Origin of the sequence: Paenibacillus sp. FSL H8-0260 (assembly GCF_045040625.1) — a bacterium.
Taxonomy (GTDB): domain Bacteria; phylum Bacillota; class Bacilli; order Paenibacillales; family Paenibacillaceae; genus Paenibacillus_AQ; species Paenibacillus_AQ odorifer.
Genome location: NZ_CP150298.1, coordinates 5,881,730 through 5,997,072, shown reverse-complemented (window position 1 = coordinate 5,997,072; position 115,343 = coordinate 5,881,730). Strand labels below are relative to the sequence as shown.

At 44.1% G+C, this 115,343-nt stretch carries 83 protein-coding genes, 16 tRNA genes, 2 rRNA genes, 2 pseudogenes and 1 riboswitch (2 of these 104 running past the window's edge); of the genes and pseudogenes, 82 read left to right on the top strand and 21 right to left on the bottom strand.

The window, feature by feature from the left end; genetic code table 11:
• The 6 genes from gatA to MHI51_RS26555 all read left to right on the top strand — a co-directional run.
• Positions 1 to 1,091 carry the 3' portion of an Asp-tRNA(Asn)/Glu-tRNA(Gln) amidotransferase subunit GatA gene (gene gatA, locus MHI51_RS26580; protein WP_076128638.1) on the top strand. It extends 367 nt beyond the left edge of the window, so the window shows 1,091 of its 1,458 coding nt (coding positions 368-1,458); its start codon lies off the left edge, out of view; its stop codon occupies positions 1,089 to 1,091.
• Positions 1,092 to 1,102: 11 nt separating this feature from the next.
• The gene (gene gatB / locus MHI51_RS26575; RefSeq protein ID WP_036680163.1) at positions 1,103 to 2,548 is read left to right on the top strand and encodes an Asp-tRNA(Asn)/Glu-tRNA(Gln) amidotransferase subunit GatB; all 1,446 of its coding nucleotides are present in this window, start codon (positions 1,103 to 1,105) and stop codon (positions 2,546 to 2,548) included.
• A 122-nt stretch (positions 2,549 to 2,670) separates the two neighbouring features.
• Complete coding sequence (locus MHI51_RS26570; protein ID WP_076146333.1) at positions 2,671 to 3,141, top strand: N-acetyltransferase; 471 nt, start codon at positions 2,671 to 2,673, stop codon at positions 3,139 to 3,141.
• A gap of 45 nt (positions 3,142 to 3,186) precedes the next feature.
• The gene (locus MHI51_RS26565) at positions 3,187 to 5,088 is read left to right on the top strand and encodes a DUF4097 family beta strand repeat-containing protein (protein ID WP_405173377.1); all 1,902 of its coding nucleotides are present in this window, start codon (positions 3,187 to 3,189) and stop codon (positions 5,086 to 5,088) included.
• Positions 5,089 to 5,214: 126 nt separating this feature from the next.
• Complete coding sequence (perR, locus tag MHI51_RS26560; RefSeq protein ID WP_036680160.1) at positions 5,215 to 5,646, top strand: peroxide-responsive transcriptional repressor PerR; 432 nt, start codon at positions 5,215 to 5,217, stop codon at positions 5,644 to 5,646.
• Between the two features lie 210 nt (positions 5,647 to 5,856).
• A complete protein-coding gene (locus MHI51_RS26555) occupies positions 5,857 to 7,578 on the top strand; it encodes a glycosyl hydrolase family 18 protein (RefSeq protein WP_076219281.1) in 1,722 nt (573 codons plus the stop codon).
• Positions 7,579 to 7,695: 117 nt separating this feature from the next.
• On the opposite strand, the gene MHI51_RS26550 is transcribed toward MHI51_RS26555, so the two are convergent.
• On the bottom strand, positions 7,696 to 8,061 hold the full coding sequence (locus MHI51_RS26550; RefSeq protein ID WP_036680151.1) for a DUF2614 family zinc ribbon-containing protein: 366 nt from the start codon (positions 8,059 to 8,061) through the stop codon (positions 7,696 to 7,698).
• A gap of 127 nt (positions 8,062 to 8,188) precedes the next feature.
• Between MHI51_RS26550 and MHI51_RS26545 the strand changes: the two genes are divergently transcribed.
• From MHI51_RS26545 to MHI51_RS26455, 19 genes are all read left to right on the top strand, one after another.
• On the top strand, positions 8,189 to 9,067 hold the full coding sequence (locus tag MHI51_RS26545) for a nucleotidyltransferase-like protein (protein ID WP_076128632.1): 879 nt from the start codon (positions 8,189 to 8,191) through the stop codon (positions 9,065 to 9,067).
• A 424-nt stretch (positions 9,068 to 9,491) separates the two neighbouring features.
• Positions 9,492 to 11,049: ribosomal RNA gene (locus MHI51_RS26540) — 16S ribosomal RNA — on the top strand.
• 262 nt (positions 11,050 to 11,311) lie between these two features.
• Positions 11,312 to 14,238: ribosomal RNA gene (locus tag MHI51_RS26535) — 23S ribosomal RNA — on the top strand.
• Together the 16S and 23S rRNA genes with 16 tRNA genes alongside form the textbook arrangement of a ribosomal RNA operon.
• A 60-nt stretch (positions 14,239 to 14,298) precedes the next feature.
• Positions 14,299 to 14,374: transfer RNA gene (locus MHI51_RS26530), tRNA-Asn, on the top strand.
• A gap of 3 nt (positions 14,375 to 14,377) precedes the next feature.
• Positions 14,378 to 14,470 (top strand) — tRNA-Ser (locus MHI51_RS26525).
• A gap of 18 nt (positions 14,471 to 14,488) precedes the next feature.
• A tRNA-Glu gene (locus tag MHI51_RS26520) sits at positions 14,489 to 14,563 on the top strand.
• Between the two features lie 55 nt (positions 14,564 to 14,618).
• Positions 14,619 to 14,694: transfer RNA gene (locus tag MHI51_RS26515), tRNA-Val, on the top strand.
• A gap of 17 nt (positions 14,695 to 14,711) precedes the next feature.
• Positions 14,712 to 14,788, top strand: a tRNA-Met gene (locus tag MHI51_RS26510).
• A 25-nt stretch (positions 14,789 to 14,813) separates the two neighbouring features.
• A tRNA-Asp gene (locus MHI51_RS26505) sits at positions 14,814 to 14,891 on the top strand.
• A 10-nt stretch (positions 14,892 to 14,901) separates the two neighbouring features.
• A tRNA-Phe gene (locus MHI51_RS26500) sits at positions 14,902 to 14,977 on the top strand.
• Between the two features lie 28 nt (positions 14,978 to 15,005).
• Positions 15,006 to 15,081, top strand: a tRNA-Thr gene (locus MHI51_RS26495).
• 5 nt (positions 15,082 to 15,086) lie between these two features.
• Positions 15,087 to 15,172, top strand: a tRNA-Tyr gene (locus MHI51_RS26490).
• Positions 15,173 to 15,178: 6 nt separating this feature from the next.
• Positions 15,179 to 15,252: transfer RNA gene (locus MHI51_RS26485), tRNA-Trp, on the top strand.
• Between the two features lie 23 nt (positions 15,253 to 15,275).
• Positions 15,276 to 15,351 (top strand) — tRNA-His (locus tag MHI51_RS26480).
• A gap of 43 nt (positions 15,352 to 15,394) precedes the next feature.
• A tRNA-His gene (locus tag MHI51_RS26475) sits at positions 15,395 to 15,470 on the top strand.
• A gap of 19 nt (positions 15,471 to 15,489) precedes the next feature.
• Positions 15,490 to 15,564: transfer RNA gene (locus tag MHI51_RS26470), tRNA-Gln, on the top strand.
• Between the two features lie 6 nt (positions 15,565 to 15,570).
• A tRNA-Gly gene (locus MHI51_RS26465) sits at positions 15,571 to 15,645 on the top strand.
• 9 nt (positions 15,646 to 15,654) lie between these two features.
• A tRNA-Cys gene (locus tag MHI51_RS26460) sits at positions 15,655 to 15,728 on the top strand.
• Between the two features lie 14 nt (positions 15,729 to 15,742).
• Positions 15,743 to 15,821, top strand: a tRNA-Leu gene (locus MHI51_RS26455).
• Between the two features lie 136 nt (positions 15,822 to 15,957).
• Here the strand turns inward: MHI51_RS26455 and MHI51_RS26450 are convergent.
• Positions 15,958 to 16,713 (bottom strand): AraC family transcriptional regulator, encoded by a 756-nt coding sequence (locus tag MHI51_RS26450; protein ID WP_076220078.1) that lies wholly within the window; start codon positions 16,711 to 16,713, stop codon positions 15,958 to 15,960.
• A 327-nt stretch (positions 16,714 to 17,040) separates the two neighbouring features.
• Between MHI51_RS26450 and MHI51_RS26445 the strand changes: the two genes are divergently transcribed.
• The 9 genes from MHI51_RS26445 (at position 17,041) to MHI51_RS26405 (ending at position 27,007) form a co-directional block, all read left to right on the top strand.
• Positions 17,041 to 18,180 carry a BMP family ABC transporter substrate-binding protein gene (locus MHI51_RS26445; RefSeq protein ID WP_405173376.1) on the top strand — a complete coding sequence of 380 codons (1,140 nt, stop codon included), beginning with the start codon at positions 17,041 to 17,043 and terminating at the stop codon, positions 18,178 to 18,180.
• A gap of 117 nt (positions 18,181 to 18,297) precedes the next feature.
• Positions 18,298 to 19,860: an ABC transporter ATP-binding protein gene (locus tag MHI51_RS26440; protein ID WP_405173375.1), complete on the top strand. Its 1,563-nt coding sequence runs from the start codon at positions 18,298 to 18,300 to the stop codon at positions 19,858 to 19,860.
• The gene (locus tag MHI51_RS26435; RefSeq protein WP_036685569.1) at positions 19,853 to 20,899 is read left to right on the top strand and encodes an ABC transporter permease; all 1,047 of its coding nucleotides are present in this window, start codon (positions 19,853 to 19,855) and stop codon (positions 20,897 to 20,899) included. Before MHI51_RS26440 ends, MHI51_RS26435 begins: the two co-directional genes overlap by 8 nt.
• Positions 20,896 to 21,834, top strand: coding sequence for an ABC transporter permease (locus tag MHI51_RS26430; RefSeq protein ID WP_036685567.1), 939 nt, complete (start codon positions 20,896 to 20,898; stop codon positions 21,832 to 21,834). Before MHI51_RS26435 ends, MHI51_RS26430 begins: the two co-directional genes overlap by 4 nt.
• Before the next feature lie 40 nt (positions 21,835 to 21,874).
• Positions 21,875 to 22,831 carry a nucleoside hydrolase gene (locus tag MHI51_RS26425; RefSeq protein ID WP_076184827.1) on the top strand — a complete coding sequence of 319 codons (957 nt, stop codon included), beginning with the start codon at positions 21,875 to 21,877 and terminating at the stop codon, positions 22,829 to 22,831.
• A gap of 3 nt (positions 22,832 to 22,834) precedes the next feature.
• Positions 22,835 to 24,232, top strand: coding sequence for an ADP-ribosylglycohydrolase family protein (locus MHI51_RS26420; RefSeq protein ID WP_076277167.1), 1,398 nt, complete (start codon positions 22,835 to 22,837; stop codon positions 24,230 to 24,232).
• 485 nt (positions 24,233 to 24,717) lie between these two features.
• Positions 24,718 to 25,479: a methionine ABC transporter ATP-binding protein gene (locus MHI51_RS26415; protein ID WP_081387544.1), complete on the top strand. Its 762-nt coding sequence runs from the start codon at positions 24,718 to 24,720 to the stop codon at positions 25,477 to 25,479.
• A complete protein-coding gene (locus tag MHI51_RS26410; protein WP_036685560.1) occupies positions 25,472 to 26,134 on the top strand; it encodes a methionine ABC transporter permease in 663 nt (220 codons plus the stop codon). Before MHI51_RS26415 ends, MHI51_RS26410 begins: the two co-directional genes overlap by 8 nt.
• A gap of 42 nt (positions 26,135 to 26,176) precedes the next feature.
• Entirely contained in the window at positions 26,177 to 27,007 is an 831-nt protein-coding gene (locus tag MHI51_RS26405; RefSeq protein ID WP_036685556.1) for a MetQ/NlpA family ABC transporter substrate-binding protein, read from the top strand.
• A gap of 88 nt (positions 27,008 to 27,095) precedes the next feature.
• Here MHI51_RS26405 and MHI51_RS26400 read toward each other — a convergent pair whose 3' ends face one another.
• The 4 genes from MHI51_RS26400 to MHI51_RS26385 form a co-directional block, all read right to left on the bottom strand.
• Positions 27,096 to 29,630 carry an ABC transporter permease gene (locus MHI51_RS26400; RefSeq protein ID WP_076220301.1) on the bottom strand — a complete coding sequence of 845 codons (2,535 nt, stop codon included), beginning with the start codon at positions 29,628 to 29,630 and terminating at the stop codon, positions 27,096 to 27,098.
• Entirely contained in the window at positions 29,627 to 30,325 is a 699-nt protein-coding gene (locus MHI51_RS26395) for an ABC transporter ATP-binding protein (RefSeq protein WP_076184824.1), read from the bottom strand. The genes MHI51_RS26400 and MHI51_RS26395 overlap by 4 nt, the downstream gene beginning before the upstream one ends.
• 102 nt (positions 30,326 to 30,427) lie before the next feature.
• Positions 30,428 to 31,465: a sensor histidine kinase KdpD gene (locus MHI51_RS26390; RefSeq protein WP_076220300.1), complete on the bottom strand. Its 1,038-nt coding sequence runs from the start codon at positions 31,463 to 31,465 to the stop codon at positions 30,428 to 30,430.
• Complete coding sequence (locus tag MHI51_RS26385; RefSeq protein WP_076184822.1) at positions 31,462 to 32,145, bottom strand: response regulator transcription factor; 684 nt, start codon at positions 32,143 to 32,145, stop codon at positions 31,462 to 31,464. The genes MHI51_RS26390 and MHI51_RS26385 overlap by 4 nt, the downstream gene beginning before the upstream one ends.
• A 349-nt stretch (positions 32,146 to 32,494) precedes the next feature.
• On the opposite strand from MHI51_RS26385, the pseudogene MHI51_RS26380 reads away from it, so the two are divergent.
• The 13 genes and pseudogenes from MHI51_RS26380 (at position 32,495) to MHI51_RS26320 (ending at position 46,544) form a co-directional block, all read left to right on the top strand.
• Positions 32,495 to 33,160, top strand: a pseudogene (locus tag MHI51_RS26380) (ABC transporter ATP-binding protein).
• Between the two features lie 129 nt (positions 33,161 to 33,289).
• Entirely contained in the window at positions 33,290 to 34,030 is a 741-nt protein-coding gene (locus tag MHI51_RS26375; RefSeq protein WP_076277168.1) for an ABC transporter permease, read from the top strand.
• Positions 34,031 to 34,052: 22 nt separating this feature from the next.
• Entirely contained in the window at positions 34,053 to 36,566 is a 2,514-nt protein-coding gene (locus MHI51_RS26370; RefSeq protein WP_405173374.1) for an ABC transporter permease, read from the top strand.
• A gap of 269 nt (positions 36,567 to 36,835) precedes the next feature.
• A complete protein-coding gene (locus tag MHI51_RS26365) occupies positions 36,836 to 37,141 on the top strand; it encodes a LiaF transmembrane domain-containing protein (protein WP_076130307.1) in 306 nt (101 codons plus the stop codon).
• Between the two features lie 44 nt (positions 37,142 to 37,185).
• Positions 37,186 to 37,863, top strand: a complete 678-nt coding sequence (locus MHI51_RS26360) for a PspA/IM30 family protein (protein ID WP_036685541.1) — start codon at positions 37,186 to 37,188, stop codon at positions 37,861 to 37,863.
• Positions 37,864 to 37,867: 4 nt separating this feature from the next.
• Entirely contained in the window at positions 37,868 to 38,335 is a 468-nt protein-coding gene (locus tag MHI51_RS26355) for a PspC domain-containing protein (protein ID WP_076184838.1), read from the top strand.
• Between the two features lie 3 nt (positions 38,336 to 38,338).
• Positions 38,339 to 39,043, top strand: coding sequence for a PspA/IM30 family protein (locus tag MHI51_RS26350; RefSeq protein WP_036685540.1), 705 nt, complete (start codon positions 38,339 to 38,341; stop codon positions 39,041 to 39,043).
• Positions 39,044 to 39,240: 197 nt separating this feature from the next.
• Positions 39,241 to 39,888 carry a cell wall-active antibiotics response protein LiaF gene (gene liaF / locus MHI51_RS26345; protein WP_036685537.1) on the top strand — a complete coding sequence of 216 codons (648 nt, stop codon included), beginning with the start codon at positions 39,241 to 39,243 and terminating at the stop codon, positions 39,886 to 39,888.
• Positions 39,889 to 39,919: 31 nt separating this feature from the next.
• The gene (locus MHI51_RS26340; protein ID WP_076130326.1) at positions 39,920 to 40,954 is read left to right on the top strand and encodes a sensor histidine kinase; all 1,035 of its coding nucleotides are present in this window, start codon (positions 39,920 to 39,922) and stop codon (positions 40,952 to 40,954) included.
• Positions 40,955 to 40,972: 18 nt separating this feature from the next.
• The gene (locus tag MHI51_RS26335; RefSeq protein ID WP_036685532.1) at positions 40,973 to 41,626 is read left to right on the top strand and encodes a response regulator transcription factor; all 654 of its coding nucleotides are present in this window, start codon (positions 40,973 to 40,975) and stop codon (positions 41,624 to 41,626) included.
• Positions 41,627 to 41,819: 193 nt separating this feature from the next.
• The gene (locus MHI51_RS26330) at positions 41,820 to 42,635 is read left to right on the top strand and encodes a YwmB family TATA-box binding protein (protein ID WP_076219477.1); all 816 of its coding nucleotides are present in this window, start codon (positions 41,820 to 41,822) and stop codon (positions 42,633 to 42,635) included.
• A gap of 205 nt (positions 42,636 to 42,840) precedes the next feature.
• A complete protein-coding gene (gene zwf, locus MHI51_RS26325) occupies positions 42,841 to 44,391 on the top strand; it encodes a glucose-6-phosphate dehydrogenase (protein WP_036685526.1) in 1,551 nt (516 codons plus the stop codon).
• Between the two features lie 554 nt (positions 44,392 to 44,945).
• Positions 44,946 to 46,544, top strand: coding sequence for a peptide chain release factor 3 (locus MHI51_RS26320; RefSeq protein ID WP_076184819.1), 1,599 nt, complete (start codon positions 44,946 to 44,948; stop codon positions 46,542 to 46,544).
• A 100-nt stretch (positions 46,545 to 46,644) separates the two neighbouring features.
• On the opposite strand, the gene MHI51_RS26315 is transcribed toward MHI51_RS26320, so the two are convergent.
• Entirely contained in the window at positions 46,645 to 46,881 is a 237-nt protein-coding gene (locus MHI51_RS26315; RefSeq protein WP_076130310.1) for a small acid-soluble spore protein SspI, read from the bottom strand.
• Between the two features lie 234 nt (positions 46,882 to 47,115).
• Between MHI51_RS26315 and MHI51_RS26310 the strand changes: the two genes are divergently transcribed.
• Positions 47,116 to 47,775 (top strand): TrkA family potassium uptake protein, encoded by a 660-nt coding sequence (locus MHI51_RS26310; RefSeq protein ID WP_036685517.1) that lies wholly within the window; start codon positions 47,116 to 47,118, stop codon positions 47,773 to 47,775.
• A 41-nt stretch (positions 47,776 to 47,816) separates the two neighbouring features.
• On the top strand, positions 47,817 to 48,602 hold the full coding sequence (locus MHI51_RS26305) for an RNA methyltransferase (protein ID WP_076277170.1): 786 nt from the start codon (positions 47,817 to 47,819) through the stop codon (positions 48,600 to 48,602).
• A gap of 181 nt (positions 48,603 to 48,783) precedes the next feature.
• Here the strand turns inward: MHI51_RS26305 and MHI51_RS26300 are convergent, their stop codons facing one another.
• The 7 genes from MHI51_RS26300 to MHI51_RS26270 form a co-directional block, all read right to left on the bottom strand.
• On the bottom strand, positions 48,784 to 49,338 hold the full coding sequence (locus MHI51_RS26300) for a class I SAM-dependent methyltransferase (RefSeq protein ID WP_081383349.1): 555 nt from the start codon (positions 49,336 to 49,338) through the stop codon (positions 48,784 to 48,786).
• Between the two features lie 6 nt (positions 49,339 to 49,344).
• Entirely contained in the window at positions 49,345 to 50,379 is a 1,035-nt protein-coding gene (locus tag MHI51_RS26295; protein WP_405174077.1) for a sensor histidine kinase, read from the bottom strand.
• A gap of 55 nt (positions 50,380 to 50,434) precedes the next feature.
• The gene (locus MHI51_RS26290) at positions 50,435 to 51,115 is read right to left on the bottom strand and encodes a response regulator transcription factor (RefSeq protein ID WP_036685458.1); all 681 of its coding nucleotides are present in this window, start codon (positions 51,113 to 51,115) and stop codon (positions 50,435 to 50,437) included.
• Between the two features lie 31 nt (positions 51,116 to 51,146).
• Complete coding sequence (locus tag MHI51_RS26285; protein ID WP_076144587.1) at positions 51,147 to 51,710, bottom strand: class I SAM-dependent methyltransferase; 564 nt, start codon at positions 51,708 to 51,710, stop codon at positions 51,147 to 51,149.
• A 30-nt stretch (positions 51,711 to 51,740) separates the two neighbouring features.
• A complete protein-coding gene (locus tag MHI51_RS26280) occupies positions 51,741 to 52,238 on the bottom strand; it encodes a DedA family protein (RefSeq protein ID WP_076277172.1) in 498 nt (165 codons plus the stop codon).
• A gap of 280 nt (positions 52,239 to 52,518) precedes the next feature.
• Complete coding sequence (locus MHI51_RS26275) at positions 52,519 to 53,316, bottom strand: sulfite exporter TauE/SafE family protein (protein ID WP_076098819.1); 798 nt, start codon at positions 53,314 to 53,316, stop codon at positions 52,519 to 52,521.
• 44 nt (positions 53,317 to 53,360) lie between these two features.
• Positions 53,361 to 54,974, bottom strand: coding sequence for a carboxylesterase family protein (locus tag MHI51_RS26270; RefSeq protein WP_076277173.1), 1,614 nt, complete (start codon positions 54,972 to 54,974; stop codon positions 53,361 to 53,363).
• Positions 54,975 to 55,109: 135 nt separating this feature from the next.
• Here MHI51_RS26270 and MHI51_RS26265 point away from each other — a divergent pair, with 135 nt between their 5' ends.
• Positions 55,110 to 56,021 (top strand): LysR family transcriptional regulator, encoded by a 912-nt coding sequence (locus MHI51_RS26265; RefSeq protein WP_076130317.1) that lies wholly within the window; start codon positions 55,110 to 55,112, stop codon positions 56,019 to 56,021.
• A 20-nt stretch (positions 56,022 to 56,041) separates the two neighbouring features.
• Here MHI51_RS26265 and MHI51_RS26260 read toward each other — a convergent pair whose 3' ends face one another.
• Both MHI51_RS26260 and MHI51_RS26255 read right to left on the bottom strand, forming a co-directional pair.
• A complete protein-coding gene (locus MHI51_RS26260; RefSeq protein ID WP_036685448.1) occupies positions 56,042 to 56,635 on the bottom strand; it encodes a YdeI family protein in 594 nt (197 codons plus the stop codon).
• 88 nt (positions 56,636 to 56,723) lie between these two features.
• Positions 56,724 to 57,692 (bottom strand): LacI family DNA-binding transcriptional regulator, encoded by a 969-nt coding sequence (locus tag MHI51_RS26255; RefSeq protein ID WP_405173373.1) that lies wholly within the window; start codon positions 57,690 to 57,692, stop codon positions 56,724 to 56,726.
• Between the two features lie 112 nt (positions 57,693 to 57,804).
• On the opposite strand from MHI51_RS26255, the gene MHI51_RS26250 reads away from it, so the two are divergent.
• From MHI51_RS26250 to MHI51_RS26215, 8 genes are all read left to right on the top strand, one after another.
• The gene (locus tag MHI51_RS26250) at positions 57,805 to 59,217 is read left to right on the top strand and encodes a glycoside hydrolase family 1 protein (protein ID WP_076220000.1); all 1,413 of its coding nucleotides are present in this window, start codon (positions 57,805 to 57,807) and stop codon (positions 59,215 to 59,217) included.
• 280 nt (positions 59,218 to 59,497) lie between these two features.
• Positions 59,498 to 61,342, top strand: coding sequence for a beta-glucoside-specific PTS transporter subunit IIABC (locus MHI51_RS26245; protein ID WP_076219999.1), 1,845 nt, complete (start codon positions 59,498 to 59,500; stop codon positions 61,340 to 61,342).
• Between the two features lie 129 nt (positions 61,343 to 61,471).
• Positions 61,472 to 62,311, top strand: coding sequence for a BglG family transcription antiterminator LicT (gene licT / locus MHI51_RS26240; protein ID WP_036685434.1), 840 nt, complete (start codon positions 61,472 to 61,474; stop codon positions 62,309 to 62,311).
• A 149-nt stretch (positions 62,312 to 62,460) separates the two neighbouring features.
• Positions 62,461 to 63,483, top strand: a complete 1,023-nt coding sequence (locus MHI51_RS26235; RefSeq protein ID WP_342410155.1) for an iron-siderophore ABC transporter substrate-binding protein — start codon at positions 62,461 to 62,463, stop codon at positions 63,481 to 63,483.
• An 8-nt stretch (positions 63,484 to 63,491) separates the two neighbouring features.
• Positions 63,492 to 65,549: an iron ABC transporter permease gene (locus MHI51_RS26230; protein WP_405173372.1), complete on the top strand. Its 2,058-nt coding sequence runs from the start codon at positions 63,492 to 63,494 to the stop codon at positions 65,547 to 65,549.
• Positions 65,550 to 66,084: 535 nt separating this feature from the next.
• On the top strand, positions 66,085 to 68,157 hold the full coding sequence (locus tag MHI51_RS26225; RefSeq protein WP_076277178.1) for a penicillin-binding protein 2: 2,073 nt from the start codon (positions 66,085 to 66,087) through the stop codon (positions 68,155 to 68,157).
• A 177-nt stretch (positions 68,158 to 68,334) separates the two neighbouring features.
• On the top strand, positions 68,335 to 71,004 hold the full coding sequence (locus tag MHI51_RS26220; protein WP_405173371.1) for a stalk domain-containing protein: 2,670 nt from the start codon (positions 68,335 to 68,337) through the stop codon (positions 71,002 to 71,004).
• A 198-nt stretch (positions 71,005 to 71,202) separates the two neighbouring features.
• Complete coding sequence (locus MHI51_RS26215; RefSeq protein WP_076130455.1) at positions 71,203 to 73,449, top strand: AraC family transcriptional regulator; 2,247 nt, start codon at positions 71,203 to 71,205, stop codon at positions 73,447 to 73,449.
• Positions 73,450 to 73,513: 64 nt separating this feature from the next.
• Here MHI51_RS26215 and MHI51_RS26210 read toward each other — a convergent pair whose 3' ends face one another.
• On the bottom strand, positions 73,514 to 74,398 hold the full coding sequence (locus tag MHI51_RS26210) for a carbohydrate ABC transporter permease (RefSeq protein ID WP_076130456.1): 885 nt from the start codon (positions 74,396 to 74,398) through the stop codon (positions 73,514 to 73,516).
• Positions 74,399 to 74,781: 383 nt separating this feature from the next.
• Between MHI51_RS26210 and MHI51_RS26205 the strand changes: the two genes are divergently transcribed.
• The 9 genes from MHI51_RS26205 to MHI51_RS26165 all read left to right on the top strand — a co-directional run bounded on the left by MHI51_RS26205 (position 74,782) and on the right by MHI51_RS26165 (position 92,195).
• Positions 74,782 to 75,639 (top strand): ABC transporter permease, encoded by an 858-nt coding sequence (locus MHI51_RS26205; RefSeq protein ID WP_370511625.1) that lies wholly within the window; start codon positions 74,782 to 74,784, stop codon positions 75,637 to 75,639.
• Positions 75,640 to 75,727: 88 nt separating this feature from the next.
• Positions 75,728 to 77,284 carry an extracellular solute-binding protein gene (locus MHI51_RS26200; protein WP_405173370.1) on the top strand — a complete coding sequence of 519 codons (1,557 nt, stop codon included), beginning with the start codon at positions 75,728 to 75,730 and terminating at the stop codon, positions 77,282 to 77,284.
• A gap of 94 nt (positions 77,285 to 77,378) precedes the next feature.
• Positions 77,379 to 78,536: a glycoside hydrolase family 105 protein gene (locus tag MHI51_RS26195; RefSeq protein WP_405173369.1), complete on the top strand. Its 1,158-nt coding sequence runs from the start codon at positions 77,379 to 77,381 to the stop codon at positions 78,534 to 78,536.
• A gap of 5 nt (positions 78,537 to 78,541) precedes the next feature.
• Positions 78,542 to 79,912 carry a glycoside hydrolase family 28 protein gene (locus MHI51_RS26190; RefSeq protein ID WP_342410150.1) on the top strand — a complete coding sequence of 457 codons (1,371 nt, stop codon included), beginning with the start codon at positions 78,542 to 78,544 and terminating at the stop codon, positions 79,910 to 79,912.
• A 75-nt stretch (positions 79,913 to 79,987) separates the two neighbouring features.
• Entirely contained in the window at positions 79,988 to 81,574 is a 1,587-nt protein-coding gene (locus tag MHI51_RS26185; protein ID WP_405173368.1) for a glycoside hydrolase family 43 protein, read from the top strand.
• 80 nt (positions 81,575 to 81,654) lie between these two features.
• Entirely contained in the window at positions 81,655 to 89,031 is a 7,377-nt protein-coding gene (locus MHI51_RS26180) for a pectinesterase family protein (protein ID WP_405173367.1), read from the top strand.
• A gap of 208 nt (positions 89,032 to 89,239) precedes the next feature.
• Complete coding sequence (locus tag MHI51_RS26175; protein ID WP_076130480.1) at positions 89,240 to 90,166, top strand: EamA family transporter; 927 nt, start codon at positions 89,240 to 89,242, stop codon at positions 90,164 to 90,166.
• A gap of 162 nt (positions 90,167 to 90,328) precedes the next feature.
• Entirely contained in the window at positions 90,329 to 91,117 is a 789-nt protein-coding gene (locus MHI51_RS26170) for an isocitrate lyase/phosphoenolpyruvate mutase family protein (protein WP_405173366.1), read from the top strand.
• Positions 91,118 to 91,124: 7 nt separating this feature from the next.
• On the top strand, positions 91,125 to 92,195 hold the full coding sequence (locus tag MHI51_RS26165) for a bifunctional transcriptional activator/DNA repair enzyme AdaA (protein ID WP_405173365.1): 1,071 nt from the start codon (positions 91,125 to 91,127) through the stop codon (positions 92,193 to 92,195).
• 37 nt (positions 92,196 to 92,232) lie between these two features.
• Here the strand turns inward: MHI51_RS26165 and MHI51_RS26160 are convergent, their stop codons facing one another.
• Positions 92,233 to 92,898, bottom strand: coding sequence for a TetR/AcrR family transcriptional regulator (locus MHI51_RS26160; protein WP_076194117.1), 666 nt, complete (start codon positions 92,896 to 92,898; stop codon positions 92,233 to 92,235).
• Positions 92,891 to 94,093, bottom strand: a complete 1,203-nt coding sequence (locus tag MHI51_RS26155; RefSeq protein ID WP_076220199.1) for an MFS transporter — start codon at positions 94,091 to 94,093, stop codon at positions 92,891 to 92,893. The genes MHI51_RS26160 and MHI51_RS26155 overlap by 8 nt, the downstream gene beginning before the upstream one ends.
• A gap of 261 nt (positions 94,094 to 94,354) precedes the next feature.
• On the opposite strand from MHI51_RS26155, the gene MHI51_RS26150 reads away from it, so the two are divergent.
• The 11 genes from MHI51_RS26150 (at position 94,355) to MHI51_RS26100 (ending at position 108,966) form a co-directional block, all read left to right on the top strand.
• Positions 94,355 to 95,893, top strand: coding sequence for a response regulator (locus tag MHI51_RS26150; protein ID WP_076220198.1), 1,539 nt, complete (start codon positions 94,355 to 94,357; stop codon positions 95,891 to 95,893).
• A gap of 19 nt (positions 95,894 to 95,912) precedes the next feature.
• Entirely contained in the window at positions 95,913 to 97,715 is a 1,803-nt protein-coding gene (locus tag MHI51_RS26145) for a sensor histidine kinase (RefSeq protein ID WP_076277209.1), read from the top strand.
• 17 nt (positions 97,716 to 97,732) lie between these two features.
• Positions 97,733 to 99,268 carry a response regulator gene (locus MHI51_RS26140; protein WP_405173364.1) on the top strand — a complete coding sequence of 512 codons (1,536 nt, stop codon included), beginning with the start codon at positions 97,733 to 97,735 and terminating at the stop codon, positions 99,266 to 99,268.
• Between the two features lie 115 nt (positions 99,269 to 99,383).
• Positions 99,384 to 101,090, top strand: a complete 1,707-nt coding sequence (locus MHI51_RS26135; protein ID WP_076280136.1) for a sugar ABC transporter substrate-binding protein — start codon at positions 99,384 to 99,386, stop codon at positions 101,088 to 101,090.
• Positions 101,091 to 101,177: 87 nt separating this feature from the next.
• Positions 101,178 to 102,146: a sugar ABC transporter permease gene (locus MHI51_RS26130; RefSeq protein WP_076130468.1), complete on the top strand. Its 969-nt coding sequence runs from the start codon at positions 101,178 to 101,180 to the stop codon at positions 102,144 to 102,146.
• Positions 102,147 to 102,205: 59 nt separating this feature from the next.
• Positions 102,206 to 103,108, top strand: a complete 903-nt coding sequence (locus MHI51_RS26125; RefSeq protein ID WP_139329891.1) for a carbohydrate ABC transporter permease — start codon at positions 102,206 to 102,208, stop codon at positions 103,106 to 103,108.
• A gap of 47 nt (positions 103,109 to 103,155) precedes the next feature.
• Positions 103,156 to 104,688 carry a glycoside hydrolase family 43 protein gene (locus tag MHI51_RS26120; protein ID WP_076277187.1) on the top strand — a complete coding sequence of 511 codons (1,533 nt, stop codon included), beginning with the start codon at positions 103,156 to 103,158 and terminating at the stop codon, positions 104,686 to 104,688.
• 44 nt (positions 104,689 to 104,732) lie between these two features.
• Entirely contained in the window at positions 104,733 to 105,752 is a 1,020-nt protein-coding gene (locus MHI51_RS26115) for an endo-1,4-beta-xylanase (protein WP_405173363.1), read from the top strand.
• Positions 105,753 to 105,834: 82 nt separating this feature from the next.
• On the top strand, positions 105,835 to 107,889 hold the full coding sequence (locus MHI51_RS26110; protein WP_405173362.1) for an alpha-glucuronidase family glycosyl hydrolase: 2,055 nt from the start codon (positions 105,835 to 105,837) through the stop codon (positions 107,887 to 107,889).
• 24 nt (positions 107,890 to 107,913) lie between these two features.
• A complete protein-coding gene (locus MHI51_RS26105; protein WP_405173361.1) occupies positions 107,914 to 108,708 on the top strand; it encodes a Nif3-like dinuclear metal center hexameric protein in 795 nt (264 codons plus the stop codon).
• A gap of 84 nt (positions 108,709 to 108,792) precedes the next feature.
• Positions 108,793 to 108,966, top strand: a complete 174-nt coding sequence (locus MHI51_RS26100; protein ID WP_169744809.1) for a hypothetical protein — start codon at positions 108,793 to 108,795, stop codon at positions 108,964 to 108,966.
• A 77-nt stretch (positions 108,967 to 109,043) separates the two neighbouring features.
• Here the strand turns inward: MHI51_RS26100 and MHI51_RS26095 are convergent.
• Positions 109,044 to 109,154 (bottom strand): annotated as a pseudogene (locus tag MHI51_RS26095) (glyoxalase); the annotation flags it as partial.
• Between the two features lie 246 nt (positions 109,155 to 109,400).
• Positions 109,401 to 109,587: riboswitch (cyclic di-AMP (ydaO/yuaA leader) on the top strand.
• A 105-nt stretch (positions 109,588 to 109,692) separates the two neighbouring features.
• Between MHI51_RS26095 and MHI51_RS26090 the strand changes: the two are divergent.
• From MHI51_RS26090 to MHI51_RS26075, 4 genes are all read left to right on the top strand, one after another.
• Entirely contained in the window at positions 109,693 to 110,502 is an 810-nt protein-coding gene (locus tag MHI51_RS26090; protein ID WP_076130474.1) for an alpha/beta fold hydrolase, read from the top strand.
• A 520-nt stretch (positions 110,503 to 111,022) separates the two neighbouring features.
• A complete protein-coding gene (gene selD, locus MHI51_RS26085) occupies positions 111,023 to 112,084 on the top strand; it encodes a selenide, water dikinase SelD (RefSeq protein WP_076220867.1) in 1,062 nt (353 codons plus the stop codon).
• Positions 112,085 to 112,142: 58 nt separating this feature from the next.
• Positions 112,143 to 113,180 (top strand): tRNA 2-selenouridine(34) synthase MnmH, encoded by a 1,038-nt coding sequence (gene mnmH, locus MHI51_RS26080; protein ID WP_341003823.1) that lies wholly within the window; start codon positions 112,143 to 112,145, stop codon positions 113,178 to 113,180.
• A 35-nt stretch (positions 113,181 to 113,215) separates the two neighbouring features.
• Complete coding sequence (locus MHI51_RS26075) at positions 113,216 to 114,328, top strand: cysteine desulfurase family protein (RefSeq protein WP_341003821.1); 1,113 nt, start codon at positions 113,216 to 113,218, stop codon at positions 114,326 to 114,328.
• 453 nt (positions 114,329 to 114,781) lie between these two features.
• On the opposite strand, the gene MHI51_RS26070 is transcribed toward MHI51_RS26075, so the two are convergent.
• A protein-coding gene (locus MHI51_RS26070; RefSeq protein WP_405173360.1) for an exosporium glycoprotein BclB-related protein crosses the window boundary here: on the bottom strand, positions 114,782 to 115,343 show its end. The gene runs 1,370 nt beyond the window's last position; only the last 562 of its 1,932 coding nucleotides appear in the window; the start codon falls outside the window, past its right edge; the stop codon is at positions 114,782 to 114,784.

Here is a 115,343-nt window from a genome sequence, read left to right as displayed (position 1 = left end):
ATATGGATGAATTCGCAATGGGCGGATCTAATGAGAACTCAAGCTTTGGTCCTGTACGCAATCCTTGGGATTTAGAGCGTGTGCCCGGCGGTTCCAGTGGCGGATCTGCAGCAGCAGTAGCTGCGGGCGAAGTGTTCTTCTCACTAGGTTCGGATACTGGGGGTTCCATCCGCCAGCCAGCTTCCTATTGTGGTGTTGTAGGTCTCAAACCTACTTACGGTCTTGTATCACGTTACGGGCTGGTAGCCTTTGCCTCCTCACTAGATCAGATTGGACCATTAACACGTAATGTAGAGGATTCTGCCTATGTGCTTCAAGCAATTGCTGGTTATGATGCCCAAGACTCTACTTCGGCTAAAGTAGAAATTCCTGATTATTTGAGTTCACTTACTGGTGATGTTTCCGGACTTCGCATTGCTGTTCCTAAGGAATACCTGGGAGCAGGTGTCGATGCTTCTGTGCGTGAGACAGTTTTGTCTGCACTTAAAGTGCTGGAAGGAATGGGTGCTGTCTGGGAGGAAGTTTCATTACCACATACGGAATACGCAGTAGCAGCTTATTATTTGCTGTCCTCTTCGGAAGCTTCATCTAACCTCGCGCGTTTTGACGGTGTGCGTTATGGCGCACGTGTAGATGAAGGCGGAGGATTGCTTGATCTATATCTTAATTCCCGCAGCCGCGGCTTTGGCCCTGAGGTTAAACGTCGTATTATGTTGGGTACTTATGCACTCAGCTCCGGGTATTACGATGCTTACTATTTAAAAGCACAAAAGGTGCGTACTTTGATTAAACAGGACTTTGATGACATCTTTAAAAAATATGATGTGGTCATCGGCCCAACAGCACCAACGACAGCATTCAAATTGGGTTCACAGACTGAAGATCCGCTGACCATGTATCTGAACGATATTCTCACGATTCCTGTAAGCTTGGCGGGTATTCCGGCCGTGAGTGTTCCTTGTGGTTTTGCGGAAGGCATGCCTGTAGGTCTGCAAATTATCGGTAAGGAATTTGACGAGAGCACGATTTTGCGTGTCGCTCATGCTTTTGAACAAAATACAGATCATCACAAGCAGCGTCCACAGCTGTAGTAAAGGAGGGAATGGGATTACTTATGTCTAAATACGAAACGGTCATCGGCTTGGAAGTTCACGTAGAGCTTCATACCAACTCCAAAATCTTTTGCGGATGCTCCACTGAATTTGGAGCCCCACCTAACACTCATACCTGTCCTGTCTGCTTGGGTCACCCCGGCGTATTGCCAGTGCTCAACAAACAAGCGGTAGAATACGCTATGAAAGCAGCGATGGCGCTGAATTGCACCATTGGTGATGTTAGCAAATTCGACCGCAAGAACTATTTTTACCCGGATTCACCAAAAGCTTATCAGATTTCACAATTTGATCAGCCTATCGGCCTGAACGGTTGGATCGACATTGAAGTTAACGGAGAGACCAAACGGATCGGCATTACTCGTCTTCATTTGGAAGAGGATGCAGGTAAGCTTACGCACGTAGATGGCGGTTTTGCCTCGCTAGTCGATTTTAACCGGGTGGGAACACCGCTTATCGAAATCGTATCCGAACCTGATCTGCGCTCCCCTGAGGAAGCTCGTGCTTATCTGGAGAAAATCCGTGCGATTATGCAGTATTGTGACGTATCCGATGTCAAGATGGAAGAAGGATCGATGCGCTGTGACGCGAACATCAGTCTACGCCCAGAAGGACAAGAGGAATTCGGCATTAGAGCAGAGCTTAAGAACATGAACTCCTTCCGCGGTGTATTGCGTGGACTGGAGTATGAACAATATCGTCAGGCTGAGATCCTGGATGATGGTGGAGTTGTTGTGCAGGAGACTCGCCGCTGGGATGAAGCACAAGGGAAAACATTATCGATGCGCGGGAAAGAAGAAGCGCATGATTATCGTTACTTCCCGGACCCGGACTTGATCGTTCTGCATATTGATGATGCTTGGAAAGAATCCATTCGTTCAACGATTCCAGAACTTCCGGATGCTCGGAAAGCACGTTATAGCGAGGAACTGGGCCTGACAGCTTATGATGCAGGCGTCATTACATCCTCTAAATTGTTAGCGGACTTTTTCGAAGGGTGTCTTGCATATACGCAGGATGCCAAGGCTGTAGCTAACTGGATTATGGGTGACTTGCTTGCCTATTTGAATGGTAATAATCTGGAGTTGTCGCAGGTACAAATTACACCACAAGGGTTAGGCGAGATGATCGGGCTGATTGCAGCCGGAACCATCAGCAGCAAAATCGCTAAAACAGTATTTAAAGAAATGCTAGAGAGCGGTAAACTGCCAGCTGTTATCGTTGAGGAAAAAGGTCTAGTGCAGATCAGCGATGAAGGTGCCATTAAAGGGATAGTGGAAGCAGTCGTAGCCGCCAATCCGCAATCAGTGGAAGATTATAAAGCGGGTAAACAGAAAGCAATCGGCTTCCTGGTCGGACAAGTCATGAAAGAAAGTAAAGGTAAGGCGAATCCGGGTCTTGCTAATAAACTTCTCATCGAGGTATTGAGCAGCTAAACGCTTGTCGTCTGTAAAAGGACGCCAGCGGCGTTTATAATTGGGGTAATATACTTATGTAATAAGCTAAGGGCTTGTCGGCAACGGCAGGCCCTTAGCGGCATATAAGGGGACTGGTTAGGATGAATACAATTAACAAGCTAAATCTGCAGGATGAAAGCACCGTTAATGAATTATGGAGTCTTCAGCATAAGGCCTATAGACTGGAAGCTGAACTTATAGGCTTTCGTGAAATACCACCTCTGATGGAGACGAGAGAAATGCTCAGCAGCTCTAAAGAGGGTTTTTATGGCTGCTTCGATAAAGATGAGGAACTAATGGGTGCTGTTGCTGTAGAGGAAGAATCTCCTGGAAAATTGACGATTACACGAATGATGGTGGGGCCGGACTTTTTTCGTAGAGGTATCGCTAGCCATCTTTTGGAATATGTATTTGAGCATTTTGCAGGGATGGAGCAATTCATTGTGTCGACAGGCAAAAAGAATACACCTGCCGTTTCGTTGTACAGTAAACATGGTTTTCTGCCTACCGGTGTGGAGGAAGTCGCTCCAGGAGTTGAATTGATTGAATTTCATCGGAGTGGTTCTCTTTGAAAAAAGATATTCATAGACAACTATTTACGAAAGGAGGAGTCCAAAATGAAACATGACTCTGCAATGCTCCCAGAGCAGGAAGAACTGCAAGGTTCTGTTGATATAGAGACTAAGGAAAATGAGATACAGAAGAGGATTATTCCTCCGCGTCCGAAGCGGCGCCACCGCAAACGTAAATTTATTGCTGGACTGCTGGCAGCACTCATCCCTGGGACGGGGCATTTGTATTTTGGGCTTCTCCGAAAAGGGATCACCTTCATCTTTCTAATTCTTTTGGATATCTCAGCTTTATTGTATTTCTCATCCATCGGGATGCAGATCAATGTTCCACTGCTTATTTTACTTGCGCTCATTATTCCAGTGATCTATTTTTATAACGTGTATGACGTATTGCAATCAGCGGACAGGCTTCTTCGCTTCCCAGAGGATCATGATCTTGCTATTTCTGTGACCAAAGCAAACGAGGCTCCTAAACGTCGTAGTATCGTCAGCGAGCCTGGGATATCCTTTGGACTCTTATTGCTCTTAGGGGGCGCCCTGCTTATTCTGTTCCGGCAGAAACCAACATGGCTCCAGTTCTTTATTGAACATTATGCCGAAATGGCCGTGTCTGTCATTTTAGTATGCGGTGGCTTATTTATAGGAGCTAGAGAAATTGCCAGAGCAGTTGTGCAGCGTAAAGACAATGAACCTCGCAAGCGGCGCGTGGGAAGATATACGGCTTCTGTATTACTGATAGCTATTTCTGTTCCTTTGTTTTTGGATTGGAGAGAGGGAACTGACTATATGCTTCTGCTCTTGAAGTGGTGGCCAGTCATCCCGGTGTTATGGGGGATTGAGTTCCTGCTGATGTTTATCTTCTCTAACCGTTCAGCCAAGGGAACCAGAATCAGATTGGATTTACGTGGGCTTTTATCTGCTATATTGCTAGCTGCGAGTGTATTTATTGTTGCAGAGCAAGAACATTATTTATATCTATGGAAAAATGTCAGTCTAAACCTGACGGCAGCAGCAGTGGACTATGGTGAGGCTAAAGGCAGCAAATATCAGAAAGCCCCGCTAATTGTTCCGGTGGAATTAAATACAGCCAAAATATCTATTGATAGTATTAATGGTGATATTTTATTACACCGTGCTCCAGTGGATGATATTCAAATTACAACGACAGTTTGGGTAGATCAGTTGGATGGGCCGATGGCTGAAGCTATATCAGAACAGTCCTTTGTGGACGTTGTTAAAGGGCCCAACATAAAAATCACCTCGAATAGCAAGGCCTATGGAGAATCCGGTAAACGCCAGCCACGCATGGATTTAGACATTTACTTGCCGGAGGATCGCCGCTTTAACCTCGATGTTCGCACTATGAATGGCGGGATCACGTTGCAGAATGTAGAAGCCATTGAAGACATTTCTCTGGAAACGGGGAATGGAGAGCTGATCCTTCATCGTATCTTTGGTAATGTTAAGGGAAAAACACTGAATGGAGCTGTCCGTGCCAGATCTGTTCAAGGCAGCGTTGATTTAACAACGAGCGGAGGCAATATGAATGCTTGGGATGTTACCGGTGCTTTGAAATTATCGACGGCTGTCGGCAATATTAGTGCGATCGGAAATAGCAATGATATCGATATTACTACCAAAAACGGTAATTTAGAGGTGGATGGAGCCAAATCCAAGCTACATGCCGAATCTCTAAATGGTACCATTGATGTTCGCTCTTCTGATGTCGCTGGAGATTGGGACATTTATAGCGCAGTTGGTGACATTCAATTGTATTTACCGATGTTAAGCAACTATACAGTGAATGGTTCCAGTGGATATGGTGATATTACTTCAGATTTGCCTGAACTTACAATTGATAAGAAAAAAGTATCAGGTGAAGTGGGAACCGGCGAGTTCAAGCTTCATGTTGAAGGAAATAGCAATCTAAATGTTAGGAAATATTGAAAAAAGTAATTTTTCTTATATAATAATAAATATAATGTATAGACTTCGTTGACAATATTGAAAAATCGGTCTTACAATCTTAAGAAGTATTTCTTTTATTTTTAAATTCAAAAGGCGGTGACAGTAATGGGGAGTGGAGTACAACATGCACTGGAACAATTAAAGACAACAGGTGTCCGTATAACGCCCCAGCGTCATGCGATTCTTACGTATTTGATGGAAGCAATGAATCATCCTACAGCTGACGATATATACCGGGCGCTAGAGCCGAAATTTCCGAGCATGAGCGTAGCAACTGTATATAATAATCTCAAGATGTTTATGGAAGCCGGCATGGTTCGCGAGTTGACCTACGGGGATAGTTCCAGTCGTTTTGATGCCAATGTATCTGATCATTATCATGTCATCTGTCAGCTATGCGGTAAGATTGAAGATTTTAGTTATCCTTCGCTTCATGATGTAGAGATACATGCAGAGCAGGAAACGGGCTTCAAAATTACGGGTTTGCGTATGGAATTGCATGGAGTTTGCAAATGTTGCAGAGAGAAGCAACAATAAGACAGAATACTACTGTACTTAAGGGCGTATAGCCAAGCTACACAATAAACGTGTGAAATCCGAAAGCGGAGGACTCACGTTTTTATTTTTTTCAAAATAACAAAATATAGTGAAAATGACTAACTTATACTGGTTATCCGGAACCAAGTGGATGTTATAATCGTATTGTTAGACTTAACTTAAAATCATCTAATATTTGGAGGATATATTTTGGACAGAAGATATAGACAGAAACGCGTCAAAAAGCGCGGAGGTCTTTTCCGACGCTTTTTTGGACTTTTGCTCATTGCGGCAGCAGCTTATTGGGTTGTGTTTTTTGTATTGCCAAATCGCCAGCACATCGATCCAGACTGGAAAGGCCTAGAACATCCTATCTTCGTAAAAGGAGAGCTAACAGGATATTCCGCCTCAGGGACCGGTGATAGCATGCTTTTACCTCTACCATTACTGCAGGAACATGTGGACTCATCTATTCGTTATGAAGAAAAGACTAAATCGGTCATCCTATCAACGGAAAGTGAACTTCTATATATGCAAGAGGATAAAACCGATGCTAGTCTGAACAATCGTCCGCTGCAGCTGCGGCTGGCACCTGAAGTTAAGGAAAAGATAACTTATCTTCCTGCGGATGTTTTAGAAGACCTGTATGGGTTTGAGATTCAAGAGGATACGACTACCGGGGCTGTGCTGTTAATGACAGCAGGGGAGACTGTACCGCTGGGGAAAGTGAAAGGTGAAGCAGGTGATAAGACAGTCGCTCTTCGCAGCGAAGCGTCGATTCACGCACCCATCGTGGCCGATATGTCCCCAGGTGCCATCGTGAGTATTTGGAATAAGGAAAATGAGGACTGGCTGTATGTGCAGTTAAGCAGCGGTTATGCGGGTTATACCAAGGCCAGTGATATTATCTCAGACGGTCAAAAGACAGTGGAACCCAAAAGCACCACTCCCTCACGGGCAGAACGAAGCTGGAAAGGGAAGTCAGTGAATTTGTATTGGGAAGCTGTTTATCAACGCAAACCTGACCCAAGTACATTCGGTGAGCTTCCGGGCGTTAACGTGGCTAGCCCGACTTGGTTCAGTATCATAGATGGTGACGGGAATGTGCGCAGTCAGGCTGATAGTGCGTATGTGCAGTGGGCCCATGAGCGCGGTTTGGAAGTATGGGGGCTGCTCAGCAATAGCTTTGAACCAGACATAACCACTGAGGCATTGTCGAGCTATGAGAAGCGGATGAACGTGATCGTACAGATCCTCGAGTATTCAGATTTATACAAGCTGGATGGAATTAATATTGACTTTGAGAATGTATATACGAAAGACGGGGAGAACGTTACACAATTTATGCGAGAGCTAAAACCTATGGCTCAAGCCAAAAACTTAATCGTCTCCATAGACGTAACCCCTAAATCCAACAGTGAGATGTGGTCAGCATTCCTTGATCGTAGGGCTCTTAATTCAGTAGTTGATTATCTTATTGTTATGGCTTATGACGAGCATTGGGCTGCTAGTCCTGTAGCGGGCTCTGTTGCGTCTCTGCCGTGGGTAGAAAGCTCGTTAAGCCGGATCATAGAGGAAGACGATGTGCCGCCTGAGAAGCTGATTCTAGGGATTCCACTGTATACTAGAATCTGGACTGAGACCCAGGTGGATGGCAAGACCAAAGTAAGCTCTAAATCGGTTAGTATGAATGCCGTTGAAAAAATTATTAAAGAGAAGAAGCTGACCCCAACCTTTGATAAGGCAGCAGGGCAGAATTACGTTGAGTATAAGGAGGATGGCGCTCTTAAAAAAATATGGATCGAAGACAAAGTTTCTTTAAAAGCTAGAGTTGAGCTTGCTAAGTCTTTAGGGCTTGGTGGCATCGGTTCATGGAATCGCAGCTTTAGTAATCCGTCTGCGTGGGAGGCATTACAAGGGATTCATAAGTAATTACTATTTCATTCATAATAAACAAAGGGGCTCCCAATATAGGGGCCCCTTTGTTGTATTAAGCAAATGTTTGATTGCATTATAAATCGCTAGTAATAAGCTTCTGTAAGATGTGTTTTATTGATTAAGCTGCTGACTCTTAAGTTGTTCCGCAGTAATATTGGCCTCAGCTGGATCCATAGTAAGGATGGTATGGCAGAACATACAGCGGTCTGTTTTGCCCAGCATTTTGGTCAGCTTGTGACATTCAGGGCATTCCAGTTGGACTGCGCTAGTTGACAGCATCCCAGCCCAGAAATAGATTGCAAGACTTGCCATCATTGAGATTAAACCGATTACAAGACCGATTCCAGCGAATACTTTTCCAGTTGAGCCCCAAAACACGATGCCCGCCGTACCCAAAACCATAAGTCCCATTCCAAGCATTGTGAGCAGTAATCCCCATGTGCGAAAAGCGTTGATCTTAGCCGTTTTAAACTTCATGAGTGTTTGCTCCTAACTAAATATAGTTGGGTTGTCCAGAAGGAACTGTCTTTCATATGTAGAATAATAATTATAACTGAATTATAACTGACTGGACGCAAAATCGCCAAATTTAATGGAGGGAAGCATGGAATTGTCCAATGTAACTTTGTTGAGTGGAGAAACGTTTGATGAGAATGTTTTAGGAGCGGTCGTTTTGCGGCAGAATGGGGATATTCCGTTTCAAAGCGCACTTCTTCAAGATTTTGATATGGTAGTGTTAGTATTGCATGAAGAACAGGATAGAGAGCATATTGTTCGCCATACCATTGCCGGTGACCAACGGACCCAGTCAGTCCATATCGGCCTTTTTGCTTTGGAGCAGGCTGTTATGGCAGGGGATAATAACGAACTTCTTATCAGTTTGATGAGGGGGGAAGTGATCTGGGACCCCAAGGGAATACTCGAGGAAATGCGCCGCGAGATATTACAATTTGAAGGACCGATTAAGGAACGGGTCGCATTTATGGAGTTTGCTCGCTTTTTGCATATGTATGTGAAATCCAAGCGCTATATAGAGGCTGGCTTTATTATGGATGCTTACAACTGTGTATTGATAGCTTTATATCATTGGGCAAGAATAGAAGTGAGTGAAGTGGGTGCTTTCCCCGAGCCGGCTATTTGGGAGCAGGTTAAAAGCATGAATACCTCCGTTCATAAACTTTATGAGGAGTTAACGGTCAGTACTGAGACCTTAGAGCAACGTGTGGAGCTTGTGCTTCTTGCATGTGAATTTGGGATTATGTCCAAAATGACGGACTGTTGTCTATTGCTCTTTAATATTTTGAATAGCCGTAAGGAAGCATGGAGCATTAAAGAATTACTGCAGCATTCAGGTCTGAGTCAATTAGAGTCTGAACTACCCCTTGTTTTACGAAAGCTGGTTTCTCGTTCGCTAATCCGAGAGATTACATCTTGGGCTGATGTTCACGAGGGAGAAGGGCATGCGATCCGCTATACATTATAGAGATGAATTAGACACAGCAGAAGATGATTAATTATAGAGAGATGAGCAAGGATAGGGAGAGGCTGAGCACTCTCTTTTTGTTTGTTTACTAATATGAAACGCTCATATTTATTCGGAAAAATTAATGGTTGACTCTTTCCTTGTTCATGTGTTAAATTATAACTCGTCCCTCTGACACAGAGATGTGCTTTCGAAAACATTCGAAAGACAACCAAAAAAAGAAATTAAAAAAAAGGTTGACTAAAACGAGGACGCTGTGATATATTATAAAGGTCGCTGCTGAACAACACATCGACGAAATAAACAGCTTGATCTTTGAAAACTGAACAACGAGTGAGTGGGAAATCACGTAAGTGAAATCCAAATTAGAGAATTAATTTTCTCGTCAGATGTTTCAAAATGAGCATATCGCTCTTTTCAATACTAATTGGAGAGTTTGATCCTGGCTCAGGACGAACGCTGGCGGCGTGCCTAATACATGCAAGTCGAGCGGAGTTACTTTGAAAGCTTGCTTTCAAAGTAACTTAGCGGCGGACGGGTGAGTAACACGTAGGCAACCTGCCCTTCAGACTGGGATAACTACCGGAAACGGTAGCTAATACCGGATAATTTCTTTTTTCTCCTGAGAGAAGAATGAAAGACGGAGCAATCTGTCACTGAGGGATGGGCCTGCGGCGCATTAGCTAGTTGGTGGGGTAACGGCCCACCAAGGCGACGATGCGTAGCCGACCTGAGAGGGTGAACGGCCACACTGGGACTGAGACACGGCCCAGACTCCTACGGGAGGCAGCAGTAGGGAATCTTCCGCAATGGGCGAAAGCCTGACGGAGCAACGCCGCGTGAGTGATGAAGGTTTTCGGATCGTAAAGCTCTGTTGCCAGGGAAGAACGTCCGGTAGAGTAACTGCTACCGGAGTGACGGTACCTGAGAAGAAAGCCCCGGCTAACTACGTGCCAGCAGCCGCGGTAATACGTAGGGGGCAAGCGTTGTCCGGAATTATTGGGCGTAAAGCGCGCGCAGGCGGCTATTTAAGTCTGGTGTTTAAACCTTGGGCTCAACCTGAGGTCGCACTGGAAACTGGGTGGCTTGAGTACAGAAGAGGAAAGTGGAATTCCACGTGTAGCGGTGAAATGCGTAGATATGTGGAGGAACACCAGTGGCGAAGGCGACTTTCTGGGCTGTAACTGACGCTGAGGCGCGAAAGCGTGGGGAGCAAACAGGATTAGATACCCTGGTAGTCCACGCCGTAAACGATGAGTGCTAGGTGTTAGGGGTTTCGATACCCTTGGTGCCGAAGTTAACACAGTAAGCACTCCGCCTGGGGAGTACGGTCGCAAGACTGAAACTCAAAGGAATTGACGGGGACCCGCACAAGCAGTGGAGTATGTGGTTTAATTCGAAGCAACGCGAAGAACCTTACCAGGTCTTGACATCCCTCTGAATCTGCTAGAGATAGCGGCGGCCTTCGGGACAGAGGAGACAGGTGGTGCATGGTTGTCGTCAGCTCGTGTCGTGAGATGTTGGGTTAAGTCCCGCAACGAGCGCAACCCTTAACTTTAGTTGCCAGCAGGTTAAGCTGGGCACTCTAGAGTGACTGCCGGTGACAAACCGGAGGAAGGTGGGGATGACGTCAAATCATCATGCCCCTTATGACCTGGGCTACACACGTACTACAATGGCCGGTACAACGGGAAGCGAAGCCGCGAGGTGGAGCCAATCCCATCAAAGCCGGTCTCAGTTCGGATTGCAGGCTGCAACTCGCCTGCATGAAGTCGGAATTGCTAGTAATCGCGGATCAGCATGCCGCGGTGAATACGTTCCCGGGTCTTGTACACACCGCCCGTCACACCACGAGAGTTTACAACACCCGAAGTCGGTGGGGTAACCCGCAAGGGAGCCAGCCGCCGAAGGTGGGGTAGATGATTGGGGTGAAGTCGTAACAAGGTAGCCGTATCGGAAGGTGCGGCTGGATCACCTCCTTTCTATGGAGAATCGTTCTCTGCAATGAGAACATTCAAATCGGAAGCTCAGCTTCCAAAACTCAGGTTTAGGCCTGTTACTCACTCGTTGCTCAGTTTTGAGAGTTTAAGCTCTCAAGTAAGACTTGATCCTTGAAAACTGGATACCGAAACGAATTTGCGTTTTAGAACATCTTTTAGCAACTTGTGTAAGCAAGTAAATGTTATTAGTGAGATGATTCCAAAGAGAATGTCATCGTATGATATTTTCCTGCGGAAAAATCAAGGTTAAGCTAATAAGAGCACACGGAGGATGCCTAGGCGCCAGGAGCCGACGAAGGACGTGGCGAACAACGAAACTGCCTCGGGGAGCTGTAAGCAAGCTTTGATCCGGGGGTGTCCGAATGGGGAAACCCAGCTGTGGTAATTCGCAGTTACTCATTTCTGAATACATAGGAAATGTAGAGGCAGACCAGGGGAACTGAAACATCTAAGTACCCTGAGGAAGAGAAAACAATAGTGATTCCGTCAGTAGCGGCGAGCGAACGCGGAACAGCCTAAACCTAAGAGCTTGCTCTTAGGGGTTGTGGGACGTCTCACATGGAGTTACAAAGGAATATGGTAGGTGAAGAGGTCTGGAAAGGCCCGCGATAGAGGTAAAAGCCCTGTAACCTAAACTGTATTCTCTCCGAGACGGATCCCGAGTAGTGCGGGGCACGTGAAACCCCGTATGAATCCAGCAGGACCATCTGCTAAGGCTAAATACTACCTGGCGACCGATAGTGAAACAGTACCGTGAGGGAAAGGTGAAAAGCACCCCGGAAGGGGAGTGAAATAGAACCTGAAACCGTGTGCTTACAAAAAGTCAGAGCCCTATTAATGGGTGATGGCGTGCCTTTTGTAGAATGAACCGGCGAGTTACGTTTAACATGCAAGGTTAAGCCGAGAAGGTGGAGCCGCAGCGAAAGCGAGTCTGAATAGGGCGAATTAGTATGTGGACGTAGACCCGAAACCGTGTGATCTACCCCTGTCCAGGGTGAAGGTGCGGTAACACGCACTGGAGGCCCGAACCCACGTACGTTGAAAAGTGCGGGGATGAGGTGGGGGTAGCGGAGAAATTCCAATCGAACTCGGAGATAGCTGGTTCTCCCCGAAATAGCTTTAGGGCTAGCCTCGGTATAAGAGTAGTGGAGGTAGAGCACTGATTGGGTGCGGGGTCCGCAAGGATTACCAAGCTCAGTCAAACTCCGAATGCCATATACTTATTGCCGGGAGTCAGACAGTGAGTGCTAAGATCCATTGTCAAAAGGGAAACAGCCCAGACCATCAGCTAAGGTCCCCAAGTGTGTGTTAAGTGGGAAAGGATGTGGAGTTGCACAGACAACCAGGATGTTGGCTTAGAAGCAGCCACCATTGAAAGAGTGCGTAATAGCTCACTGGTCGAGTGACTCTGCGCCGAAAATGTAACGGGGCTAAACACACCACCGAAGCTATGGCTAGATACGTATGTATCTGGGGTAGGGGAGCGTTGTGTAGGGGTTGAAGGTGTACTGAAAAGAGCGCTGGACACTACACAAGTGAGAATGCCGGTATGAGTAACGAAAAGATCAGTGAGAATCTGATCCGCCGAAAGCCCAAGGTTTCCTGAGGAAGGCTCGTCCGCTCAGGGTAAGTCGGGACCTAAGGCGAGGCCGAAAGGCGTAGTCGAAGGACAACAGTTTGAAATTACTGTACCACCGTAATCCGCTATGAGCGATGGGGTGACGCAGGAGGGTAGTGACGCGGACTGATGGATGTCCGTCTAAGCAGTGAGGCTGATGTGTAGGCAAATCCGCACATCATTAAGGCTGGGCTGTGATGGGGAGCGAAAATTATAGTAGCGAAGGTCATGATCTCACACTGCCAAGAAAAGCCTCTAGCCAGGAGAAGGTGCCCGTACCGCAAACCGACACAGGTAGGCGAGAAGAGAATTCTAAGGCGCGCGGAAGAACTCTCGTTAAGGAACTCGGCAAAATGACCCCGTAACTTCGGGAGAAGGGGTGCCCCGGTAGTGTGAATAGCACGAGGGGGCCGCAGTGAAAAGGCCCAAGCGACTGTTTAGCAAAAACACAGGTCTGTGCGAAGCCGCAAGGCGAAGTATACGGGCTGACGCCTGCCCGGTGCTGGAAGGTTAAGGGGAGTGGTTAGGGGTAACCCGAAGCTATGAACCGAAGCCCCAGTAAACGGCGGCCGTAACTATAACGGTCCTAAGGTAGCGAAATTCCTTGTCAGGTAAATTCTGACCCGCACGAATGGCGTAACGACTTGGGCGCTGTCTCAACGAGAGATCCGGTGAAATTTTAATACCTGTGAAGATGCAGGTTACCCGCGACAAGACGGAAAGACCCCATGGAGCTTTACTGCAGCTTGATATTGAATTTGGGTACGATCTGTACAGGATAGGTGGGAGCCGTAGAAATCGGAGCGCAAGCTTCGGTGGAGGCGCCGTTGGGATACCACCCTGATCGTATCTAGGTTCTAACCTAGTGCCCTTATCGGGTACGGGGACCGTGTCAGGCGGGCAGTTTGACTGGGGCGGTCGCCTCCTAAAGAGTAACGGAGGCGTTCCAAGGTTCCCTCAGAATGGTTGGAAATCATTCGCAGAGTGCAAAGGCATAAGGGAGCTTGACTGCGAGACCTACAAGTCGAGCAGGGACGAAAGTCGGACTTAGTGATCCGGTGGTACCGCATGGAAGGGCCATCGCTCAACGGATAAAAGCTACCCTGGGGATAACAGGCTTATCTCCCCCAAGAGTCCACATCGACGGGGAGGTTTGGCACCTCGATGTCGGCTCATCGCATCCTGGGGCTGAAGTAGGTCCCAAGGGTTGGGCTGTTCGCCCATTAAAGCGGTACGCGAGCTGGGTTCAGAACGTCGTGAGACAGTTCGGTCCCTATCTGTCGTGGGCGCAGGAAATTTGAGAGGAGCTGTCCTTAGTACGAGAGGACCGGGATGGACGTACCGCTGGTGCACCAGTTGTTCCGCCAGGAGCATGGCTGGGTAGCTACGTACGGACGGGATAAGCGCTGAAAGCATCTAAGCGTGAAGCCCCCCTCAAGATGAGATTTCCCAATTAGTAAGACCCCTTGAAGACGACGAGGTAGATAGGTTGGAGGTGGAAGTGCAGCAATGCATGGAGCTGACCAATACTAATCGGTCGAGGGCTTATCCTATATGTAGAATGCAGATTCGTTTCGGATTCAGTTTTCAGGCATCAAGCCTGGTATGAATATTCCCTGATAGCTCAGTTGGTAGAGCACTCGACTGTTAATCGAGTTGTCACAGGTTCGAGTCCTGTTCGGGGAGCCATATGGAGAGGTGTCCGAGTTTGGCCGAAGGAGCACGATTGGAAATCGTGTAGGCGCCACAAGCGTCTCGAGGGTTCGAATCCCTCTCTCTCCGCCACAAATTTTTAATTAGTATGGCCCGTTGGTCAAGGGGTTAAGACACCTCCCTTTCACGGAGGTAACATGGGTTCGAATCCCATACGGGTCACCAAATTTTCACTTGATTTATCCTAGTGGACTTTGGTACAATAACAATTGTTGTTTATGGAGGCTTAGCTCAGCTGGGAGAGCATCTGCCTTACAAGCAGAGGGTCGGGGGTTCGATCCCCTCAGCCTCCACCATAACACTTTCTTACTGACGCGGGGTGGAGCAGCCCGGTAGCTCGTCGGGCTCATAACCCGAAGGCCGCAGGTTCAAATCCTGCCCCCGCAACCAATTAACTTAAGCAATTATATCTTTTGGAACCGTGGTGTAGTTGGCCTAACATGCCTGCCTGTCACGCAGGAGATCGCGGGTTCGAATCCCGTCGGTTCCGCCATTTTCATCATGGCTCGGTAGCTCAGTCGGTAGAGCAGAGGACTGAAAATCCTCGTGTCGGCGGTTCGATTCCGTCCCGAGCCACCATTTATCATCACAAAAGAATGAGTGCCATGCCGGTGTAGCTCAATTGGTAGAGCAACTGACTTGTAATCAGTAGGTTGGGGGTTCAAGTCCTCTCGCCGGCACCATCCTTGGAGGATTAGCGAAGTGGCCAAACGCATCAGACTGTAAATCTGCTCACGTGAGTGTTCGGTGGTTCGAATCCATCATCCTCCACCAGTTTTTAGGGGCATAGTTTAAAGGTAGAACAACGGTCTCCAAAACCGTTGGTGTGGGTTCAATTCCTGCTGCCCCTGCCAAGTTCTTTCTAAAGTTTAATATGGCGGCCGTGGCGAAGGGGTTAACGCACCGGATTGTGGTTCCGGCATTCGTGGGTTCGAGACCCATCGGCCGCCCCATTTACTTTAAAATGAATAATGGCAACAATATCAACTTAATATGGCGACTGTGGCGAAGGGGTTAACGCACCGGATTGTGGTTCCGGCATTCGTGGGTTCGAGACCCATCAGTCGCCCCATTTTACTTTAAAATGTTATTGGGGATTAGCCAAGCGGTAAGGCAACGGACTTTGACTCCGTCACTCATAGGTTCGAATCCTATATCCCCAGCCATTTTATGCGGACGTGGCTCAGCGGTAGAGCATCGCCTTGCCAAGGCGAGGGTCGCGGGTTCGATTCCCGTCGTCCGCTCCAAGTTTTCATGGCGCCATAGCCAAGTGGTAAGGCAAAGCTCTGCAAAAGCTTTATCCCCAGTTCAAATCTGGGTGGCGCCTCCATTTAGTTCATATGTGCCGGCGTGGCGGAATGGCAGACGCGCTCGACTCAAAATCGAGTGGGAAACCGTGGAGGTTCGAGTCCTCTCGCCGGTATCTTAAAAAGGTTTGTAAGAATGCTTTTATAAGCAATCTTACAAACCTTTTTTCTTTATGTCCTTGGGTTTACAGCAGTAAGCCGTTGAATAGAGAGTTTCTCTATTTCAACGGCTTTTTTTAATCTGATTAGTGATTAACCTGATTGATTATTAATGCGGAATGCTCGCGGGGTATGACCTATTTCTCGTTTGAACATATTGCAGAATTGGGCATCGTTCACAAAACCTGCAGCAGCAGATACTTCAGAGATTTGCATCTGAGTATGACGTAATAGAGACTTTGCATAATCCAGGCGTTTTAACAGCAAATACCGCAGGGGTGAAGACCCGAAACGTTCTTTAAATAGATGGCGAAAACGATCGTAACTATATCCGGACATTTCTGATAGTGTTTCGACGGACAATTTATGGCGATAATGCTCATTCATATAATTAAGGACATATTGTACTCGATCTTCTGTTGGGGATTGATATCCAGAGGCACTAAGAAGCCTCATAAGATGGACGGTAATCTCGCTCATTTGTAGGTTTAGAAGCTCAGAGAATCCGTCTTGCTTGCGTGTAAACTCTGCTTTCATTCGCAGCAGGATTTGAAGAACGGTCTGATCTTTATCATCTTCATATACGCCGAGCAGATTACTCATATTAGGGTGTTCCGAGTGGAAGCCTACAAATAATACATTTGCATCCTCACGGTGGTGCTCGTCATGTTTATGATTGGGTGGCACAAGCGCGAAAGAAGAGGAGCGAAAATGGTAACTTCGTGGGCCAACATTGGTTGTCCCTACCCCCTGTAAATAATAGACTAGTTCGTAGCATTCATGCTGGTGTGGAGGGATATAAGTATTTAGCTCATGTGTGGCACTTACAATATATAGAACACGATCCATGATGATCCTCCAATACTTATGTTTTAGCCGAATCGTACAAAACAATGACCGAAATCATATAATTATTTTTAATAATATTTGTTATGATCGTATCAATAAATCCGAAAGTTCGCAACCTGACTGGCCATCTCGTTCGGAAATAAAGCGGATTATTAATAATAATGGTATTTTTATTGCTATTTTTGAGCCTAAACGTTAAATTTATTACTTTTAATAATACTTTATTTGGAAAAAAGAGAATTTCCATTTGAACCGTGAATTATACAATGGGTGAAGATGGGATTCTGCGGATTACTAACCAACTAAAATTAGGGGTGGAATAGAGTAATGAATAAAAAAGTTCTTTCTTTGTTGTTATTAATGGTGATGGTTCTGGTCACAGCATGTGGGAATAACACGTCCAATAACGGTTCTTCTGCGAATACTGGATCAAACGCTGCTGAGGGTGGAGAAACAGGTGCAGGGGATAAACTCAAGGTTGTATTGCTGATTCCGGGGACACTTGGGGATAAATCATTTTTTGATTCCGCTAATAACGGCTTGCAAAAGGTTAAGGATGAACTTGGTGCAGTAACAAAGGTTGTTGAAATGGGCGTTGATAAAACGAAATGGGAGCCTACATTTAACGATATCGCTTCCGAGGATTGGGATGTAATTATTTCTGGCGGTTCTGAAATTACAGAGATGTTTAATGCAACGGCAGAATTGTATCCAGACAAAAAATTCATTAATTATGATACCGACATCGATGAAGCACCAGATAACATGTACAACATGTCTTATGCGACAAATGAAGTATCTTTCTTGGCAGGTGCCGTAGCAGCATTAGCTACACAATCGGATATGCCGAATGCTACCCCTGAGAATGTGATTGGGTTTGTCGGCGGTATGGATATTCCGGGGATTAATGCTTTCTTGGTCGGTTACATTCAAGGTGCTCAGTACGTTGATCCTGATGTAAAAGTGGCTGTGTCGTACGCTGGTGATTTTGTTAACCCGGCAAAAGGTAAGGAGCTGTCTCTAATTCAATATAATTCCGGTGTAGATGTTATTTTTAACGTGGCTGGGGGTACAGGTCTTGGGATCTTTGACGCAGCTAAAGAGAAGAAAAAATATGCAATCGGTGTAGACTCCGATCAGGCAATGTTGATTAACGATACGGATAGTGAAAAAGCAAATCTAATCGTTACTTCATCTATTAAAAAGATTGATACGGCTATTCTAGGTGCAGTGAAGAGATTGCAAGAGGGTACGCTAGAAATGGGCAAACGTGATGTATTGAGCTTTGTAGATGATGGTGTAGGTATTGCTGAGAATGATATTTATAAAAATGTATTCCCGGCTGATCTTCAGGCCAAGGTTGAAGAAGTGAAGCAAAAGCTGATCAATAAAGAAATTAAAGTGGATAATGCGATGGGGATGGAAACCGCAGAGGTAGAAACTATTCGTAACGCAGTTAAGCCTTAAGCTTTATATCTTAAGATCAGCTCTATAGAGATAAACCTACAGTTGGAGATTCTTCTAGTCAGGGGAATTCCAGCTGTATATTTTTGCAGACCTCCAAGTTGAAAGGCGTTGAGACCTATGTACACAGCTCTGCTGGAAATGCGGGGAATTACCAAGGTATATCCCAATGGCGTCGTTGCAAATAAAGACGTGCATTTTTCTTTACGTGAGGGAGAAATACATGCGATTGCAGGTGAGAACGGTGCAGGTAAATCGACTTTAATGAAGATTATGTTCGGCATGGAAGAGCCAAGTGAAGGCGAGATCTATATCAAGGGTGAAAAAGTAAAGCTGCAATCCGCTCAGGACGCCATTGATAGAGGCATCGGCATGGTCCACCAGCATTTCATGTTGGTACCTTCTTTTACGGTGGCAGAGAATATGGTGCTGGGTATGGAGCCGCGCAGAGGAGTTGGCATTAATTATGCCGAGGCTGTGCGCATGACGGAAGAGACCGCAAGGAAATACAATCTGGCCGTGGATCCAAAGGCAAAAGTAGAGGATCTTACAGTTGGGATGAAGCAAAAGGTTGAGATTCTTAAGGCGCTGCTGCGTGGTGCTAAAATTCTGGTGCTTGATGAGCCAACTGCGGTGTTGACTCCACAGGAAACAGAGGAATTGTTCCGCGAGCTTAAGCAATTAAGGGAACAGGGCCATACGATAGTTTTTATTTCGCACAAATTAAAGGAAGTCAAAGCGATTTGCGACAGAATTACGATTATGCGCAGCGGCCGTAGTGAAGGTGTTTTTCAAACACAGGATGTGACAGAACAGGAAATCTCGCGGTTAATGGTCGGCAGAGATGTCGTGCTGAAATATGACAAAGAGATTCTGGCTGTTAGTGAGCCAGTACTAACGGTGCAGGGACTCGGTGTGAATGATGCAGATGGCAAAGCATTATTGTCGGATATCAATTTTGCGGTACGTGGTGGGCAGATCGTTGGGATTGCTGGTGTAGAAGGCAACGGGCAGACACAGCTCATTGAAGCTCTTACAGGTAGCTTGAGAGGTGTCTCAAGTCAGGGTTCTGTACTAGTGAAGGGAAAGGATATCCGTGAATCGGATATTTTGGATATTCGTAAGCTAGGCGTTTCCTATATACCGGAGGATCGGATGCGGCAAGGGATCGCTAATGAAGCAAGCATAGCTGATAATCTGCTATCTACTCAGTATCGTACAAAAGCAATGAATAAAGGTCTTTTTTTGAATGGCTCACGAATTGCCAAGCTAGCAGTATCCCTTGTAGAGGAATTTAAAGTCCGCTGTTCAGGACCTTCTCAGCCCATAGGAATGTTGTCAGGTGGTAACATGCAGAAGATAGTCGTAGCTAGAGAGTGTTCGACTGAACCGCAGCTGCTTATTGCAGAACAGCCGACACGGGGTGTGGATATAGGCGCAGCCCAGTTCATACATCAAAAGTTGTTGGAATTACGTTCAGACGATTGCGCGATTTTGCTAGTGTCGGCAGATTTGAATGAGATCTTGGAGATCAGCGATAGTCTGTTAGTAATGTACGAGGGTAAGATTGTTGCCTTTTTTGAGGAGCCATCTAAGGTTAGTGAGGAAGAATTAGGTCTTTATATGCTGGGGATTCATCGACAGGACGAGGAGCACATCGGGAGGGCCGTAAATCATGTTTAAAGTTAAATATTTTGAGTACATTCGGACATCGGCGGTAATCGTTATTGCACTCGCTATTGCCTTTCTGATCATCTCCTTGGTCAGTAATCAGCCTGTGAAGACGATTGGTATATTCCTATTAGAGCCGTTATCCAGTAAAGGTCATATTGGTAATGTGATTGAGATGGCGATTCCGCTCATGTTCACTGGGTTGGCAGTATCCTTGTTGTTTCGAGCCAATATGTTCAACCTGGGAGCTGAAGGGATTTTCTATTTCTCCGGTGTTGTAACTTCCGTATTGGCTATTCATTTAACGCTGGACGGCTGGCTGCATCCGATGGTAGCTATTGCTGCAGGTTCAATTGTAGGAGCGTTGCTCTCAGCAATACCTGGTATTCTGAAGGCAAAATGGAATGCTAATGAGTTGGTTACATCCTTAATGTTCAATAATATTTTGTTCGGAGTAGGGCTATACCTACTGAACTATCATCTGCGTGATGCTAAAGCTTTTGCCAATGTATCCTACAAATTCGAGAAAACGGCACTGCTGAGTAAAATGGTCTCGGGCACCCGTATTCATACCGGTCTTATTATCGTTATCGTGCTTATTATTGCAGCTCATCTATTCCTATATAAAACGAAATGGGGATATGAGCTGCGCATGACAGGCATCAACCGGGACTTTGCCCGTTATTCCGGTATGAAGACAGCCAAGGTTATTATTCTCGTCCACTTGATTGCAGGTTTTATCGCAGGTATGGGGGGCTCCGTAGAAGTGCTGGGGATGTATAACCGTTTCCAATGGACGTCACTGCCTGGTTATGGTTTGGATGGTGCCCTTGTAGCGATGTTAGCCAAAAATAATCCGCTGTCCGTAATCGGCTCTGCATTATTCCTAGCGTACATTCGAATTGGGGCTGACATGATGGCGCGTCTGTCTGATGTACCTTCAGAGATGATCTCAATCATACAGGCAATTATCATTCTTCTGATTTCGGCTGAGCAATTTCTGAAGTTCTGGAAAAATCGGATGCTCTTGAAGGAGGCGAAGGAAGCGTGAATAGTTTGTTTGATGTGATTTTTACAACTGACTTTGCGTTCTCTGTCCTTCGCGTGACGACTCCGATTCTGTTCGCCGCTCTCGGCGCACTCATCTCCAACCGTGCAGGGATCATTAACATTGGGATGGAGGGCATCATGCTTGTTGCCGCTTTAGCGGGTGTCATCATAAGCAGCTATACACATAGCGCATGGGTAGGTCTGCTTGGGGCGGTGCTGTCTGGAACATTGATCGCTGGAATATTAGCTTTTTTCACCCTGAAATTCAAAACACATATCATTCTCGGGGGTGTGGCCATTAATATGTTCGCTTCGGGAGGCACTGTGTTTATCCTCTATCTGCTTAGTGGCGACAAGGGTTCTTCCACTTCGCTGGCGAGTAAAGTTCTGCCTAGTGTCCAGATTCCTTTGTTGAAGGATATCCCGGTGCTTGGACCTATTTTATCGGGGCATCACATTCTGACGTATGTTTCTATATTGGCTGTGTTTGTTGTCTACTATCTATTAAACCGTACACCGCTTGGACTGCGCATTCGTTCAGTAGGTGAAAATCCACATGCGGCTCAATCCGTGGGTGTAAGTGTTGTAAAAATACAGTATATGGCTTTGCTGCTTAGCGGATTTTTTGCCGGTTTAGGCGGTGCTTATATGTCGATGGGGTATTTGTCACTGTTTACCCGCGATATGATCGCTGGCCGGGGCTGGATTGCCATTGCCGCTGAGTCGATGGGAAGAAGTACGACCGTAGGCACGGCGCTGACCTCTTTATTATTTGGTACTGCAGATGCATTGTCGAATGCGCTACAGGTGTTGAAGATTCCTGCGGAGCTAATTGCCACTCTTCCTTATGTAGCCACAGTAATTGGACTTGTGATCTACGCAGTATCTGAGACACGAAAAAAGAATAAAAAACTTAAAAGTCCGCTAGTTAAATAGCGATTGAAATGATTGATACACAGACAAGGAGTGAGTAACTATGCCAACACCTATTATTATTGACTGCGATCCAGGGCATGATGACGCAATAGCGATACTGCTTGCCATAGCAAATTCGGAGAAGTTAGATCTGCGCGGGATTACAACGGTTGGTGGAAACCAAATTTTAGATAAAATCACGGAAAACGCCCTGAAGGTGATCAGCTTCGTGAATGCTGACATTCCTGTAGCTAAAGGGGCTGCTGGCCCACTGTTCGGCAAGCTTGTTACAGGTGAGGAAGCGCATGGTGAATCGGGCATGGATGGGCCGCTTTTGCCTCCAAGTAAATTCCGCCCTGTAGAGCAGGGTGCTGTGGAGTTTATGCTGAATATCATCCGTTCTTCAGAGGAGAAGATTACGCTCGTGCCGATGGCTCCTTTAACAAATATCGCACTGCTAATCACGGCTTATCCAGAGATTAAAGACAGAATTGAAAAAATCTCACTGATGGGGGGAGGTATCTCTTATGGGAATGTCACCTCTACTGCGGAGTTTAATATCTATGTAGATCCTGAAGCAGCCCGTATTGTGTTTGAGTCGGGGATTCCGATCACAATGAGTGGTCTGGATGTGACCGATAAGGCTGCTATTTTTGAAGATGAGATCCTAGCATTGAAAGAGCGGGGACCAGTGTCTACAATGGTCGGAGAATTGCTGGATTTCTATTCGATTTACGGTAAAAAAATGGGCTATGTCGGCAGTGCGCTGCATGATCCATGTGCTGTTGCCTGGCTGCTGCATCCGGAACTATTTGAATCTGAGCATCTATATGTAACGGTGGAGACAGAAGGCAAGCTGACGCGGGGAATGACAGTTGCAGACAGACGGAAGAAGACGGATCGTCCAGCGAATGTGCAAGTATTGGTGGGTGTTGACCGGGAAGCATTTATGAAGCTGATCTTTGATTCACTGGAAAAGCTTGATCAAGAGCTGCTGCTAGCGGCTGAAGGGAAGTAGCCTATGGCAGGATGGGAGAGACTTCAAGAGACCGTGCAGTTTGAAATTGCTCAGCGTGGAGAAGAAGGTTGCCTGATTGAGGGTTTTGCGGATAAGCTAGCGGCTGCTGGTGACGATGAGCTCAAGCTGATGCAGGTATACAATGAGCTAATGGAGCTTACGATCAGTGAGGATTTTCCGTATCAAGAGCCATCCTCTCTGGAGGAGATTCGTCATCTACGTCCAGAAGGCCCACGTAAGCTTGAGGCGGACTGGAGCGAAGCGGAATGGAGAGATAAGTTCTATGGAGCCTGGCTCGGTAGAAGTGTCGGCTGCGCACTCGGGAAACCGCTGGAGTATTGGGACTATCTCTATGGGAAAGATGGCCGTCCGGGCTGGGAGAATATTGAGCTATGGTTTCAGGGTGCGGACGCCTGGCCAATTACTGGCTATACGCCTGGGCATTCACGGGCAGAGGCTGAATATGGTCTTGGCTTAAGTGAATGGACACATGCGAGTACCCGCGAGACGATCAAGTATATGGAAAGCGATGACGATATTCGCTACACTGTCCTGGGTCTTATGCTGCTGGAGCAGAAGGGTCTGAACTGGGATTCTTGGGATATCGGAAAGCTGTGGCATACACATTTAACATATAGTCAGGTGTGCACGGCGGAGACACAGTCATATATGAATTTTGCGCAGGAGACCTCTCATCTGCATGGCGAGAAACCTGCGGATTGGCTGGTGCGGCAGGAAAGAGTGCGGATGCACTTAAATCCTTACCGCGAGTGGATTGGTGCCGCTATACGCGCAGATGGACTGGCTTATGGCGCAGCAGGTTATCCTGAGCTTGCGGCAGAATTAGGCTGGCGCGATGCTTCATTTTCACATGTGAAAAATGGCATCTATGGTGAGATGTTTAATGCGGCGATGATATCGGCAGCTTTTGCAGAGAAGGATAATGAACGGATCCTAGAGATTGGCCTTAGCGAGATTCCGCGTACCAGTCGTCTGGCCAGTGATGTTTTGCGGGGGATAGATATTGCGCAGAAGGCCAAAAGCGAGCAGGAGTTGGTTCGTAACATTTGGGATACTTTTAGCCACTATGATGCGGTTCATACAAATAATAATGCTGCTCTTGTGGCTGCATCGCTTGTTTATGGCGGGAATGATTTTGAAAAAACAGTTGTCACTTCCGTATATGGTGGGATGGATACAGACTGTAACGGGGCTACTGTGGGCTCAATTATGGGTGCGAAGCTTGGAGCAAGTAAGTTGCCGGCTTCATGGATCGAACCGCTTCACGATACGTTATATGCCGATCTGCCCGGATTTCATCCGATAGCGATTTCGGAATGTGCGGAACGCAGCTACCAAGTGTTCTTGAAGATTCGCAGAGAGCTTGGCGAAAAGGCATAAAAGATTTAGCGAGTATGGGACTCGATAGATCAGGGATTCAGGGATTACTATATGAATTATGGGATGTCTTAAGCTATTGGCTTAGACATCCTTTTTTGCGTAACAGCAGGTCTTTAATCACACTCCAACGAACCAAATGTAGCTTTAACAGCATTTCATACACTTAAAAAAACCAAATATGGCTATATTAACAGTGGAGCGTTTAGTGGTGGGGCAATAGGAGAATCATGATTTCAAGAGGGAAGGATTATCTTTGCTAACCCTTTTTATTTTATTAATAAATGTGTAAAAAGAGCCCGGTATAAAGGGTTTTTAGGTTTTCATCAACCTTCCTGGTATATCATTTAAAGAAAAATGATGACACAGCAGAAGAAATGTCTTATTATTTAAGGAGATTTTTAATAAAACAGATTTTAGAAAATTGTAATACAATGTCTCACTTGATGGAGGTTCATTATATAAGGGAAAGGAAGGGGGAGCTTCTAATACTGTCGCTGAGTCGGGTAAGTAAAGGGTTCAAGCTGAAGGAAGGCATCTATCAGGCTGTAGATGAGGTATCGCTGGAGGTAAAGCAGGGATCCATTCATGGGATCATTGGTGAGAGTGGTGCGGGGAAATCTACGCTGCTGCGACTGATGAATCTTCTGGAACAGCCGGATCAGGGAACGGTTACCGTAGATGGCCACAACCTGACCGAAATGCCTAGTAAAGCACTGCGTAAAGCAAGGCAAAAGATTGGAATGATCTTTCAACAATTTAATCTTGTTTATAACGTCACTGTAGAGCGGAATGTTTCGATCCCGCTGGAGTTGGCAGATGTCCCAAAGCATGAACGAATGAAGCGTGTGAAGGAGTGTCTGGATTTTGTTGGACTGGCAGATAAGGCAAAACAATATCCGGCACAGCTCAGCGGAGGACAACGTCAGCGTGTTGCGATTGCCCGCGCGCTAGCGAACAGTCCGGGAATATTACTGTGTGACGAGCCAACGTCCTCCCTGGACCCTGGAACCACTACAGATATCTTGAACGTGCTGAAGCATGTGAATTCAAGTCTTGGAGTAACGGTTGTCATTGTTACGCATGAGATGGATGTTGTTAAAAGCATATGTACTCATGTATCGGTGATGGAAAAAGGGCGCATTGTAGATTCGTTCTCTCGTGAAGACGGTGAATTCCGTCCAGCGGCAGCCAGTACCGGGACATACCGCGATCAGATTCTTGGTAAAGCGGGGGAAGATCATGTTTGATAGTGTACTTCAATATCAGGCACAGATGTGGGATTCGATTGGTGAAACCTTTGTGATGGTTGGTATTTCTGTTGGAGCGGCCGTGCTGCTGGGGCTTCCACTGGGTACCTTGTTGTTTTTTTTCCGAAAAGGGCAGCTTTATGAGAATACAACGTTGTCTCTGGTGCTCAACAGTATCGTTAATATTATCCGCTCGTTTCCGTTCCTGCTGCTGGTCGTTGCGCTAATTCCAGTCACTCGTTTCCTGGTCGGGACCGCCATTGGGACGATTGCAGCAGCGGTTCCATTATCTATAATCGCTATTGCCTATTATGCTCGGTTAGTGGAACAGTCGTTGCTGGAGGTTCCTAAAGGGGTCATTGAAGCCGCATTATCGATGGGAGCCTCGAAGCTGGGCTTGATCTTTAAATTTCTGTATGTGGAAGCTCGTTCGGGTCTAGTCCTTGGACTTACTACTTCTACAATTAGCTTTATCTCCTTCTCGACCGTGATGGGAGTTGTTGGTGGGGGAGGGGTTGGTGATTTCGCTATCCGTTATGGTTATCAGCGTTTTGAGACGGAAGTGATGATCTATGCCATTCTAGTGATGATTGTATTAGTCCAATTGGTTCAGTTCACCGGGGGGACTATCGCAAGGCTGTTGGATAAGCGGTAATACAAAATAGTTCAATATATAAACTGGGGGTTAGTAGTACTAATGAAAAAATCAATGATACTTGTGCTTACATTAATGGTATTGGTCGTAGCGGGTTGTGGCTCTAATAAAGCAGCCGAGAACAATGCTGCAAAAGGTAGTAATGATGAGTTAACCAAATTAAAGATCGCTACACTGATCCCACCTATGACAGAAATTCTGGATATTGTGAAGCCGCTCCTGAAGGAAGATGGCATTGATCTGGAGATCGTTGTTCTCTCTGATAATGTGCAGCCTAATGAGGCGTTGGCTAATAAAGAAGTAGACGCTAACTTTTTCCAGCACGTTCCTTATATGAAGCAATATAATGAAAGCAAAGGCTCTAATCTGGTAGAGGTACAGCCTGTTTATGACGCTATTTATGGCGGATACTCCAAACGTTATAAGACTATAGCTGATCTTCCTGAAGGGGCTACGCTTGTAATGGCTAATGATCCATCTAACATCGGCCGTTCATTGCAAATGTTCGCTGCAGCTGATCTTATTAAGCTAAAAGAAGGCGTAGGCATTCAAGCCACACAAGCAGACATTACTGAAAATCCAAAAAAATTCAAGTTTGAAGAAGTCGATCTCCTAATGCTGGCCCGTATGCTTGATGATGGCGATCTGGTAGCCATGACTCCGGCTTATGCGAGCCCACTAGGATTGACACCGAAGAAAGATGCACTGATTACGGAAGGCGAAGATTCCGAATTCACAATTACTTTGGTGGCACGTGAAGATAACAAGGACTCTGACGCCATTCAAAAGCTGGCTAAACGGATCAGCGGTCCTGAAGTGAAGAAGTTCCTTGAGGATAATTACGCGGATATTGCGTTGCCTGCGTTTAAATAAGCTGAATATAGATCTATGAAAAAGGGCAGCCCGGCGATATTTACCGGGCTGCCCTTTTTGTAATAGGAGTATTTAGGTGTGTCTTACATTACTCGGCTTCTCTCAGCCGTTCCACAATGGATGCTTGGGATAACGTTTTATAGGCTCTCAGTGTCACTGTGTAAGCGAGAATTAACAAAATAGGAACGGTGAGGATAAACGGCAGCCAACTCATCTGAAATACCATAAAGGCCATATTTTCCGTGATGCTTTTGGAAAGGTTATAGGTCAGCAATACACCTAATGTTGAGGTTATGAGGACGGTTAGCAAAACGGTGTAGAATCCTTCAAGGATCAGCATACGTTTTAGCTGCTTTTTGGTCATGCCAATACTCTCCAGCATGGCAAGTTCATTCCGGCGGGAGACTACCCCGGTGAGTACAGTGTTGATATAATTCAGCACCCCAATTAGAGCAATGACCAGGCTAAGCCCATACCCGACGGTTTGAAAAATGCGAATGAATCCACCGAGCTCATCCTTGTAATCCTCTCTTGATTTTAAAGTTAATTCATCCGTCGAATCTGTTAATGCTTTGACCACTTGTTCTACCTGGTCCAGCTTAGTCGGATCGACATGTAATGTGGCTGAAACGATATTGGCTGGATCTGTACCCTTCGGCATTTCCTTCTGCAGCTCCGAAGCAGGGAGGAAGATGTTGTAACCTAACATAGAGTAAGATTTTGTTGTGGCAGCATATACTGCATCATGTTTTACTACTGCCATCACTTCATAAGATTTATCCGACTTCTCGAAAGTGACTGTATCTCCAGGATGATAATAGGTGCGGTAGCTATCTTCTTCTATAAACATGGCCTCAGATATGACCGCATATTTTCCTGAAGCAAACTTCTGCCTGTTAAACTCCCCTTCAATAATATCCTTGTCCACAAGATCATACCAGCCCGGATCTAATCCATATAAATGATTGTAGACCATCCCCACCTTATCTAAAGTGGAGAGAAGATAAGGATGTGGGTCAGCAGCTGCCATTGGCTCCAAAATAGCCCGGACAGCATCATCGACAGGAGATGGAACATATCTGTGGTAAACCTTATCAACAGTTTCTACACCGTCAATTTTACTTAGATTGTTGGCGAATTCCTCTGAAAGCTTATATGGATCACCGTCTCGAGGCCCTGTAATACTGACTAGCACTTCATTCTGAACCACAAAATCACCGGAGATAAAGGCACGCAGATATTTATTCACATCCAGTGAGGAGATTACTGTGAAAATGGTACTGAACAAGATGATACTCAAGGAGAGTGAAGAGAGCATCAGGATCAGCTTCTTTTTGCTTCTGAACAGGTTGGAGAACGCCATGTTGTGAAGTTTTGCACCATGTTTTGATTTTTTGGCATTCCGTTTTCCACCGCTGCTGACTCCGGCAAATTTTACAGCCTCTACCGGCGAGGTTCGCGAAGCCATCCGGCCCGGTTTGCTTGCGGCGATCCATACTGTCATAAACGAGAATGCTGCTGCACCAATAAATATCCACGGGCTAGCAGAATAGACATTATCAGTAGAGCCGTTTAAAAATGAGGAGGCCATAGGGAGAATCAGCAGACCTAGCAGATACCCGAACCCCAATCCAAAAGGCAATGCGACGAGATAAAGTGAGCGGGCCTGAATGGAGATGATCTTTTTCAGTTGTCGGGGTGTGGTACCGATGGTCTTTAGCAGCCCGTAAAATTTGACATCCCGCACGACGGAAATAAAAAAGATATTGTAGATTAGTAAATAGCCGCTCAGCATGGTGATAAGAATGACAACTGCATAAGGAATGATATTCATTAGATTATCGGAGAGAGAAACACTCGTATAAGCCGGATTGACACCATAAGGTACATCCAGGCCGGTGTCCGTCAAAATCTTTTGTACCTTCTGTTCAATATTATAAGAATTATTAAACATCACCCCTAGACCTGCGGTGTTCACATAAGAACCCGTTGCCTCAGAGATGTCCGGGTCAATATGGGAAATGTTCTTCTGTGTAAATGCTTCGGATACAAAAGCCAATCCTGACATCGCCAAATTTTGATCGGTTTCGTAATATCCGGAGAGCTTAAAGTCTTGGCTTATGACTTTTTCACCAATGTCTATATCCAGCTTCACAGTCTGGCCTAACTCATGTTTTGCTCCTAGCAAGTCAAGCGCCCAAGTATTTAGGACGATTTCATTCTCTTGGGAGGGCAGTCCGCCAGCTATAAAGTTGATAAATCCATGTTTGGCATAATTCTCGTCAATTCGAAGGACCTCTACCCGGTGATTCTTGAACAGACTGGTGCTTATATCGCCAACCTTAAGGAAGACGCCATACTCTTTGATGGATGGTTGATTCTTCAGCTTCTCCAACTCGGCAGGATTCAGATATTTGAAGCTTCCATGATAATCGCTGCCGGTAGTCTGCATTTGTGCGCGTTGCATCGATTTGTTAATACTGAGCGCCAAGGTAAACACGCTGGTGATCAAAAGCGTAGTCAGTACGATGGCACAGATGATAGTGAAATTGCGAGCACGGTTGGCTTTGAGGCTTTTTTTGGCTAAAGTAGCAATGGTCTTATGGTTATTCGTGCTGATCATGGCTGGCTCACTCCGGAGCTACGGAGTTGTCCAGTGAAAATGACGCCATCTTCAATACGGATAATACGGTCAGCAGTTTGAGCAATTTGTTCATTGTGTGTGATCATCACAATGGTTTGGTTGAATTTTTCACTCATCTGTTTAAGTAAAATCAGCACTTCTTGGCTTGTTTTGCTGTCCAGATTACCTGTAGGTTCATCTGCTAAGATGATTGAAGGTTTGGTCGCCAATGCTCTGGCTATTGCCACCCGTTGCTGCTGTCCGCCAGACAGATTAGAAGGTAGAGTATTCATCTTTTCCTGCAAGCCTAAAGTGCGGATGATTAGATCAAGATAAGTTTCGTCAATTTTGCCACCGTCCAGTTCAATAGGCAGCACAATATTCTCCCGCACATTTAGTATGGGTACCAAATTGTAGTTCTGAAAAACAAACCCCACCGATCTGCGCCGAAAAATGGTCAGCTTCTCATCACTCATCGCAAAAATATCATTCCCGTCCACGTAAACCTTGCCCTCTGTTGCCCGATCTAATCCACCAAGCATATGAAGAAGGGTGCTTTTGCCGCTGCCGCTAGTGCCGACAATGGCGACAAACTCCCCTTTATCCACTGACAGTGATATACCGTCCAAAGCCTTAACGCTTGCGCCAACCTTTCCATAGTGTTTTTTTAAATTTTCAGTCTGTAGAATCGGCATAACTCTTCCCCTCCAATGAGATCTGTTTGTCCATGATTTAAGGGTAGCAAATCAATCTGACAGGAGAGTGTCTGAATTCTGACCATAATGACACATTCTATTTCAGCGCTGGGGCAGGTAAACAGAGAAAGTTGTACCTTTTCCAGTTTCAGAAATGACGTTGATATGGCCGCCTTGCGCCGTGATAATCTCTCTGGATAAAAACAACCCGATGCCGACCCCCTCGAATTCACGCGCTTGCTTTCCTCGGTAAAACCGCTTAAAGATGTGAGGGATTTCTTCGCTGGAGATTCCAAGTCCAGTATCGGTAAGGTGGAGACAGGTGAACATCTCGTTGCTTTCAGCAAGAACGGAAATTTGTCCGTTATGCGGTGTGTACTTCACAGCATTCTCGAGCAGGTTGAATAGTGCTTCACTTGTCCATTTGACATCGTGGCAGGCTAAGATGTGTGTCCCGCAGTCAATATTGATCGTAATTTGTTTGTTTTCCGCTTGTGCATAAATCTGGGATAAAGCCTGCGTCAGAGTTTGTATGAGCGGTTTCGCCTCAATCTGCTGTAGGGAGATCATTCCTGTTTCCAAACGTGATAATTTGATTAGAGACTGAATCAGCCAATCCAACTTATCTGACTGCGCTTTAATATGCTGTATGTAGTGCCGGACATTCTCATTTAGTCCGGGCATCTCTTCGAGCAACTGACTGAATACCATGATATTAGAGAGGGGGGTCTTGGTTTGATGGGAGATATCCGAGATCAGCTCTTTTATTTTGTTTTTCTCTGTTTGGATATTTCGTTCATTCGCCTTAGCCATCCCTATATACCGCTTTAGTTTATGTTCCATCGAAGACAGAGCGGTTTCTTCATAGTTAGTGAGTGGCGGCAGGTCATGTATAGCCCGTTCAATCGCAGTATCCAAGGTCTGTATATAGATTGCGATCTGGCGGTTCCATAACCAGACCCATACGGCTCCTGTCGCTAATATACAGATGATAAATAGAGAAGTCAGTTGGAGCAGAGTGGGGTCGAACCCGTACAGAAACATTATACTGCCGATAAAACAGGCCACTAGTATAAGGATGATCAGTAAAAAGAGCCTATGAATTTGCTTGAAATTAGCAGGTGGGCTATTGGTTTTCATGGTTTTTGCCCTTCAGTCCACATGTATCCAAGTCCGTAAATGGTCTTGATATATCTGGGTGCTGCCGGGTCATCCTCAAGTTTAGCACGCAGCCGTTTGATGGCTACTGTCAATGCGTTTTCATCCACAAATTCGGCATCCTTGCTCCAGATCTTGTCTATCAGCTGTTCTCGGGTCAAAATATTGCCCGTATTCGTCACCAGCAGCCGCAGCAGTTTTTGCTCAGTTTTGCTCAGCTGGAGCGATTGTTTATTTTTGCTGTACTCCAGTTTCTCAAAATCGAGTTCTAAGGGACCCAATGTTATTTTTCCAGTCCCTAGTGATTCCGTTCTTCTGAGCACTGCCATTACTCTGGCGCGAAGCACCATTAGGCTGAATGGTTTAGTGATATAGTCATCGCCCCCCAATGCAAAACCGGTGATAATGTCGGACTCCATATCATTGGCGGTTAGGAAAATAATGGGTACGCGTGAGGTCTTGCGAAGTTGCTCGCAATAATCCAGTCCACTGCCGTCTGGCAGATTGATGTCCAGAATGATGAGATCAATAGGGTTAACTGCGAAAATATGCTCCGCCGCGGCAATATCGTAGGCTTGATGGATCATGACATTGTTTTGAGAAAGAGTGAGAGCGATCCCTTTATTTAAACTACGGTCGTCCTCAACGATCAGTATGTTCATAGTAATTCTCCTTTGTTTCTTATTTGATCATTATACATTCTCGGGATTTATTCGAAAGCGAGATTTTTATTTAGTAGACAGTTGAAAGTGGACTTTTCTTTATAATCTTTAAAAATGTTTTATTGTATATTAAATGTAATTTTCTAGAACAAATAGTTAGTATAGTCCTCAAAAAAAACATTGTAAACGAATTTTTTTATATAAAATAGTAAATTAATGGAATAAAGTGGATCTTGGAAAAAAATGTCGAAGTATACACTATTTATTCTAGTTATTGGTATTGTAAGAAATTTCACGACGGTATGACACATGAAGAATCAGATATTCTAAAGAAATAGAGGGGTTGTACATGAGTATATTAAAAGCTAACGACTTGAGAAAGTATTACGGTAGTGAACCAAACCCTGTCAAAGCGTTGGATGGCATAACAATGAGTGTGGAGCAAGGTGAATTTGTGGCTATCGTTGGGACTTCCGGCAGCGGTAAGTCTACGCTACTGCATATGCTCGGGGGCCTTGATAATCCTACCTCTGGCACCGTAGAAGTGAATGGGAAAGAACTGTCAAAGATGAACAGTGATCAGCTTACGATTTTTAGACGTAAAAATATCGGGTTCATTTTTCAAAATTATAATCTAATGCCGATACTTAATGTCTACGAGAATATCGTTCTGCCGATTGAACTTGATGGAAACAAGGTGGATAAGGAGTATGTGAACATCATTGTAAGGATGTTAGGACTGAAGGAGAAGCTGAATAATTTACCCAACAATTTGTCTGGGGGCCAACAATAGCGTGTAGCAATTGCAAGGGCTTTAGCGATGAAGCCCGCTATTATCCTTGCCGATGAGCCCACTGGAAATTTGGATAGTCAAACAAGTGAAGAGGTAATCAAGCTGCTGGAAATGACTAGTCACCAACTAAATCAAACAATCATTATGATTACACATAACAACGAAATTTCCTTGCGTGCTGATCGGATTCTCCGTATGGAGGATGGGAAAATCGTGGATTAGAGAGGGAAAAAATGTATAGAAATCATTCTTCATCCGTTGATCGGCATTGATGATAAAAAAACTTGAGGAGTATAACCGTACTGCAAGAACCCGATTAATTTAAGCGACTTTTCCAAAGGGAAGATAGCATTGGTAACTGATATTAATGGGAATGGCATTCCAATAGGTGTACAGATACCCTTTACGGTAATTGACAACAACAAGAGCTATAAGGTGAAAATTGGCGGTCAAATGACGTTTGAACGTGATGCTATGAATAGTGGTGCTGCTCCATGGCTAATTGTGTCAAATAATGTTATCAACAAATATCATTCTGATGCTGTGATTTACTCTATTAAGATTAATGCGCAAAAAGGAAAAGAACAGGATGTGTTGAATGAGGTTAAACTCCTTACAAGCGGAGACAGCAGCATTTCACGCACCTCAAAAATTGAACAGGCAAAAGCGTTTGCTGACTTAAAGCAGTCTTTTTCCAATCTTTCTATTGTTATCATTATCATTTTAAGCAGCATCGGTGTTTTGAATTTTATTAACACTATATTAGTAAGCATTGTATCCAGAAAACAGGAGTTTGCTGTTCTAGCATCTATTGGCGCGACGAAGAAGCAGATTAAATGGCTGATCACCTTTGAAGGAATCTGGTTTGCTCTAATTGCTTTTGTTCTTACATTAATAGTGGGTAGTGGCATTAGTTATCTGGTCTTTAATATATTGCATGAATATATAGGCTATGGAGTGTTTAGATATCCGGTTACCTCTTTAATCATATATTCGGGGGTTGTCTTGTTGATCTGTTCAATATTTCCTGGTTTGTTGTACAAATCTATTTCCCGTTCAAGTGTTATTGAACAGCTAAGACAAGCAGAATAATAATGCAAGGGAGGTGGGAACTTTGAAACACAATAGTGGAAAAACTATGAAAAAGTTGGCAAAGCGCTCTCTTAAATCTAGCAAAAATTATTTTGCTATTCTGGCAATAGCCTTGGCTGCGATTATGTTCACCAGTGTATTTACTATTGCAGGGAGTTTGTTAGAGTCAATGAAAGATAACAAGATGAGAATCGCAGGGAGCAATGCTCATGGTGGATTTCATCAAATGTCTATACCTGAGTATAAAAGAGTCTCTTCAGATTCAATGATTAAGGACATCTCCTATTCGGTTCTTATCGGTGATGCACAGGGGGCTGCCTTTTCTAAGTTACCTACAGAAGTGAGGTATGGTGAGGAAAAGTATGCAAAATGGGCGTATAGCTTACCACAGCTTGGAAACATGCCACAGCAAAAGAAGGACATAAGTGTAAGCACCTTGGTATTGGATGCGCTGGGTCTTCCCCATACATTAGGTCAATCCATTTCATTAACCTTCAAAACAGATAAAAAAACAATAACAGATACCTTTACCGTTTGTGGAATTTGGGATGGAAATCCGCTCTCTTGGCGTCAAAATATTTGGCTTTCTCGTGAATATGCAGATTTAATAGCTCCTGTGGCAACTGAACCATGGAACAACCGTCCCAATGTGTACTCAGGCTATATCAACAGTCAATTTTGGTTTTCGAATACGTGGGATATTGAAACGAAATCTGAACAACTTGCCAGCAGAAGTGATTTTGATGGTCAAATAACTGTTAACGCTTCTTATGATATTCTAGGATCTGAACCTCAAAATATACTTCTAGGTTTCCTTGTAATCACAGTGATTTCCTTAGCTGGATATTTGTTAATCTACAATATATTCTATATTTCAATTGCACAAGAAATTAAATCTTATGGTTTATTAAAAGTCATTGGGACAACCTCAAAACAAATCAAAAGAATGGTTCGTTATAAGGCAATATATCTTGCTTGTATCGGTATTCCTTTTGGACTAGTGATAGGTTGGACGATCGGTCGTTTTCTTGTTCCGGCTATTATCGATATTTTTGGTGAAGATATGCGCGTCGTAACAAGTGTACACCCGCTTATTTTTGCTATTGCCGCTATATTCAGCCTCTGCACAGTGTTATTAAGTTGCTTAGGGCCAGCAAAGGTTGCATCAAGGGTTTCTCCAATAGAAGCTCTAAGTTATGTTGAAGGAAAACAGGCGGGAGAACTAAGAAGAAAAAAGAAAAAAGCTCAACCAATAACATCCGTTCGTCTAGCAATGGCTAATTTAAAGAGGAACCCCCGAAAAGTGATCATCGTCACGCTTTCTTTTACACTTAGTTTGGTTATTCTTAATAGTACTTATGGTCTTGTGCATTCTTTTGATTTTAATAAGTTCATTGAGTTTCAGTCTGTTTCGGACTTTACGGTTGCTGATACTTCGATCATAAATAATTCGCCTCCATTTGATACTTCCGGTGTAAGCAATGAGTTCATAAAACAAGTAGAGTCATTGGACGGGCTTGAAAATAGCGGTAATGTTTATGTACTCCCTTTAACACAAAATTTAAGTGATCAGGCAATGTCTGCGCTGAAAAGAGAAGTCGGCTTGATGAATGAAAGGGACCAAGAGGAATTTCTGAGTTCTCAGGAAATGGTGAAACGGAGATCAATAGTGAATACATTTGGTTTCAGTGAGTGGCCGGCACAGATGATTCAAGTAAAGGAAGGAGCTTTGGATCAAAAACGCTGGGAGAACGGAGAGGGAATCTATGTTACTAACTGTAAGAAATTCCTAGATGGTACAAGCAGCATTTATCATCCGGGAGATAAAGTTAAAGTGAGTTTTGGAAACGGAAAGGAAAAGGAATATGAAGTGCTTGCCATTGTTGATTTTCCGGGAGCTATTCACTCAGTGGCATATTATGATATAGGATTAGAGTATTTGTTGCCTTCGGATGAACTGCTTGCCCATGCAGATTCTATGCTGCCAATGTATACAATCTTTAACGTAGATGATGAACATTTAACTCAGACAGAAAAATGGCTGGAGGACTATTGCTTACATACGGATACCGGATTGGATTTCTATTCGAAGAATACTTCTAGAGAAACCTTTCGTAGTTTAATCTTTATGTATGAGGTGGTAGGAGGTGCATTTTGTATTCTGCTAGGTGTTATTGGGATTCTGAATTTCATAAATTCCATGCAAACTTCTATTTTAACCAGAAAACGAGAAATTGCCATGCTGCAATCAATAGCCATGACGGATAAGCAGGTAAAAGAAATGCTTATCTTTGAGGGGGGCGGGTATGCCTTCCTAGGGCTGATGTTTTCGATTGTGCTAGGAAGCGTGGCAAATACTACCCTAGTACCCGCAATGGGAGCAGAACTTGATTATTTTACTTGGACTTTTACATTAACCCCTATTTTACTTAGTATAATCCCCTTTATGCTGGTCTCTATTGTAGTACCCGTTTTGTCTTACCACAGCATATCTAAGAAGACTATTATTGAAAGATTACGGAGCGAGGTTTTTTGATAAAGAGCCGCATAGTTAACCCTAAAGGAAAGTTCAAAAGGGCATCACCTATATAGGGTGGTGTCCTTTTAATTTTTGATGGGTTCATTCCCATTTATATGTGCAAAGGTTGGTTATGAGCTACAACTAGCCCAACAGTGGTCTGTAGTCGTACAGCTACCTCGACTAAGGTCCAGTACGAAAAACCGTCGTTGGTCTGTTTTGAAAGTCTGCAATTTACCCTAGAATAAGGCTATAAGGTTAAGGACAACGAAAGGCGGTGAGAAAAAATGCAAAGAAGACAAGGAAACGGATTAGCGGTTGTACTGATTGTGATTGGTGCGGTTATGCTGCTCGGCATTGCGCTTCCTCTGATCCACGGAATGTTCAGATTACTTTTCCCGGTATTGCTGGTTGTTCTCGGGTACTACGGGATTAAGAGCGGACGCAAGATTATTGGTTGGGTGCTGATGTTCATTGGTGTGATGTCCCTGATCGCGAAGCTTTCCTGGATCATTGGACCACTTCTAGGAGTGGCGTTGATCGTCTGGGGCGTATCAGCATTAAAGGGCAGAAGTAACAAGGGTACTTATTAAGAATCAATGTACTTAAACAAGAAGCAGGGAGGGAGCAGGAGATCATGAGTGTTTTTCGTCGCATGAGGGATATTACTGTAGCTAATCTAAACGAACGTCTGGAGCAAAGCCAAGATCCCGTGAAACTAATTGATCAATTTCTACATTCAACCCGTGAGGAAATCAGTGAAGCTGAAAGGCTGTACCAGCAATATGCTTCCCACACGAAGCAATTGCAGCAGCAAGTGAACCAAGCAACTGCCATGAGAAACAAACGTGAAGAGCAGGCGTTGTTGGCACTGAAAGCAGGCGAGGATCATCTCGCGAAGCTGGCTTTACAAGAAAAGATCATTCACGAGGAAAAACTGGAGCAATATAGCGGGCTGCTAGAACAGAGCAAGCAATCCTTGTTTGAACTTGAAGCACAGCTGAATGAGCTGAAAATAGAGTATCAAACGGTGTACAGCAAACGTCAGTATTATTCGGCACGAATGGAGTCGCTGCGATTGCAGCAACGGATGAATCAAAGAGCCAGTGCTTATGGCAATGGTGGTGATGTTCCCAAAATGTTCGGACGTCTGGAAGATCAGATGTCGGATTGGGAATTAGAAGCAAAGAGCTTGCGTGATTTGCGGCGCATGGGACAGGAATATGCGGTGCAAGCGGGTGAGACCGTAGCAACCGTACTCGAAAGAGAAATGGCTCGCCTAAAGGAGAAACTGAACAATGGTGGAAAGGAGTAGCGCTATGAGTCGATTGTATCGTTCAACAAGAGATAAAGTGATGACGGGTCTTGCAGGTGGATTATCTGAGACACTCGGTATTGATTCCACGTTATTCCGGATTCTATTACTGGTCAGCATTCCGTTTACAGGTGGTGCGGTGATTCCGGTATACTTCATTGCAGCAATGGTCATTCCTAAGGAACCGACGCATTATAATCCATTTGGACCAGGGCCTGGGGCACCGGGTGGCCCATTCGGCGGACCCTACTCAGGCAGACCGGAACATGGACACGGACCACAAGCTACTGGCGGATATGGACCTTACGGACGCCAGCCAAATTACAATCCTAATTTTGAGAAGAACAACGCTTATTCCGCACCGGACTCCGGTTTGGATGCGATGATGAAGGATATTGAGAAGAAGGCTTTGCAAAAAGAAGTAGAAGAACTCAAACAAAAACTGTCTAAATATGAGAAAGGGGAATTGTAAATCATGGGAGTATTTCAAAGAATTAAAGATATGACAAAAGCGTCGGTAAATGACTTGTTGGATAAGGTAGAGGACCCAATCGTAATGCTTAACCAATATCTGCGCGATATGGAGGCTGAAATTCACGAAGCAGAAGTAACAGTTGCTAAACAAATGGCTAACGAACGCCGTATGAAGCAACGTGTGGAAGAAGCAGCAAAAATGTCTGCACAACGTGGATCACAAGCTGAACTGGCACTGAAAAATGGCCAAGAAGAAGTAACTCGCAAGCTGTTGGAAGAAAAAATCTACTTTGACCAAAAGCAAGTGGAATACAGTGATCTTCACGCACAAGCTGAAGTACACGCTAAGGAATTAGTGCAACAACTGCATGACATGAAGGATGAGTTCTACAAGCTGCGCAACAAACGTAACGAGCTTGTATCCCGTGCTCAAATGGCTAAAGCTAAAAAACAAATGTCGCAAATCAGCAGCGTACATTCCATTGAAAGTGGCAGTGCATCACTCGGATTCCACCGGATGGAAGAGAAAATTATGCAGCTTGAGGCTGAAGCAGATGTAATGCGTGCACCTTACAGCCCATCCGCTGCTTATAGCAAACCCGTTGATGTTGAGAAGCAACTGAAAGTGGATGAGCAATTGGCGCTACTGAAAAACAAGCTGAATGATACACCCGCGGCTCCTTCTCTAAACAAAAAAGAACAATAAATCCTGTTCCTAAAACTTGGACGGATATGATATGCTGGACAAGAAGAAGCCATACGGTATGGATCTCCATACCGATATGGCTTTTATAGCGGCTAGCTATAATATTTAACGGTGATAATATTCCTCATCATAGTGACGGATATCTAACCGATAGTATAAAATGAGTTTTGCTTCGCAAAACTTTTAGGAGGTGCGAAATGGATAAACGAAACCGTTTGATTGCCATCGGACTGATTGCTGTTGGCTGCATGATGATTTTTGGTAGATGGCTCGGCTTTTTCTCCATTGTCGCGCTTCTGTTCCTGCTGCTGGGAGTCTACCGTACGACATCAGGCAAAGTAAAGCAGGGCTATAAACTGCTCGGGATAGGTGCTGTATTGCTTTTGCTGGACCATTTGGTGCTCGTGCTGGGGATTTGTTTAATCTCACTTGGGATGTTTTTTACCAAATCCAAAAGAGTACAGCGTAAGGAAGGGTTTATGCAGAAGCAGAACTTTTCATCCAGATTTGACTGGGACCGCTCACCTTGGGTGATGCACAGCCTTAGCTCTTGGCATGTACTGGGTGAGGCCGATGTGGATCTTTCATTAGCTATGGCGGATCATAAGGAAACGGTCATGCTGTTTCAAGGGATTTTTGGCGATATGGACATTAACCTGTCCGATGATTACGGCGTGGAAATTGAAGCTTTTGTGCTCTTTGGGTCCATTGAATTCGGCAACCAGCGAGATACAGGGATGTTGAACCGTCTGAATTGGAAATCAGCCAATTATGACAGCAGTGAATACAAAGTGAAATTTAGTGTTTCTTATTTAATGGGAGATCTAGATGTACGATTATCCTGAAAAGCTTGATAGAGAAGGGAGAGTCCCCCGCATGGAAAAAAAGAACAAAAACATGATATCACGCAGCATGGGTGAGGGGGCTCTGTTCTCTTTGGTCATGCTGCTTGTGATAATGTATGTCATGTATACATATGGCTATTTGAAGCCTTTTGAAAGCTGGAAATTTGGCGTGCGGACAGCCGTCACTCTAATTCTTCTGCCTATGGGCTTTGGGATTGGTTATGGCTTTTATCAGAGCTTTCGTGTGAAGCGGCAGTTGGAACGTCTTAGGCAGACCCTCGTATTATGGGAAAAGGGAAATTTGACGCTGTCCATGCCGGATCTAGGTGATGATGAGCTGGGAAGGCTCGGAGAACAGCTTGGCCGGATTAGCGGCAAATGGGAGAATCAAGTGACGACGCTGCAGCGGTTGTCCACGAATAACGCGAAGCTTGCGGAGCAGGCGCGGGTATCTGCTATTATGGAGGAACGGCAGCGGCTTGCGCGTGAACTGCACGACGCTGTTTCCCAGCAGCTATTTGCAATCTCCATGACTGCCACGGCGGTAGGCCGGACCTTGGAGAAAGATTTCGATAAAGCCCAGCGGCAAATTGCGCTTATAGAAGAAATGTCTGCCGTAGCCCAATCGGAGATGAGGGCATTGCTGCTGCATTTGAGACCTGTTTATTTGGAAGGAAAGGGCCTCGAACAAGGTCTGCAGGAATTGATCAAGGAGCTTAAGATCAAGGTTCCAATCGAAATTGTATTTGAAATGGACCCTGATGTGCAGCTGTTAAAAGGGGTAGAGAATCACTTGTTCCGTATCGTCCAAGAGGCGATTTCTAATACACTTCGTCATGCGAAGGCAGAAAAAATGGAAATCCGGCTGCATAGACGGGGAGATACAGTTCGCTTGACGTTGCGTGATGATGGGATCGGCTTTGAGATGGACGACACCAAACAAGCTTCCTATGGTTTGTCGAACATGCAGGAGCGGATTAATGAAATCGGAGGCTCCATTCAGTTCATTACCGCTCCGGGTAAAGGGATGCGTATTGAGATTACCGTTCCGTTAGTCAATGAATAATAGGAGGAAAGAGTAACCATGGAGATGGAGGAAGCAATTAAAGTACTACTCGTAGATGATCATGAAATGGTACGGATCGGACTAGCAGCAGTTTTAGGTACCGAGGATGGAATTGAGGTCGTAGGTGAAGCTGGAAGTGGAGAAGAAGGCATTCGGCTGGCTCAGGAGTACAATCCCGATGTGGTCTTAATGGATCTCGTAATGGATGGGATGGATGGCATAGAAACGACTAAACAGCTGATGAAGCAGTACCCAGAGATCAAAGTTATTGTTCTTACAAGCTATTTGGACGATGAAAAGATGTATCCTGTTATTGAAGCGGGCGCTTTTAGTTACCTGCTGAAGACTTCGCGGGCTAGTGAAGTGGCGGATGCGATCCGCGCTGCGGCAAGAGGACAGTCTGTGCTTGAGTCACAGGTGGCCTCTAAAATGATGAACCGTTTTAGAAACAATGCAAAAGGAGAATCACCTGCTTATAAAGAGCTTACGGAGCGCGAGATGGAAGTATTACGCCTGTTGGCGCAAGGTAAATCCAATCAGGATATTGCCGATCAACTAATTATTGGAATCAAAACTGTGAAATTTCATGTGACGAATATTCTCGCGAAGCTGGGCGTGGAAGACCGGACCCAAGCAGCAATTTATGCATATAAAAATGGACTAGCTGAATAACAATAAAGGACTGAAGCCTCTGCTTCAGTCCTTTTTATTGTACAAGAAAGTGTGTTTTGGGGCTCCCGCAAAGTACTTGAGTACGCATCGAAGTATAAACCCTCACTTGGTGGGGATATTTCAGGTATAGAATCTCCTAATTCGAACATACTGTCTAGTAGATTGCTAGAGAGGTTCGAAGGGAGAATGACATATGCGGAAGATGAAGCTGAACAACGGAACAAAAAAAGGGACTTTTTTTATAATGATAATCGTGTGCTGCGCTGCGGCTCTGCTAGTTAATCTGCAAAGTGTTGAAGCGAATTCACCCGTTCTTGATGAGGGCGTTAACCAAGCTTCAACAGGAGCCGAACTGAATCATGCTCTTGTGAGTTTAATAGATCTCGGAAAAGAAACAACTGTTTCTGATTCGCCGCTGCGTTTAGTGTTAAAGTGGCAGGGAGAAAGCAGCGATTACGCGGGCCGGTCTGCCGAAGTTGCTAAGTTAAGCACAAGTCTCGGATTGAATGTACCGTCAGGTACTGAGGAAGACGGACATATGACGTATCGTACAGAAGCTGTAAAACCATATGAATCGCGGCTCTCCTTATTTTGGAGTGAGCTTAGCGAAGGCAACAGTTATGTGATTGTAACGTTAGAAACGGCTGATCTGCAAAATGAAGCCAGCTTTCAAGCGGCTGCTCGTGAAGTAAGTATGATTCTTGAACAGAACAAAATTAAGGCGGAATGGAATGTATCCCTTCAAGGAAGCGCGCAAGAACAGGGAGCACCTGAAAAAGTTCTAACACAGACGGAGTCATTGATGCATGACCGGTTTGAAGCTGTGACCGGAGGAGAAAGCTACAAGGATATCTCAACGGTTAGCCGTACGTATTCGATTCCTAATTTGAATCGTTCTGTGATGAGTGGAAATCAGTCAGTTTCTGCCCAAATCGCAGTGCATCATGAAGATCAGAAGGGGACAAACCGCGTAACTATAGGCTTTCCTTTAATAACCATCGAATATTGACAATTTTCTCTTATATAAGCGCAGATATAGTTAATAATAAGAAATATTAATTGAAATTTGCGAAATCCCGAGAGTATTTGTCAGGAATGTGATAGCATCCTTTTTAGGAATATGCTAAAATGACATAACGTCGTTATTCACCTTATGTTAGTACCGACGCTGAGCATGTCAATAAACTATATTACATACAGAAAGATGAGGAGCCATGGCTGAAAATCAAACCCTTGATGCACTGCACACACCCGGTGCTGTCTTTTTTATCTTTGGGGCAACCGGAGACTTAGCCCGGCGTAAGCTTTTCCCGGCGATTTACAGCTTGTACCGTGAAGGTAAGCTGGCACAAGATTTTGCGGTAATTGGCGTGGCGCGGCGCCCGCGTACTCAGGAAGAATTTAGAAGTGATGTGAAGGAATCCATCCTTGAATTCTGCCGTTACAAAGCGGGAGAAGAAAGCGAATGGAATGAGTTTGTTCAGCATTTCGAATACAAATCTCTGGACATTAACAATATTGATGGTTTCCGCGAGTTAAGAGCACAAACTGAAGTTCTTGAAGAGAAATTCAGTATTCCGGGCAATCGGATGTTCTATCTTGCGCTGGCGCCTGAATTGTTCGGCAGTGTCTCCTTCAATCTTAAAGCTGGCGGGATGCTGGATAGTACGGGTTGGAATCGCCTCGTAATTGAGAAGCCTTTTGGTTATAATCTGGAGTCGGCTGAACAGCTGAACGAACAGATTCGTCAGGTCTTCAAAGAAGAGGAAATTTACCGGATTGACCACTATCTTGGTAAAGAAATGGTACAGAATATCGAAGTGATTCGTTTTGCTAATGCTTTTTTCGAACCGCTCTGGAATAATAAACATATTGCCAATATTCAAATTACACTTGGCGAAACCGTAGGTGTAGAAGAACGCGGTGGTTACTATGACCATGCGGGAGCCTTACGGGACATGGGCCAGAATCATATACTGCAACTGCTGACTATGATTGCTATGGAACCACCAAGCCGTCTGCTCGCAGAAGATATTCGTGATGAGAAAGTGAAGGTACTTCGTTCCCTTCGTCCTTATGCGACATCTGATGAGGTGCGTGAGAATGTCGTAAGAGCACAATATATTCAAGGCTTACACCAAGGCAAAACCCTTCCTGCTTACCGTCAGGAAGATAAGGTTGACCCTGAGTCGAATACAGAGACGTATTTTGCTGCCCGTGTATTTGTAGATAACTTCCGCTGGGCTGGAGTTCCTTTCTACATCCGTACAGGTAAACGTCTCCCAGTGAAGACGACGGAAGTGGTAGTTGAGTTCAAAGGTATGCCAACCAACGTTTATTTGGGACAAAAGCATAAACTTGAGCCTAACCTCCTTGTAATCCGTGTGAACCCAATGGAAGGCATTTATGTAAAGATTAATGCCAAGAAACCGGGTTCAGAGTCTGAGATTCAACCGCTGGCTATGGACTTCTGTCAGAGCTGCCTGGTTGGAATCAATTCTCCTGAAGCATATGAGCGCTTGCTACATGATGCCGCACGCGGCGATTCCACTTATTTCACTCGTTGGGATGAGGTATCCTCGGCATGGTCATTCGTGGATCGTATTGCGAAAGCATGGAGCGAAGAGTCTAGCGACTTATCTTCTTATCCTGCTGGCTCTTGGGGTCCAGTGGAAGCAGATGAACTGCTTGCTAAAGAAGGTTTCCATTGGTGGCCTGTAAACGGCCAAGATGAAGATAATGTGGTTTGGCTGAAGAATAACTAAACCTTGAGTTAATGCTATCTCCCTGCAGAGGATGCAGGGAGATTTTTTGTAATGCTAAGATCTAAAAGATTGGACTTCAGACGGTGTTTGGGGGATCTGGCACTGTTCTAATAACTGCACTTTGTACAATTAAAATCGCTTATCTCGTTGTGATTAGTCTTTTAGATGTATTTTCTGCAACTATAATCACCGGATAAGGCGGAAAAGCGTGCACAACTTATTTTTAATTGCATCAAATGCAACTAAAGGCTAATGAAAATGCTAATACTTCAAGTAAGTGTAGGAAATACATCTATTTTCTTGAGCGATGATATGTGGGGATCATAATCCAGACCATTTGGGAGATATTTTGCGGCACGCGCTTTTTAGTAGATAATGTCTGCCGGATTTTGATATACTTTAGAGGATGCTTTCACTTGAAGCGGACTGGAGCTAGACCTAAGAGCTATTATTCAGAAATGAAGGGGTATGAACAATGAGCAGAGCACCGATTTGATGAACCCCAGTGTAATTGAAGCAGAAGCAGGAATTTTATATATGAAGGGATATGTGTAATGAACAAAGCAATAGATCAGAAGCTGCAAAAGGAAGTGGATAGACGCAGAACCTTTGCGATCATTTCCCACCCGGATGCGGGTAAAACAACTTTAACGGAGAAACTGCTGTTATTCGGTGGCGCGATCCGTCTGGCGGGAACGGTTAAGGCCCGTAAAGCGAATAAACATGCGACGAGTGACTGGATGGAAATTGAGAAGCAGCGGGGGATTTCTGTAACGTCTTCCGTGATGCAGTTTGATTATTTGAATCATCGCGTGAACATTTTGGATACACCGGGTCACCAAGACTTCAGTGAGGACACCTACCGTACCCTAACTGCAGCGGATAGTGCGGTCATGCTTATTGACGTGGCAAAAGGTGTGGAAGCCCAAACCACTAAACTGTTTCAGGTATGTGCTAAACGGGGCATACCGATCTTCACCTTTATTAACAAGCTGGACCGTGAAGGACGTAGCCCGTTTGATCTGATGGAAGAGCTGGAGCAGGTTCTTGGTATTCGTTCTGTGCCAATGAACTGGCCGATCGGTAGCGGACGTGAGCTATGCGGGGTATATGATCGGATGAAAAATCAGGTAGAGCTATTCCAAGGTGACGATCATTCCGTAATCAAGGTTCAAAAGGTTGACGGATACCGTGATCCAATCATTCGTGAAATGGCTGGAGAGTATCTGCATGATCAACTGTGTCAGGATCTGGAGCTGCTGGATGTAGCAGGCGATGCTTTTGACTATGAAAAAGTATTAAGTGGTGAACTCACACCTGTGTTCTTTGGCAGTGCGATCAACAATTTTGGCGTACAGACTTTCCTCGATAATTTCTTGGATCTGGCACCGAAGCCTGAACCACGCCGCAGTACTATAGGGGTAGTAGAACCAACGAATGAGAAATTCACTGGTTATGTGTTCAAAATTCAAGCGAACATGAACCCGGCTCACCGTGACCGGATTGCTTTCCTGCGTATTGTGTCCGGGAAATTCGAACGGGGTATGAGCGTGAAGCATGTACGTGCCGGTAAAGATATCAAGCTGGCGCAACCACAGCAATTTTTGGCGCAGGACCGCGATATCGTAGAGGAAGCTTATCCGGGAGATATCATCGGTCTGTTTGATCCAGGTATTTTTAGAATTGGTGATACCTTGAGCCAAGCAGGAGATATGGAATTCGATGAGCTGCCAACGTTCTCACCAGAGATTTTTGCTAAAGTGAGTATTAAAAATGCATTGAAATCGAAGCAGTTCCAGAAGGGTGTCGATCAGCTGACTGAAGAGGGCATGATCCAGGTGTTCCGCACGGTCAACTTTGACGATATTTTGCTTGGCGTAGTTGGACAACTGCAGTTTGAAGTGTTTGAGTACCGCATGAAGGGTGAATATGGTGTGGATGTTCAGTTGCAGAGAATGCCGTACCAGTTTGCACGTTGGATCGTAGATGAAACTAAGCCGGATGCGAGCAAATTCAGAATCAACTCAACGTTGGTGACGGATAAGAAGGGCAATTTTGTCGTGTTGTTCGAGAACGAATATGCTATGCGGACAGCGATGGATAAGAATCCGACAGCTAAATTCCTGGAAATGGCTCCAAAAGCATTACTATAATTAGGACGCTATAACTTTCTGAATGTAATAATAAAACCTCCGCCTCCATAGGTGAAGTTACACCATGGTGAGCGGAGGTTTTTGACTAGTTGCGGTCAGTTTACGATGTGATATCCCCAGGGGTAATAGTCTCCAGGTGATCATGTAGCATGGTAACCAACCTATCTTGCTTAGCGGGATCTAAATCCTTCCAGATCATTTCGAACACGGCGCCAAGTCCCGGGAGTGCTGCCTCCGGACCGTCCACAGAGCCTTCAATCATATGACGTAAATCCTCTTCAGATTGACCGTGCACTTTATGAATAATCGCCTGGCGCAAGTCAATGGTAACGGGCATAATGTACCTCCTTTTTTGAAAATATAGTGATATTGACCTCGTTATAATGTGCCCTGCAAAGGTGCTGGAAATTCAAGTTTTTGTCCAAATATAAGATAGTATAAGTTTGACACATATATATCATCCTTATATTCCTACGAGAAACGGTTGTCATCCATAAGGACGGCAATGACGTTTCTTCTTGGCTTATGCTATACTGTTTGAGATATAGAATGCTACGGGAGGTACATAGACATGGCCAAAAAACAATATGCCGTCATCGGTATGGGGCGTTTCGGATCTAGTGTTGCTAAGGCGCTCAGCGGCATGGGGTTTGATGTACTTGCGATTGATGCTGACGAGCAGCGAACACAGGAAATTTCAAGTATTGTAACTCATGCCGTATCTGCAGATTCCACGGATGAGGAGGCGCTGCGTGCCCTTGGTATTCGCAATTTTGATGTGGTGGTTGTAGCCATTGGCGAGGACATACAAGCTAGCATCCTGACAACACTTATCCTAAAAGACCTGGGTGTGCCTGCAATTCTGGCAAAAGCCAAAGGTGAACTGCACGGCAAAGTATTAAGCAAAATTGGTGCGGACAAGGTGATTTATCCTGAACGGGATATGGGAATGCGGGTTGCGCATCATCTTGCTTCGCCTAATATATTGGATTATATTGAGCTGTCGCCGGACTACAGTATTCTGGATATGAAGGTATCCGGACCGATGCTCGGAAAAAATCTACAGGAGCTCGACATCCGCGCAAGATTTGGCTGCAACGTAATGGCCATCCGCCAAGGTGAAGAAATGAACATCTCTCCCCGTGCAGAGGATCGCCTGATCGATGGCGATATCCTTGTTATTGTTGGGCATAAGGATAATTTGACGAAGCTGGAGATGGCGTATCAGTAGGAACAAAGAATAAATGGCAAGGCAGAAGAAAGGAAGACTTTATGGAAATCATGTCTCCGCAAAATACGCGGGTTAAAGAGTGGGCCGGGTTACAGGAGAAAAAGCATCGTGACAAGGCTCGTAAATATATCGTAGAGGGCGTTCATCTGGTTCAGGAAGCACTGCTGGCTGAAGCAGATGTGGAATGCCTTGCTTATGACCTCGACAAAGGAATGCCTGCTGAACTTAAGGGGCTGCTTCAGGCCGTTCAGGGAATGGAAGTGATTGGCGTTTCGGCGGCGATCATCTCAAAATGCAGCAGCACCAATACGCCGCAGCCGGTGTTCGCCATCGTGCGGAAGGAACAGCAGGCTGTAGAAGCTATCCTAGCGAAGAAGGATAGCCTTGTGGTTGTGCTGGACGGCGTGCAGGATCCCGGCAATGTCGGCACCATCATCCGCAGTGCGGATGCAGCGGGAGCAGACGGAGTGATCCTCGGACAAGGCTGTGCCGACCTCTATAATCCGAAGACCATCCGGTCCACGATGGGCTCGATGTTCCATCTTCCGGTGGTGGAGGGAGATTTAAGTGAGATTTTGCCACAGGCCCGGGAAAATGGGGCGCTGCTGGTGAGCACTTCGCTGCAGGGCGAAGAATCGTGCTATGAGCACGATTTTCAGGGCAGCCAGTGGCTGCTGATCGGCAGCGAAGGCAAAGGCATTTCGCAGGAAACGGCGCGACTCGTGGACAAGAGTATCATCATCCCGATGGCAGGCCGCGCGGAATCGCTGAACGCCGCAATGGCGGCGACGATTTTGCTGTTTGAGGGAATGAGACAGCGGGGATAAATTGTCACCGTTTGTAACGTAGTTTTCTCACAGTAAATCCAGTCCTGATGATCAAGATAATCTTGATCATCAGGACTTTTTTATAATCCTGCAACAGTATTGGCTGCATATTGGGCTGGTCATTTCCATTCTCAATACTTATACATTCTTTAGAAATTACTGTTTTCCGAATATTCATCTGTCATTCTTTTTTACGACAAATATATACGAATGTTGGAGGGAAAGTGTAAGGCACAAATTCAATTTTCTCAATAAGTAGTTGTTTAGCCCATCTTTTTTTCATGTGCAGCGAGTGCTGATATGCAACTAAAATTCCGCCTGGTTTAAGTGACTTAACAATCTGATGTAGGATTTTGTCACGCATTTCAATTGAAAAATTAAAAAATGGTAATCCGCAAATTATGCAATCTAACTCACGGATGCCTTCCTGATTCAATTTCTTGAGTAAGTAGCTGGCGTTGGAATGGAAAATGCATTCCGGATAAATTGCTTTTAAGTGTTCTCTCATTTTTTTATTCCGCTCAAACAAAAGCACTTTTGTAGAATTCGTTAATTGTGATGTCATGAGATGTGTAATAGCACCTGTACCAGCTCCAAGTTCTGCAACGGCATTTACATTATGCCATTGTACAGACTGGACTATTTTATTGGCTAATAATTGCGAACTGGGTAGAATATTTCCTACCCGCTTTGGATCTTTGAGGAAGCCTTGTAAGAAAAGTAAGTATTCAGACATAATCAATTAGCAATCCTCTCCGAAAGGCAATCTCAGTTGGAATGTGAAGACGTCATGAGTGTGTTTAAGCGTTAAAGTACCCTTGTGCAACTCAGCAATATTCCTAGCTATCGAAAGACCAAGTCCTGCCCCGGTTTGAATTCCCTGGCTTTTTCTTGAGTGGTCAACCTTATAAAATCGGTCAAATAGACAGTTTTCTTGATCCTGTGAGAGTGGAGTTCCTTTATTTTCAATCTCAATGGTACAGTGTTCAGAATCAGTTGTAATTCGTATGCTAATACTTCCCGGGCTGATGGAATATTTTAAGGCGTTCATAAGTAGATTATCTATGGCTCTGGCTATTTTCTCACTGTCGATTAAGGTGATGATTGGACTCTTATCTATATCTTTTATAAGATGCACATTGTTTTCTTGAGCGATTGGTTCGAATTCGAACAATAATTGATTCAAAAGCTGTGACAAATCGATTCTCTCCAGATTTAAACGGGAGTCCACCGAATTAAGTCGGGTATATTCAAACAAATCATCGAGGAGTTTCTTCAAATGAAGCGCCTTGTTATAGGTGTTTTGAATAAAACGTGTGTATTCTTTTTTATCTTGGTACGATTCTGTACGTAAAAGCTCAATATACCCGATAATACTTGTAAGAGGGGTACGTAAGTCGTGTGAAATCCCCGTGATCATCTCCATCTTGGATTTTTCTATTTCGCGTTCCTTGATGATCTGTTGCTCTAAGCGCTCTGCCATCCGGTTGATGTTCAAAGCCACCAGTCCTAGTTCATCTTGGCGCACAACATTTACCCGATAACTCAAATTACCTTCGGATATAATCTGAAGTCCTTGTTCCAGCGCAATTAAATCTTTGACGATTCGCCGGGTCAATGTAAAAAATGTAATAACGAAAATAATGAAAAACATCGGAGTAAGAAGGTAGGCAAGAAAATTGAACACCCAATCCAATTTTGTTGCATTTCCAAAATGAAAGAACAAGATGCTAAGTGAGGTATTTATCGCAATGGTAATTATGAAACTCAACACCATCCTGATTAAGATATTGGATTGAATGCGTTTATTTATTTGTAGATTTCGTATGATTTTAATCAACTTTGTAACCAACTCCCCAGACTGTCTTAATATACAGAGGTTCTCTTGGATTTTCCTCTAATTTTTCTCTTAAGTTACGAATATGAACCATTACGGTATTGTCAGAATATCCGTAAGGCTCTTTCCATACACTCTCGTAAATTTGCTCCGAACTATAAACTTGCCCAGGCCGGCTTGCAAGCAGGGTTAATATCGCAAACTCTAGTGGAGTTAATGAAACTTCAATTCCATTTAACTTTACGGAATGTTTATTTTTATCTATGATCAGGTTTTTAATTATAAGCAGAGAGTTGAATTCTTCCTTTCCAATTAAGGACTGACGCCGTAACTGAGCTTTTACACGGGCCAGTAGCTCCAGTGGATTAAACGGTTTGATCATGTAATCATCTGCCCCGGTAGTTAGACCTGTGATTTTATCAATGTCCTCTTGCTTGGCTGAGAGCATAATAATTGGGATATTTGATATTTCCCTAATTTTGAGACAGGCTGTGATACCGTCCATTTGAGGCATCATGACATCCAGGATAACTAATTGAATAGAAGTTGTTTGTATTGTACTCAACGCCTCTTGACCATCTGCAGCTTCAAGCACTTGGTAACCTTCATTTCTTAAGTAAACATGAATCACATCTCGAATTTCAGAATCATCATCTGCAACTAGAATTGTATTCAATGGACGCTGCCCCTCTTCTGTATTTATTTTATTATGTTTCCCTTTTACGACAGACGTAGACGAAAGCGGGAGGGAAATTAAATGGCACATATTTTATTGTATCAATATTAAAATATTCGGAGAGTTGCTTCTTCATTTGAAGTGAATACTGAAAGGCGATAAATAATCCCTCAGGTTTAAGGGATTGGTAGATCTGTTCAACCAATGTATTTCTTAATTCGGGCTCAAAATTGAAAAAGGGCAGTCCACTAAAAATACAATCCAACTGATGAATATGTGAACTTTTAATTGTTTCTACTAAACTAGCAGCATTATGATAACAAGAAAAGTCCGGATAGCTTGTCTTCAGGTTATGCCTCATGGTTTTATCCATCTCAAATAGTAACACTTTCGTTGTACTAGTTACCTTAGTATTGATTACACGGGTGATTGCACCTGTACCTGATCCAAGTTCAGCGACTGCTTTAACTTCATGCCAAGGGGCTTGGTTAACCATGCTGTGTGCCAGAAACCGGGAACTCGGGGTCACACTGCCTACCTGTTTTGGATCATGAATAAAACTTCTTAAAAATAAGAGTTTTTCATTGAAACTCATTTGGAATTCCTCCATAATTTTAGAATTGATTTAGATGTTTATTAATTTTGATAGGATGTGATCTCCAAAGTACGTTCCTACAAAGAAGAACAGTAGAGTCCAACTTAAAGCACTGGGATATGAAATAAGGGCGAATCGTTTATAGCTTGTACCGCTGAGTCCGATCAACATGGGAATGATGTAACGTACAACTGGAATAAACATGCCGATATAAATAGCTGTACGCCCACGTTTATTTAGAATCTGCTCTGCTTTTTTAAAATGTTTATTAGCTTCAAATTTGCACTTCAGCTTTTGCCCAAAGAATTTACCTGCAAAGTAGGCAACCGTAAAGGCCGTTAATAGCCCTGATAAAATGCAGAAATAAGTCATCCATGAATTGATAATCCCTATGTGGCTTAGGGTAGCTCCAGTGAGGATTGTAATTTCATTAGGGATTGGAATTCCAAAAGGGCCTAACGTGAAAGCAAGATAAAAAATCAGATATCCATACTGATTGATTAGCTCTAAGATCGTATTACTGGCCAATATGCCACCTCCTTCGCTTACTTCAATACAGAAATCTTAACTAAAAAAACTGAGGAATTAGGTGGGGGAATTCTAAAGAAATCCTGAAGAGACTTACAATTCGATAGGATTGGCCAAGTCTCTCTTATCCATAGGGGGCACATTATGATAGAAAAGGGGATTCGTTTCTGCCCTGCAATTTGAAATATCATTGATATCAAGGATCAGTCCCACAGTCACAATAAAAAAGTCCTGATGGATCAAGAAACTCTTGATCCATCAGGACTTTTTACATAATGACCTACCCTTTCATCATTAAACGAAGCGAAACGATGATGAGAAAAACGGCTAATAGCTTTAAAAGCAGCTTGGCAGGAAGGCGTTTTGCCAGGCGTGCGCCAATTTGACCGCCGATAATTGCGCCAGGTGCTAGGGCTAACACCATAAACCATTCAACATTCAATAAAAAGGCATGTGTTGTGGTGCTTACGATAGCTGACAGGAAAATTTGAAGCATAGAAGTTGCAACAGCGATATGGGGGGCAAAGCCGAGAAGTAAGGTCATTGTCGGAACCATAAGACTCCCGCCGCCAATCCCAAATAGGCTTGCTACAAAGCCAACAAGAAAACTGATGATTATGCCGGTAGGCATATGATAAGCATATTCGAAATGAGCACCGCTATTATCGGAAAAGCTTCGCTTCACGGTTGGTTTGAAAGGCCAATGGATGGGTTTGTTCGGCTTGAACAAGAGCAATAAAGCGACAAGGATTAAGAAAATACCGAAGCTTACGAAAAACATTCTCCCGCCCATTTGCTTGGTAAAGAGTGCACCTATTACTGAACCCGGAATCGAAACGGCGGCGAAGGTGAGCGCTGCTTGATAATCGATTCTCTTCTGCTTTGCGTACACATAAGTACTTGAGATGGAGTTGAAAAGCAGCATCGCCATTGATGTTCCAGCCAGATGTGAAGGCTCCATATCAGGAAAAAGGAAAGCCAACGCAGGCACAACTATGAACCCGCCGCCAAGTCCGACCAATGAACCGGAAATGCCAGCTGCTAGCCCGATGACTAAGAGCAGTAAGTAAGTTAGCACAACAGCATGTTCCTTCCTCTACGTGAATTCTACAATCATTTATCTTACCAGAAAAAACGTCCCGCAAATAAATTGTTTTTTAGCCAATTGCGCTGTTCTGCTGCTAAACGGGGATCATTGTCCATTTGGGACACGATATCTTTTTTTACAAGTTTGCAGACGGATTGAACAATAGTTTGATCCTGGCTAGCATCTAACCAGAGAATTTCCGCAGACCGGGGATTAGGGGTGTATCGTTGCCAAGCAGGTTGTCCCTCAGCATTAGGATTACCGGTATATAGGAAATGCCGTAAATAGTCCCTCATTAGGGAAGAGAGCATGTTACGCCCAGGCTCGTTATGCTCGGAAATTACATCCGCAGGAAATCTTTCCTGGACACCGGAAAAGTCACCTGTATAGAAGGGGATGTCTGCACCATGCGGGGCACCCATAAGAAAACGGATATAAGGATCGATCACTCCGTCTCTTAACCCCCAGGCGAAGCGGTAAGCATAGATGGGCATCTCCGGAATCGCACTTAATAATATCTCTGTAGTCTGCTCTACATTAAATTCTGCATACAGATCGCTCCCATATTGGACTGCAGCTTCATAGAGCTTCTTTTCTTCCAGATTTCCGGCTAACTCTTCCTTTTGCACTAGGGAGAAGAAATGAGTATCCCATAAAGTAAACTCGGAGAATTCGCTGGCAGTGCTGCCAAGGATGATCGGCAGGGAAGGGTGCTCGCGGTTATTTAGATTGTCGAAGCCACCAATAGGAATGACCGTGCCATCTTCGATCAAATGGGGAAAAGCGGCCATCTGAAGCCCCGTCTCACGAATGATTTTGACAAAGTGAAAGGCATTCTGACGATATAGGAAGGCGGAAATCTTATCCGCAGATTGTGTGGAAATCCATACTCTTGCCTCATCTTGAGTGCTGACCATTCCTGTTTTTATTAATAACTCTGTTAAAATGTCATCTGCTTTTTCTTCGCTTTGCTCCGTAACAGCCGTTGTTAAACCTCCGCTCATAATAAAAAGCTTATGAAAGAGCCCTCTGCCCAGCGGTGAAAGGTAAGCAGCTAATGCATTTCTTGCACCTGCAGACTGGCCCCCTAATGTTATGTTCCCTGGATTTCCCCCAAAGCAAACAATGTTATTGTGCAGCCACTTTAGCGCATGAAGAACATCGAGGAGACCGTAATTTCCTGAGTCATCCAAGGGGTCCCCGGTTCGTAGTGAGGGATGCCGGAAAAATCCCATTGCTCCTAAACGGTAATTCACTGTAACCACTATACTATTTGTCTTACACGCCAATTCTCCACTTTGAAAATCCCGTCCCGAACCCCCAATATTTCCGCCGCCGTGGAGGAAGACGAATACGGGTAAGCCTGCCTCGGCATGATCCGGTCGCCAAATATTCAAAAAGAGGCAATCTTCACTGCCGCCAGGTTCCCCTTGAATGAATTGGACACTGCTATTATTAAAATGGCATGCAGGCAATACACCTGTCCAAGGTTCTATCTCACGCGGTGCTTTCCATCTGAGCTTATCTATGGGAGGTTCCGCATAAGGAATCCCTAACCATGCGATCGCCCCAAGTGCTGGCAGACGTATGCCCTTAAGCTGACCACTGGAGACTGTAATAATTTCTTCCATGGGTTCTCGTGTGCTCATTTATAGTTCCCCTTTCTCCTGCAGATTCTTATGTATTTTTAATTCTCTTTATTATAGTGTTCTGCTATGATGATGAAAAATATATTATTATATATAAAATACATAACTCTAAGGTTATAGAAGAGGGTGGTTTCGTTGGATTTACTTTCGCTTCGGTACTTTCAAACGGTTGCAAAGCTTGAGAATATGACCCTGGCAGCCGAAATACTCCAAATCTCACAGCCTGCTATTAGTAAAATGATCAAAAATCTTGAGGGCGAATTAAACGTCAAATTGTTTGATCGCACAGGAAAATACATTCGATTAAATGAATATGGAAAGCGGTTTCTTGTGAAAGTTGATTTAGCCCTACAAACGTTAGAGGAGGGGAAAACAGAGCTATTGGACTTGTCTGAGCGACCCACAGGAACTGTAGTGATTTTTATCCAAGCGGGTTCCTATTTGCTTCCGGATATGATCACATTATTTCGTCAGAAGTACCCGGAAGCTCAATTCAAGCTATTGCAGCAGGATCAGGAGATCTCACGTTATCCGGCTTTTGATTTGTGTATTTCTTCTACTCCGCTCAAGATTCCAGGAACAGTGTCCACACCGGTATTAACGGAAGAAATCCTGCTGGCGGTTCCTAATGAGCACAGGCTCGCAACCCGTAAAAGTGTACGTCTGAATGAACTCGCGGAAGACGGTTTTATTAGTTTGAAAATAGGCAAGCAGCTGCGCGAAACGACGGATTCTCTCTGTCACGCCGCCGGATTTGCTCCGCGTATCATTTATGAATGCGATGAGCCTTCGATGGTACGCAGTCTAGTCCGTTCGGGACTAGGGGTTTCTTTTATCCCCGCTGTAACTTGGGGGGGTTCTCAAGGATCCTCTGTTGTGCTTCTTCCCATTGAAGAACCCATAAGTACCCGCACCATTGAAATCTCATGGTATACCAACCGGTACATGACTAATGTCGCTAAAAAGTTCAAGGCCTTTGTTGAGGATTATTACAAGCAGTTAGAAGAAGACAAATTAAAAAATGAGTCAACTAACCCTAAGGCTTAATTGACTCATTGTCAGCAACGCTAATCATTTAATCCCTTACCCTCAAGGATTTGCGGGATGAATTTTTCAATTCGGGATACGCGGGTTTTGGATTGTTTGGCTTGAGAAAAATGATAAATATATGCGTTTTGCCGTCCAGGCGTTAAGGCTTCAAAAGCAGTTTTCAAGCCAGGAAGTTCAGCGAATTTAGTCTGAAGCTCTTCAGGAATGAGGTAATCTTCTTTCTTTTTTAATTCGACTTCTAAACCCGCCTTTTCAACTTCTATGGCATTTTGAATGTAGGCTTTCAGAACAGCTTCCATTTCAACGATTTGTTGCACATTCGTAAACCGAATTTGGCGCGCTGCCTGCACATTTTCTGTTTGTTGAATTAGAATCCCATTGGGATCCTGTAACAAGGCACCTTTGTGAAAGAGAAGCGCACAATATTCTTTAAATCCATGAATTAGTACTATGTTTTTATCATCAAATGTGTAACATGGATGCATCCACTTATAATCTTCGGTCAGCCCGCAATCAAGCACGATCGTTCTCAACTGCTCATATTCTTCCCGCCATTGTTTCGCTTTACTTAAGAATTTATCAACCCTAGGATTCAATTTATTATTTGTCATAAAAAACACCCGTCTTCATCATAATTTTCAATACAATTTTACTGTTTTTTATGGAATGTACAGTCGTAATCTTCTGAGAATGGGCAACCTATGTTGTCTCCCGTTCGATCAGTTGGAACGATAGGGGCTGCAGCTCCATATCCAGTCCAAGCAGGGTTGGAGCCAGCAGAAGAAAGGCGTTCTCCGCCTGTCCCGCAATCGGATTCCGAACAGTGGTAATTCCGAGTGTCTGTGACAGCTCCGAATTATCAAAACCAATGATGGCTAGATCACCGGGCACATCCAGCTGCTGTCTACGTGCTTCGCTCAGAACGCCCACCGCCACCAAATCATTGGAGCACAGAATGGCATCCGGCTGATCGGGTTGTCCAATTAGGGTTCGCACCAATTGCTCTCCGTCACGGATTCCATAAATCGTGGAGTAATACCATTTCTCAACGATGGGAAGATTATATTTGGTCATGATTTGCTCATAAGCTAGTCGTCTACTCTGGGTATTTATGCTGCTTGGGCGGCCAAAAGCATTAGCGATACGCGTATAACCCCGCTCTATCAAATGCTCTAGAGCGAGTGCATATCCATCATATTGGTTCATGGCAACTGACGGTATTTCAGGATGGTCCATGCGTTGCCAAGACACAATCGGGCCGTATTTGCAGTAGGAAGTTATGACATTTTTATCGTTAACAGCGGTCAGAATAAGCAGAGCGTCGACTCTTTTTTGTTTGAGATCCTCGAAGGCCTGAAGTTCCTTTTGTTTATCACCGCCGGTGGTATAAATAATCGTCTGATACCCGTAACGGCCGGAAATTTCGACGAAGCTGTTCATGAAGTACAAAATAAGCTCGTTGAGGTCTAAGGTAATCATGCCGATTTGCTGGGTTTGGCCTTTGGATAAAGATATGGCATTCCGATTGGGAACATAGTCCGTCTCTTTCATAATGGCGAGAATTTTCTCCCTAGTTTCCTTGCTGACATGGGGAGAATCGTTCAGGACTCGGGATACCGTAGCTTTGGAAAAGCCCGACAGCTTAGCAATTTCGTCAAGTGTGGACATCGGCTTATCTCCTTTGCAAGATTAATCCTTGACATGTAACGCGTTCCAAGGTTTAGGATTCGGATTAGAGCAGTAAACCTATACTATCACAATAGCAAAGGCGGGAAGAAATATGAACTTACAATTTCCAGAAGGATTCCTATGGGGTGGGGCTGTAGCCGCTAACCAGCTTGAAGGGGCATATCAGGATGATGGCAAAGGCTGGTCTACCCAAGATGTCATGCCGCATGGCATTAAGTCTGCGCCTACAGAAGTTCCTACCGACGATAACATGAAGTTGATTGGTATCGATTTCTATCACCGATATAAAGAAGATATTAAGCTGTTTGCGGAAATGGGCTTTAAAGTATTCCGGACGTCTATTGCCTGGTCCCGGATTTTCCCGAAAGGGGACGAGCTGGAGCCGAATGAACAGGGCTTGCAGTTCTACGACGACCTGTTCGACGAGTGTCATAAATACGGCATCGAACCGCTAGTTACGATCTCCCATTATGAGACCCCGCTGCATTTGGCACGAGAGTATGATGGATGGGTTAACCGTAAGATGGTGGAATTTTACGAGCGTTATGTGAGAACGATCTTTAATCGTTACAAGAACAAGGTCAAATACTGGCTGACCTTTAATGAGATCAATTCTATCCTAGAGTTCCCATTTATGAGTGGCGGAATCAATACTCCATTGGAAAAATTGAGTAAGCAGGATCTGTATCAGGCCATTCACCATGAGTTCATTGCAAGTGCTTTGGCGGTAAAAATCGGTCATGAGATCAATCCTGATTTCAAAATAGGCTGCATGGTGCTGAGCATGCCAATTTATCCGCTCACTCCGCATCCGGACGACTTGATCAAGGCGATGCAAAGTGATCACAAAAATATGTTTTTTGCGGATGTTCATAGCAGAGGTTATTATCCAGGCTATATGAAACGGTTCTTTAAGGAAAATGGAATTCACATTCATTTCGAGCCAGGGGACGAGGAAATTCTGAAGCATACCGTGGATTTCATATCGTTCAGTTACTATATGAGCACATGTGAAACGGCTGATCCGGAGAAACAGATCAGAGGAGAAGGAAACCTGCTGGGCGGGGTACCGAATCCGTATCTGGAAGCGAGCGAATGGGGTTGGCAGATCGATCCGCAGGGCTTGCGTTATGTGATGAATATGTTCTATGACCGATACCAAAAACCGCTGTTTATCGTGGAAAATGGCCTTGGCGCCGTCGATCAGCTGGTTGTAGACGGGAACGGTGAGAAGATCGTAAACGACGATTACCGGATCAATTATTTGCAAGATCATTTGGTTCAAGTAGCGGAAGCTATTGCTGATGGCGTGGAAGTTATGGGATACACAAGCTGGGGCTGCATCGACTTGGTTAGCGCAACAAGCGCCGAGCTGAAGAAACGTTATGGTTTCATTTATGTAGATCGTCATGATGATGGTTCAGGTACACTGGAGAGATACCGTAAGAAGTCCTTCCACTGGTACAAAGAAGTAATTGAATCCAACGGACAAAGCCTGTTCTAAAAAAAAGTCCTGATAATCAAGATATTCTTGATCTATCAGGGCTTTTTTTGTTATCCAATATTATACAGACCGTGGTTTATTGTTGACATCATTAATTGAACATGTTAATTTGTAAATAATAAATTAATCGGATATCAGGATTGCTACTGCATAGCAGGCAAAACCTAAGTTTCATTTATGATTACGGGGATAATTTCTCTCGTACATAGATGTGATTTAGGTTTTTTTGTGTTCCCTGATAACCGTGATTAATTGATCTGTTACAAAGGGGTGTATAAAAATGAGTTATGAACAGCTAAGTAAAGACATTATTCAATCTGTCGGTGGGGAGAAAAATATTAACAATGTGATTCATTGTGCCACGCGACTAAGATTCACACTTAACGATGAGCAAAAAGCTGATAAAGAAAATTTGGAAAAAATGAAAGGGATTATTGGGGTAGTTAGCAAAGGGGGACAGTTTCAAGTTATAGTGGGTACCCATGTTGCTGATGTGTATAAAGAAATTGCCAAATCCATATCCCCTAACAGTGACTCTGGCGAGAACAAGGTAAAGAAACCTATAGGGACTCTGATTTTTGATGTTATTTCTAGAAGCTTTTCGCCTCTGATTGGTGCTTTAGCAGGTGCGGGTATGTTGAAAGCGCTATTAACCGTACTTGCTTCGTTACATGTTCTAAGTGCGGATAGTGAAACTTACAAAGTATTAGCCGGCGCTAGTAATGCTGTGTTTTATTTTCTACCCATTTTCTTAGGAATTACGTTATCGATTAGGCTGGGTGTTAATGCTTATGTGGGTGGTAGTATCGGTGCGGCTTTACTTGAACCTAATATTACGGGATTAGCAAGTGTTGAATCTCCACATTTTTTAGGTATTCCTTTAGTAATTTCGGACTATTCATCAAGCGTGTTTCCGATTTTTATCGCCATCTGTATATACGCTTTATTGGATAAGCAGCTAAGAAAGTTTATACACAAGGATTTGCAGATGTTCTTGGTCCCTATGCTATGTTTGATTGTGATTGTTCCGTTAACTATTTTGGCTTTCGGACCGTTTGGCGTGAATGTAGGGAATTTAATTGGAGACGCTATTTTGTTCCTCAGTACGAAAAGCGGTATTGTTACAGGGGCAATTGTGGGAATAGCTTGGACGTATTTGACTGTACTCGGATTGCACTGGGGACTTGTGCCAATTATTCTTGAGAACATTGCTAAGGGTGGAGATCCGATATATGCAATGGCCGGCATGGCCATCTTCGCGCAGCTGGGTGTAGCGTTGGGTATCTTCCTGAAAACAAAGGACAAACAGTTGAAAACATTGGCCGGCAGTACATTTATACCAGGCGCGCTTTCCGGTGTAACAGAACCTATTATTTACGGTTTGCTGACTCGTTACAAACGGACTTTCATTTATGTAACCATTGCCGGCGGTGTAGGTGGAGCACTTAGTGGTCTTTTCAAAGTGAAGATGGAAGTCTTCGCATTTGTGAGCGTATTAAGTCTTCCCGCATTCTCTCCGCTGGTCGTTCAAGCGATTATAGCAGGTGTGACCATTGTATTGGCTATGGTAATTACCATGGTATTTGGTTATGAAGATAAAAAGAAAGTGAATATTGTAGAAGAAAAAAAGAATACTGAAAAAAGCGGGGTTATCCTCCCTCACGCCGTTAAAAGTTCAACCGTTGTAAGCCCTCTGGCTGGTAACGTAATCCCGTTAACCTCAGTAGATGATGCTGCCTTTGCTTCTGAAGCAATGGGCAAGGGGATTGCAATTGAACCCACAGAAGGTAAGCTTTATTCACCGGTAAGTGGAGTTGTATCCACTATTTTCAGAACAGGTCATTGTATTGCGGTAGTATCGGATGAGGGTGTTGAGGTCTTGATTCATATCGGTATAGAAACCGTGAAGCTAAAAGGTAAATACTTTGATGTGAAGGTGCAAGAAGGAGCAACCGTTAAACAGGGTGATCTATTGATTGAGTTTGATTTTGAACAAATAAAAAATGAAGGTTATCAATGCACAACACCGATAATTATTACCAATACGGCTAATTATAGTGATGTGATTGGTACCAATAAAACAGTTATTACACCGGGTGAAGATTTGCTGACTGTTGTAGTGTGATCTATTGAAGAGTCATAAGGTATGAATGGAATCGATCTCTTAGTACTGCTACTTAGAGATCGATTTTTTATTATAGAATACTATAAAAAAGTGCTAGCTTCGTAAAATGAAAAGGTAAGGAGCTGTAATATGCGGATCGAAAAAGTGTTAAACAACAATGTTGTTACTGTCATAGATGACCAAAATTTTGAACTAGTAGTTATGGGAAGAGGACTGGCCTTTAAGAAAAAACGTGGAGACTTTTTAGAAGAAGATAAAATTGAAAAGATATTCACTTTAAGTAATCAAAAACTTTCAGATAAGCTAAAAACGCTGCTTTCCGAGATTCCAATCGAGCACATGGAGCTCTCAGAAGAGATTATTAACTTCGCCAAACTGCAGCTCGGTAAAATGCTGGATGACAGTATTTATGTTAGTCTGACAGATCATATCAGTTTTGCGCTGGAGAGATTCTCAAAAGGGATGAAGATTAAAAACGCCATGCTTTGGGAAATCAAAAGATTCTATAAAGAAGAATATGAGGTTGGGAAAGCTGCGCTTCAAATTATACATTCCAAGCTCGGAGTCAGACTTCCCGAAGATGAGGCCGGACATATTGCGCTCCATCTGGTGAATGCAGAACTAAATGAAGAGATGCCTAACATGGTGAATATCACCAAGATCATGAACGACATCCTAAATATCGTGAAGCGCCATTTCAGGCTAGAGTACGACGAGGAGTCCCTTGCTTATTACCGTTTTATCACTCATTTGAAATTTTTTGCACAACGTCTCATCAACGGTACTCCACCTCCTGATAATGAGAATGGCTTATTTATTTTGGTAAAGCAGCAGTATAAGGAAGCTTTCGCAAGCGTTGAGAAAATTAAAATCTATATTGATAAAACATATAATCGGGAGTTAACAAATGATGAAATGCTGTATCTGACCATACACATTGAAAGAATTACAAACCAGATCATGGAGTAGAGACGGTTAAGCATTAAATTTTAACTTTGACTTTCAGGAGAATCGCGTATAAGATTACTAATATGTTTTCTATGATAATCATTATCAATAGATTGATAACTGTTATCATAGAATAAACTTCGAACGTTGAATCCAGGGGGATAAAGTAAATGCACAAAAAGTTAATTAGTTTATTTATGGTTGTTGCTATTATATTGGTCGTATCAGGCTGTGGTACTAACCAAAAGAACAATTCAACATCGAACGCGGGAGCAACTGATAAACCAGCTGCTGAAAACGCGGGCAGTGAATCTACAAGCGGTCCTATTGTTTTAAAGGATTCTAAAGGTGAGATTACGCTGGACAAACCTGCGCAAAGAGTTGTGGTATTGGAATGGACCTTTACGGAGGATGTTATTGCACTGGGAGTGCAGCCAGTAGGTAACGCAGATAACGAAAACTATAAGCTGTATGTGACTTCTGAAGCACCGCTTGATGCAAACGTGACTGATGTTGGTTCCCGTGACGAGCCAGATCTGGAGACAATTGCTTCATTAAAGCCTGATCTAATTATTGCCAATACGGGTGGGCATGAAGGAATCTATGATCAACTTAAAAGTATCGCTCCAACATTGATTTTCGGCTTGTATCCGAATGAAGGAGAAGGTAATCAGTACACACTGATGGAAGATACTTTCAAAACAATTGCAGCGGCAGTAGGTAAAACAGCAGAAGCCGATAAGGTTCTTGATGATTTGGATGCACATTATGCAGATGCAAAGGCAAAGCTGGCTGATGCAGGCAAAGAAGGCTTGAACTATGTACTGACACAAGCATACAGCTACCAGAATGCAGCAACGATGCGTCTTTTTACAGATAATTCACTTGCGGTACAAACTTTGGATCGGATCGGTCTGAAAAACGACTGGAAACCTGAAAATTTCGAAGTTTACGGATTCAGCACCTCTACAGTTGAAGCATTGCCTGCGGTTCAGGATACAAATCTGATCTATATCGTCCAAGAGGATGATAATATTTTCACGAAAGAACTGAAGGATAATTCCGTTTGGAATGGCCTTAACTTTGTGAAAGAGAATCGCACCTTCGGATTGAGCAGTACTACTTGGGTGTTCGGCGGTCCGATCTCCTCCAAAGTTATCGTGGATGAAGTTGTAAATACATTAACGAAATGAGTGCGGTTATGAACGAAAAGAGTAGCAAAGAAGCCTCTATCGGCATGAACTGGCGGATCATTGGAATATTTGGGGGCGGCTTTGCCGTCCTCTTCATTCTGTTCGTTTTAAGTTTGGGCTTTGGGGAAGCCAAGATCCCTGCAACTACTGTAATAGATGGCTTGCTGAATCGCCAAGATATAATGGAACATAATCTGCTCTGGGATATCCGCATGCCACGTACAGTTATTGGTCTGCTGGCCGGGGCTGCTCTGGCTGTGGCTGGGGCATTATTGCAAACTATAACGAAGAACCCGCTTGCTTCCTCAGATACACTTGGGATTAATGCCGGGGCATACTTTATGGTCGTGCTTGGTATGGTAGCTTTTCCTGCTTTGCAGCACGAGTTTCCATTTTTGTTGGCAGTTGCAGGGGGACTGCTTGCTGCTTTAGCCGCTTATTTATTGAGTGGAGGCAAGGCGGCCACACCTGTTCGGCTGGCTTTGTCAGGTATGATCGTCTCCATGGTGCTCGGAGCGTTTACATCGGCCATACATATTTTTAAAAGAACAGAAACACAAAATCTGTTTTTATGGGGTTCAGGTTCCCTAATCCAGTTGGATTGGGACGGTGTTATATATGCCTGGCCTTTTGTCGTAGTGCTGCTATTGGCAGCGATATTTGCCGGCAGACAATTTGATGCGCTGGAGCTCGATGAGTCAACGGCCCGTTCACTTGGACAGCGAGTAGGGTTAATTCGGGCGACGGGGCTTGGCCTATCGGTATTAATGGCTGCGGTTGTAGTCAGCGTGGTCGGACCGATTGGCTTCGTCGGCTTAGTGGCTCCCCATCTTGTCCGGCTTAGTGGAATTCGCAAGCATCGCCTGCTCATTCCTGCAAGCGCGTTGTGGGGAGCCTTGCTCATCACGGCAGCGGATACGCTAGCGCGTGTAGTGCGAAGCAGTGTGGGAGAAATGCCTGTTGGTGCAGTTATGGCGATTATTGGAGCCCCGTGGCTCATTTGGCTGGTACTCACCAAGATGAAAAATATATCGGGCTCAGGCGCTGGCCAATCATCGATGAGTATCGGTGGGGCGGGACTGCGTCTGCGCTTTGTGCCGACGGCTATAGTTATGACTGTGCTGCTGATTGCTATTATCCTCGTAAGCTTATCGTTTGGGGGAACAAAAATACCGATCAGCGAATTGCTGAGCAGTATGTTCCATAGGGGGGATCAATCCTATTCCGTCCTGCTGAATTTACGGCTTCCCCGTACACTCGTAGCGGCTGCAGGAGGGATCGCACTTGCAATCAGTGGTGTACTGATTCAAAGCGCTGTTCGAAATCCACTGGCAGATGCCTCTATTATTGGTGTGACCTCAGGGGCTGGCTTTGGTGCTTTGGCCGTAATGACCGTTTGGCCAGCATTGACGGTATTTGCAGTTCCGCTTGCCGCAATCGTGGGTGGGGGACTGGCTGCAGCTTTTGTCTTTTTTATGGCCTGGCGCAGGTCCTTGAATCCATCGGTTCTGATCTTGCTTGGAATCGCAGTCTCTGCAATTGCCTCTGCCGGAATCCAGGTCATGATCGTCAAAGGAAGTTTATGGAGCAGTAGCTCCTTAATTTGGTTAACGGGTTCGACTTATGGACGAAGCTGGAATCAATTTTACATCCTATTTGCATTCCTGCTTGTACTTGTTCCGATTGCATACTATTTGGGCCGAAAATGCGATTTGTTGGCATTTGGTGACGAGAGTTCAACAGGATTGGGCTTGCCGGTTCGAGGAACGCGGCTTTGGGCTATGATTATCGGCGTTTTGCTCGCCGCGGGAGCCGTTGCAAGTGTGGGAACAATTGGCTTTCTCGGACTCATGGCGCCGCATGCGGTGCGGATGATGATTGGTCATCATACGAGACGCTCGATTGTTTTGTCAGGATTACTTGGCGGCTTGATGCTCGTCATTGCCGATACGCTCGGAAGAACCATAATGGCGCCGAAAGAAATCCCTTCAGGCCTTATTATTATGCTGATTGGGGCTCCGTATTTCTTGTTTCTAATGTACCGGTCACAGGTTAGAAAAGTGTAGATTTTGTTATAAGAAAAAATCAGGGGGTGCCCCAGCAGCCGTAAAATGGCTGCTGGGGCACCCCCTGATTAATTAGAGCTTGCTCTATCAAGAACTCCTCAAACATCGTTTCATCTGTTTAAAATTCCCCTCCCTTACGCTACAGCTATCGGACACAGATGACCTTTATTTCGCATTTGAAGTGCCAACGGACCGCATAGTCGCTATTGGTATGAAAAGTACCCGATTTGCCCTTCTTCCTACGAAATAACGTCATTGGAGTCCGAAACCAAGCTCCAAAGGCTAAAAATGCGCATATAACGTCATCTGAGTCCTTAAGCCTCAGCGAATGTTGAGAATTTATTGGTGCAGGCCACCAGCGCCCATAAACAAAAAGCAGCGATTCTCCCATACCGGGGATCGCTGCTTTTTTAATTGGATATTATCGATTCGTGAACAATTATTTAACTATTATTCTTAATTTTGTATATTTTCGTTTGCTAGTTTATACTTGTATCTTATGTTGTAGAATTTTGGAAATAAGGAGTGGGATTATGTGAGACTCTTCGACAGAAAAGGTATACAAGATGGCAGCAAAGCTATTAACAACTCTGGTGAATTAAGAATCAATATTTTTTTCTTTAGCACTTTTATTATTTTTTGTGTAATTATCCTACGCCTTGCGGTCTTGCAATTTGTCGAAGGACCTACGTTATCTGAAGCTGAGGCTAATCGGGATACGAAAATAGTGGCATTATCGGCATTGAGAGGGAATATCCTCGCTGCTGATGGTGAGAAATTGGCATACTCAACGCCCGTTCAATCTTTGTACCTTACTTTGGATAAGGAATATACCGCAACAAAAACAGATAAAACTACGAAAAAAGTTACCTTAACTGCTGAGGCAAATAATAAATCAAAGGTACTCGCCACCAAGTTAGCAGAAGCCTTCGAAACTTATGGTGATCCTAATGAGAAAAAACTAACCACAGAAGAGATCCTTGAGTCTATGGATTTATATTCAAAAAAACTCTCTGGTTATGTAGCGCGAAGAATTAAATCAGGTTTAACTAAGAAAGAAATCGCTTATTTTTTAGAACACAAAAACGAATATCCAAACCTTGAAGTGATAGAGGAAAGCAGCAGGCATTATGATACCGATACGGTGGCTGTACAAGCTGTTGGCTACGTGAAATTTTTCAAATCCTCTACTAGTTTAGATCTTTATAAGGATGTACTTCAGGCGATGAAAAATAATCAGAACCCTGGACTTAACTATAAAGAGGATGAGCTAGTAGGCTTTGATGGCTTGGAGCTGCAATACCAGAAGGAGCTTCGGGGACAGAATGGTTATAAGGAAGTTTCCGTAGATCCGCAGAATATGGCGGAAAAAATTGTCAGTATTGAACCCCCGGTCAAAGGAAGTACTATCTGGACTACCCTTAATAAAAAAATTCAGCTGAAGACCGAAGAAGCCATTAAAGATCAGATTCAGTGGTTGCACTCACACACCGTTCAGGGAGAAACACATCCGGATGCTTTAACAGGTTACGCTGTGGCCATGGAAGTGGATACAGGTAATATTATTGCAATGGCAAGTATGCCTGACTATGATACCAACAGCTGGGCTACGGGTTCGATCTCTCCAGAGGTGTATAAAAAAATTGAAAAGCATTACCAAAATGGAACGATAACTCCATACTCATCAGGAAGATCAGGGCATAATTTTGAATCTACCGTGCTGCTCGGTTCGACCATAAAACCATTGAGTGTGTTAATTGGCTTAAAGGAGGGCTTTATAAGTACTTCTTCTACCTATCAAGATAAAGGGATCACCTCATTTGGTAGAGAAGGACATGAGACTAATGTAAGGAACTCATCCAATCATGTATACGGCTCTTTGTATCCTCATACAGCAATTGAAAAATCTTCAAACGTATATATGGTTGATATGATCGGGAAAAAATTGTACGACAAATACAAGTCTAAGGGTATTGATAAATGGGACACCTATATGAAAGAATTCGGTTTGGGTGTTCCAACAGGAATAGGTTTACCAAGGGAATACTTGGGTGATTTGAATTATAAAGCTGAAGCTAAAGCGGGTTCAGTGCAGTCTGCACTTGTGTATGCTTCTTTTGGGCAGCAGGGGCGTTATACCGTTCTTCAGTTGGCGCAATATGCGGCTACACTAGCCAATGAAGGGCAACGAATCAAACCACAGCTAGTAAGCAAGATCACGGACTCCAAAGGTAAGGTTATCAAAAAATTCAAACGGGAAGTGCTTGATGAAGTGACTACTTTCGATAAATCCTATTGGCGGGAGATAAAGAAAGGGATGAACAGTGACGTTAAAAGTGCCTTCGGAGATTTCCCCTATGATTTTGCGCGTAAAACAGGAACTTCACAACAGACGGATAGTAAAAACATAAACCGTGATAACGGAGTGTTTATAGCTTTTGCACCACGTGAAAATCCAAAACTTGCTGTAGCTGTAGTTATTCCTGAAGGCGGATTTGGATCTAGCAGTGCAGCACCTGTAGCGAGAAAAATTTTTGATGCTTATGATTGGGAGTACGGATTGGATGGAATTCCGAAGAAAAATGTGGATAAAAGCATCAGCGAATGACCCAAAGGAGAGCGCAAACCGCGCTTTCTTTTTCTTTTTACAGAGCGGTTTGTGGCGGATCGAAGGAACGGGTTCCAGATTAAAATATTGTAACCATAAAGCGTGAAACTTTTATCCTAGTAGGAGCGTCAAAAGGTTAGGAAAAAAATGTATTCGTCATTCCAGGAGGGTGAATCTGTGAAGAAGTTATGGATTTCTATTTTAGTGGGCTTATTAGTTTTGCCAATGATGTTTCAATCTTCAGTAAAAGCTGCTACTGCGCCCATCAGTATTTTTATTGACGGAGTTCGATTGTCCACAGATCAAGCACCGGTGATGGTAAATGGACGGACGATGGTACCCTTACGGGCAATCTTTGAAGCCTTTAATGCCACTATCAAGTGGAATCAGAAAACACAAACTGTAACTGCAACTAAGGATGATACAACGATTATGTTAAAGATTGGCTCAAAGACAGCCACGATTAACAATAAAGCTGTAACTCTAGATGTGCCGGGTCAGAATTTGAAAGGGAGAACGATGGTTCCTACACGGTTTGTAAGTGAGGCATTGGGTCATGATGTGGGATGGAATCCGAGCACCAAAGTGGTGACCATAACAACTTCCGGCGGTAAAACTGGAACTGTAAATCCGGCATCGAATGTACAGTTAAAGGATGTAAGTGATAACGGTGACGGCCGTGATCTTCAGGTCAGCTTCACCCAATCTTCTAATGAAGCTCTTGTGGATCATTACCGGGTAATGATTGTAAAGGCTTGGAGCACTTTTAATATCTCATCTGCACAAAAGGTTACATCTGCCAATTATTCTACGGTTTTAGCTACAGGCACTAATCCTACGATTAGAATGACAGCAAATTCAAGGGATGTTCATGGTGATCTCATTAAAGGTAATCAAACCTATGTAGCTTATGTTTACGCAGTGGGTAAAGGCAATAATACCAGCGCTCTCTCGTATAGTTCTGCGACTATATCGCTTAACACTAACACTGTAGTCGTTGCCCCAAGTAATGTACAAGTAAGTGATGTGAGCGATTATAGTGATGGCCGTGATTTAGCCGTAAGCTTTAATAGGGTATCGGATGAATCTAAGGTGAGTTCTTATCGAATATTTGTGGTCAAAGCTTCTAATTATTCTTCTTTTAATTTGGCGGCAGCAAATGCTGTTAGCAGTTCAAATTACACGCAGGTTAACAAAACAGGCTCTAATATTACCCAGGTCCTATCATCAGGAGCGAGGGATGTGGATGGAGCCGTCATTAAGACGGGAGTTAGTTACCGTATCTTTGTTATGGGGGTAGATAGTAGCAGTAATACAGCCAACAATTTGTTGTCTGCTGCTTCATCTGCGATTATGCTGTCCTCGGTTAATATCTCTAATTTAAGTGTAAGCGACGTTAGTGACATTGGCGATGGCCGGGATATAAAAGTATCCTTTAACCACGCTACAGATGAAACGTATATCAGCCAATATCGAATCCTAGTTGTGCCTACAGCTTATTACAGTAACTTCAGTTTATCTGAAGCGAATAATGTCTCCAGCGCTTACTACACAGCGGTGAGCACAACAGGATCTAGCACCAGTCAAGTGTTAGCCTCGTCAGCAAGAGACGTACGTGGTAATTTGATTAAGAATGGAACACCTTACAGAGTGTATGTGTTAACGATTGGCAGCGGCAAGAATTTGGGAACCAATATTCTCTCAGCGGATTCAGCATTAATTACGTTGGCTCTTAACTACAATGTGAGTGCTGTCTACAATTTGGATGTAAGCGACGTAAATGACTATGATGATGGCCGGGATTTAAGAGTATCCTTTAACCACGCTACGGATGAAACCTATATTAGCCAGTATCGAATCATGGTTGTACCTACTTCCTATTACAGCAGCTTCAGTTTATCTGACGCCAATAATGTGTATAGTTCCAACTACACAGCAGTGAGCACAACAGGATCGAGCACCAATCAAGTGTTAACCTCGTCAACAAGGGACGTGCGGGGTAACCTGATAAAGAGTGGAATCAATTACAGAGTTTATGTGTTAACGGTCGGAAGCGGGAATTACTCGGGCAGCAATATTCTTTCTTCTGGTTCACTTTTAATTACGTTGAATGTAGATTACAAATTGGCTCCTATTTCGAGCTTGGATGTAAGGGACGTTAATGATTACGAAGACGGCCGGGATATAAAAGTATCCTTTAACCATGCCACGGATGAAACGTACATTAGCCAGTATCGAATCCTGATTGTACCTACTTCCTATTACAGTAGCTTTAGCTTAACACAGGCAAATGCTGTTTCTAGCTCCAATTACACAGCGGTAGGCATTTCTGGAAATAACACCAGTCAAGTCTTGGATTCTTCAGCCAGAGACGTAAACGGAAATTTAATAAAGAGTGGAATCAGTTACAGAGTGTATGTGTTAACGATTGGCAGCGGCAAGTACTCAGGTACTAATGTGTTGTCCTCAGAGTCGAATGCCATAACTTTATCCACTAAGCTGCCGGTAACCTCTGTCACTAATGTAACGTACAGTGTGGATGAGGGTAAAATACTAGTGAGTTTCAACCGTTCCTCTAACGAGTCTAACATTTCGGAATATCGAATTCTGGTGGTTCCGTCCAAACAAGGTTTTGGTTCAGCGGAAGCAATTGAGGTGAAATCCTCGTATTATACGTCGATAACGCCTAACGGAACGAATCCTACAATTGTTGCCTCGAGAAGAGATGTTAATGGTGCATTAATTGTTAAGGGTGTTAAATATAAAGTATATGTTCTTGCGGTAGCCAATAACAATGGCGTGCAAAGTGGTGGTCTTTCGTATTCAACGGAAGAGATTGAAATATAAGGATAGGGAATAAAATCATTATAATATAAGGCAAAAAACCTTTATTGAGCACTGGGCTTGATGAAGCGCTTTTTGCCTTGTTTTTTTGTTTTCTATTTTTTATAAAAATAGGGTTGCGATTATACACATTTAAAACATTTGGTTTAACCTATTGGAAGCGCTATAATTGAAAATAATTACATGCTTAAGGAGTCTATCATGAAAAGAGGCAGGATATTCTACAAGATTTTTGTTCCTATTCTGGTGCTGGGAATTGGCCTGGTTATTAGCTTCGGTGGCTATATTTATCTGACGACGATTAATTCGGTAAATGAAAGAGTAGCGGATGATAAACAGAGTTTAATTACTCAAATTAAAAACACCCTGGAACAGAAAATTCAGACCATCGAATACGCTTTTAATACTTACAGTACCACCAGTTCCTTCAGGGAGGTCGTGCAAAATCCGATCACCGAGCAGGATTTTGAGAAGTATCGCGAGATTAATTCCCAGCTTAACTACATTGCCAGCATGGGGATGGATTTTGTTAATTATTCTCTAATCAGTTTGGAGCAGAAATGGCAGATTTCCAATGGTAAGCTTTCACATTTAACGGAAGAAGAGAGCAGGACACTTTATGAGAGCTATATTAATAACCGTAGCCGGGGGTTGTTTTGGGTTAAGACGGATAAGGGTATCCGCTTTGTAAATACCCTGCCGGTATTCTCACAGACCAAACAGGCGATTGCCTTATCTGATATATCCCTTCAGACCTTGCAGAGCACCCTTCAGACCGAAGGAAACACACCGGTGTTTATTCTTAACCGGGAGGGTGAACTTTTATATGAGTCGGAAACTGGAAAGTCCCTGCTGACTAATAATCAACTTAGCCATATCACTAATGTTGCCGGAGGCGGGGGGCAATTGGGGACGATTGCCATGGAGCGGGCTGATCACCAATCGATTAAAGCTATTTATGCTAAATCTTCTTATAATAATTGGATTTACGTAACTATTTTGGATAAATCAGAAATTTCTGATGCACTAAAGACAACCCGATTCGGGATTGTGATGATGGTACTGCTTATTACGTTGTTGATTGCGGTAGTCGCTTATGTGATCTCTTTGTATTTCACCAAGCCATTCCGGCAGATTCAGCGCCGATTATTGCCTGCCAATGCGGAGCTAGAGCCTAAGAATGAGGTAGACTGGATTATTAATTCGATTGATACCATCTTATCGGAGAAAGAAAGCCTAGAGGGTCTGATTGAGTCTGAGATGCCTAAGTTGGAAACTCAGTTTATTCTAAATCTGTTTCGTAGCCGGATATCCCAAGAAGAGCTTAATCTGGGTTTGCCTCGTTTCGGTTATGAGCTGTCACAGAATTCGGTGTACGCAACGCTGCTAATACAGCTGGATAACTATGGGGAACGGCAGGCTAGTGATAAGGATCTTCTGCTTGTAGCGGTTAACAAACTGGTGGAAGAGCTGATTCCGCAGGAGAGGCGGATGATTCCTATCTTATTAAATGACCGTACACAAGCGACTATCCTGATCTTTGAGGGAGCGAATGAACAGGAGAACCGGAGAATAGCACTGGACTATGCCAAGACAATTATTCGAACAGCTAGAGAAATCCTGAAACTATCCATTAGCGTTGGAATCAGCAATTTTTATGATAATTTATTGTTTAGTAGGGAAGCTTGCGAGATGAGTAAGCAGGCGCTGCATCATCGTTTAAATCTGGGCAAAGAGTCTATCATCTTCTATGAGGATATATCGAAGGTGATCTCGGGTCCAGTTCTACTGCATTATCCGTCTGAGTTTGAGTCCCAGTTATTTGACGCGATTCGGATTGGAGATGAAGAACAAGTCTCCTGTTCTCTGTATCCATTACTCGGGGAAATGATGAAGCACAGTAAGAACCCTTTGAATTTCGAAGTCACATTAATACGTTTCGTCAACAATCTGATTCAGCTGGAGCAGCTGCTGGGTGTAGAGGTTCTGCTGACAGAGGACAATTCTACGTTGTATCACCGATTGTTAGACATCCGTAATCCGGAAGAGATCGAACGCATTTTGGTCAAAGAAGTTATCCATCCGATGGTGACCAGCGTTAAGGAGAAGACAGACCGTCAGTTCCGCCTCTTATCCGATAAAATTGCGGTGATTGTCCGCTCGGAATTTGATCAGGACTTAACGCTAGAATTAATTGGTGATCGCCTCCATTACAGTCCGAACTATTTAAGCAGTATTTTCAAAAAAGAGTACGGGATGACGTTTAGCGAGTATCTAATGAACTATCGTCTGGAAATGGCTAAGAAGTGGCTGGTGGAAACGGATATGACCATTAAAGAGATTGCTGAAAGGCTGCAGTACCATAATCCGCAGAACTTTATTCGATCCTTCCGTAAAAAAGAACATGTAACACCAGGTGCATACCGAACCCAGAAACAGGAGAAGTAAGGCGCTGAACACAAACAGCCAGCCCCGGGAGACCGGGGCTGGCTGTTTGTGCAGCTGCAATGTTTTAGCCTTTTACAGAACCCAGCAGGGCTCCTTTGGTGAAGTGTTTTTGTACGAAAGGATAGGCGAGCAGCATTGGAACGGTTGCGACTACGATAACCGCCATTTTGATGGTTTGAGCAGGTGGGATAATATCAACAGAAGCATTATCTCCCTGCATCCCGCTGGCGACGATAACAATTTGGCGCAGCAGGACTTGAATAGGCCACTTAGTGGAGTCTGTCATATATAAAATTGCACTCATATAAGTGTTCCAGTAAGCTACCCCGTAGAACAAGGAGAGGGTCGCGATAGATGGCATCGCCAGCGGAAGCATGATTTTGAAAAATACACCAAAATCATTAGAGCCGTCAATCTTGGCTGATTCCTCTAGCCCTTCCGGCAGCGCCTGGAAGAAGTTACGCATAATGATCAGGTTAAAAGCATTGATCGCAACAGGCATGATCATGGACCAGTACGAATCGATTAATCCGAAATATTTAACTACCAGGAAAGTAGGGATCATTCCCCCGCTGAAGAGCATGGAGAACACGATTACGAAATTGATGAAATCTCTTCCGTATAGATATTTTCTAGATAATCCATAAGCCATTAAAGAGGTAAGAACCATACTGACAACTGTACCCACTAAGGTTACACCGATGGATACGCCAAGCCCTTTAAAGATAGTAGGCGTTGACAGTATATAACGGTAAGCATCCAAAGAGAATGTCGTCGGGAACAGGATGAAGCTTTTTTCTACTACCTCCTGTGTTGAAGCAAAGGAACTGGCAAACACATTGACAAAGGGTAAAAGACAGGCTAGGGCAATGAGTGTAAGCAGTGTGGTATTTACAATAGTAAACAGCCGGCTACCCATATTTTCTTTTTTAAAAGATGATTGCGACATGCAGATATCCTCCTTGTAATCGTTTCATTGAAACTTTAACAGGGGTCTGTTATTCCGTATATAATCATTAGCTTGGGCTTTGTTTTGGGAGGAAAAAGCGAGATAAGGCATAGATGATCTTTATGTATTGTAGTAATCACTATAAGATGCACGGACCTGGAAAACCTTATAGCTGTAGGGTTCTTGGAGTATCAGTATCTGATGATTATATACGTAATGGACGAATGATCGTAATCTGGGAATCGTAAAGAAACGCGATCAAGGAGGCCGATCAGGTGAAAGAGGCAAACGTCACCATGCTGAACACGAAAGTTAATCCAGTAAGAAAAAAGCGAACGGGGCCTAGCTGGCTGAGTTTAAAAAGAAACAAGTTATTGTATCTGATGATACTCCCGGGATTTTTGTATTTTGTTATTTTTAAGTACCTGCCTATGGGCGGTCTTATCATTGCATTTCAGGATTATCAGCCGTTTCTGGGCATAGCGGATAGCCCGTGGGTAGGGTTTAAGCATTTCGTCCGATTGTTTACAGAACCTACCTTCCTTATGCTATTGAGTAACACACTTATCCTATTTGCATTAAACATCGTTATTTTCTTCCCGCTACCTATTATAGTGGCGCTGATGCTTAACGAAGTTCAGCACAAGTTATTTAAGAGCACCATACAAACGATTATTTATATCCCCCATTTCATGTCATGGGTTATCATCGTCTCCATTTCCTATGTATTTATGAATGTGGATGGAGGGGTGTTGAATGAGATGTTAGCGGCCCTTGGGATGCAGAAGATTAGCTTTTTGACTTCTCCTGAGTGGTTGCGTACCGTGTATATCGGACAGATCATTTGGAAAGAAATTGGTTGGTCAACCATTATTTATTTGGCAGCCATTACCGTAGTGGATACGCAGTTATATGAAGCAGCTGAGATGGATGGAGCGGCAAGATTACGCAAAACTTGGCATATCACCCTGCCGGCGATTCGTCCAATCATTATTACCTTGCTTATTCTGAAGATTGGCCACACGCTGGATCTGGGCTTTGAGCATATGTACTTGCTGATCAATTCCTTGAACCGCGAAGTTGGAGAAATTTTCGATACCTATATCTATACAGCTGGTTTAAAGAACGGACAATTGAGTTTCAGTACCACAGTAGGTCTGTTCAAGGGTGTGGTTGGCTTGATTCTCGTTATGCTGTCGAACAAGTTAGCCAAAAAAATCGGTGAAGATGGTGTTTACTAGGCTTCACAGTATGCTGAATTCTTACCTCTGCCTTAAGGGCAGAGGTGGAAGATACAACACAAATACATTAGTAAAAGGGGTAATGTTGATGAATCGCAATTACAAAAAAATTGCAGCCTTAATGTTGTGTAGCGGGTTAGTACTCACTGCATGCGGAGGAGGCAATAACGCGAAGGAGTCAAATTCTTCAAATGGGGGAACGGATTCAACGGCTAAAACAACTGCTGCACCTGCAGATGTGCTAGATGCTAAAGCAAAGATTAGCTGGCTGAACATTTTACAAACGTCTACAACACCAACGGGTCCTATTCTGGACAAAATTGAAGAATTGACGAATACAGAGATTGAATTCTCATGGATTCCCGATCCTTCCAAAGAAGAACGTATTAATACTTCATTAGCATCGAATTCCCTGGCAGACATCGTTACCCTGACTATTCTTGATAACTCTTCTGTACGTAATGCACTGAAGGCCGGTATGTTCTGGGAAGTAAGTCCTTATCTTGATGAGTTCCCGAATTTGGCTAAAATTTCACAGGATACACGTACATCGGCATCGATTGCAGGTAAGCTGTACGGAGTTCCTTTCCAGAAGTCCTTGGCTAGAAACGGCATTGTTCTCCGTAAAGATTGGCTGGATAAGCTTGGGTTGCAGGTTCCAAAAACAACAGATGAGTTGATGGAAGTTGCGAAAGCGTTTACCGAAAAAGACCCTGATGGTAATGGCAAGAAGGATACCACAGGCTTCATGGACCGCAGTGATCTTGTATATGGAGCATTTAAGACATTAGGCTCATACTTTGGAACACCGAACTATTGGAGTGTAGATGATGCGGGTAAAATGACACCGGAGTTCGATACAGAGGCTTATGTCAAGACCATGGATTATATGAAGACTCTTTATGATGGTGGTTATATCAATCAGGATTTCGCTGTGACGGCTAAAACAGATCAGCAGCAGAATTTTGCGCAAGGGAAGGCTGGAATTTATGTGGGTGCCTTGTTTGACAGCAAGAATCTGCTGAATTTGTCTAAAGGCATACAGGATGGTATGGATTTGGTTATGGTTAACGATATCACTTCCACCGGTAATGAAGCGGATCGCGCCATCTGGGCTGGTAATAACGGAATTGGGGGACTGTTGTCTTTCCCGAAATCCGAAGTCAAGGATGAAAATGAGTTAAGACGGATCTTGAAATTTGTTAATGATCTCATGAATGAAGATGTCTATGGCTTGATGACCTACGGTATTAAGGATGTTCACTACACTATTGATGGAGAACAAGCGGTTACGATTAAGGATACAGATCTCTGGAAGCAAGAAGTTCAGCCATTTTCGGCATCTCGTCCATTAGAGAATGGATTCATTATCCATGATGCTGATCCACTCAAAGTTGAAGCTGATAAGCTGATCGTTGAGAATGCTAAATATGCTGTACTGAATCCTGCTTACTCTCTGGAATCTGAGACCTATTCTACTCAAGGATCTGAGTTGCAGAAGATTATGACAGATGCCACTTATAAATATATCCTAGACAAAATTGATTTGGACGGATTTAAAGCTGAGGTTGAAAAGTGGAAGAAATCCGGCGGCAGCAAAATCATTACTGAATATGAAGCTGCTTATAAAGCTGTAAATCCTTAAGAAGTACTACAGACTATATTCTAAGAAAATAATAGAGGGGTCCTAAATGGGGAGGCTGCGTTTAGGACCATATCTATTCAAACAGGAGGAAAAAATGAAAGACAACAATGCACTTAGGAGTATGGGCTGGGGTGTTCGAATGGCAGATTCGATTATGGAGCGAACGCCAAGATTATATGAGGATAACGGATATCATGGAAAATGGTCTTATGATTATGGAGTCATCTTGAAGGGTTTTGAGCTGCTGTGGAGACAGACCGGGCAGGTTAAATATTATCAATACATCAAAGATAATATGGATTATTTTATTGAGGAAGACGGCTCTGTGAAGGGATATCGCCTGAGCGAACATAATATTGATCACTTAAATAACGGGAAGATCCTGTTTGTGCTCCATAAAGAAACTGGGTTAGCGAAATATAAAATGGCTGCAGATTTATTAAGAAAGCAGATAACAACGCATCCTCGAACCTCGGAAGGTGCGTTTTGGCATAAGAATGTATATCCTTATCAGATTTGGCTGGATGGCTTGTATATGGGCTCTCCTTTCTATCTGGAGTATTTACTTGAGTATGAAGGCGGCAAGGGTCTGGACGATGTGACCCGGCAATTTATTCTGTGCGAGCGTCATACCAAGGATGCTGAGACGGGTCTCCTGTTTCACGCATGGGATGAAAAGCGGGTACAGCCGTGGTGCGATCCTGAAACGGGGTTGTCTCCGAACTTTTGGGGGCGTTCGCTGGGCTGGTATGTGATGGCGCTAGTGGATGTACTCGGAATGCTCCCTAAGGAACACGCGGATTACGAGATCTTGGCACGTATTCTGACAGATACGCTGACAGCGCTTCGTCAGGTTCAGGATGCGGATGCTGGAGTCTGGTATCAGGTTGTAAACATGGGCGGCCGTAAAGGCAATTATTTGGAGGCTTCCGCCTCTAGCATGATCACCTATGCAATGGCTAAGGGCATTCGGATTGGTGTACTCGATGATAGTTGGTTCGAGACTCTTGACCGTGCTTATCAAGGTCTTATTGCTGAATTTGTGCTGGAAACCAAAAATGGCTGGGTTAACCTGAATAAAAACTGCCAGGTCGCTGGACTCGGTGGTGAGGACCGGAGAGATGGTACTTACGCCTATTATATCAGTGAACCGATCGTAACCAATGATCAGAAGGGGCTTGGCGCATTTCTCCTGGCTTGTGGAGAATATGAATATTTGCAGCGTCTCGCCGTGACGAAAGGAAGCGAGTGAAGCACATGTCTATCTACAATATAAATGACTACGGAGCACATCCTAATCGTGCAGAGCCTTCAACGGAAGCGATAGCCAGTGCCATTCATGCGGCAAGCGAGGCAGGGGGAGGAACAGTTTATGTTCCTTCCGGGCACTATCAGACGGGTGCTATCTTCATGAAAAGCAATATTGAGCTGAAGCTCAGTCCTGGAGCTGTGCTTAGCTTCAGCTCTGATCCTAACGATTATCCGGTGGTGGATTCCCGTTGGGAGGGTGTGAAGCAGAACGTCCATGCTTCATGTATTTTTGGAATAAATCTAGAGAATGTATCGGTTACAGGCGCAGGCAAGCTGGATGGAAGGGGTGCACCTTGGTGGGATAAACATCGGAATTCTCCTGATTCATTGCTGTATCCCCGCCCGAAGCTTATCAGCTTCGACAACTGCCGTAGAGTCACGCTCAGAGATCTGACACTCGTGAACTCCCCAAGCTGGACTGTGAATCCTATCTGTTGCCATGACGTTACGATTGATAATCTGTCGATCTATAATCCGGCGGATTCGCCTAATACAGACGGTATTGACCCAGAATCCTGTGTGAATGTCCGTATCAGCAACTGCAATATCGATGTGGGTGATGACTGCATCGCCATTAAAGCAGGGACGGAGGATACGAAGGAGCGGGTTGCCTGCGAGAATATCACGATAACTAACTGCACGATGATTCATGGTCATGGCGGTGTGGTGCTGGGAAGCGAAATGAGCGGAGATATCCGCAATATCGTGATCAGCAATTGCGTGTTCAAGCAGACGGACCGCGGCATTCGGCTGAAGTCCAGACGCGGGCGCGGAGGTGTTGTCGAAGATATTCGTGTCAGCAATATCGTGATGGAGGACGTGATCTGTCCGTTTATTCTTAATCTTTACTATTTCTGCGGACCACGTGGTAAGGACAAATACGTATGGGATAAGAATCCTTATCCGGTGACGGAGGAGACTCCCTGCTTCCGACGGATTCATTTTGCTAATATTACTGCTCGGAATGTTCACGCAGCTGCAGGTTTTCTTTACGGCCTTGCGGAGCAATACATTTCAGAAATTACCTTTTCCGATATTGATATTTCGATGGCAGAGAATGCAATCCCTGGTCGTCCAGCCATGATGTCAGGAATCCAGGATATGAACAACCGTGGGTTCTATCTGGGCAACGTAAGAGATATCCGCTTCCGCCAAGTGACGATCGAGAATCATGAGGGACCGGCTTTTTATATTGAAAATGGAGAAATGGTAGATATCACCGGCTGCCAATCGAGAAACACCCGTAAAGTGGAAGAGTTAGTGCAGCAGGTGACCGTTGTCCCGTCACAGGAAGATCTAAGTGAGCAGACAGACTGATAATTGAACAGGATAGACTGCAGATTTGCTTAGGGTGAAGGGTGCGGATGTATGGAAATAGGAAGGAGTATGAAGATGATTACTGATAACATTCAGACTGGAGTTATTCACAATCCCATATTAAAAGGCTTCAATCCTGACCCTTGTATTGTAAGAGCAGGGGAGATGTACTATATTGCTGTTTCTTCTTTTGAATGGCTGCCCGGTGTGAGGGTGTATCAATCAGCGGACTTAGCAGACTGGAAGCATTGCACAGATATTCTGACTCATCAGGTGGATCTGCGGGGAAATCCGAAAAATTGCAGTATCTGGGCTCCACAGCTTAGCTATTATGACGGTTTGTTTTATCTGATTTATACCGATGTTAAGAGCACTAAACGGCCTTTTAAAGATTGTCATAACTATCTGATCACTGCGGAGGATATTGAGGGGCCTTGGTCTGACCCGGTATACCTGAATAGCAGCGGGTTTGATCCATCTCTGTACCATGATGAGGATGGGCACAAATGGCTGCTGAATGAGCTGTGGGATTATCGGATTACGGAAGGCAACAAATCCTGCGGGATTGTAATTCAGGAGTACGATCCAGAGCAGTGCCAATTAATAGGTGAACCTGTGAAAATCTTTGATTGCACGCCGCTGAAGAAGACGGAAGCGCCGCATATTTACAAGCGGGGAGGTTATTACTACTTAATTACAGCGGAAGGCGGTACTGGATCAGGGCATGCGGTAACCGTAGCGCGTTCCAAGGCGCTGCTTGGCCCGTATGAGGTGGATCCGCTCAATCCGATGTTGACCTCACGGGATAATCCCGAGCTGCCGCTTCAATGTGCCGGCCATGGAAGTCTGGTAGAGACACCAGAAGGTGAATGGTATATGGCCCATTTATGTACGCGACCCCTGGAAGGCGAATACGCCATACTGGGGAGAGAGACTGCCGTTCAGCAGGTGCACTGGAATGAGGAGGGCTGGTTAAGACTAACCTCAGGCGGAAATACACCACAGCTCAAGGTACCAGCACCTAAAGGAACACAGTTCCTGAACCAAGTGCGGACGCTTGAATTTGAGGATGATTTTAACGGCCAGGAATTGAAAAAGAACTGGAATACATTGCGGATTCCTAGGAATGAAAGCTGGTGTTCCCTTGCTGAAAGACCGGGCTGGTTAAGAATCAGGGCCGGGGAGTCCGTGCAGAGTCTGTTTGAGCATCATATTCTGGCTATTCGCCAGACGGATATAAGCTTCCGCGCTGAAACAGCGCTTGAATATGAACCGAATACTTATCTGCAGATGGCAGGACTACTGTTATACCTGAATGAAGATAATTATCTTTATGCGTATATCAGCCATGAAGAAGGACGTGGCAAGGTGCTGCGGTTAATGCGCTGTCAGCGCGATGAATTCACTGCGGAGCCTGTAATGATTGAACTAAATGCAGGGGAAACACTGCGGATCGCGGTTGAGGTGCAGGAAGTGACTGGGCAGTTTGTTTATCTTAAGGGTGACGATACGGAGTGGAAGCCACTTGGCGATCCGCAGAATATCAGCTTTTTGTCGGGAGGTTTCACTGGGAACTTTGTTGGCATTGCGGCGCATGATATGCAGCAGTTCGGTGGCAGCAGTGCTGATTTCGCATATTTCCGTTATCAGGGCAAGGAATAATACACACGGCTTTACTAAGGAAGGGGTTGCTCTGAGGATAGGGCCCCCTTCTTATTCCAATAGATATTAGGAGGTCTTATATGAAGAAAAAATGGTTATCCGGGACGCTGGTCGCGAGTCTTCTTGCAACATGTATGCCATTTGGTAGTGTCGAGGCCGCTTCTTTGGAAGCGCTTCCTGCTTTTCCGGGCGCGGAAGGCGGCGGCAAATATGTAACCGGCGGAAGAGCTCAACCTGTGTATGAAGTAACGACGTTGGCTGATTATGGTATCAAGGAAACTCCGATCCCCGGCTCCTTCCGCGATGCGGTAAGCCAAAGTAATCGGACCATTGTTTTTCGAGTGGGGGGAACCATCCATCTGAAGGAATCCCTCAAGATTACCGGCTCAAATCTGACGATTGCCGGACAAACGGCTCCAGGTGACGGAATTACAATTGCCGACTACACAACCTCTGTTGAAGCTGACAATATTATTATGCGCTATATGCGTTTCCGGTTAGGCGACCGGGTAGCTAGTGAAGATGATGCTTTTGGATCAAGATACCATAAGGATCTCATTATCGATCATAGCTCATTCAGCTGGTCGGTGGATGAAGTGGTCAGTCTGTATGACAACGAGAATACTACCGTACAATGGTCGATATCTGCTGAAAGTATGCTGATGACGACGCACCAGAAGGGACGTCACGGCTACGGAGGAATCTGGGGTGGCAAAAATGCCAGTTTCCTTCACAATCTGATTGCTCATAGCACCAGCCGCAACCCCCGTTTGCCGACGGTGACCAAATTGGTGGACCTGACGGAAATGTCTAATAACGTTATCTATAACTGGGGATTCGCTTCGACCTATGGTGGGGGAGCAGAAGATTATCGATATAATATCACTAACAATTATTATAAAAATGGTCCAAACACCTACACCAGTGTAAAAAATCAATTGTTTGGGGAAGTGTCACCAGAAACCCGGTTGTTTATAGATGGGAACATCATGGATGGTAATCCGAAGGTTACTGAAGACAACTGGAAGGGTGTGCAAAAGTATTCGGATATCTCTAAGCTTACGGAGCCGGCAAAGATGCCTAACCCCTATATGGCAGTGTCGGCGGAGGAAGCCTACGCAAATGTAATGGCGGATGCTGGTGCCACTTTGCCAAGGCGTGATGCTTACGATGCGCGGGTCATTAATGATGTGAAGAATCGCACTGGACAGCATATTAATTCACCTATTGAAATAGGCGGTTACCCAGACTATACAGAGACAGCTTCCAATGTAATCGACATGGATCATGACGGTATGGATGACAGCTGGGAGATTGCTAATGGACTAGACCCTACCGATTCTGAGGATGGTAAGAAGACGACGTTATCTGCGGAGGGCTATACGAATCTAGAAGTGTATCTGAATGATCTGATTGTGTTGGGAAAAGCAGGGGATGAGCATACAGACAATCCTGTAACCGCTATCAATTATCCTGTGAATAACCAAATCATAGAGTCAGGCAACAATGTGAAGGTTACAGCCTCTGCCAGTGATAGTGATGGTATTGCTAAGGTGGAATTTATCGTTAATGGTGTGAAGCAAGCCGAAGCTACCACAGCACCTTATAGTTTCGATTGGAACAATGTGCAGGATGGTACCTATTATCTCGTTGTTCAGGCTATAGACAATAAGGGTCTCAAGACACAATCTGATAACGTGGCTATTCATGTCAACACGTCTGGATCCGTTCTTCCTTGGACTTCGGTGGATATTGGCCATCCAGGGATAGCGGGAGTGACTACGCTTCATCCGGATAGCGGGAAGATTACGCTCAAATCGGCTGGACTTATCGGAGCTACATCAGAGAGCGAAACGGCTGTTGATAATTTTCATTTTGCTTATCAAACCCTGACAGGCAATGGTGAAATTATTGCTAGAATCGACTCCGTAACGGGAACTGACGATTATGCCAAAGCAGGTGTCATGATTCGTGATAATCTCAATGAGAACTCTAAAATGACAATGCTGGCAATTCCTTATGTCAAATATGGCAAGAAGGGAGTTATGATTACCCGCTCCACCACAGGAGCCAAGGTGGTAAAAACAGAACCGGACAGCTTCATCAATACACCTTATTGGGTGAAACTGGTTCGTCTTGGTAATGAAGTGACAGGTCTGGTATCGCCGGATAAAGTAACATGGAGCAAGGTAGGCACGGTGAAGCTTGACCTGAATGATACGGTTTATTTTGGTCTTGCAGCCGATGCCGCTAAGGTAGATAACGAGGTTAATCGTTATAATGCATCTGTCTTCAGTGAGGTGGAGCTGAAACCGCTTAGTGATCAGTTTCCTACTGCACCCCGTGGTCTTACAGCGACAGCAGGTGAGGAAAAAGTGAAGCTGAACTGGGAGGATGTTGGTTCTGCCAAGTCGTATAGTGTTAAACGTAGTGAGGTTTCAGGCGGTCCATACAAGACGATCAATACTGAAATTAAAGATAGCCTGTATACTGATTCCGGACTCAGCTCCGGAAAAACTTATTACTACGTGGTCAGTGCAGTGAATGAGCTTGGTGAAAGCTTTGATTCCGATGAGGCCAGCGCTACGGCTGAAGGTGAAGCAGGTAATGTGTATTATGTGGATGAAGACTTTGAACAAGTTGCTGTGGGTGTGACACCAGAGTATTATGATGTGACTCCAAATCCACAGACTGAAATTCAAAAGGTTATTGTATCTCCCACACCGTCTGACAGTAAGGGGAATACGTCAGATCAAGTGTTGAATGTGTTCGATGGTGCGAACGGCAGCGTGCAGTTTATCCGCAAATTCGCGCCAATTACGGGTGCACTCGTTATTGACACTGACTTTATGTTTGCGACAGAATCGGGAACCTCGGTGTTCCTGCAGGCCCAGAGTACAGATGGAAGCAAAACGGCATTCTCCATTGAGAGCAGAAAGCCAACGCTTCCTGAAGCTACAGGTAAATATACGCTAACCATGAGCAGGGGGAGCAGCCAGTATCATCAACTGATGAACTCTTATTCCCTAAAACAATGGTATAACCTGAAGCTAAAGGTGGATGTGAACAACGATAAAGTGGATGTATATATCGATGATCAGCCTGCGGGCTCTTTTCCGTTCACAACCACGAATTTCGCCAGCTATGGCATTGGGCGTATTTTGTCCAAGACACCGGGCGGCGGCTCAGGAAATTATTACTTAGATAATTTAAAGATCTATGTTGAGCCGATTGAAACACCGCTTGGACTGACTGGACTTCCAGGAAACCAAGCAGCCCAGCTATCCTGGCCTGCTCTTGAAGGGGCAACTTCCTACAATATTAAGAGAAGTCTTAAGAGCGGGGGGCCTTATGAGACTATTGCCAACGCTATTACAGAGACCTCATATATTGATACTGATGTTACCAACGAAACTACCTATTATTATGTTATCTCGGCGATGGCGCCCACTGGTGAATCGGGAAATTCCAATGAAATTAGTATTACCCCATCCGCTTTGGCGGTGAAATTGCCTGCGCCAGAATCGTTCGCGGCTGTAAGCCGGAATGCTCAGCTGGATCTCAGCTGGAATGCTGTGGAGAATGCAGCCAGCTACAGCATCAAGAAGTGGAATGAGACTTCAGGCAGCTATGAACTCGTGGCAAAAGAAATCACCGGCACAACTTACCGCGTCGGAGGTCTGGCCAACGGGCAAACCTACCGTTACGTCGTATCTGCAACCAATGTGGCCGGAGAGGGAAAAGAATCAGCGCCTGTTGAAGCTACTCCGCAATCTCCTTTGGGAACGCCAGTCGTTTCCATTGAAGCTGGTGACAGTGTAATGAAACTCAGCTGGCCAGCGATTGAGGAAGCGGGCCAGTATATTGTCAAACGTGCCTCATCGGTGAAGGGTCCTTATGAAGTGCTCGGGTCTGATTTATCAGACACAAGCTTTGCTGATAGTGGGCTCGTAAACGGAACAACGTATTATTACAAAGTCCAAGCAATAAACGGTACCCGTAGTAGTCTAGATTCAGCTGTTGCCTCAGCAATTCCATACCAGAATTCCGGCCAGCCGCAGGCTCCACAAGGAGTTAGTGCTGAGCCTGGCAACACTGATATCCATCTGACTTGGAATGTAGCTGATGGAGCTAGCAGCTATCAAATTCTACGCTCGGAGAGCGGTGGCAGCTATGCGATCGTGGCCGAAGGCATCGAAGCAACCGATTATACCGACAAAGGCTTGAGCAACGGGAATGCCTATCAATATGCGGTAATCGCCATCGGTGATAAGGGGGCTAGTCTTCCATCCGAGGTGGTTAAGGGAAATCCAGCTCCTGTCATTATTGTTGCTCAGAATGGGACAGGAGATTATAAAACGATTAATGACGCTATTCAAGCAGCACCTGATAATAGTGCCCTAACCACGATTATTAAAGTGAAGAACGGCACGTATAAGGAGAAGGTGCTTGTACCTTCTAGTAAGATGAATATTAGTATCATCGGTGAGAGCCGGGAAGGTACCGTACTTATTAACGGTGACTCCGCGAAAACCATTGGCTCAGATGGTAAAGAAATGGGCACCAGCGGCAGCTATACATTAAAGGTTGCGGCAACTGATTTCACACTGGAGAACATGACGGTTGAGAACAGTGCTGGGCGGGATGCCGGTCAGGCAGTCGCTTTATATGCTGAAGGAGACCGGGGAGTGTACAGAAATGTTAAGCTTCTAGGATATCAGGATACCCTGTTCGCAGATAAGGGAAGAGCCTATTTCGTCGACAGCCATATTGAAGGTACAGTAGACTTTATCTTCGGTAATTCCGCTGCCGTATTCGAGAATAATGTGATTCAAAGTGCGGGTGCTGGCTATGTTACTGCGCCTTCCACGGCAACGGGTAAGCCTGGTTATGTGTTCATCAATAATCGACTAACTGCCAGTGAGGGCGTTGCTGCTGGAACCGTTGATTTGGGCCGGCCATGGAGAGAATACGGCAGCTCTACCTTCATTAATACGGAGATGGGAGCTCATATTCGTGCTACTGGCTGGCATGAATGGTATGAAGGTCGTTCCAAAACTGCACGGTTCTCTGAGTTTTTAAGTTACGGAGAGGGTGCTAATGCAGCTTCACGTTACAGCTGGTCCAAACAATTAACAGCAGAAGAGGCGGCTGCCTATACGATTGAAGCTGTGCTTGGTGGAAGTGATGGCTGGAATCCACAGCAATCTAAGATCTTAGTGGGACAAGAGCAGATACCTGCGGTACATGTCTCTTCAATTACTTTAGCAGGTAAAGATGGAATTAGCAGCATTGAGTCGAAGGGCGGTGCCTTGCAGCTGCAAGCCTCTGTGCTTCCACAGAATGCGACGAATCCTAAAGTTATCTGGACGGTAACTGAAGCAGATGGGGTAACCTCAACGGATAAAGCGGTTATTAATGAGAAGGGCTTGCTTACAGCTAGAAAGAACGGTAGCGTTCAAGTAACGGCGCGAGCTCTAGATGGAAGTGGAGTATCCGGAAGCCTAGAGATTAACATCAGCGGACAAGATGAGATTGCCCGTAATCTGCCCGCTGCAACGCTTAACGGACCGGTCACAGTGGCGGCAGGACAGGATTTCACTTACCGTGTAGGGCTTACAAATGTTACTACCTCCGTCTACAAGGAAGTGTATGCTGTAGACTTTACCATGGCATATGACGTATCTGGTGTGGAATTCGTATCCGCTCAGACCTTGCCAGACGGATTCAGCATCACTCATATTAATGAGGACAGTCCAGGTCTAATAACAGTTAGTGTAGCTGGAACGGAGGCAGGAAATATCCTGACCGATGATGCGGAATTCTTAGAAATGATCTTCAAAGCGAAGAAGACAACCCGTGAAATCGCCGTGCCGCTTGGATTTATTTCCTTCCGGGGATCCAACACAGATGTTGATTTTGACATCCTGCATGAGGCACAGTCGGTTGTTCATGTCATTCCTATATCCGTCATGGAGATAAAAGTCTCCTCCAAAGATAATGTGAGCGAAATCAAGTCAGGGCAAACCCTGCAAATGGCAGCTGTAATCCTGCCGGACCATGCATCCGATCCAGCAGTGAGCTGGTCAGTGGTGAATGAGGATGGATCAGCTACTGAGCGAGCATCTATTACGGATACCGGCTTGCTCACTGCAATTGCAGCAGGCAAGGTAACCGTGAAAGCGACAGCTAAAGATGGCTCTGGTGTTGTAGGCACGATGTCTATTGAGATTATGGCAGAATCGCAGGTTACAGAATCGGGCGGTACTTCATCTTCAACGACAGTCAAACCAGTGAAACAACCGGAACCACCTGTGAACGCAAATGGAGTTACTCTTTCCGTGACAGCGGATGTGAATGGTAAAGCTATTGCAGAGGTATCCTCAGCGATTCTGCAACAAGCAATTGGCTCAATGCAGAGTGGAGTATTGAGAATCACAGTGAAGCCAGCCTCTGCCAGCTCGGTGGTTGAACTGACCTTGCCAGCTCGTGAGTTGGCTGGAGCGGAAGCAAAAGCAATTCAACTTTTAGAAATAGACATGGGATTGTCTACGTTCCGAATAAATGCTGACCTGCTTCTTGCGATGGCAGGATCTGACGCCGTAAGCGTTAAGCTTGTAGTTGGCAAAGTTGACGCGAAGACACTGTCGCTTCAGACAGATGTCGGGGATATTTATGAGTTTAAGTTCTTTGTTGATGGCAAACAGTTTGACAGCTTTGGGCGTGGACTGAAGGTTGAACGGGATTACAAACCAAAGACAACTTCAGGTGTAGAACAAATAGTAGTCTACCAAATCCGTGAAGACGGGACTGTGGAGGTGGTTAGAAACTCTCAGTTTAATCTGACAACTGGCAAGATCATCTTTAGACCAGACAATTCCAGCAGATTCGCAGTAGCATATGCGGAAAATTCCTTTAAGGATATCGCTGGACTAGGCTGGGCACAAAATAGCATTCAAGCCCTCGCCGCCAGAGACATCCTGAATGGCACCGGAGATCATAATTTCGGGCCACAGCTGAATGTAACTCGGGCACAGTTCTTGAAGATGCTGATGCTTGCATTAGAGCTAGAGGAAGGTAATGCGGCAAGTACATTTAAGGATGTTTCACTGGATGCTTGGTACTACAGCTCTGTTGCTGCTGCTCAGCAGCTAGGAATTATTCAGGGCAGATCTGATGGAACCTTCGGTGCTAATGAAACGATTAGCCGTGAGGAAATGGCGTTGATGGCTTATCGTGCAGCACAACTCGCTAAGCTTACGGTCGTGGAAGTGGATCAGCCAGTGAATTTCAATGATGCCGCTGATGTTTCAGCCTACGCTCGTGAGGCTGTACAATTCATGAGCGGAGCAAAGATTATTCAAGGTGTGGGCAAAGATAACTTTGCACCTAAAGCCAATACAACTCGTGCTCAGGCAGCTGTTATTGTCTATCGATTGTTCCAGCTAAATCCTTAAATTTCAAGTTGACACCCTGTGTGATTTATCATATTATGATTGGAGTTGTTATAAGTAAATAAACCAAACTCTATCCAGTGGATGGAGTGGCGGAATTTTGTCAAAGATGTATTCTTTGGTTTCAATCGCCCCTTGTCATTTCGATGACAAGGGGCTTTATTATGTTAATGAGCTTGCTCAAGAGAAAGGGAAGAGGTTTACGATGAATATGAAGTTATTCAAATATGCTTTACTAGTTTTTTTAGGCGCTTGTAGTTATGGCTCACTCTCTACGATCGTCAAGCTTGGAATGAACGATGGCTTTAGAATGAAACAATTGGTAGGATCACAATACTTTTTTGGATGGTGTATGCTGCTCTTGCTGGTCTTATTATTTTCTCGAAAGAAATTAGGGTTGAAAACAGGCGGGAAATTATTAGCCGCTGGGATCACCATCAGTTTAACTGGCATATTTTATGGCTTCGCCGTTGAACAATTACCTGCTTCGATTGCGATTGTACTGTTATTCCAATTTACTTGGATCGGTGTAATTCTGGAGGCAGTTGTAGATCGAAAACTTCCTAGTCGGGAAAAAGTGATTTCGATGGTTATCCTTCTAATTGGTACAGTATTAGCGGGGGGCATCCTTGAGCCGAGTATAGGTGGAATTACGACCACTGGTGTGATTTTTGGCTTAATGTCAGCCGTGTCGTTTGCTTTCTATATTTTTGTGAGTGGAAGAGTAGCTACGCAGGTGCCTGCCGTTAATAAAAGCTTGTATATGACCACTAGTGCAATGGTTATTATTATGACTGTTTTTTCGCCTTCGTTTTTATATGACGGTGCGATTACCGATGGGCTTTGGAAATACGGCCTACCTCTAGGTTTGTTGGGCATCGTAATTCCAGTTCTGTTCTTTTCGATCGGGGTTCCGAAGCTGGGTTCAGGTCTAGGCGCGATTTTAGGGGCAGCGGAGTTACCGGCAGCTGTAGTAGCCTCCGTGTTAGTTCTGCAAGAAGAGGTATCATTACTTCGCTGGATCGGGATTATCGTAGTTCTGATCGGGATCGCAGCTCCGCAAATCCTACCGATGGGGACAGGGAAAAAGTCATCCAAACCATCACCAAAACAATCACTCCGTAAGGTAGAACTTTAATCGGCAAACTGGCATCGATGGTATGATCTGATCCTGAGAGGATTAGATTATCTATCGGTGTTTTTTTTGTGGAAAAAAAGATTGGTGTTAATTTTTCTGGTATCGATAATGGATGTCTATTATATAGTGGTTCTATTCTTAACTAAATGGAGATGACCACTTATGAACACTAAAAACTATGACTATTTTAAAACGCTGCATGATCAAAAAAATCCACTGATCCTGTACAACTGCTGGGATGTAGCCTCGGCTAAAGCAATAGAGCAAGCTGGATCAAAGGCGCTAGCAACCAGCAGCTATTCCATGGCGGAAGCGTGGGGATATCCGGACGGTGAACAGCTTACATTTGAGCTTATGCTTTGGATGATATCAAAGATTGCCGAACGAGTAGCAGTTCCATTGACCGTAGACATCGAAGGTGGATATGCTATAGATGAGGATATTTTAGCGCATAACATGGAGCAGTTATTTCAATTAGATATCTGTGGTATCAATTTTGAAGATCAGATCGTAAATCATCCTAACAATGAACTATGGGAGACCAGCGAACAAAGCCGGAGGATTAAAACCATACAACAAGTAGCCTCCGAACTGCAAAAGCGCGTGTTTATTAACGCTAGAACGGATATCTTTTTCAAGGCTAAGGAACATTCGATGGATCTAGTCAATCAAGCTATAGAACGTACCTATGCTTATGCAGACGCTGGAGCGGATGGGATTTTTATACCGGGGCTCGCTGATCCAAGCTTGATTGAACAATTTGTTAAAAAATCGCCACTGCCTGTGAATATCATGGTTATGGACAGTATGCTTTCGAATCATGAATTGCAAAATATTGGCGTGAAACGGATTAGCTATGGACCGCGTAGTTTCTTTCAGGCACAACATAACCTCCAAGAAAATGCCCGGCAAACGCTTGATGCCTCAGGACTTTATTTAGAAATGAGCTAACCACACTATGATAACTAATGAGCAGGATATCGATAAATATTATAAGATGCTGGTCGAGAAAAATTCGAATTATGAGGGCGTATTTTTTGTAGGAGTGAAAACAACGGGCATCATGTGTAGGCCAACTTGTCCCGCTAAAAAGCCATTAAAAGAAAATTGTGAGTTTTTTGCTACAGCCAAGGAAGCCTTATTAGCTTCATATAGACCTTGTAAAAGGTGTCAGCCGCTATCCAATCCAACAAAAATGTCTCCTGAAGTAAAGCGGCTTGTAGAAGCTATTGAGAGCAATCCGGAACGAAAATGGACAGATAAAGATTTTGATGAGCTGTCTATTAGTGCAAACACGGCACGCCGCCAATTTAAGAAACAATTTGGAATGACCTTTATCGAATATGCACGTTCTAGACGTTTAGGACTGGCATTCAAACATATTAGGAATGGGGATTCAATCATTAACGCACAACTGGAAAGCGGGTACGATTCGAGCAATGGGTTTAGGGATGCTTTTTCACGAACGATGGGGACTGTCCCGAATCATTCCAAGCAGATTAAAGTGCTGTACTGTAATTGGATAGAAACGATATTGGGTTCTATGCTGGCCATCTCCGATGAAGAGAGTCTTTTACTGCTGGAATTTGTGGATCGCAAGGGACTTGAAAATGAAATCAAGAGATTACGCATTCGCTTAAATGCAACTATATTACCTGAAAAGATAGCCGTCCTTCACCAAATTGAGGAGGAATTGAAGCTGTATTTCACCGGTGAACTTACGGAATTTACAACGCCGGTTCGTTATCTGGGCTCAGACTTTCAGCAAAAGGTGTGGAATGAACTCCGGAAAATACCTCTGGGACAGACAGCTTCTTATAAGGAGCTTGCAGAGAAAATCAACAATCCTTCTGCTTGCCGCGCTGTAGCAAGGGCGAATGGCACCAATCAACTTTCAATCTTGGTTCCATGTCATCGAGTGATAAATAGCAATGGTGAATTGGGGGGCTATGGAGGCGGGCTTGCCAGAAAAGAATGGTTAATCAAACATGAGTCTAACCGCTCCTTAAAGCAGAATAATTTCATTTAACTACTTCTTTCTATTACGGAGAAAGTGATGGGTTCCCTTACTTCAAGGCAGGAGATTCATCACTTTCTGTACTTAAATATTGAACTAACATGTCCACAAATCGGTTAGCAATTTGAATATCCTGAAGTTCGTTGTTGAAATCGTCTTTGGAAATCAGGCTCATTTTCTGCAATAAACCCATCATAGACGTGAAGATGAAATGAGCAGTGGATAAGGGTTCTGTATCAAATTTTAATGATCCATCTTTAACTCCGGCCTCCAGAGCATCCATTAAGAAATGTCGTTCTTTACCCCGCATCACAAAATTTCTGTAATTTTCTTTGAGTTCTTTACTGTAATCATAGGCTTCAAAATGCAAATCGAATAGAAGAATGAATTTGATGTAACCTGGGTGTTGCCGGGCATAATCAATCCAAGCATTAAGCATCGAAGCAAGCATTTGCTTACCATTCATTTCAATTGAAGAAGGTGCGCTTCTAACAAATTGCGTCATGCTCTCCAGAATTTCCATTTGGACCTCAAAAATCAGTTCGTTCATGGACTGAAAATGCTTATAAAAGGTAACCCGGCTTACACCAGCCACGTCGCAGACATCCTTAATATTAACTTTGAGAAAGCTTTGCTTCATAAAAAGATCCTTCGCCGCAGCAATCAATTCTTCCCGGTTTCTGTTTTTTAAATTCTGGTGCCAGTTCTCAGTCATGGGTTACACTCCTTTCTTGTTCTTTTTTTGGTTTTTGTAAGGTGATGAAAAAGGCAGATGCCAGAATAATTGCCCCAAAAATATAGGGGATATCCATGTGTTTGTCAAACATCAATCCCGCTAAAATGGGTCCAAGTATGTTTCCTATGCTGGTATACGTTGTATTTAATCCGGCAGCATATCCTTGCCGATCACCAGCTGAGTTAGCAATCAATGTACTTACTGTGGGTCGTAAAAAAGCATTAAAAGCAAAAAATAAACCGGATACAACTAATAAATAACCTAAATTGATCTTGAATATCATCAACAATAAGGTTATAGCGGTCATCACCAATGATATACGTATAAGCTTTATCTCGCCAAGTCTCTTAATCAGATGATCAAGCAGCCAGATTTGCACAATAATGCCTATAATAGCACCAACTGTGATAATGATTGAGATTTTCGTTGCATCAAAACCGTATTTTTGTTCCACAAAAAGGGCGTACACCGTTTCATAATTCATCAGACCAAATGTCATGATCAGAATGAGCAGAAGATAGCGGAAATAGGACGTCCGGAATGAATTTACGATTTGATTACGAATGGATTCCCGAGGGGCCTGTTTATTAACGGATTTCCGTTTTTCCTTTGGGAGTGTCTCTGGCATATAAAAACAAAGTATCGTAGCGATAAGTCCAAGTCCACCCGCAAAAAAATAAGGCGTCCGTATGCCAAACCCAGCGATAATGCCGCCTAACCCTGGACCAAGCACCATACCCAAATTCATGGAGGCCCCCAAGTACCCCATACCTTTAGCGCGGGTTTCATGGGTGGTGATATCAGCGACGTAGGCCATATTGGAAGGAATCATGATTCCGATACCTATACCCCCAATAAATCTAGCGACATAGAGTAGGGGCAATGTCGTAGAGACAGCAAATATCAGATCTGAAAGTACGGTTAAAAACATTCCGGAAATGATCATTGATTTTCTTCCCCATTTATCCGAAAGCTGTCCCCCTATAGGTGAAAAAATAAACTGTGCTGCTCCAAAAGCTGCAATAAGATATCCGGCAGCAGCCCCTGACGCATTAAACAGCTTCAGATACTCAGGTAGAATGGGAATAACCATACCTTGCCCCAATAAAGCGATAAATAGATTCAACATCAGAATGAAAAGTGGAAATCTAGCAGACTTAGATAAGCTGCTCATATCTTAGCCCTCCCATATGGTTTACACTGTGTAATTCTTTACTCGATGTAAACCATGATAATGGAATGATGGCCCCTTGTAAAGGTGTATCTGAAATTTAGGATACCTCGTTTTTTGTACGTTTTTTCAAGTAAAAAAAGTACTGTTTTAAACAAAAGAAGGAAAATTTATGAATTCACATCATTATCCAAGTATGATAGCATGATCTATATATTTTGGTGTAAAGCGCGGGCTTATCTTAATAAGATTGGAGCGAACATCATGCTTAAGGTTCTGATCGTGGACGATGAACCCTGGGTTCTTGAGGGGCTAAGGACGATGATCGACTGGGAAAAATTCGGTTATGAAGTTTGTGGTGAAGCTCAAAACGGCACGGATGCGATGAGGCTTATCCAGGAGAATAAACCGGAACTGGTTCTTACGGATATTAATATGCCTGTAATTAACGGACTTGAGCTTATTACAAAGTTGAATGAGGTGATGGAGAAACCTCCTAAATTTGTGATTCTGTCTGGATATGATGACTTCAAGTATGCACGTACGGCATTGCGCCAGCGGGTAAATGAATATTTATTAAAACCCATTGATGATGAAGAAATAGAGGCTTTATTAAGCAGGATCACTCCAATAATCCAAAATGAAATCGCTTCCAATGAGGAGTTTGATAAAAAGCAATTTTTTATCGTAAATAATATCATCAACCGCCTGATCCAAGGGGAGTATAACGAAAATTTAGAGCTTCTAACCCGAAACACCTTGAAGCTTCAAGCGGATGCAGAGTTAATGTGTATTCTTATCGAACCGTCCTCCTCTATGAATCCATTCCAACCACAGATAAGTGATTATTTTTCCGAGGAACACTTCTGCTTCTTTCAAGACGGATCGGGAAGAGCGGGGATCATTCTTCAGTCTGCTTCTATCGGCAATGAGAGCCTGGAGACTATCGTGAACCAGATGCATTCAGATCTCACTGAACAATCACAGGAGCTGGTCTTTCTAGCACTTAGCAGCAGAATGGTCGGGGTGAGCTCGATTCGAGAGATTTATAGGCAGGCACTTGAGGTATGGAAACGAAAAACGCATCAGCAGAAAAGAGGGGTCTTTTATTATAGTGAGCTTAGGAGCCTGAAAAAGGAAGAACCTCATGAGGATCATTTCAGACAGCTGCTGCATAAGGTCCAAACGAATGATTCGGAACAGATCCAGCCTTGTGTAAAAGAAGCGTTCACTGCTTTCGTCGAGAATCTGTTGACCCTTGAAGTTGTAAAAGCAAAAGTGGCCCATTTAGAGCTTACGATCTGTAGAATTATAGCTCAAATGAATGGAGACCCGGATAAGATTATGACTAAGCTTCAGCAAGAATACGGAAATCTAGGTGAGCTTAGTGATTATTTTATATTAAGCCGTTATGTACAAAATCTGTGTGAACGGGCTGCCGTCTATCTGTCTGAACTAGAGCAGCAGAATGAACAAAATACGATTTACAAGGTTATTCAGTATGTGGATCGGGAATTTCGGAATAAATTAAAGCTTCAGGATTTGGCACAACAATTTCATATTAATTCTACCTATTTGGGACAACTGTTCAGAAAGCAAACGGGTCAGGGTTTTAGTGAATACCTAAATGCCAAACGGATTGAAGAGGCAAAAAGTCTGCTGAAACGAACACAGCTAAAGATATCGGATATAGCGGTGCAGGTGGGATTCTCTAACACTGATTATTTTATAGATAAGTTTAAGCTGCTTGTAGGGGTAGTACCATCCGTGTATAAAAATGAGAATAAGAACCAACAGCTCTAGGGGAAGCAAGGTGTTTCATATGGAGAGAAAAAAATTCAGATTTAGAAAAGTAGTGAATGATATTCCCTTGAATTATAAATTTTCCCTTATTTATATCATAGGTGTTCTTCTCCCTATCATTATTATTAACCTTGTTTTTTTGGATCGGATTTCCGATCTGATCAAATCGAGAGAGCAGCAGAATCTGGAGATATCCTTAGAAAGAGCCCGAAAGGATATTCATGACTTCATTGAAGGTGGGGTAGCTGTCAGCTATACGCTTTCTGCCGATAAGAACCTGTATGAATTGCTTGAGCGGACATATGGGAACTCTATTGAATTTTATGACACTTTTGATGAACAGCTGAGAGACCGCATGAACAGCTATATGCCGGTGAATAATCAGATTGAACGGATTACTGTATTTACAAACAATGATTCCATTGTTTCTGGCAGCAACTATCAGGTCATCAATGAAAAGGTAATGAATAGTGAATGGTATAAGCAGTCGAAGGCTGCGAATAAACATCTGTTTCTTGCCGCTTATCATATGAGTGATACCTCTAGTGTGATTTCTACAGCGCCTTATTTGAGTGTTATTGAGCGAATGGACGCTTACAGCTCATACAATAAATTTGAAAAGCTGCTTAGAATTGATTTGGATCTCAGTAAAATATATGACGTGATTATCAGGGAAAAAGATTACTTGAGTCTTTATTTAGTTAACGAGCAGGACGAGATTATTATGTCTGCACAAAGCGGCTATCAAAGAGGCACCGCGGAACCTTATCCCGTGTTCAAGCTGCAGGATGATGAGCGCAAGGAGGATGTGCATATTGTACCCGTCGGCGGAGCTAGTTATATAAAAGGCTGGCGGATAATAGGAATTACACAAGGTGAGCGTATTGCCCAAGCGATAATGGAGATTCGGATTTATGCAGGGATTCTGGCGTCTATTGTCACGCTAATCACAACCGCTTTTTTATATGTGATGTTAAGATCCTATAATTATCGGGTGAAACGGTTGTCCAGACATATGCAGAAAGTATCCAATGAGAAATTTGAGCTGATTCGGATTGATGAAGGTCAGGATGAGATCGGGGGCTTGATCCGTAATTTTAACAGGATGACCACTACCATTAATTCCTTGATCAATGATGTATATAAACTGGAGATTCAAAAAAATAATCTGGAGATGGAAAGAGTAAGAGCTGAACTGAATTTCCTGCAAAGCCAGATGAATCCGCATTTTCTGTTTAATACGTTAAATGCCATTTTGGTGGTCTGTACTAAAAATAATTACTCGGATGTTACGGATATCATTAAGAGTTTATCGAAATTACTTAGACGGCTGCTGAGCTGGAAAGAGGATCTCGTTACCTTGGAAGAAGAAATGACTTTCATCGAGATGTATTTGAAAATTGAAAAATTCCGGTTCAGGGATAAATTCGACTATCAATTTGAGATCGATGAGCAGTCGCTTCAATATAAGATTCCCAAGCTAAGCATGCAGCCGCTCGTTGAGAATTCCTGCAAACATGGTCTACAGGCCATAGAGGGACTAGGTGTGATAAAAGTGAAGACGTTAGTGGAGGAGGGACGATTAAAAGTTACCGTCTCTGATAACGGTAAAGGGATAGAGCCAGAGAAGCTGCAAGAATTATTAGGTAATGTTCAAAATGAAGCGTCTTCGGGAACGAATATCGGAATCCGCAACGTGTACCGCCGATTAGAATTGTACTATGAAGATCAGGTCCGTTTTGATATCAGCAGCGTTCCGGATGAAGGGACCATTGTCACTTTTGACATTCCACTAAAACTCCTGGAACGGAAGAATAGCTAGAAAGTGAGGGACCCCCAATGAAATACAAAGTATTATTGATCGATGATGAGCCTAGTGCGCTTGAAGCGATGCAGCTGTGGATTAATTGGCAGGAGCTTGGCTTTGAGGTATGTGGAACCTCCAGCAATGGCAAAGAGGGGCTGGAGCTAATGAAACAGCTAGAGCCAGATCTTGTAATTACGGATGTTAATATGCCGCTAATGAATGGGCTGGAGATGATCGCAGCTTGGCAACAAGCTGAGATTAAGGAGATCAAATTTGCCATACTAAGTGGTTATAGTGAGTTTGAATATGCCAAGACAGCTATACATTATGGAATTAATCATTATCTGATGAAGCCAGTGTTTCCGGAAGAGGCGGCAGAAGAATTGCTGGAGATATATCAGGAGCTGGAGCAGGAAGCTCAGAAGCGCAGTTTAAATCAAATAGCCTCCTTAGAGGAGGCTGTTTCTCTCCTGAAAGGAATGCTGCATGAGAAAGCTGAGCAGTCGAATCAGGAGATCCTTAACCGACTATCGGAAGGGAAAAGCCATTGGAATATTTGTTTGATACAGACAGAGCCGGTTTTGTATACGGACATCAGAGAGCAAGCCTCAGCCCTCCTAACCGATAAAGATTCGATGTTCCTGATGGATCTGGAGAGTCATTGTTTTGGAATCGTATATGGATATAATTCATTGTCCACTGAGGGAGCTGTGATCGATCAGATCGCAACTCCCTTGCTGAATGAACACCCAAAACAAGCTTTGTGTATTGCAGCTGGCGCTGGCGTAGGCTCCTTGCTTCAGATCGGGGACAGTTACCGAACGGCGAAAGAAGCATTAATGTATTATTTTTATTATCCTGAAAATGCAGCGGTCCTGACTTATCAAGAGATTAAGGATAGTCCCTTCAGTTATCACTATGATCAAATTCAACTGATGGATGACTTGATAAGACCTATTAACACACTGGACTCCGCAGATTTTAACCAGGCTGTGAACTCGGCAGCCCGCAGTTTCCGTGAGCAGCGCATCGCTCCAGAGGTTGTGAAGAAAATTGTTATTCATATGATGTATAAGATTATTGAGTTTACCTCGGAAGCCAGTGAAGTCCATGAGTCCTCCTTATCTAATCAAATTAGAATCCCCGCGATGTTAGACTCAATGATCACCTTGACGGACTTAATGCGTAATTTGCTATTCTGCGGCGAGGCCAGTATCGATATCCTTCTTAAGGAACAAAACCTAAAATCACAGGGGATTGTTCAGGAGATTAACAATTATATTGAAGAGCATTTTCGCGAATGTCTTACTATTAAGAGACTATCAGAGGTTTTTTTCCTGCACCCGGTATATCTGGGCCAATTATTGATCAAGAAGAACGGTATTAATTTCAATGAACAGCTGCATAACCTCCGAATAAAAGAGGCAGTACATTTACTTCAACAAAATAAATTAAAAAATAGTGAAATCGCTGAAAAAGTGGGCTATGGAAATTATAGTCAGTTCCTCAAGCAATTTGAAAAAAAGCTGCATATGAGCCCTAACGAATTTAAAAACACTAATACCTAAACTTTTTGGGGGTACATCTTTAATTCTGGCGTATTTTCAGAAGATTATCACCTCTATAATTTAACTTGTAAGGGCTTACAACATTGTTACACCAACAAATATATGGAGGTGCTTTATGGGGGGCAAGTTAATATCCAAATGGAAACTTAGTCTGATTGCTGTGTTATCCCTAAGCTTTACCTTAGCAGGGTGCGGAGGAAATAACAGCAACAATACGACGGCTAAAGGGGAAGACAAACCAGCAGAAACAGCCACTTCAACTGCTGCAGGAACAGATTCTGAGAAGATTGAACCTTTTGAAATTAGTATCTTTCTTGGAGAAGCAGGCCAGCAACCAACACCAGATAATAAAATTTATAAAATGATTAAAGAAAAAACAGGCGCATCCTTCAATTTCGAATTCTTAGCTGGGGATCTTAACCAGAAGTTAGGCGTAATGATTGCCGGTCAGGATTATCCGGATTTGATGACTGCCAATACTAAGCTGACAGGAGCGGAAGCTTTTATCCCGCTTGAAGATTTGATTGAACAATATGCTCCAAATTTGAAAGCGCATTACGCAGATTACTGGAACATGATGAAAGACCCGAATGATGGACATATTTATACGCTTCCGAATTATGGTGCGTATAACGGTAAAGTGAATACAACCTATTATGCAGGTCCAGCTTTCTGGATTCAGAAGGACATCCTGAAAGATGCTGGTTACCCACAGGTGAAGACCTTGGACGAGTATTTTGACCTCATTGTGAAATATAAAGAAAAAAATCCAACCATCGATGGAACGCCAACCATCGGATTCGAAATTCTTAACAACGACTGGAGAAACTGGGGGTTGTTTAACGCTCCTCAGCATCTGATCGGACACCCTAATGATGGCGGGGTAGTAGTTAATGATAACGTTGCAGAAATCTTCGCAGATAAAGACTATGCTAAGCAGTACTATCAAAAGCTTAATGAAATGAACCAATTGGGCGTTATCGACCAAGAAACATTTGTGCAAAACTACGATCAATATTTGGCGAAACTGTCTAGTGGAGCCGTTCTGGGAATGTTTGATCAGCACTGGAACTTTGGTTCAGCAGAAGATTCACTCCGGACACAAGGTAAAGATGAAAGAACTTATGTAGGACTTCCACTTGTGTTTGATACCAGCACTAAAGATTATTATCTGGATCGCCCAGCGCTGAACTTGAATAATGGCTTCGGGATCAGTATCAATGCCAAAAACCCTGAAAAAATTATTAAACTAATGGATACATTGATTCAAGAAGATTGGCAAAAAATCTTCACTTGGGGTATTGAAGGTGAAGATTATCAAGTGGAAAATGGCCGTTTTATAAGAAATGAAGAACAACGGAAGAACGCAGTTGATGCTACATGGAAGCTCAGCAACAAAGCAGATGCTTGGTATGCTACAGCTCCGAAATTGCAAGGATTCTTTGAGGATGGAAACTCAACAGATGCTGCGGCTCAACCAGAAGAATACCGGGCTGCACTCAAGCCGTATGACAAGGAAATTCTTGATGCTTATGGCTACAACAGTTATGTGGATTTCTTCAGCGAGCCTGAGCCGAACCCAGTAGCTTATCCAGCTTGGTCCATAGATCTTGTTGAAGGCTCAGATGCCAAAATTGCCGAAACGAAGCTGAATGAATTGCGAACCAAATACCTGCCAAAAGCAATCTTGGCCAGTCCATCAGAATTCGATAAGGTTTGGAATGACTTTGTTGGAGAAATTGGTAAAGCGAATGTCAAAGCCTATGAAGACAAAATCAATGAACAGCTTAAATGGAGATTTGATACTTGGAGTGTTAAATAGTTAGAGCTTGCTTAAAAATCAGAAAGTGGTGGCTTATTAGGCCAACCACTTTCTGAAATATATGGATGATGTGGGGAGAAAACATATATGGATGAGATATTAACGGGGAAAAAAGTTAACCGGCATCCTAAAAGAAAAAAGAAGCAACCGATTACAATGACCTTGATTAAGAATCAGAAACAGCTGATTTGGATGTCGGTTCCATTAATGCTTTATATTATACTATTTGCTTATGTTCCCATCTGGGGATGGACGATGGCTTTCCAAGATTATAAACCAGCTAGAGCATTTAGTGAACAAACATGGGTGGGTTTAAAACACTTCAAGTTTCTTTTTACGGACGATAGCTTTTTGAGAGTACTGCGCAATACGTTGGCCATGGGCCTAATTAATCTAGTTCTAGGATTTGTGACTGCGATAATACTGGCATTGCTGCTTAATGAGATCAAAAATGTATTTTGGAAAAGAACCGTTCAGACCATATCCTACTTGCCTCACTTCCTCTCTTGGATTATTGTAACAGGCATTGTAGCTACTTCTCTTTCGGTTAATGACGGGATTATAAACATCGTGCTCATGAAATTGCATCTCATTGATTCACCGATCCTTTGGTTGAGTGAAGGGAAGTATTTCTGGGGTATTGTAGGTGCTTCACACGTCTGGAAAGAAGTCGGATGGAGTACTATCATCTACTTGGCTGCTATCGCCTCTATTGATCCGGCTTTATATGAAGCTGCTGAGATTGATGGAGCGAACCGGTATAAGAAAATGCGTCATGTAACTTTGCCGGGCATGAAAGCAACCATTGTAATCCTGTTAATAATGTCCGTAGGACATGTACTGGAAGCTGGATTTGAGGTTCAGTACTTGTTAGGAAACGGGCTTGTCGTAGATTGGTCGGAAACGATTGATATATTTGTATTGAAATATGGTATAGCGCAAGGGAATTATTCCTTAGCTACCGCGGGTGGTATTTTCAAAACAGTCGTAAGTGTAACGTTGCTGCTATTAGCTAACTGGACTGCGAAGCGGCTAGGGGAAGAGAGGCTGTTATAATCATGGAAAAAACTCAATTGATTCCTCAAAAATCTCCAAAAAGTAATGCTGGAAACCGGATGAAAAATCTGAGGTTCGAACCCGTAGTGTTCAGCACCTTCAATACTATATTTATGGTTTGTCTAGTTATTGTTACCTTGTATCCATTCCTGAATACTATAGCAGTCTCCTTTAATGCGGGGAATGATACCATCCGCGGCGGCATTTATTTATGGCCTAGAGAGTGGACCATACAGAACTACAAAGCGGTTTTTGCCTCAGGTACAATTTATAATGCTTTTTGGATTTCGGTAGCACGAACAGTGATATCTACGATCCTGAATCTATTTTTAACCACGATGCTTGCGTATACGTTAAGCCGGAAAGAATATGTTTTCCGCAAACATATTACCTTTATATTCGTCCTTACCATGTATTTTAGTGCGGGTCTGATTCCAAACTATTTCCTTATGAAGGATCTTCATTTGCTCAATTCGTTCTGGGTATATGTAATCCCGTCCATGGTAAGTGCATTTAATATGATCGTTATCCGTACTTACATTGGTACCTTACATGAAAGTCTTATGGAATCTGCAAGAATCGACGGTGCCGGGGAATTCAAGATCTTCATGAAAGTAGTCTTCCCTTTGTGTAAACCTGTTCTTGCTACCATCGCCCTTTTTGTTGCAGTAGGTGCGTGGAACCAATGGTTTGATGCGTTTATCTACACCTCTTCCCGCCAGAACTTGAGTACATTGCAATATGAATTAATGAAGCTGCTATCCTCTACTATGAACTCGAACAGTAACCCTAGTGTAAATAACGGGACAGGGATGACTCAGGAGTCGGTACATGCCATGGTTACACCAATCTCCATACGGGCAGCCGTTACGATCGTTGCTTCGGTTCCAATTTTGCTAGTTTATCCATTCATGCAGAAATATTTTGTGGTCGGTCTAAATGTAGGAAGCGTGAAGGAATAAGGAGCTTGCAATCACTATTAAGTAATAGGAAGGTTGTCTGTTAAATTATGACCCCATCTTTAATCACATACACGAATCCGATACTTCCAGGCTTCTATCCTGATCCAAGTATCACTCGGGCAGGGGATGACTACTATTTAGTTTGCAGCTCCTTTGAGTATTTCCCTGGCGTACCTATTTTTCATAGTCAGGATTTGATTCACTGGACACAAATAGGTCATGTACTCCATCGTGTAAGTCAGCTGGATACTCGTAAAAGCAAGAGCTCTGGAGGGATATTTGCCCCAACGATCCGCTATCATGAAGGAACGTTTTACATGATAACGACCGAAGTACACGGGAAAGGGAATTTCTATGTTACGGCTACGGACCCTGCGGGTCCGTGGTCAGATCCGATTAGTATTCCTTATGGAGGAATTGATCCTTCTCTAATGTTTGATGAGGATGGAAAGGTATATGTAACCACCCAGCAGGGGGCAGATTATGACTCCCATGCCATCCAATATGAGATAGATATTGCTACGGGAGCAGCATTAACAGAACCTGTTGTCATCTGGACTGGGGATGGCGGACCTTGGACGGAAGGACCCCATTTGTACAAAATAAATGGAATGTACTACATCATGACGGCTTCAGGAGGAACGGCTAAGGAGCATCGGGAGATCATTGGCCGCAGCTCCTCTCCTTATGGACCGTTTGAACGATTGCCGCATCCGATATTGACGCACAGCGGTACTGACAATCCCATTCAGTATTTAGGGCATGCCGATTTGATTGAGGATCGTAACGGGGATTGGTGGGCCGTATTCCTTGGAGTAAGACTAGTAGATGCAAAATTTACTGTGCTTGGAAGAGAGACTTTCCTTGCTCCGGTAAGCTGGACTGAAGACGGATGGCCGATGATCGATAATAATGAAGACACAGTTGGACTGGAAATGAAGGTTTCACGTGTACCTGGTCAATCGCCAAAACCTGAGACTAGTGGAAGATATGATTTTGATGATCAAGTATTGCCGCTGGGATTAGCCTTTCTGCGGAATCCGGCTGAGGGAAGCTGGTCCTTAAACGAAAGACAGGGATGGTTATCTCTTCGGGGACAATCTTCAGGTCTCAGTGAAGTAGGCCAAGTGGCTTTTGTAGGCAGAAGACAGCAGCATACTTCGGCAGAATGGAGCACGCTGCTAGAAATGCCTTCATCTATTGCTGATGTGGAAGCTGGACTTTGCGCCAGATTAGATGAGAACGCTCATTATGAAATTGGACTTGTTCAAAAAAACGGGCAAAAAGTGATTACAGCTCATGTGACTATGGATGGAGTAACCCATACAGCGGCAGAGGTTCCAACTACTGCCGAGCGAATTTATTTGAAAGTTAAGGCTGAGCTTTCCGAATACAGCTTCCTTTATTCTTTGGATGGGCAGGAGTGGAATAAGCTATCAACAGCAGCAGCGTACCCATTATCCCCTCAAGCCGTAAAAGGAAATGGATTTACGGGTGTTCTTATTGGATTATATGCAACAGGTCATGGCAAGGTGGCTGAGGTGCCTGCCTACTTCGATTGGTTCGATTATCAGTCTTAATTATTCGAATACTGATATAAATGCTTTTGTCAGGAGGGAACTTGTTGAGACAAGCTAGTGATTACACAGAACCTGCACTAAAAAATATATTTGCTGAGGATTTCAAAATTGGCGCAGCCGTTAACCCGATGACGATACAATCACAGGAGCACTTGCTCGCCTATCATTTCAATAGCATTACCGCTGAGAATGAGATGAAGTTTGAAAGTCTGCATCCGCTTGAAGACAGTTATAACTTTAAACTAGCAGATCAGTTGGTTGCCTTCGCCCGAAAACATCATATGGCTATGCGTGGGCATACTTTAGTCTGGCATAACCAGACTACGGACTGGTTGTTTGAGGATAAGAAGGGCGGGCCTGTAAGCAAAGAGACATTGCTTGCACGGCTCAAATCACATATTCAGACCGTGGTTGGGCGTTACAAGGAAGATATCTATGCTTGGGATGTTGTAAATGAAGTTATTGCAGATGAAGGAGAAGAACTTCTTCGCCAGTCAAAGTGGCTGGACATTGTCGGACCGGAGTTTATCTGCAAAGCTTTTGAATTCGCTCATGAAGCCGATCCTAAGGCTTTATTATTCTACAACGACTATAACGAGTCTAATCCTCTTAAGCGTGACAAAATCTATAAAATGGTGAAGTCGCTGCTGGAACAAGGAGTGCCGATCCATGGCGTCGGATTGCAAGCCCACTGGAATCTATACGATCCGGACTTAGATGAAATACGTGCTGCTATTGAGAAGTATGCATCTTTAGGGCTTCAGCTCCAATTGACAGAGCTGGATGTGTCCATGTTCCGTTTCGATGACAAACGAATGGATTTAAAGGTTGCACCTGCCGAACTGCTCGAGCTGCAGGCAGAGCGCTATGAAGCGATGTTTGCTCTGTTGAAAGAATACCGCGACGTGATTAGCTCAGTCACTTTCTGGGGAGCAGCGGATGACTATACATGGCTGGACGGCTTCCCTGTTCGGGGACGGAAAAATTGGCCATTTCTATTCGATGAGCAGCATAATCCTAAGCCAGCGTATCACCAATTGCTTAACGCTGTCACCAAATCATAGAGCGGGTAACCTGCTCAAGCTTGCGAATCATGAACCCGTCCTTTTCAATCCAGGGCGGGTTATTTATACGGGAGGAATAAACATGACAAATACCGCTTATGAGGCTTGGCTCAATTATGGTCAGCTGAAATCAGGATCTCTATACAATCAATATATAGATTGGTGTGTTGAGTTGGTAGTAACGGAGGACAACGAGACGATTCAGGCGGCAGCCGCGGAATTCATACAGGGGATGACCTCTATGCTGGGCAAAGCGCCACTGCTCACAGCGAAACCTGAAGGACCGTGTATCGTTATAGGAACCTTCCAAGGGGGGAATCCATTAATTAGTAGAGTATTCGCAGGAGAACGAACCGATTCACTGGGTCCTGAAGGTTTCCTTATACGTACAAATGCTACTGAGCAATGTATCGCTGTCAGTGCTTCAACGCCTGTTGGAATATTGTATGGCGTATTCCATCTGTTACGGCTGATAGGAACAGAAAGCGAGATAGACGCTCTGAATTTGTCTATGAATCCGGTGAACGGCCTGCGAATGATTAATCACTGGGATAATTTTGATGGCAGTATTGAACGTGGCTATGCTGGACGGTCCTTTTTTTACGAGTCCAATCAATTTCTTAACGATACAAAGCGGCTGCGTGATTATGCCAGATTGATGTCCTCTGTGGGGATCAACGCGATTTCGATTAACAATGTGAATGTTCATGAGCTTGAATCTCTATTTATAACGGAGCAATATTTGCCTGATATCGCGTTAATTGCAGGAATATTCCGCGTATACGGAATTAAGCTATTCCTCAGTGCTAACTTCGCCAGTCCGATACAGATCGGAGCATTAGAGACAGCTGATCCACTGGACCCAGCGGTGCGGCAATGGTGGAAAGATAAGGCGGGTGAGGTTTATCGAGTGATCCCTGATTTTGGCGGGTTTGTGGTCAAAGCAGATTCAGAAAATCGACCTGGACCATTCACTTACGGGCGTGACCATGCCGATGGCGCTAATATGCTGGGAGAAGCACTGGAGCCGTTTGGCGGAATCGTGATTTGGCGTTGTTTCGTATATAACTGCAAGCAGGATTGGCGTGACCGTAAGACAGATCGGGCCAGAGCAGCGTATGATCATTTCAAACCATTGGATGGCCGATTTAATGATAATGTAGTGCTGCAAATCAAGAATGGACCGATGGATTTTCAAGTCAGAGAACCGGTATCTCCGCTGTTTGGCGCACTGGAACATACCAATCATCTGATGGAGTTTCAGATTGCTCAAGAATATACAGGGCAGCAGCGGCATCTCTGTTATCTCGTTCCACAGTGGAAAGAAGTCCTTGATTTCAATACTTATGCCAAAGGGCAAACTACACTTGTGAAACATATTGTGGACGGATCGGTGTGGGGAAATAAATATAATGGTGTGGCTGCTGTAACTAATGTTGGGGATGACATGAACTGGACGGGGCATGGGTTAGCTCAAGCCAATCTGTATGGATATGGGAGATTAATTTGGAATCCGGAGCTGACGGCAAAAGAAATAGCTGAGGAATGGATTCGCCTTACCTTTGGCACTGATGAAGGTCTAGTGGCTGCTATTCGCGGGATGTTAATGGACTCATGGAGGATTTACGAATCTTACACAGCTCCATTAGGTGTGGGCTGGATGGTTAATCCGGATCATCATTATGGGCCGAATGTGGATGGATATGAATACGCCAAGTGGGGAACGTACCATTATGCGGATCATAAGGGCATTGGTGTGGATCGTTCAGTCAAATCGGGAACGGGGTATAGCGGACAGTATATAGGTCTTAATGCATCAAATTATGAGAATCTAGCGTCTTGTCCAGAAGAGCTGCTGCTGTTCTTCCATCATGTTCCATACACGCATGTTCTGCAATCGGGACAAACGGTTATACAACATATCTACGATACTCATTTCGAGGGGGCAGAGCAGGCTGCACAGCTTCTAGCAACATGGGAATCACTTGAAGGCAGCATGGATAGTGGATTGTATGTGCAAGTGAAGCAACGTCTTGAAGAGCAAGCAGAGCATGCGCAGGAATGGAGAGATCGGATCAATACGTATTTTTACCGCAAGAGCGGAATTGAGGATCTTAAAGGCAGAAAGATTTATTAGATTTTGAACCGAGGGATGATGATAGTGAGCCTCACGATTAGAGCGATTTTGAAAGATTTAATGGGAACTGTGGAACAGGTAGAAGGGACTGTGGATATTCTGAACCCAGGGGAACCGGAAACTGAAGTCACAGGGATTATTACGGCCTTTTCTGCCACACAAAATATTGTGGAGCAAGCAATAGCGTTAGGAGCCAATTTGCTGATCACGCATGAAGGTGTATTTTATAGCCATCACGCGGCGAACGAGTGGTTAGAAGGTGATCCGGTTTATCATGCGAAAAAAAGTCTGATCGAACATTCCCCAATAGCTATTTTTCGTTATCATGATTATTGGCATCGGCAAGAGCCGGATGGGATTATGATGGGTTTGCTGCGAGAGCTGGATTGGTCAGACTATGTGGAAGAGCAGCAAGCGGCTGCTACGATTCTCACTATTCCTGCTATGACTGTAATGGAAGCTGCTCAGTATATTAAAAGTAAGCTAGGCATCTCTTATGTACGCGCTGCTGGTGACCTGTCTCTGTCCTGCAAACGCGTAGGGATATTAGTAGGTTACAGAGGAGGCGGGACGATGGCTATTCCGCTTTTTAATGATCACAATCTTGATTTAATTATTGCTGGAGAAGGACCAGAGTGGGAGACTCCGGAATATGTGCGGGATGCAGGGCACCAAGGAAAATCTAAAGCGCTCATCATGTTAGGTCATGCGGAGAGTGAAGCGCCGGGGATGAAATATTTAGCTGAAATCTTAGCAGACAAATATCCCATGCTTCCTACCCGGTTCATTGCTGAACAACCCATCTATCAGATGGTTTAATCTGGGGAAATTAAGAGTACGGAATAAATAAACATATTATGGAGAAAATGAAGGGAAACAGGTCACTGAGAAAGGAGTGTTTCAATGGAAATTCCTTTGGAGGCTGATGAAGTATTAAGTCGGATCAAAAAGCTGCAAAGCGACGGAAGCTCAATCAGTAAAAAACAAGTAAAGCAAAGCGACCCAGAGCTTATGAGAAGTGCGCTGTTCTTTTTTCCAAGCTGGGAGCATGCATTGAAAAACGCCGATCTTTTGTAGCCATAGTATTGTAAAAGGAAGCTAAGTGGACAGGGGGAGATCTCTGATTCTGCTTAGCTTTTTTCTTTTTTATGAAATCATTCGTGCTGTTCATGTGAAATAATATTAACAAGCTTGCCAAACGGATCGGGGACATAGAAACGACGAACACCCCAAGGTACAGAAACTGGCCCAATATTGGTATTGAAGATTGTCGTTTCTTATTAAATAGGAAAGTACTGGTGAATCACCCCCTTTTTCGCTTGCTTCAGAGCTGTTTTTCTAAAGAAAACGAGTAAACAAGAGCAAAAGAAAGAGAAAATGAAGAGTATGCTTAATATGAAATGAAAAGCATTGCTTTCAACATTATTTTGACCAGAGCCCTCCTTTACAAGAAAACCTTACAAGAGTATGATTCATCTCAGAACTGAGAATTATCTTAAATTTACAATTACATAAGCAATCCGCTTAATTTCCGTTTCTGGAAAGCGGGGGAACCAACAACTGGCAGCCGATGTGAGAGTCGGCACTGGTTATGGGGTGAATCCTGTTCCGGGTGCATAATATGCATCCCTGCAGGTAGGGCAACTCTCACTGCCCGAATCCGACAGCTAACCTCGTAAGCGTATGGAGAGAGGATGAATGGCGTGTTTAGTGATGAATAGCCACAGAGAATCCCTCTGTGGTTTTTTGCTGCGTTTTTAAGCAGATATAGTCGTAGAATTTATTATGAAAGAGGTGTTACCTTTGCCTATCGCTAAACTGAACGGAACTTCGCTCTATTATGAAATCAATGGAACTGGCACTCCGGTTGTGTTTATCCATGGACATGGATTAACACACAGTATGTTCAAACCACAGCTGGAGTATTTTTCCGATAAATATAAAGTGATTTTGTGCGATTTACGGGGGAATGGCAAGTCTGGTAAACTGTTGGAGGCCCCACATGAGATTATTGAGACGCAATGTCTGGATCTGATTATGCTGTTGAATGACCTAGGTATCCGTGAAGCAGTTTTTGTAGGAATCGCCTATGGTGGCTTAGTCGTTCAGCATATTGCCAAACAATATCCTGAGCGTGTAAAAGCAATTGTGGTCGCGGATAGCTTTTGTAGGACTCACGGATCAACAATAGTAGGGAAAATACAAACTATGGCAGCATATTGCAGTTTACTAATGTATTATCTCCCAAGCGAGCTGGTGTTGCCTTCGATTCGGATGATGTACCGAGAGCGCTGGAGTCTGGCCTACAATGAGATTAGAAGAGGACTGCTGGACAAACGCCCCCGGGAGTTATATCGGCAAAGGCTGGCTACGAGCCATGTTGATTACACCAGATGTTTAAAGGCTTTTAAACGTCCTGCATTATGTATTGTGGGGGACTTTAATGAATTTGGAGTGAATTGTATGAAGGAAATGGTGTCTCAGCTGCCGCAGGCGCAGTTGGCGATTATTCCGAACGCATTAGATCCAAGTAATCTGTGCCAGCCGGAGCAATTCAATGCGATTCTTCAGCGTTTCTTAGAGAAGCAGCAGGGCAGTCAGCAGATTAGCTGATCTATAGGGAGACCTTCACAAGCGAAGCGTTTAAGTGAGAAAATAGGCGACCCATAGCCAGGGCGGAATGAGCTGGCTATGGGTCGTCTTTCTGGGAAGAACTTTAGGGGAATTCTCCCTAAAATGAAGGAGATTATGGCTCCTAGAACGTAGATTAGGGAAATCCTCCCTAATAATAGGATGTTTTTAGGAAGGATTTCCCTAATATAATGGACATCCAACTAAAGGCTGGCTTATCAGTAGTAAAATCTACGAATGAGCCAGCCTTTGGCTATTTTACTAACCGATGGATGTTGAACATTTACAAGCATATTGTACCTAGAACGCCACTTAATGTCCCACCCTACCACAGCATCAAATATAGCTCACCCGACGTGGGAAAGAACGGTAGACCTAAGTAGTGATAGTAAGTGTATAGAGGAAGGCGTAACAAGCAGCACATCTGCTACTCTTGCTTTTTGTACAATGCGATCTACTCGTGTAAGATTAAGATAATTCATACTAAAGGAGCTGAGTCATGATGTCTCAAGCTGAAACTATAAAACTGACTTCATTATCTTCAAAAGGGGGCTGCGGCTGCAAAATCGGTCCCGCCGATCTCATGCAGGTTATTCGCAGTCTGCCACCAACTGTTCCTAACCCGGATCTACTAGTAGGTCTTGATACTAGTGATGATGCAGGGGTGTATCGTTTAAGTGATGAATTAGCGTTAGTGCAAACTGTTGATTTTTTCACGCCGATCGTGGATGATCCCTATTCATTTGGTCAAATTGCAGCAGCCAATGCATTAAGCGATATATATGCGATGGGTGGAAAGCCGCTTACGGTGCTTAATATTGTGGCTTTTCCTATTTCTGTTTTAGATAAAAGCGTTCTTGGTGACATTTTGCGCGGTGCAGCGGATAAAGTACAGGAAGCAGGAGCTACTCTTGTGGGCGGACATTCCATCGACGATAAAGAGCCCAAATTCGGATTGGCCGTTACGGGCCTTGTGCATCCTGACAAAGTAAGAACGAATGCGGGCGCCAAGGTGGGAGACAAGCTGATTCTAACGAAGCCTATCGGTGTGGGGATCTTAACAACTTCCATTAAAAAGGATCAGCTATCTCCTGAAGAAACCACACGCCTTACGACAGTAATGTCTACTTTGAATAAAAAAGCGGCTGAAATCATGGAGCCTTATGATGTACATGCTTGTACAGATGTTACCGGATTTGGGCTACTGGGACATGCCTCGGAAATGGCTAAAGGGAGCGGCACGGGCCTGATCATTCGTCAAGGCGATGTACCGATGCTGCCAAGAGTAAGAGAGCTTGCGGAACAGGGATTTGTTCCAGGAGGCACTAAGAATAACTTTGCCCATCTGGAAGGCAGCATTCTTTATCCGGAAGAGATGGACCAACTAAGCCGCTATATTCTATGTGACGCTGTGACTTCTGGCGGATTGCTGATCTCTGTGGCCCCCGAACAAAGCGAAGATTTGCTAAAAGAGTTAGTAGATGCAGGGGTAGAAGCGGCATTGATCGGAGAGGTAACGGAAGAGCATCCGGGTCAGATTACGGTTATAGCTACTGTGGAATAACTGTTGTATATCAGCTTAGAGCAAATTATGAAGGTTAGCCACCAGAGGAGAGAGCATATTGTTTCAGGACATTACACTGGAAGAACTTAGAGTGTTAAAAAACAAGAAGCAGATCACCATTATTGATGTTAGATCTCCTTCTGAATATAAAGATGCAACGCTGCCGGATAGTTTGAATATTCCCTTTTTTGATGATCAGGAACGGGCTGAAGTAGGGACGTTGTATAAACAGACAAGTGTGCAGGCCGCGAAAGAACGTGGTTTGGAGATTGCTGCGGCAAAACTGCCTTCTTTTGTCAAAGAATTTGCAGCGATTCAAGGAGACAAAGCAGTATTCTGCTGGAGGGGAGGTATGCGCAGCCGTACAACTGCGACCGTACTCTCTTTAATGGATATTCATGCTTACCGGCTGATAGGCGGCTATAAGGCTTATCGTAAATGGGTGCTCGACGAATTGGAGTCCTATGAATGTAAGGCGAAGTCTTATGTGATTCACGGAAATACAGGCACAGGTAAAACCAATCTGTTACACCGCCTGAAAGCGCAAGGCTACCCCGTTCTGGATTTGGAAGGGATGGCAGGTCATCGTGGTTCTATTTTTGGTGAGATTGGCCTTCGTGCGAACAATCAAAAAACGTTCGATAGTCTTCTTTTAGAGGAGTTAATTAAGATCGGGGATTCTCCTTATGTACTATTTGAAGCGGAGAGCAAAAAGATTGGTAAGGTAGTAATGCCCCCATTTATGGCCGAGCAAAAAGAGAGCGGAACACAGATCTGGATTGAGATGCCTTTGCAAGCCAGAGTGCAGCAAATCCTTGAGGATTACCGGCCAGAAGAGTACAAGGAGCAGTGTATTTCTGCATTTCGGAGTATTAAATCCCGAATTCATATCCCTGTTGCAGCAGAAATCGAACGATGCTTGCAGGCGGATTTGTTCGGCGAAGCTGTGGCGCTGCTGCTAGAATATTACTATGATCCTAGATACGATTATACGTCCACTCAGTATGAAGGCATTGAGAGAGTTACTTTTAAAGTGAATAATCTGGATGAAGCTGAGACTGCTGTGCGTTCTTTTTTAAAACATCAAGAAGTATAAGTTTCGCGTTATGGTTAAAGGGGGCTTTACTTAATATGATCTATTTAGATTACAACGCTACAACACCAGTAGATAAGGAAGTAGCAGAGGTTATGATCCCTTATCTTTACGGTCATTTTGGGAATCCCTCAAGCAGTCATTCTTTGGGGCGGGAAGCTAAACTCGGAATAGAGCAGGCAAGAACACAGGTGGCTGATTTCCTGAATTGTGCGCCGGGTGAGGTGCTTTTTACCAGTGGGGGTAGTGAGTCTAATAATACTGTCATTAAAGGAGTAGCCCAAACGTATCGCCATAAAGGTAATCACATTATCCTGTCTGCTATTGAGCATCCAGCTGTAATTAAACCTTGTCAGTACCTGGAGCAGATGGGATACAACCTGACTTATGTACCTGTTGACTCTTATGGAATGGTGCAGGTTGACGATGTGAAAAAGCAGCTCACGGACCAAACCATTCTGGTCTCCATCATGCACTCTAATAACGAAACGGGCACGATCCAGCCGATCAAGGAAATAGCTGAGGTCTGCCACCAACGGGGCATTCTTATTCATACAGATGCTTCACAATCTGCGGGAAAAGTAGACCTCGATGTAGCGGATTTGGGAGTGGATTTTCTAACGCTTGCAGGCCATAAATTATATGCGCCCAAAGGCATTGGAGCATTGTACATTCGGGACGGCATTCACATTGAGCCTTTGATACACGGTGCGGGCCATGAACGGGGGCGAAGAGCGGGGACAGAAAATACACCCTACATTATTGGCTTAGGAAAAGCCTGTGAGCTTGCTGCTGACTCTGATTCTAGAAAAAGAGTTAAGCAAGTTACGGAGTATTTCTATGGAAGACTGCAGGAGTCTTTTGGCGAAAAAATTCATTTGAATGGTCATAAACACAAGCGCTTGCCTAACACCCTTAACGTTAGTTTTCTTGGAGCAGTGGGTCATGAAATTATCGATTCCCTGGAAGCTGTGGCGGCTTCAACGGGCTCGGCGTGCCATTCCGGTGAAACGTTGATTTCGCCTGTTTTAAAGGCTATGCATGTGTCGGAGAATATTGGACGGGGAGCGGTTCGTTTTAGTGTGGGACGATATACGACTACAGCGGAAATCGATGAGGTCATCGATAAGCTGAAGGTGTATTTGTTATAAGCTGAAATCGTATTAGTTGTGAGGTTCGTTTTTGCAAACAGTGACAAAGTGTGAATCCTAGTGAACGGACTTTGACTTCCAGTGGACGGACTATGACTCTCAGTGAACGGACTATGAATCTCAGTGAACGGATTATGGCTCCCAGTGAACGGACTATGGCTCCCAGTGAACGGACTCGCTATCGGACTCAGGCGCTCTTATTTGCAATATTTTCCTATTTTTGAGTTGCTATAGGACTCCATAGGCGTTATTAGTACAAAATAGACACTACTGAGCACCATTTCTGCCCAATAGCGCCTCTCAGGTCCGATAATCTCTCTAAACAGTGATAAATTAACGAATAGCGGCATCTGAGTCCGAAAGATCAAGCGTTGAATCCGCATATTACAAAAAAAGCATCTGCCACCTCCTTCAAAAGGAATCGCAGATGCTTTTTTTAACTTTTTTTAGTGATTATACAATCGTAAAGCCAGCACTTGCATAACCAGTGACTGTATTTACAAGGGTAAGACCTGTAGCGGTGGCTGAGAATACCATAAGCAAACGTGTCTGTGGTGTTACAGTAAAATTGATACCATTCGTAATTCCGCTGACAAAAGTTCCAAGATTAATAGTACCGGTGATAGGTGGAAGTGGGACTGTTGCGCCTGGAATAGGAGTAAATGTGTTATTTGGTGTGGCAGATTGGTACAATTGCGCTGTTACATTTATCGTAGTACCAAGCAGTGATAAAGCTATGGTATTACTGAAGTAAGCGGCAATGGAAGTTATTACTCCTGCTCGAGGAGTTGAGAATGCAAAATTGATAAGCGGTCCAAGGAGAGTACCTGTCAAATCAATATTACCGCCAACAAGCGAAATGCCTGTGGCTGAACTTCCGAAGCCTACAAGACTTGTTGTTCCAACCAAACCACCCAAAACCGTGGTCATAATAATAGGTCCTCCGGATGCCAGCGGAATAATTGCACCGTTACCGGTTGCACCAGTGACTCCGGTAATGCCAGTAGCTCCAACC

What these genes read in the sequence shown, in the direction of transcription:
- MHI51_RS26100 (WP_169744809.1), top strand. Translation starts at nt 108,793, where the DNA reads ATGGAAATTCCTTTGGAGGCTGATGAAGTATTAAGTCGGATCAAAAAG.
- MHI51_RS26190 (WP_342410150.1), top strand. Translation starts at nt 78,542, where the DNA reads ATGTCTATCTACAATATAAATGACTACGGAGCACATCCTAATCGTGCA.
- MHI51_RS26295 (WP_405174077.1), bottom strand. Translation starts at nt 50,379, where the DNA reads ATGGTGTTGAGTTTCATAATTACCATTGCGATAAATACCTCACTTAGC.
- MHI51_RS26075 (WP_341003821.1), top strand. Translation starts at nt 113,216, where the DNA reads ATGATCTATTTAGATTACAACGCTACAACACCAGTAGATAAGGAAGTA.
- perR (WP_036680160.1), top strand. Translation starts at nt 5,215, where the DNA reads ATGGGGAGTGGAGTACAACATGCACTGGAACAATTAAAGACAACAGGT.
- MHI51_RS26340 (WP_076130326.1), top strand. Translation starts at nt 39,920, where the DNA reads ATGGAAAAAAAGAACAAAAACATGATATCACGCAGCATGGGTGAGGGG.
- MHI51_RS26150 (WP_076220198.1), top strand. Translation starts at nt 94,355, where the DNA reads ATGCTTAAGGTTCTGATCGTGGACGATGAACCCTGGGTTCTTGAGGGG.
- MHI51_RS26165 (WP_405173365.1), top strand. Translation starts at nt 91,125, where the DNA reads ATGATAACTAATGAGCAGGATATCGATAAATATTATAAGATGCTGGTC.
- MHI51_RS26230 (WP_405173372.1), top strand. Translation starts at nt 63,492, where the DNA reads ATGAACGAAAAGAGTAGCAAAGAAGCCTCTATCGGCATGAACTGGCGG.
- MHI51_RS26185 (WP_405173368.1), top strand. Translation starts at nt 79,988, where the DNA reads ATGATTACTGATAACATTCAGACTGGAGTTATTCACAATCCCATATTA.
- MHI51_RS26300 (WP_081383349.1), bottom strand. Translation starts at nt 49,338, where the DNA reads ATGTCTGAATACTTACTTTTCTTACAAGGCTTCCTCAAAGATCCAAAG.
- MHI51_RS26405 (WP_036685556.1), top strand. Translation starts at nt 26,177, where the DNA reads ATGAAAAAATCAATGATACTTGTGCTTACATTAATGGTATTGGTCGTA.
- MHI51_RS26175 (WP_076130480.1), top strand. Translation starts at nt 89,240, where the DNA reads ATGAAGTTATTCAAATATGCTTTACTAGTTTTTTTAGGCGCTTGTAGT.
- MHI51_RS26245 (WP_076219999.1), top strand. Translation starts at nt 59,498, where the DNA reads ATGAGTTATGAACAGCTAAGTAAAGACATTATTCAATCTGTCGGTGGG.
- MHI51_RS26215 (WP_076130455.1), top strand. Translation starts at nt 71,203, where the DNA reads ATGAAAAGAGGCAGGATATTCTACAAGATTTTTGTTCCTATTCTGGTG.
- MHI51_RS26310 (WP_036685517.1), top strand. Translation starts at nt 47,116, where the DNA reads ATGGCCAAAAAACAATATGCCGTCATCGGTATGGGGCGTTTCGGATCT.
- MHI51_RS26180 (WP_405173367.1), top strand. Translation starts at nt 81,655, where the DNA reads ATGAAGAAAAAATGGTTATCCGGGACGCTGGTCGCGAGTCTTCTTGCA.
- MHI51_RS26425 (WP_076184827.1), top strand. Translation starts at nt 21,875, where the DNA reads ATGCCAACACCTATTATTATTGACTGCGATCCAGGGCATGATGACGCA.
- selD (WP_076220867.1), top strand. Translation starts at nt 111,023, where the DNA reads ATGTCTCAAGCTGAAACTATAAAACTGACTTCATTATCTTCAAAAGGG.
- zwf (WP_036685526.1), top strand. Translation starts at nt 42,841, where the DNA reads ATGGCTGAAAATCAAACCCTTGATGCACTGCACACACCCGGTGCTGTC.
- MHI51_RS26110 (WP_405173362.1), top strand. Translation starts at nt 105,835, where the DNA reads ATGACAAATACCGCTTATGAGGCTTGGCTCAATTATGGTCAGCTGAAA.
- MHI51_RS26205 (WP_370511625.1), top strand. Translation starts at nt 74,782, where the DNA reads ATGATACTCCCGGGATTTTTGTATTTTGTTATTTTTAAGTACCTGCCT.
- MHI51_RS26200 (WP_405173370.1), top strand. Translation starts at nt 75,728, where the DNA reads ATGAATCGCAATTACAAAAAAATTGCAGCCTTAATGTTGTGTAGCGGG.
- MHI51_RS26125 (WP_139329891.1), top strand. Translation starts at nt 102,206, where the DNA reads ATGAAAAATCTGAGGTTCGAACCCGTAGTGTTCAGCACCTTCAATACT.
- MHI51_RS26315 (WP_076130310.1), bottom strand. Translation starts at nt 46,881, where the DNA reads ATGCCCGTTACCATTGACTTGCGCCAGGCGATTATTCATAAAGTGCAC.
- gatB (WP_036680163.1), top strand. Translation starts at nt 1,103, where the DNA reads ATGGGATTACTTATGTCTAAATACGAAACGGTCATCGGCTTGGAAGTT.
- MHI51_RS26255 (WP_405173373.1), bottom strand. Translation starts at nt 57,692, where the DNA reads ATGTCCACACTTGACGAAATTGCTAAGCTGTCGGGCTTTTCCAAAGCT.
- MHI51_RS26335 (WP_036685532.1), top strand. Translation starts at nt 40,973, where the DNA reads ATGGAGATGGAGGAAGCAATTAAAGTACTACTCGTAGATGATCATGAA.
- MHI51_RS26155 (WP_076220199.1), bottom strand. Translation starts at nt 94,093, where the DNA reads ATGAGCAGCTTATCTAAGTCTGCTAGATTTCCACTTTTCATTCTGATG.
- MHI51_RS26550 (WP_036680151.1), bottom strand. Translation starts at nt 8,061, where the DNA reads ATGAAGTTTAAAACGGCTAAGATCAACGCTTTTCGCACATGGGGATTA.
- MHI51_RS26365 (WP_076130307.1), top strand. Translation starts at nt 36,836, where the DNA reads ATGCAAAGAAGACAAGGAAACGGATTAGCGGTTGTACTGATTGTGATT.
- MHI51_RS26270 (WP_076277173.1), bottom strand. Translation starts at nt 54,974, where the DNA reads ATGAGCACACGAGAACCCATGGAAGAAATTATTACAGTCTCCAGTGGT.
- MHI51_RS26390 (WP_076220300.1), bottom strand. Translation starts at nt 31,465, where the DNA reads ATGAAAACCAATAGCCCACCTGCTAATTTCAAGCAAATTCATAGGCTC.
- MHI51_RS26305 (WP_076277170.1), top strand. Translation starts at nt 47,817, where the DNA reads ATGGAAATCATGTCTCCGCAAAATACGCGGGTTAAAGAGTGGGCCGGG.
- MHI51_RS26170 (WP_405173366.1), top strand. Translation starts at nt 90,329, where the DNA reads ATGAACACTAAAAACTATGACTATTTTAAAACGCTGCATGATCAAAAA.
- MHI51_RS26420 (WP_076277167.1), top strand. Translation starts at nt 22,835, where the DNA reads ATGGCAGGATGGGAGAGACTTCAAGAGACCGTGCAGTTTGAAATTGCT.
- MHI51_RS26135 (WP_076280136.1), top strand. Translation starts at nt 99,384, where the DNA reads ATGGGGGGCAAGTTAATATCCAAATGGAAACTTAGTCTGATTGCTGTG.
- MHI51_RS26285 (WP_076144587.1), bottom strand. Translation starts at nt 51,710, where the DNA reads ATGAGTTTCAATGAAAAACTCTTATTTTTAAGAAGTTTTATTCATGAT.
- MHI51_RS26130 (WP_076130468.1), top strand. Translation starts at nt 101,178, where the DNA reads ATGGATGAGATATTAACGGGGAAAAAAGTTAACCGGCATCCTAAAAGA.
- MHI51_RS26355 (WP_076184838.1), top strand. Translation starts at nt 37,868, where the DNA reads ATGAGTCGATTGTATCGTTCAACAAGAGATAAAGTGATGACGGGTCTT.
- MHI51_RS26320 (WP_076184819.1), top strand. Translation starts at nt 44,946, where the DNA reads ATGAACAAAGCAATAGATCAGAAGCTGCAAAAGGAAGTGGATAGACGC.
- MHI51_RS26210 (WP_076130456.1), bottom strand. Translation starts at nt 74,398, where the DNA reads ATGTCGCAATCATCTTTTAAAAAAGAAAATATGGGTAGCCGGCTGTTT.
- MHI51_RS26330 (WP_076219477.1), top strand. Translation starts at nt 41,820, where the DNA reads ATGCGGAAGATGAAGCTGAACAACGGAACAAAAAAAGGGACTTTTTTT.
- MHI51_RS26140 (WP_405173364.1), top strand. Translation starts at nt 97,733, where the DNA reads ATGAAATACAAAGTATTATTGATCGATGATGAGCCTAGTGCGCTTGAA.
- MHI51_RS26350 (WP_036685540.1), top strand. Translation starts at nt 38,339, where the DNA reads ATGGGAGTATTTCAAAGAATTAAAGATATGACAAAAGCGTCGGTAAAT.
- MHI51_RS26120 (WP_076277187.1), top strand. Translation starts at nt 103,156, where the DNA reads ATGACCCCATCTTTAATCACATACACGAATCCGATACTTCCAGGCTTC.
- licT (WP_036685434.1), top strand. Translation starts at nt 61,472, where the DNA reads ATGCGGATCGAAAAAGTGTTAAACAACAATGTTGTTACTGTCATAGAT.
- MHI51_RS26545 (WP_076128632.1), top strand. Translation starts at nt 8,189, where the DNA reads ATGGAATTGTCCAATGTAACTTTGTTGAGTGGAGAAACGTTTGATGAG.
- MHI51_RS26435 (WP_036685569.1), top strand. Translation starts at nt 19,853, where the DNA reads ATGTTTAAAGTTAAATATTTTGAGTACATTCGGACATCGGCGGTAATC.
- MHI51_RS26145 (WP_076277209.1), top strand. Translation starts at nt 95,913, where the DNA reads ATGGAGAGAAAAAAATTCAGATTTAGAAAAGTAGTGAATGATATTCCC.
- MHI51_RS26360 (WP_036685541.1), top strand. Translation starts at nt 37,186, where the DNA reads ATGAGTGTTTTTCGTCGCATGAGGGATATTACTGTAGCTAATCTAAAC.
- liaF (WP_036685537.1), top strand. Translation starts at nt 39,241, where the DNA reads ATGGATAAACGAAACCGTTTGATTGCCATCGGACTGATTGCTGTTGGC.
- MHI51_RS26565 (WP_405173377.1), top strand. Translation starts at nt 3,187, where the DNA reads ATGAAACATGACTCTGCAATGCTCCCAGAGCAGGAAGAACTGCAAGGT.
- MHI51_RS26395 (WP_076184824.1), bottom strand. Translation starts at nt 30,325, where the DNA reads ATGCCGATTCTACAGACTGAAAATTTAAAAAAACACTATGGAAAGGTT.
- MHI51_RS26385 (WP_076184822.1), bottom strand. Translation starts at nt 32,145, where the DNA reads ATGAACATACTGATCGTTGAGGACGACCGTAGTTTAAATAAAGGGATC.
- MHI51_RS26410 (WP_036685560.1), top strand. Translation starts at nt 25,472, where the DNA reads ATGTTTGATAGTGTACTTCAATATCAGGCACAGATGTGGGATTCGATT.
- MHI51_RS26160 (WP_076194117.1), bottom strand. Translation starts at nt 92,898, where the DNA reads ATGACTGAGAACTGGCACCAGAATTTAAAAAACAGAAACCGGGAAGAA.
- MHI51_RS26440 (WP_405173375.1), top strand. Translation starts at nt 18,298, where the DNA reads ATGTACACAGCTCTGCTGGAAATGCGGGGAATTACCAAGGTATATCCC.
- MHI51_RS26400 (WP_076220301.1), bottom strand. Translation starts at nt 29,630, where the DNA reads ATGATCAGCACGAATAACCATAAGACCATTGCTACTTTAGCCAAAAAA.
- MHI51_RS26450 (WP_076220078.1), bottom strand. Translation starts at nt 16,713, where the DNA reads ATGGATCGTGTTCTATATATTGTAAGTGCCACACATGAGCTAAATACT.
- MHI51_RS26195 (WP_405173369.1), top strand. Translation starts at nt 77,379, where the DNA reads ATGAAAGACAACAATGCACTTAGGAGTATGGGCTGGGGTGTTCGAATG.
- MHI51_RS26445 (WP_405173376.1), top strand. Translation starts at nt 17,041, where the DNA reads ATGAATAAAAAAGTTCTTTCTTTGTTGTTATTAATGGTGATGGTTCTG.
- MHI51_RS26260 (WP_036685448.1), bottom strand. Translation starts at nt 56,635, where the DNA reads ATGACAAATAATAAATTGAATCCTAGGGTTGATAAATTCTTAAGTAAA.
- MHI51_RS26570 (WP_076146333.1), top strand. Translation starts at nt 2,671, where the DNA reads ATGAATACAATTAACAAGCTAAATCTGCAGGATGAAAGCACCGTTAAT.
- MHI51_RS26250 (WP_076220000.1), top strand. Translation starts at nt 57,805, where the DNA reads ATGAACTTACAATTTCCAGAAGGATTCCTATGGGGTGGGGCTGTAGCC.
- MHI51_RS26235 (WP_342410155.1), top strand. Translation starts at nt 62,461, where the DNA reads ATGCACAAAAAGTTAATTAGTTTATTTATGGTTGTTGCTATTATATTG.